Annotated in this window: 105 protein-coding genes and 5 tRNA genes (1 of these 110 running past the window's edge); 45 read left to right on the forward strand and 65 right to left on the reverse strand. The window is 40.1% G+C overall.

The window, feature by feature from the left end:
* Positions 1–336: 336 nt before the first annotated feature.
* Positions 337–410: transfer RNA gene (locus tag NK987_RS16220), tRNA-Arg, on the reverse strand.
* A gap of 174 nt (positions 411–584) precedes the next feature.
* Here NK987_RS16220 and NK987_RS16225 point away from each other — a divergent pair.
* Positions 585–1,325: a porin family protein gene (locus NK987_RS16225; RefSeq protein WP_259264707.1), complete on the forward strand. Its 741-nt coding sequence runs from the start codon at positions 585–587 to the stop codon at positions 1,323–1,325.
* Between the two features lie 50 nt (positions 1,326–1,375).
* Here NK987_RS16225 and NK987_RS16230 read toward each other — a convergent pair whose 3' ends face one another.
* The gene (locus tag NK987_RS16230) at positions 1,376–1,993 is read right to left on the reverse strand and encodes a phosphatase PAP2 family protein (protein ID WP_259264708.1); all 618 of its coding nucleotides are present in this window, start codon (positions 1,991–1,993) and stop codon (positions 1,376–1,378) included.
* Complete coding sequence (gene rpoN, locus NK987_RS16235) at positions 1,994–3,451, reverse strand: RNA polymerase factor sigma-54 (protein WP_259264709.1); 1,458 nt, start codon at positions 3,449–3,451, stop codon at positions 1,994–1,996.
* Positions 3,452–3,642: 191 nt separating this feature from the next.
* Here rpoN and asnS point away from each other — a divergent pair, with 191 nt between their 5' ends.
* Positions 3,643–5,094 (forward strand): asparagine--tRNA ligase, encoded by a 1,452-nt coding sequence (asnS, locus tag NK987_RS16240; protein ID WP_259264710.1) that lies wholly within the window; start codon positions 3,643–3,645, stop codon positions 5,092–5,094.
* Positions 5,095–5,122: 28 nt separating this feature from the next.
* Here asnS and NK987_RS16245 read toward each other — a convergent pair whose 3' ends face one another.
* The 15 genes from NK987_RS16245 to NK987_RS16315 form a co-directional block, all read right to left on the reverse strand.
* Positions 5,123–6,364, reverse strand: coding sequence for an MFS transporter (locus NK987_RS16245; RefSeq protein ID WP_259264711.1), 1,242 nt, complete (start codon positions 6,362–6,364; stop codon positions 5,123–5,125).
* Between the two features lie 67 nt (positions 6,365–6,431).
* Positions 6,432–7,907: an NAD(P)H-hydrate dehydratase gene (locus tag NK987_RS16250; RefSeq protein WP_259264712.1), complete on the reverse strand. Its 1,476-nt coding sequence runs from the start codon at positions 7,905–7,907 to the stop codon at positions 6,432–6,434.
* Positions 7,900–9,228 (reverse strand): MFS transporter, encoded by a 1,329-nt coding sequence (locus NK987_RS16255; RefSeq protein ID WP_259264713.1) that lies wholly within the window; start codon positions 9,226–9,228, stop codon positions 7,900–7,902. The genes NK987_RS16250 and NK987_RS16255 overlap by 8 nt, the downstream gene beginning before the upstream one ends.
* Before the next feature lie 62 nt (positions 9,229–9,290).
* Positions 9,291–9,752, reverse strand: coding sequence for an ExbD/TolR family protein (locus tag NK987_RS16260; RefSeq protein ID WP_258423755.1), 462 nt, complete (start codon positions 9,750–9,752; stop codon positions 9,291–9,293).
* A gap of 1 nt (position 9,753) precedes the next feature.
* On the reverse strand, positions 9,754–10,395 hold the full coding sequence (locus NK987_RS16265) for an ExbD/TolR family protein (protein ID WP_258423756.1): 642 nt from the start codon (positions 10,393–10,395) through the stop codon (positions 9,754–9,756).
* A complete protein-coding gene (locus tag NK987_RS16270; protein WP_259264714.1) occupies positions 10,395–10,724 on the reverse strand; it encodes a hypothetical protein in 330 nt (109 codons plus the stop codon). Before NK987_RS16270 ends, NK987_RS16265 begins: the two co-directional genes overlap by 1 nt.
* A 56-nt stretch (positions 10,725–10,780) precedes the next feature.
* Positions 10,781–11,587, reverse strand: a complete 807-nt coding sequence (locus NK987_RS16275) for a MotA/TolQ/ExbB proton channel family protein (protein ID WP_258423758.1) — start codon at positions 11,585–11,587, stop codon at positions 10,781–10,783.
* 380 nt (positions 11,588–11,967) lie between these two features.
* Positions 11,968–12,055 (reverse strand) — tRNA-Ser (locus NK987_RS16280).
* Positions 12,056–12,136: 81 nt separating this feature from the next.
* A complete protein-coding gene (locus tag NK987_RS16285) occupies positions 12,137–13,210 on the reverse strand; it encodes an asparaginase (RefSeq protein WP_259264715.1) in 1,074 nt (357 codons plus the stop codon).
* Complete coding sequence (locus tag NK987_RS16290) at positions 13,207–13,983, reverse strand: TatD family hydrolase (protein WP_259264716.1); 777 nt, start codon at positions 13,981–13,983, stop codon at positions 13,207–13,209. The genes NK987_RS16285 and NK987_RS16290 overlap by 4 nt, the downstream gene beginning before the upstream one ends.
* Positions 13,980–15,086 (reverse strand): glycosyltransferase, encoded by a 1,107-nt coding sequence (locus tag NK987_RS16295; RefSeq protein ID WP_259264717.1) that lies wholly within the window; start codon positions 15,084–15,086, stop codon positions 13,980–13,982. Before NK987_RS16295 ends, NK987_RS16290 begins: the two co-directional genes overlap by 4 nt.
* Complete coding sequence (locus tag NK987_RS16300) at positions 15,083–15,712, reverse strand: polysaccharide deacetylase family protein (RefSeq protein ID WP_259264718.1); 630 nt, start codon at positions 15,710–15,712, stop codon at positions 15,083–15,085. The genes NK987_RS16295 and NK987_RS16300 overlap by 4 nt, the downstream gene beginning before the upstream one ends.
* A 1-nt stretch (position 15,713) precedes the next feature.
* Positions 15,714–16,925, reverse strand: a complete 1,212-nt coding sequence (locus NK987_RS16305) for a PP2C family protein-serine/threonine phosphatase (protein WP_259264719.1) — start codon at positions 16,923–16,925, stop codon at positions 15,714–15,716.
* A gap of 10 nt (positions 16,926–16,935) precedes the next feature.
* The gene (locus tag NK987_RS16310; RefSeq protein WP_259264720.1) at positions 16,936–17,187 is read right to left on the reverse strand and encodes a transcriptional regulator; all 252 of its coding nucleotides are present in this window, start codon (positions 17,185–17,187) and stop codon (positions 16,936–16,938) included.
* Positions 17,188–17,211: 24 nt separating this feature from the next.
* Positions 17,212–18,330 carry a glycosyltransferase gene (locus tag NK987_RS16315; RefSeq protein ID WP_259264721.1) on the reverse strand — a complete coding sequence of 373 codons (1,119 nt, stop codon included), beginning with the start codon at positions 18,328–18,330 and terminating at the stop codon, positions 17,212–17,214.
* A gap of 21 nt (positions 18,331–18,351) precedes the next feature.
* Here NK987_RS16315 and ruvC point away from each other — a divergent pair, with 21 nt between their 5' ends.
* The 5 genes from ruvC (at position 18,352) to NK987_RS16340 (ending at position 22,397) form a co-directional block, all read left to right on the forward strand.
* Positions 18,352–18,933 carry a crossover junction endodeoxyribonuclease RuvC gene (gene ruvC / locus NK987_RS16320; RefSeq protein WP_259264722.1) on the forward strand — a complete coding sequence of 194 codons (582 nt, stop codon included), beginning with the start codon at positions 18,352–18,354 and terminating at the stop codon, positions 18,931–18,933.
* A gap of 95 nt (positions 18,934–19,028) precedes the next feature.
* Positions 19,029–19,592, forward strand: coding sequence for a Crp/Fnr family transcriptional regulator (locus NK987_RS16325; RefSeq protein ID WP_259264723.1), 564 nt, complete (start codon positions 19,029–19,031; stop codon positions 19,590–19,592).
* Between the two features lie 127 nt (positions 19,593–19,719).
* A complete protein-coding gene (locus tag NK987_RS16330; RefSeq protein WP_259264724.1) occupies positions 19,720–21,021 on the forward strand; it encodes a parallel beta-helix domain-containing protein in 1,302 nt (433 codons plus the stop codon).
* A 3-nt stretch (positions 21,022–21,024) separates the two neighbouring features.
* Positions 21,025–22,152, forward strand: a complete 1,128-nt coding sequence (locus tag NK987_RS16335) for an SO2930 family diheme c-type cytochrome (protein WP_259264725.1) — start codon at positions 21,025–21,027, stop codon at positions 22,150–22,152.
* Positions 22,153–22,202: 50 nt separating this feature from the next.
* On the forward strand, positions 22,203–22,397 hold the full coding sequence (locus NK987_RS16340; protein WP_259264726.1) for a hypothetical protein: 195 nt from the start codon (positions 22,203–22,205) through the stop codon (positions 22,395–22,397).
* A gap of 16 nt (positions 22,398–22,413) precedes the next feature.
* Here the strand turns inward: NK987_RS16340 and NK987_RS16345 are convergent, their stop codons facing one another.
* Positions 22,414–24,375: a M1 family metallopeptidase gene (locus tag NK987_RS16345; RefSeq protein ID WP_259264727.1), complete on the reverse strand. Its 1,962-nt coding sequence runs from the start codon at positions 24,373–24,375 to the stop codon at positions 22,414–22,416.
* A 167-nt stretch (positions 24,376–24,542) separates the two neighbouring features.
* Here NK987_RS16345 and NK987_RS16350 point away from each other — a divergent pair, with 167 nt between their 5' ends.
* The 8 genes from NK987_RS16350 to NK987_RS16385 all read left to right on the forward strand — a co-directional run bounded on the left by NK987_RS16350 (position 24,543) and on the right by NK987_RS16385 (position 28,746).
* A complete protein-coding gene (locus tag NK987_RS16350) occupies positions 24,543–26,384 on the forward strand; it encodes a TonB-dependent receptor plug domain-containing protein (protein ID WP_259264728.1) in 1,842 nt (613 codons plus the stop codon).
* Positions 26,385–26,510: 126 nt separating this feature from the next.
* Positions 26,511–26,585 (forward strand) — tRNA-Val (locus NK987_RS16355).
* Positions 26,586–26,618: 33 nt separating this feature from the next.
* Positions 26,619–26,693: transfer RNA gene (locus tag NK987_RS16360), tRNA-Val, on the forward strand.
* A gap of 25 nt (positions 26,694–26,718) precedes the next feature.
* On the forward strand, positions 26,719–26,967 hold the full coding sequence (locus NK987_RS16365; protein WP_259264729.1) for a GIY-YIG nuclease family protein: 249 nt from the start codon (positions 26,719–26,721) through the stop codon (positions 26,965–26,967).
* 1 nt (position 26,968) lies between these two features.
* Positions 26,969–27,030, forward strand: a tRNA-Ile gene (locus tag NK987_RS16370).
* A 289-nt stretch (positions 27,031–27,319) separates the two neighbouring features.
* On the forward strand, positions 27,320–27,622 hold the full coding sequence (locus tag NK987_RS16375; protein WP_259264730.1) for an outer membrane protein assembly factor BamE: 303 nt from the start codon (positions 27,320–27,322) through the stop codon (positions 27,620–27,622).
* A 302-nt stretch (positions 27,623–27,924) separates the two neighbouring features.
* Complete coding sequence (locus NK987_RS16380; RefSeq protein ID WP_259264731.1) at positions 27,925–28,296, forward strand: hypothetical protein; 372 nt, start codon at positions 27,925–27,927, stop codon at positions 28,294–28,296.
* A gap of 51 nt (positions 28,297–28,347) precedes the next feature.
* A complete protein-coding gene (locus tag NK987_RS16385) occupies positions 28,348–28,746 on the forward strand; it encodes a hypothetical protein (RefSeq protein ID WP_259264732.1) in 399 nt (132 codons plus the stop codon).
* Between the two features lie 43 nt (positions 28,747–28,789).
* On the opposite strand, the gene amaB is transcribed toward NK987_RS16385, so the two are convergent.
* The 3 genes from amaB to NK987_RS16400 all read right to left on the reverse strand — a co-directional run bounded on the left by amaB (position 28,790) and on the right by NK987_RS16400 (position 33,501).
* A complete protein-coding gene (amaB, locus tag NK987_RS16390; protein ID WP_259264733.1) occupies positions 28,790–30,334 on the reverse strand; it encodes an L-piperidine-6-carboxylate dehydrogenase in 1,545 nt (514 codons plus the stop codon).
* A gap of 55 nt (positions 30,335–30,389) precedes the next feature.
* Positions 30,390–31,442, reverse strand: a complete 1,053-nt coding sequence (locus NK987_RS16395) for a DUF4421 domain-containing protein (RefSeq protein ID WP_258423777.1) — start codon at positions 31,440–31,442, stop codon at positions 30,390–30,392.
* 856 nt (positions 31,443–32,298) lie between these two features.
* Positions 32,299–33,501 (reverse strand): pyridoxal phosphate-dependent aminotransferase, encoded by a 1,203-nt coding sequence (locus NK987_RS16400; RefSeq protein ID WP_259264734.1) that lies wholly within the window; start codon positions 33,499–33,501, stop codon positions 32,299–32,301.
* Positions 33,502–33,638: 137 nt separating this feature from the next.
* Here NK987_RS16400 and NK987_RS16405 point away from each other — a divergent pair, with 137 nt between their 5' ends.
* The 4 genes from NK987_RS16405 (at position 33,639) to NK987_RS16420 (ending at position 36,457) form a co-directional block, all read left to right on the forward strand.
* Positions 33,639–34,499, forward strand: coding sequence for a toxin-antitoxin system YwqK family antitoxin (locus NK987_RS16405; protein WP_259264735.1), 861 nt, complete (start codon positions 33,639–33,641; stop codon positions 34,497–34,499).
* A 92-nt stretch (positions 34,500–34,591) separates the two neighbouring features.
* Positions 34,592–35,023: a MarR family winged helix-turn-helix transcriptional regulator gene (locus tag NK987_RS16410; protein ID WP_259264736.1), complete on the forward strand. Its 432-nt coding sequence runs from the start codon at positions 34,592–34,594 to the stop codon at positions 35,021–35,023.
* A 93-nt stretch (positions 35,024–35,116) separates the two neighbouring features.
* The gene (locus NK987_RS16415) at positions 35,117–36,121 is read left to right on the forward strand and encodes an NAD(P)/FAD-dependent oxidoreductase (protein WP_258423781.1); all 1,005 of its coding nucleotides are present in this window, start codon (positions 35,117–35,119) and stop codon (positions 36,119–36,121) included.
* A 15-nt stretch (positions 36,122–36,136) separates the two neighbouring features.
* A complete protein-coding gene (locus tag NK987_RS16420; protein WP_258423782.1) occupies positions 36,137–36,457 on the forward strand; it encodes a 2Fe-2S iron-sulfur cluster-binding protein in 321 nt (106 codons plus the stop codon).
* 29 nt (positions 36,458–36,486) lie between these two features.
* On the opposite strand, the gene NK987_RS16425 is transcribed toward NK987_RS16420, so the two are convergent.
* The 3 genes from NK987_RS16425 to NK987_RS16435 form a co-directional block, all read right to left on the reverse strand.
* A complete protein-coding gene (locus NK987_RS16425) occupies positions 36,487–38,652 on the reverse strand; it encodes a cation:proton antiporter (RefSeq protein ID WP_258423783.1) in 2,166 nt (721 codons plus the stop codon).
* Positions 38,653–38,804: 152 nt separating this feature from the next.
* A complete protein-coding gene (scpA, locus tag NK987_RS16430) occupies positions 38,805–40,928 on the reverse strand; it encodes a methylmalonyl-CoA mutase (RefSeq protein ID WP_259264737.1) in 2,124 nt (707 codons plus the stop codon).
* Positions 40,925–42,346: a methylmalonyl-CoA mutase family protein gene (locus NK987_RS16435; RefSeq protein ID WP_259264738.1), complete on the reverse strand. Its 1,422-nt coding sequence runs from the start codon at positions 42,344–42,346 to the stop codon at positions 40,925–40,927. The genes scpA and NK987_RS16435 overlap by 4 nt, the downstream gene beginning before the upstream one ends.
* Before the next feature lie 490 nt (positions 42,347–42,836).
* Between NK987_RS16435 and dnaA the strand changes: the two genes are divergently transcribed.
* The gene (gene dnaA, locus NK987_RS16440; protein ID WP_258423786.1) at positions 42,837–44,258 is read left to right on the forward strand and encodes a chromosomal replication initiator protein DnaA; all 1,422 of its coding nucleotides are present in this window, start codon (positions 42,837–42,839) and stop codon (positions 44,256–44,258) included.
* A gap of 52 nt (positions 44,259–44,310) precedes the next feature.
* Here dnaA and NK987_RS16445 read toward each other — a convergent pair whose 3' ends face one another.
* The 3 genes from NK987_RS16445 to NK987_RS16455 are packed head-to-tail and all read right to left on the reverse strand — an operon-like array spanning position 44,311 to position 46,541.
* Positions 44,311–45,090 carry a DUF3298 and DUF4163 domain-containing protein gene (locus NK987_RS16445; RefSeq protein ID WP_259264739.1) on the reverse strand — a complete coding sequence of 260 codons (780 nt, stop codon included), beginning with the start codon at positions 45,088–45,090 and terminating at the stop codon, positions 44,311–44,313.
* Positions 45,087–46,091 carry a methylmalonyl Co-A mutase-associated GTPase MeaB gene (gene meaB / locus NK987_RS16450; RefSeq protein WP_259264740.1) on the reverse strand — a complete coding sequence of 335 codons (1,005 nt, stop codon included), beginning with the start codon at positions 46,089–46,091 and terminating at the stop codon, positions 45,087–45,089. Before meaB ends, NK987_RS16445 begins: the two co-directional genes overlap by 4 nt.
* A 45-nt stretch (positions 46,092–46,136) precedes the next feature.
* On the reverse strand, positions 46,137–46,541 hold the full coding sequence (locus tag NK987_RS16455) for a hypothetical protein (protein ID WP_259264741.1): 405 nt from the start codon (positions 46,539–46,541) through the stop codon (positions 46,137–46,139).
* A gap of 50 nt (positions 46,542–46,591) precedes the next feature.
* Here NK987_RS16455 and NK987_RS16460 point away from each other — a divergent pair, with 50 nt between their 5' ends.
* From NK987_RS16460 to NK987_RS16470, 3 genes are read left to right on the forward strand one after another with little or no spacing between them, the layout of a single operon-like run.
* Complete coding sequence (locus NK987_RS16460) at positions 46,592–47,140, forward strand: CopD family protein (protein WP_259264742.1); 549 nt, start codon at positions 46,592–46,594, stop codon at positions 47,138–47,140.
* Between the two features lie 12 nt (positions 47,141–47,152).
* Complete coding sequence (locus tag NK987_RS16465) at positions 47,153–47,812, forward strand: SCO family protein (protein ID WP_259264743.1); 660 nt, start codon at positions 47,153–47,155, stop codon at positions 47,810–47,812.
* Positions 47,813–47,814: 2 nt separating this feature from the next.
* Positions 47,815–48,255 carry a c-type cytochrome gene (locus tag NK987_RS16470; RefSeq protein WP_259264744.1) on the forward strand — a complete coding sequence of 147 codons (441 nt, stop codon included), beginning with the start codon at positions 47,815–47,817 and terminating at the stop codon, positions 48,253–48,255.
* On the opposite strand, the gene NK987_RS16475 is transcribed toward NK987_RS16470, so the two are convergent.
* Positions 48,256–48,681 carry a hypothetical protein gene (locus NK987_RS16475; RefSeq protein ID WP_259264745.1) on the reverse strand — a complete coding sequence of 142 codons (426 nt, stop codon included), beginning with the start codon at positions 48,679–48,681 and terminating at the stop codon, positions 48,256–48,258. It abuts the gene before it with no gap.
* Between the two features lie 287 nt (positions 48,682–48,968).
* Between NK987_RS16475 and NK987_RS16480 the strand changes: the two genes are divergently transcribed.
* Positions 48,969–49,793: an aminotransferase class IV gene (locus NK987_RS16480; protein WP_259264746.1), complete on the forward strand. Its 825-nt coding sequence runs from the start codon at positions 48,969–48,971 to the stop codon at positions 49,791–49,793.
* A 70-nt stretch (positions 49,794–49,863) separates the two neighbouring features.
* On the opposite strand, the gene NK987_RS16485 is transcribed toward NK987_RS16480, so the two are convergent.
* Genes NK987_RS16485 through NK987_RS16505 form a run of 5 tightly spaced genes read right to left on the reverse strand, consistent with a single transcriptional unit; the run spans position 49,864 to position 56,875 of the window.
* Positions 49,864–50,301, reverse strand: coding sequence for a hypothetical protein (locus tag NK987_RS16485; protein WP_259264747.1), 438 nt, complete (start codon positions 50,299–50,301; stop codon positions 49,864–49,866).
* A 48-nt stretch (positions 50,302–50,349) separates the two neighbouring features.
* Positions 50,350–51,573, reverse strand: a complete 1,224-nt coding sequence (locus NK987_RS16490; RefSeq protein WP_259264748.1) for an ABC transporter permease — start codon at positions 51,571–51,573, stop codon at positions 50,350–50,352.
* The gene (locus NK987_RS16495; RefSeq protein ID WP_259264749.1) at positions 51,570–52,205 is read right to left on the reverse strand and encodes an ABC transporter ATP-binding protein; all 636 of its coding nucleotides are present in this window, start codon (positions 52,203–52,205) and stop codon (positions 51,570–51,572) included. Before NK987_RS16495 ends, NK987_RS16490 begins: the two co-directional genes overlap by 4 nt.
* Positions 52,205–53,383: a hybrid sensor histidine kinase/response regulator gene (locus NK987_RS16500; RefSeq protein WP_258423882.1), complete on the reverse strand. Its 1,179-nt coding sequence runs from the start codon at positions 53,381–53,383 to the stop codon at positions 52,205–52,207. Before NK987_RS16500 ends, NK987_RS16495 begins: the two co-directional genes overlap by 1 nt.
* 51 nt (positions 53,384–53,434) lie before the next feature.
* On the reverse strand, positions 53,435–56,875 hold the full coding sequence (locus NK987_RS16505; RefSeq protein ID WP_259264750.1) for a sensor histidine kinase: 3,441 nt from the start codon (positions 56,873–56,875) through the stop codon (positions 53,435–53,437).
* Between the two features lie 128 nt (positions 56,876–57,003).
* On the opposite strand from NK987_RS16505, the gene sucD reads away from it, so the two are divergent.
* On the forward strand, positions 57,004–57,885 hold the full coding sequence (gene sucD / locus NK987_RS16510) for a succinate--CoA ligase subunit alpha (RefSeq protein ID WP_258423798.1): 882 nt from the start codon (positions 57,004–57,006) through the stop codon (positions 57,883–57,885).
* Positions 57,886–58,027: 142 nt separating this feature from the next.
* On the opposite strand, the gene NK987_RS16515 is transcribed toward sucD, so the two are convergent.
* Entirely contained in the window at positions 58,028–58,297 is a 270-nt protein-coding gene (locus NK987_RS16515; RefSeq protein ID WP_258423799.1) for a hypothetical protein, read from the reverse strand.
* 441 nt (positions 58,298–58,738) lie between these two features.
* On the opposite strand from NK987_RS16515, the gene NK987_RS16520 reads away from it, so the two are divergent.
* From NK987_RS16520 to NK987_RS16530, 3 genes are all read left to right on the forward strand, one after another.
* On the forward strand, positions 58,739–60,553 hold the full coding sequence (locus NK987_RS16520; protein ID WP_259264751.1) for a tetratricopeptide repeat protein: 1,815 nt from the start codon (positions 58,739–58,741) through the stop codon (positions 60,551–60,553).
* Between the two features lie 524 nt (positions 60,554–61,077).
* Positions 61,078–64,389: an Ig-like domain-containing protein gene (locus NK987_RS16525; RefSeq protein WP_259264752.1), complete on the forward strand. Its 3,312-nt coding sequence runs from the start codon at positions 61,078–61,080 to the stop codon at positions 64,387–64,389.
* Between the two features lie 307 nt (positions 64,390–64,696).
* Positions 64,697–66,331, forward strand: a complete 1,635-nt coding sequence (locus tag NK987_RS16530; protein ID WP_259264753.1) for an ABC-F family ATP-binding cassette domain-containing protein — start codon at positions 64,697–64,699, stop codon at positions 66,329–66,331.
* 179 nt (positions 66,332–66,510) lie between these two features.
* Here the strand turns inward: NK987_RS16530 and NK987_RS16535 are convergent, their stop codons facing one another.
* From NK987_RS16535 to rpsT, 9 genes are all read right to left on the reverse strand, one after another.
* Positions 66,511–67,797, reverse strand: a complete 1,287-nt coding sequence (locus NK987_RS16535) for a M20/M25/M40 family metallo-hydrolase (RefSeq protein ID WP_259264754.1) — start codon at positions 67,795–67,797, stop codon at positions 66,511–66,513.
* Positions 67,798–67,885: 88 nt separating this feature from the next.
* Positions 67,886–68,638 (reverse strand): zinc-dependent peptidase, encoded by a 753-nt coding sequence (locus NK987_RS16540; RefSeq protein ID WP_259264755.1) that lies wholly within the window; start codon positions 68,636–68,638, stop codon positions 67,886–67,888.
* Between the two features lie 105 nt (positions 68,639–68,743).
* Positions 68,744–70,309 carry a ribonuclease Y gene (gene rny / locus NK987_RS16545; protein ID WP_258423808.1) on the reverse strand — a complete coding sequence of 522 codons (1,566 nt, stop codon included), beginning with the start codon at positions 70,307–70,309 and terminating at the stop codon, positions 68,744–68,746.
* Positions 70,310–70,380: 71 nt separating this feature from the next.
* A complete protein-coding gene (locus NK987_RS16550; protein ID WP_258423809.1) occupies positions 70,381–70,665 on the reverse strand; it encodes a cell division protein ZapA in 285 nt (94 codons plus the stop codon).
* Position 70,666: 1 nt separating this feature from the next.
* Complete coding sequence (locus NK987_RS16555) at positions 70,667–70,951, reverse strand: hypothetical protein (RefSeq protein WP_258423810.1); 285 nt, start codon at positions 70,949–70,951, stop codon at positions 70,667–70,669.
* 3 nt (positions 70,952–70,954) lie between these two features.
* Positions 70,955–73,366 carry a phenylalanine--tRNA ligase subunit beta gene (gene pheT / locus NK987_RS16560; protein ID WP_259264756.1) on the reverse strand — a complete coding sequence of 804 codons (2,412 nt, stop codon included), beginning with the start codon at positions 73,364–73,366 and terminating at the stop codon, positions 70,955–70,957.
* Between the two features lie 141 nt (positions 73,367–73,507).
* On the reverse strand, positions 73,508–74,128 hold the full coding sequence (locus tag NK987_RS16565; protein WP_259264757.1) for a DUF1684 domain-containing protein: 621 nt from the start codon (positions 74,126–74,128) through the stop codon (positions 73,508–73,510).
* Between the two features lie 3 nt (positions 74,129–74,131).
* The gene (radC, locus tag NK987_RS16570; RefSeq protein ID WP_259264758.1) at positions 74,132–74,833 is read right to left on the reverse strand and encodes a RadC family protein; all 702 of its coding nucleotides are present in this window, start codon (positions 74,831–74,833) and stop codon (positions 74,132–74,134) included.
* Between the two features lie 198 nt (positions 74,834–75,031).
* The gene (gene rpsT / locus NK987_RS16575) at positions 75,032–75,286 is read right to left on the reverse strand and encodes a 30S ribosomal protein S20 (protein WP_259264759.1); all 255 of its coding nucleotides are present in this window, start codon (positions 75,284–75,286) and stop codon (positions 75,032–75,034) included.
* A 203-nt stretch (positions 75,287–75,489) separates the two neighbouring features.
* Here rpsT and NK987_RS16580 point away from each other — a divergent pair, with 203 nt between their 5' ends.
* On the forward strand, positions 75,490–76,503 hold the full coding sequence (locus NK987_RS16580) for a zinc dependent phospholipase C family protein (protein ID WP_259264760.1): 1,014 nt from the start codon (positions 75,490–75,492) through the stop codon (positions 76,501–76,503).
* Between the two features lie 20 nt (positions 76,504–76,523).
* On the opposite strand, the gene NK987_RS16585 is transcribed toward NK987_RS16580, so the two are convergent.
* The gene (locus NK987_RS16585; RefSeq protein WP_259264889.1) at positions 76,524–77,846 is read right to left on the reverse strand and encodes a pyridoxal phosphate-dependent aminotransferase; all 1,323 of its coding nucleotides are present in this window, start codon (positions 77,844–77,846) and stop codon (positions 76,524–76,526) included.
* Between the two features lie 297 nt (positions 77,847–78,143).
* Between NK987_RS16585 and NK987_RS16590 the strand changes: the two genes are divergently transcribed.
* Entirely contained in the window at positions 78,144–79,499 is a 1,356-nt protein-coding gene (locus NK987_RS16590) for an ATP-binding protein (RefSeq protein WP_259264761.1), read from the forward strand.
* A gap of 161 nt (positions 79,500–79,660) precedes the next feature.
* Here NK987_RS16590 and ettA read toward each other — a convergent pair whose 3' ends face one another.
* A complete protein-coding gene (ettA, locus tag NK987_RS16595) occupies positions 79,661–81,340 on the reverse strand; it encodes an energy-dependent translational throttle protein EttA (RefSeq protein WP_259264762.1) in 1,680 nt (559 codons plus the stop codon).
* Between the two features lie 136 nt (positions 81,341–81,476).
* On the opposite strand from ettA, the gene NK987_RS16600 reads away from it, so the two are divergent.
* A complete protein-coding gene (locus NK987_RS16600) occupies positions 81,477–82,724 on the forward strand; it encodes a DUF349 domain-containing protein (RefSeq protein WP_258423816.1) in 1,248 nt (415 codons plus the stop codon).
* A 76-nt stretch (positions 82,725–82,800) separates the two neighbouring features.
* A complete protein-coding gene (locus NK987_RS16605; protein WP_008625540.1) occupies positions 82,801–83,022 on the forward strand; it encodes a DUF2795 domain-containing protein in 222 nt (73 codons plus the stop codon).
* Positions 83,023–83,047: 25 nt separating this feature from the next.
* On the opposite strand, the gene NK987_RS16610 is transcribed toward NK987_RS16605, so the two are convergent.
* From NK987_RS16610 to queA, 5 genes are all read right to left on the reverse strand, one after another.
* A complete protein-coding gene (locus NK987_RS16610) occupies positions 83,048–83,782 on the reverse strand; it encodes a LytR/AlgR family response regulator transcription factor (protein ID WP_259264763.1) in 735 nt (244 codons plus the stop codon).
* Positions 83,775–84,818 carry a sensor histidine kinase gene (locus NK987_RS16615; protein WP_259264764.1) on the reverse strand — a complete coding sequence of 348 codons (1,044 nt, stop codon included), beginning with the start codon at positions 84,816–84,818 and terminating at the stop codon, positions 83,775–83,777. The genes NK987_RS16610 and NK987_RS16615 overlap by 8 nt, the downstream gene beginning before the upstream one ends.
* Before the next feature lie 10 nt (positions 84,819–84,828).
* Positions 84,829–85,617: a cell wall-active antibiotics response protein gene (locus NK987_RS16620; protein WP_258423819.1), complete on the reverse strand. Its 789-nt coding sequence runs from the start codon at positions 85,615–85,617 to the stop codon at positions 84,829–84,831.
* A 127-nt stretch (positions 85,618–85,744) separates the two neighbouring features.
* Complete coding sequence (locus NK987_RS16625; RefSeq protein ID WP_259264765.1) at positions 85,745–86,425, reverse strand: 2-C-methyl-D-erythritol 4-phosphate cytidylyltransferase; 681 nt, start codon at positions 86,423–86,425, stop codon at positions 85,745–85,747.
* A 105-nt stretch (positions 86,426–86,530) separates the two neighbouring features.
* Positions 86,531–87,580: a tRNA preQ1(34) S-adenosylmethionine ribosyltransferase-isomerase QueA gene (queA, locus tag NK987_RS16630; protein WP_258423821.1), complete on the reverse strand. Its 1,050-nt coding sequence runs from the start codon at positions 87,578–87,580 to the stop codon at positions 86,531–86,533.
* A 116-nt stretch (positions 87,581–87,696) separates the two neighbouring features.
* Between queA and NK987_RS16635 the strand changes: the two genes are divergently transcribed.
* Entirely contained in the window at positions 87,697–88,941 is a 1,245-nt protein-coding gene (locus tag NK987_RS16635) for an ABC transporter permease (RefSeq protein ID WP_258423822.1), read from the forward strand.
* A gap of 51 nt (positions 88,942–88,992) precedes the next feature.
* Here NK987_RS16635 and recA read toward each other — a convergent pair whose 3' ends face one another.
* A complete protein-coding gene (recA, locus tag NK987_RS16640) occupies positions 88,993–90,024 on the reverse strand; it encodes a recombinase RecA (protein ID WP_258423823.1) in 1,032 nt (343 codons plus the stop codon).
* Between the two features lie 179 nt (positions 90,025–90,203).
* Here recA and NK987_RS16645 point away from each other — a divergent pair, with 179 nt between their 5' ends.
* The 3 genes from NK987_RS16645 (at position 90,204) to NK987_RS16655 (ending at position 92,917) form a co-directional block, all read left to right on the forward strand.
* Entirely contained in the window at positions 90,204–90,992 is a 789-nt protein-coding gene (locus NK987_RS16645; protein WP_259264766.1) for a DUF3108 domain-containing protein, read from the forward strand.
* Positions 90,993–91,142: 150 nt separating this feature from the next.
* Positions 91,143–91,832 carry a response regulator transcription factor gene (locus tag NK987_RS16650; protein WP_258423825.1) on the forward strand — a complete coding sequence of 230 codons (690 nt, stop codon included), beginning with the start codon at positions 91,143–91,145 and terminating at the stop codon, positions 91,830–91,832.
* 2 nt (positions 91,833–91,834) lie between these two features.
* The gene (locus NK987_RS16655; protein WP_258423826.1) at positions 91,835–92,917 is read left to right on the forward strand and encodes a sensor histidine kinase; all 1,083 of its coding nucleotides are present in this window, start codon (positions 91,835–91,837) and stop codon (positions 92,915–92,917) included.
* Positions 92,918–92,936: 19 nt separating this feature from the next.
* Here NK987_RS16655 and NK987_RS16660 read toward each other — a convergent pair whose 3' ends face one another.
* Together NK987_RS16660 and NK987_RS16665 are read right to left on the reverse strand one after the other, a co-directional pair.
* Entirely contained in the window at positions 92,937–93,320 is a 384-nt protein-coding gene (locus tag NK987_RS16660) for a DUF3037 domain-containing protein (RefSeq protein WP_258423827.1), read from the reverse strand.
* Positions 93,298–94,101: a HipA family kinase gene (locus NK987_RS16665; protein WP_259264767.1), complete on the reverse strand. Its 804-nt coding sequence runs from the start codon at positions 94,099–94,101 to the stop codon at positions 93,298–93,300. Before NK987_RS16665 ends, NK987_RS16660 begins: the two co-directional genes overlap by 23 nt.
* 212 nt (positions 94,102–94,313) lie before the next feature.
* On the opposite strand from NK987_RS16665, the gene NK987_RS16670 reads away from it, so the two are divergent.
* The 5 genes from NK987_RS16670 (at position 94,314) to tsf (ending at position 97,723) form a co-directional block, all read left to right on the forward strand.
* On the forward strand, positions 94,314–95,024 hold the full coding sequence (locus NK987_RS16670; protein ID WP_259264768.1) for an RluA family pseudouridine synthase: 711 nt from the start codon (positions 94,314–94,316) through the stop codon (positions 95,022–95,024).
* Positions 95,025–95,145: 121 nt separating this feature from the next.
* Positions 95,146–95,589: a 50S ribosomal protein L13 gene (rplM, locus tag NK987_RS16675; protein ID WP_113925655.1), complete on the forward strand. Its 444-nt coding sequence runs from the start codon at positions 95,146–95,148 to the stop codon at positions 95,587–95,589.
* Between the two features lie 11 nt (positions 95,590–95,600).
* Complete coding sequence (gene rpsI, locus NK987_RS16680) at positions 95,601–95,987, forward strand: 30S ribosomal protein S9 (protein WP_258423830.1); 387 nt, start codon at positions 95,601–95,603, stop codon at positions 95,985–95,987.
* Between the two features lie 41 nt (positions 95,988–96,028).
* Entirely contained in the window at positions 96,029–96,790 is a 762-nt protein-coding gene (gene rpsB, locus NK987_RS16685) for a 30S ribosomal protein S2 (protein WP_241124530.1), read from the forward strand.
* Positions 96,791–96,892: 102 nt separating this feature from the next.
* Positions 96,893–97,723 (forward strand): translation elongation factor Ts, encoded by an 831-nt coding sequence (tsf, locus tag NK987_RS16690; protein ID WP_259264769.1) that lies wholly within the window; start codon positions 96,893–96,895, stop codon positions 97,721–97,723.
* 76 nt (positions 97,724–97,799) lie between these two features.
* Here the strand turns inward: tsf and NK987_RS16695 are convergent, their stop codons facing one another.
* From NK987_RS16695 to NK987_RS16710, 4 genes are all read right to left on the reverse strand, one after another.
* Entirely contained in the window at positions 97,800–99,251 is a 1,452-nt protein-coding gene (locus NK987_RS16695; protein WP_259264770.1) for an arylsulfatase, read from the reverse strand.
* A 52-nt stretch (positions 99,252–99,303) separates the two neighbouring features.
* The gene (locus tag NK987_RS16700; RefSeq protein ID WP_259264771.1) at positions 99,304–99,918 is read right to left on the reverse strand and encodes a DUF4230 domain-containing protein; all 615 of its coding nucleotides are present in this window, start codon (positions 99,916–99,918) and stop codon (positions 99,304–99,306) included.
* Between the two features lie 67 nt (positions 99,919–99,985).
* Positions 99,986–100,681 (reverse strand): hypothetical protein, encoded by a 696-nt coding sequence (locus tag NK987_RS16705; protein WP_259264772.1) that lies wholly within the window; start codon positions 100,679–100,681, stop codon positions 99,986–99,988.
* Between the two features lie 9 nt (positions 100,682–100,690).
* Positions 100,691–102,073 carry a site-specific DNA-methyltransferase gene (locus tag NK987_RS16710; protein ID WP_259264773.1) on the reverse strand — a complete coding sequence of 461 codons (1,383 nt, stop codon included), beginning with the start codon at positions 102,071–102,073 and terminating at the stop codon, positions 100,691–100,693.
* Positions 102,074–102,363: 290 nt separating this feature from the next.
* Between NK987_RS16710 and NK987_RS16715 the strand changes: the two genes are divergently transcribed.
* Together NK987_RS16715 and NK987_RS16720 are read left to right on the forward strand one after the other, a co-directional pair.
* Complete coding sequence (locus NK987_RS16715; RefSeq protein ID WP_259264774.1) at positions 102,364–102,594, forward strand: hypothetical protein; 231 nt, start codon at positions 102,364–102,366, stop codon at positions 102,592–102,594.
* 66 nt (positions 102,595–102,660) lie between these two features.
* Entirely contained in the window at positions 102,661–102,783 is a 123-nt protein-coding gene (locus NK987_RS16720) for a hypothetical protein (protein WP_258423838.1), read from the forward strand.
* 21 nt (positions 102,784–102,804) lie between these two features.
* On the opposite strand, the gene NK987_RS16725 is transcribed toward NK987_RS16720, so the two are convergent.
* Positions 102,805–104,127 (reverse strand): acetylxylan esterase, encoded by a 1,323-nt coding sequence (locus tag NK987_RS16725; RefSeq protein WP_259264775.1) that lies wholly within the window; start codon positions 104,125–104,127, stop codon positions 102,805–102,807.
* Between the two features lie 189 nt (positions 104,128–104,316).
* On the opposite strand from NK987_RS16725, the gene NK987_RS16730 reads away from it, so the two are divergent.
* A complete protein-coding gene (locus NK987_RS16730) occupies positions 104,317–106,353 on the forward strand; it encodes a S9 family peptidase (RefSeq protein ID WP_259264776.1) in 2,037 nt (678 codons plus the stop codon).
* A gap of 213 nt (positions 106,354–106,566) precedes the next feature.
* Here NK987_RS16730 and NK987_RS16735 read toward each other — a convergent pair whose 3' ends face one another.
* From NK987_RS16735 to NK987_RS16760, 6 genes are all read right to left on the reverse strand, one after another.
* Positions 106,567–107,043: a hypothetical protein gene (locus NK987_RS16735; protein WP_259264777.1), complete on the reverse strand. Its 477-nt coding sequence runs from the start codon at positions 107,041–107,043 to the stop codon at positions 106,567–106,569.
* Positions 107,044–107,186: 143 nt separating this feature from the next.
* Complete coding sequence (locus NK987_RS16740; protein WP_259264778.1) at positions 107,187–107,603, reverse strand: SecDF P1 head subdomain-containing protein; 417 nt, start codon at positions 107,601–107,603, stop codon at positions 107,187–107,189.
* 184 nt (positions 107,604–107,787) lie between these two features.
* Complete coding sequence (locus tag NK987_RS16745; protein WP_259264779.1) at positions 107,788–108,432, reverse strand: hypothetical protein; 645 nt, start codon at positions 108,430–108,432, stop codon at positions 107,788–107,790.
* A 334-nt stretch (positions 108,433–108,766) separates the two neighbouring features.
* Positions 108,767–112,036 carry a S41 family peptidase gene (locus NK987_RS16750; protein ID WP_259264780.1) on the reverse strand — a complete coding sequence of 1,090 codons (3,270 nt, stop codon included), beginning with the start codon at positions 112,034–112,036 and terminating at the stop codon, positions 108,767–108,769.
* 107 nt (positions 112,037–112,143) lie between these two features.
* The gene (locus NK987_RS16755) at positions 112,144–113,040 is read right to left on the reverse strand and encodes an alpha/beta hydrolase (protein ID WP_259264781.1); all 897 of its coding nucleotides are present in this window, start codon (positions 113,038–113,040) and stop codon (positions 112,144–112,146) included.
* A 105-nt stretch (positions 113,041–113,145) separates the two neighbouring features.
* Positions 113,146–114,573, reverse strand: a complete 1,428-nt coding sequence (locus tag NK987_RS16760; protein ID WP_259264782.1) for a DUF1593 domain-containing protein — start codon at positions 114,571–114,573, stop codon at positions 113,146–113,148.
* A 280-nt stretch (positions 114,574–114,853) separates the two neighbouring features.
* On the opposite strand from NK987_RS16760, the gene NK987_RS16765 reads away from it, so the two are divergent.
* Positions 114,854–115,343 carry the 5' portion of a PorT family protein gene (locus tag NK987_RS16765; protein ID WP_259264783.1) on the forward strand. Its footprint extends 170 nt past the window's final position, so only the first 490 of its 660 coding nucleotides appear in the window; it begins with the start codon at positions 114,854–114,856; its stop codon lies off the right edge, out of view.

Raw genomic sequence — 115,343 nt, forward strand, 5'->3', positions numbered from 1 at the left:
CTGTCTTCAATCTAATCCAACAGTGTTAACTGCCGGATCTTTAATGTCGTTTCTCCAGTATTTCAATGAACTTTTACCGCCTCATCCGGCAGTATCGCAGGACTCTCGCCCCATCTCTTTCTCCCGTTCCTTACAAACAGGAGTGCAAAGGTAAGAATAATTAGATAAACCACAAGAGAAGGAATCACAGAAAGTTGATTTTTTAAATAAGTTTCAACTAACTCCCTGAATCCGTGAGACAAATTTTTCAAAATGAAATCTAAGTTTCCCTCAAAGGCCTTCAATAAAAATTAACCATCTCAAAATTTAAATCGCATCCGTGAATGATGTGAAGTGTGACCTCGTCAGGATTCAAACCTGAAACCTCTTGAGCCGTAATCAAGTGCTCTATTCAATTGAGCTACGAGGCCTTAATGGGGTTACAAAAGTAGTTACGAATTTTGGATTTACAAAAACAAGATCAATTGTTTTATAAACCAAAAATAAATGGCCAAAAAACAATTAAGAATTATTAAGACAAAAAGAACCGCAAATCGAGTTTGATTTTATAATTTAGCCCCAATTTTAAATATAATACCCCTTTCATGAAAAGATTCACATCAGTAGTTTTACTTAATTTGATATTAATTACTTCCCTTTTTGCACAGAATAGAGAAAAAACACCAATAGGAGGAAGACCGGATATAAAAGGAGATTTATTTTTAGAATTGGGTTTTAACACATTAAACAATAAGCCAAGTGAGTTAAATACACAATTTATTCAATCCAGGACATTCAATATATATTACCAATATCCAATCAGAATTTTTGGAGAAAAGTCTGGATTTACGTTTAATCCCGGGTTAGGAGTAGCTTCAGATAAATTTGCATTTCAAGGCGATAAAGCGCTTTTCAATAATCCGGCAGTCGGCCCAAACTCGAGTCAGCTCCTTCCAATATCAGATGTATATGGAGATGATATCAATGTAGGAAAAAATAATGTTGGTCTTAATTTTTTAGAAATCCCTTTGGAATTTAGATATCACTTCAATAAAAACAATTATGACAAAAGCGTGAGATTCGCTTTTGGAGGGAAGATAGGATACCTGTTTCAGTCTCAAACAAAAATTTCTTATGTCGATTCCGATGGACTAGATAGAAAAATCAAGGACAGGCAGTCTTTTGGGTTCAACCAGTTCAGATATGGGGTCCATGCAAGGTTGGGATTCCCAGGTTTTAACCTTTGGGGTTATTATGGATTAAACGAAGTGTTCCAAAAGAACAAAGGTCCTTTTAACACCCAAGCGACCCAACTTAACTTCGGCGTTTCAATTGCGCTTTTCTAAAAATTTTGATAACCCTATACTTATAAAAAAAGCCGGCAAGCCGGCTTTTTTTATAAGTATAGGTAAAATGCTCCAAAGCAAACAGAAAATCCCAAAATAAAACCTCCCATTATTTCCATTGGATTGTGCGCATTCAGATATAATCTAGAGGATGCTATGATACCGGAAATCATGATTAGTGGCAGCATTATATAAATAAGATTTACGCTGGGGTTTTTTATGGCCAATACAAAAATGATTGCCAAGAACCCTGAAATTCCCGTCATATGTGCACTGACTTTCCAAAAAAATGAGATACTGGTCAATAGAATTACACATATTGAAATTGAAACCAAACTAAGCGTAAAAACAGGTTCAATTTCAAATTTCAAATAAAACAAATACGAGGACATCACATAAAAAAGGCTGACCATCGAAAAAGGAAAAACACGTTCTTCCCTACTTTTGAGATGAAATGTAGCAATATTGCCTGTAAGCTTCATCGTAATAAGACTCAATACAGGAATTAAGAACGTGGTCATGAAAACCATCAAGACAATTAACCACTCATTATAATACTGAGATGCTGATATTTCCGGAACTCCAAATAGCAGAAATAAGAAAATCAGCGTCGGAATTAACAGCGGCTGAAAAAGGTATGAAACCAACAAAGCTAATTTTCGTGCCACTTAAAGTTCCTTTCTAAGTCTAGCAACAGGTATTTGTAATTGCTCCCTGTATTTGGCAACGGTCCTTCTTGCAATATTATACCCTTTGTCATTCAGGATTTTTACCAATTTGTCATCAGAAAGTGGTCTTTTTTTACTTTCACCATCGACCATGGCCTGAAGGACACTCTTTACTTCTTTATTGCTAACATCTTCTCCGGAATCGGTAGCAATTCCTTCTGAGAAAAAATATTTTAAGGGAAAAATTCCAACTTCTGTTTGGATGGATTTACTATTTGCCACGCGGGAAACTGTTGAAATATCCATTTCAATCTTATCGGCAATATCCTTTAAAATCATGGGTTTCAGCTTTGTCTCCTCACCATCAATAAAAAACTCTTCCTGATAATCGAGAATAGCCTGCATGGTTTTCAATAAAGTTTGCTGCCTTTGTTTAATTGCGTCTATAAACCATCGGGCCGCATCCAGTTTTTGTTTGACAAATGTGACCGTATCTTTCAGCTTTTTATCCTTTTTATCGCTTTTATCATAAGCATCAAACATTTCAGAATAAGACCTGCTTACCCTGAGTTCAGGTGCATTTTTTGAATTCAAAGAAATCTCAAACTTTCCATTGACATTTGTCAGGATAAAATCAGGGATTATATATTGTGTCTTGATCAAACCGTCAGAAGTCCCCCCAGGCTTGGGATTCAGGCGTGTTATCATATTCACAGCATCCTTGATATCATCATCGTTCAAATCGAGTTTCTTCTGGATTTTGGTATAGTGTTTCTTTGTGAATTCATCAAAACAATCAACGATGATCTTTATTGAATTTTGGACAACGGGGTCATCAGGATGCTCCTTTCTTTCAAGTTGGATCAAAAGGCACTCCTGAAGGTTTCTAGCTGCGATACCGGCAGGATCAAAATTTTGAATTTTTCTCAAAATTTCTTCAACCTCATCCAGATCTGTTTCAATATTTTGGCTAAAAGCCAAATCATTGATTATTGCTTCCAAATCCCTCCTTATATAACCATCATTCTCGATACTTCCAATAAGCTGCCTTCCGATGAGCTTTTGTCTTTCATTTAACTTTAAAAATCCCAATTGCGTAATCAGCTGCTCATGCAAGGAAGCGCCACCGGATATTGGGATTTCCCTGTCATCCTCATCAGGAGAATAATTGCCATCTCCCTGCATTTTATAGCCACTGTAATCATCACTCAGATAATCATCAATATTTACATCTTTGTCTTCAAACCCTGCTTCATCCTCAAAGGTATCTTCATAATCATTATCCTCTGATTCACTGCTTTCCTCCTCTTTTCCTTCCTCCAAAGCCGGGTTTATTTCGAGTTCTTCCTCCACACGGGATTCCAATTCAGCAGTCGGAACCTGAAGCAGTTTGATGAATTGAATCTGCTGTGGAGAAAGTTTTTGGGAAAGTACCTGACTTAAATGTAGTTTTTGCATACTCAAATATATTTCAAAAGAATTTAGAATGAAGGCTTACCAAAAACGGTATTTCTTATACTTTCAATATTTCAAATTTAGGAAATAAGAACAAATTATTGATAAAAAGCTTATTTAATCGTTTTTTTGCATTCCCTTTAACAATCCATCATAGATGGGTATAATTCATTCAAAATCAATCTTTCTTTTCTATGTCTTTCAATAAAAGAATCAAAATAAAAAAACTTCTCGAAAATGATCATATCGGTCAGGATGCCACCATTATGGGCTGGGTGAGAACTAAGAGAAGCAATAAAAATGTAACATTCATTGCCATCAATGATGGATCTACTATCAATAATTACCAAGTAGTAGCAGATCCTGCTTTGATTGAGGAGGACATCCTAAAGAAAGTCACCACAGGTGCTTGTCTGAAAATCAATGGAAAGATCGTGGCCTCCCAAGGTGCTGGTCAGCAGGCTGAAATTTCAGCTTCTTCAATTGAAATTCTGGGAGAAGCAGATGCAGAAACATATCCTTTGCAGCCAAAAAAGCACTCTTTAGAATTTCTGAGAGAAATTGCTCACCTAAGAATCCGAACAAATACATTCGGAGCAGTCTTTAGGGTAAGGCATGCACTGGCATTTGCTGTTCACAAGTATTTCAATGACAAGGGCTTCTTTTATATCCATACTCCTATCATTACAGCTTCGGATGCAGAAGGTGCCGGCGAAACTTTCAAGGTTACTGTATTGGATTTGAAAAACCCACCTTTGACGGATCAGGGGAAAATCAACTTTAAAGAAGATTTTTTTGAAAGAGAAACAAACCTGACAGTATCAGGTCAGCTTGAAGGTGAGCTTGCTGCGATGGGCTTGGCAGATATATATACTTTTGGGCCGACTTTCAGGGCAGAAAATTCAAATACAGCAAGGCATCTTGCCGAATTTTGGATGATTGAGCCTGAAATGGCATTCTATGATGCACAGGACAACCAAGATCTTGCCGAAGATTTCTTGAAATTTGTGATTTCTTATGCTTTGGAAAACTGTAAAGATGACTTGGAGTTTTTAGACAAAAGAGCTGCTGAAGAAGAAACCACCAAAAAAGCTGATCAGAGAAGTGAAATGGGGCTTATTGATAGGCTCAAGTTTGTAGTAGAAAATGAATTTCAAAGAATAACCTACACTGAGGCCATTGATATTCTCAGAAATTCCAACCATAATAAGAAAAAGAAATTCCAATACCTGGTAGAATCATGGGGAGTTGATTTGCAATCTGAGCATGAAAGATACTTAGTCGAAAAACATTTTAACAAGCCGGTGATATTGACGGATTATCCTAAAGATATCAAAGCTTTCTACATGAGGCAGAATGATGATGGCAAAACAGTGGCGGCTATGGATATTTTGTTCCCCGGAATTGGGGAAATTGTCGGAGGATCGCAAAGGGAAGAAAGATTGGATTACCTTACCAAAAGAATGGAAGAAATGAACATTCCAACCGAGGAAATGTGGTGGTACCTTGACACAAGAAGGTTTGGATCGACACCACACGCCGGATTTGGACTTGGTTTTGAAAGATTGGTCTTATTCGTCACCGGGATGGGAAACATCAGAGATGTAATAGCATTTCCGCGAACGCCCGGACACGCTGAATTTTAATAAAAAAAGCCGCTTGATGCGGCTTTTTTTATATACTTTTTTCAACTTCCAAATTATCTGCAAGGTTCACCGAAGGCGCACCGATATCAATAACCTTTATTCTTCGGGCTAAAGGAATACATAACAGACTGAAGAAAATTGCCAAATAACCAACAATATTGAAATTAAGCAATATTCCGGCTTCTCCTTCCACCAAAATCAATCCAGCAATAAAAGAAGCTATTCCTGCAGCTAATTGTTGGACAGCAGAATTGAAGCTTAAGAAACTGCCTCTGTTTTCGGCTTTTGCGGTTCCCGTAATCAAAGCTGCCGCTGGAACCATTCGCCCGTTGGAAGTCACAAAAAACAAAGTGGATATCATCAATACAAATGGAATTGGAGTTTGCCCCAAATGGGTAATCAGCCCGATAGGGATAATATTCAAAGTCATAAACACAGTAAAAACTTTAATCTTACCATGATTATCTGTCAATTTACCAACCCAAGGGGAGGTAAAAATAGTAAATAGGCCACCTGCCATATAGATGTAGGTGAGCTGGATTTCAGAAAAGCCAACATTAGCAACCATATACGGACTCAAAAAAGGAATAATCATGAATTGACCAAACATCATCATGATAGTGAGGGAAATGGCTCTCATCTGATTATTGTTTCTGGTTACTCTTCTGATGACTTGTATAGGTGTTGGTTTGACTAAATGGCTGTTTATATGGGCTGTAATTGATGGGATATATTTGAAAATCAAAAACAGAATACCCAAAGAAAGACTAGCCAAGAAAATAAATGGGGCATGCCAATTGGAAATACTTGCTATAAATAGGCCAAAGGGAACTCCCACAACCGAAGCTACAGAAAATGCAGCCATGACCAATCCCATAGCTTTACCCCTACGGGCATCGGGAATCACATCACCGATAATAGCCATAATCAAGGCGGAAGTAAGGCCTCCAAAAACACCTGAAATAATCCTGGAAATCAATAATACAGAATAATTTGGAGAAAGAGCACAAGCAATGGTTCCGAGCAGAAATCCTGTAAACACCCACAATAGAATTGTCCTTCGGTCATACTTATCCAAAACAAAAGCGCCCAAAAAGCTGCTGATACCGGCACTGAACGTATATGAAGAAACCAGCAATCCAAATTCCCTAGGGGTGATTTCAAATATCCGCATCAACTGCGGCCCAAGAGGCATCAAAATCATGAAATCCACTATGTGGGTGAAATTAATGGCGGCAATGGTCCAAAGTATTAATTTTTCTTTATTCATCAGATTGAAAAGACTCTTAATGCAACCATCAGGAAATTGTTATAGTTCTTACTCCGGTAAATAAAATTCACTCAATATCAAGATTTAAATAAGTCTGTGGGATGGTTTCCAATATATCTGATGCTACCATTCCCCTTCTTTTTTTCACCGAAGCCAATTCGCCTGCCAATCCATGCTGAAATACACCACAAATCGCAGCGCTTAAAGAATCGTACCCTTGACCGAGAAATGAGGTAATCATCCCTGTCAAGACGTCTCCTGATCCTGCTGTTGCCATATATTTATTGCCTGAAGAATTAAAATACTGAGAGCCATCAGGACAAGTGATACAAGTAAATGCCCCTTTCAACACCAAAAAAACTTTATGATTAATTGAGAATTCCCTTGCTTTTTCAAGCCTTTCAATTTGGTCCTTGAACGGACCCGCTAACCTTTCAAACTCTTTGATATGAGGAGTAAGGATACTGTTTGGCGGAATAGCCTTTAGCAAATTCGGATTTTTTGAAAGAATATTTAAACCATCTGCATCAATTACTACAGGTGAATTGAAAGATTGCAGGATCATTTCAAAATAATTAGGGTCAACTTCCAATCCCCATCCGGGGCCTATACCAATCGCATCAAAGATCCCAAGGTCAGATAGACTAAAATCATTTACAACCATCACTTCAGGTGCCCCAACCTGTATGACTAACCTTTCATCCAATGGGGCAAGCACATGAACCAACCCACTTCCCGTCCTCAACGCTGCCCTAGAACAAAGTAAAATTGCTCCCATCTTTCCTTGATCACCTCCAATCAACAAAATTCTTCCAAAATCCCCTTTGTGGCTAAAATTGTTGAATTTTCTATGAAAAGATGGAATATCCTTTTTTTGAACATAATACTTTTTTTGGCTAAATGATGTTAAAAACGGTTCTGGAATTCCAATATCCAATACTTCGATCTTCCCTGTAAAATCTGCATGCTCAGGAATCAATAGTCCGAGTTTTGGCAATTGAAAAGTACAAGTGAAATCAGCTTGAAATGCGTCTCCTTCCAAAATAGTGTCAGCCGGTATACCTGAAGGCAAATCTATAGCGATTTTTTTTGCGTTTACCTTATTTAATGAATTGATAGTCTTCAAGTACTTGCCAGAAAGTGGTCTATTGACTCCGACACCGAAGATAGCATCAATGCAGATACAATTTTTTAAAAGATCAAATTCTAAACTTTCATAAACCAATACTTTGATACCCAAAGGGAGCTTAGTAAAATTGATTTGATAGTCTTGGCTACAATTTAAAAAATCCTCAAAAGTAACCACAGCTACCTTGAAACCATCCATTTCAAGTAATCGCGCCACAGCCAACCCATCCCCTCCATTATTGCCGGGTCCACAAAAAATAAAAATCTCATTGGGGAAATTTGTAAAATGAAGCTTAAACCAGTTGAAAAAAGATATGGCTGCCCTTTCCATCAAATCCCATGATGACATTCCTTCTGATTTGGCAAAAGCTTTATCCAATTCTGAAACCCTATTTCCCTCAATTATTTCAAGCATTCTTTATTTCAACAATATTTTGAAAATCCTGTTTTGGAATCCTTAACAAAAGTAAAAAACCAAGCCCAACAAAGAAGAATAAACCTAAAGCCAATGAACTGTTTCTCATATTTCCGGTAATCTGCTCGATGATCCCATATGAAAAAGTACCCAAAACGATGGCAATTTTTTCTGTCACATCATAGAAACTAAAGAAGGAAGCATGTTGGGTTGTATCTTTAGGTATCAATTTAGAATAGGTTGAACGCGATTGGGATTGGATACCTCCCATTACCATTCCAACTACAAAAGCCAAAGCGTAAAATTGATATTCATTGGTAACATAATAAGCTGCGCCACAAATTAAAACCCAAACAAAAACCATGATCACAAGGGAAATCTTATTTCCTAAATTCTTGGACAAGTAAGCAAACAGGTAGCTTCCTCCAATAGCTACGATCTGAATAATCAATATGGTAACAATCAATTTATCTCCAGGCAGACCAAGTTCTTTGTCTCCAAAAGTGGCTGCAAGATACATGACTGTCTGCACCCCCATGCTGTAAAAAAAGAAGGCTGCTAAAAACCTGTGCATAACTTTAGTCTTCTTTACTATTTGGAAAATTTTATTTATTTCCCGATAGCCCTTTAAAAATAGCGCCTTCTTTACCTTTCTATTGTATGGATTATCAGGTAAATATCTGAAAGGAATCTGAGCAAATCCTGCCCACCAAAAACCTGTAATCAGGAATGACCATCTGGCAGCCTGACTTCCATCTGTCAATCCAAAAGTCTCAGGAGATTGGATCATAAATAAATTCAAGACTAACAAAATTACGCTTCCCACATACCCAAGTGCAAAACCCCTTGCACTCAAAAAATCAAATTCTTCCTCATTCGCTATTTCAGGTAAGAAGGCATTATAGAAAACTATACTTCCTGCATAGCCAATACTTGCCAATACGGCACAAATAATCCCATATTCTAAATTATTACTGTCAAAAAAGTATAAACCTATGCAAGCTATAGAACCTAAATAGGCGAATAATTTCATGAACAAGAGTTTTTTCCCACTGTAATCAGCCACTCCGGAAAGTAAAGGAGAAATCAAGGCGATTACCAAGAAGGAAAAAGATATGGAATAAGAATACAAAACTGTATTCACAATCTTGAATCCAAAAAATGAAACTACATCCCCATATTCATCGGACTTGGTCACTCCATTGAAATAAACAGGGAATATAGTAGAGGTGATTACCAAGCTATAGACAGAATTGGCCCAGTCATACATGGCCCAAGCGTTCTGAACTTTTTTCTTTCGAGTAATTTCCAAAACTTCCATTTAAACAAAAGTAAAAAAGCTATCCCAATGGGATAGCTTTATGATTTGAAATTTGAAATTTATTAATTCTGAACCTTTCCGGTCGATGCATATAATAATTTACGTGCATCTGCTTCTCTCAATTCAAATTGAATGTCTGAGATCGGACCCATTTTTACGTCCCTGTCAGCTTTCATTGAGATTGTAATTTGGTCTCTTTCAGCCTCAGAAAGTTTATCTTTTTCTTGGTTTACCCAAAGGATAATATCCTTTGTATTGATCAACACGTCATTCGCCTGTATCCTTGGTTCGGTACCATATAGATTGGTGTTTTTCGGTTTCCCAACAAATAGATAAGAAATCAACGTCTTTTTCTCCAATTTCTGAAGTTGGGTTGCCTGAGGCAATTTTTGCTCAACAAGGATGTCCTGCTCTCTCAACACAGTAGTAACCATGAAGAAAAACAAGAGCATGAAGATGATATCAGGTAATGCCGAGGTCGGAATGTTTTCCGAAGTCTTGGTTTTTTTCTTAAACTTTGCCATATCAATTTCCTCCTATTTTATCCGGTTCTGCAATTGAGATCGCTAAAGGAATACCTTCTTTGCCTTTGTCAATCAGTGCTTTTTCAGCAGGGTTTTTACCTGTCAATGCCCTGTATTGGTCTGAGGTCAAACCAACCCTTTCAGCATAGATTTCAAAATATGCTCTTTTTACCTGATCTAGCACCTCTAGGTATTTCTCATAACTCGTGCCTCTATTGGTTTTGATTGAAACAACTGCACCCCCATTCATGGGGTGATCCGAAGAATTTGGATCTCTATTTGCCCTTGCCTTCAGAGATTGTGGAAGGCTGTTAAATAAAGCCACTGCTTCTTCATCTGGGGCACCAAAATTCAAAAGGAAATCTTTGATATCTTCTGAAAGCAAATCAGTATTTTCAACATACTCATCCTCGATGAGAAGTTGATCATTTGCATTGATCAAGATATTGTAGATGTTTCTTTTGTTCAAATCAATTTCTGGTGGCTCTACATTAGGATCCTGCTTAGGAGGAAGAAGGTTTTGAATACCTTTATCAGAGGCAATAGTAGTGGTGACCAGGAAGAAGATAAGCAACAGAAAAGCAATGTCCGCCATGGAACCTGCATTTACCTCTTGAGATGTTCTGTTTTTACCTTTTGCCATTATTTTATTGCTTTAGTGATTTCAGTAATTACTATACCTGCCAATGCAACAATTGTCATTACATAAGTCATAATTAGAGAACCTCCTACGAATTTGGACATGCCCTCAGTGAGGTTAAAAGGCTCTTTCGCAAACTTAGGTAGGACCTCACCATCAGAAATGGAATAAGCAATAAAGAATAATACTGCTAAAACCACTATTGCTAGCGCTGATTTTAATAAGCTTTTAGGATCGTCAAATGATTTTATCAATGGCATCACCACCGCTAAAATAATCCCGACAATCACTAAAATATCAGCTACGTATAGGAAAATATCTATAGAATCCATATTTAGTTTTTCTTTAGTTAATGTGAAGAATCAATTGAACTAATGCTCAATCAATATTATTTTGATAATTTATGCTTCACTAGGATATCAACCAATGAAATGGAAGCATCCTCCATATCATTCACCAAAGAATCGATTTTGGAAACCAAGTAGTTGTAAAACAATTGAAGAATAATCGCAACGATCAAACCTGCTACAGTTGTTAAAAGGGCGATTTTAATACCACCGGCAACAAGAGAAGGAGATATATCACCTGCAGCTTCGATAGCATCAAATGCACCGATCATACCGATAACCGTACCCATGAAACCCAACATTGGAGCAAGTGAGATGAATAGTGAAATCCAAACCAAACCTTTTTCCAACCTGCCCATTTCTACAGAACCGTAGGCAATAATTGATTTTTCAACCATTTCGATACCTTCAGTGTATCTCATCAAACCTTGAGTGAAGATAGAAGCTACAGGGCCTTTAGTGTTTTTAGTAACATCTTTAGCCGCTTCGATACCGCCTTGTTCTAAAGCTGCTTCTACTTTTGATAATAATTTCTTTGTGTTTGTTGTAGAAAGGTTCAAAGTAACGATTCTTTCAAGTGCTACAGCTAGACCTAAGATCAAACAGATCAATACTGGAGACATGTAAGTTGGATCACCTTCGATGAACTTTTCTTTGATAATTTGGTGGAATCCTTGCTCTTCAGCCATGACCTCGTCATCGACGATAGCCGGTTCTGTTGGAGCTGCTTCCACAACTTCAGTGGTTTCAACTGCTGCAGTGTCTTGTGCATCTGCGTCTTGAGCTTTCGTAGTAACCGGAAACATCAAAATTCCGGAAAGCATGAACAAAGCGATTAACTTTTTCATAATGTAGATTTTAAAGAGAATTAAATAAAGGTTAAACGGTTTCTAAATTAATAATGAGATTTTAAAGTTATCATTTTTTCATTTCAAAATGCAAAGGAAACTTTCATAAATTTTTTGAAAATGACTTATGGGCTTTTGAGACAGAATTTCCCGAAAGCTAAATCAAGGAAAATGAAAGGTTTAGAAAATTTATATAAATGGACATAGACGGGAATTAAAAGGAATGAAAACAGGATTTAAGGGGTTTGAATGAAGAAATCCTTCGGAATTTTGATTTAAAACAAAAAATAAGCCTTCTTAAATGGAGGTAAAAATTACTACAGGAGTCAAAAAAATAAATAAATTCAAAAAAAAAGATAAGCCTATAGCTTATCTTTTTGCAGAGAGGAAGGGATTCGAACCCTCGATACCCTTTAGAGGTATACACACTTTCCAGGCGTGCTCCTTCAACCACTCGGACACCTCTCTAGTTGATCCATTTTCTGAATCGGAGTGCAAAGAAATAAATTAATCAGAGGCTATCCAAACTTCTCCCTTAAAAAAAGGCCCTTAATTTGGCGGAGACATTTCACCTGCTATGGGCAATACGAGTTTTCTCCTGATTTCGGAATCATCTATTTCATTGCCCAAAAGAAACATCATCTTGGTGACCGCCGCTTCGGTGGTGATATCACTGCCACTCAATACGCCGATTCTTTTCAGGTCTTTGCTGGTATGGTACCTTCCCTGAATAACCCTACCGCCATTGCACTGTGATACATTGAGGATGATTATTCCTTTTTTAACCGCCCTTTCCAAGGATTCTGTAAACCACTTTTCACTTGGGCTATTGCCGGAACCGTAGGTTTCTAATACCACTCCCCTAAGTCCCTTGATGCTGAAACAGGAATCCAAGACTGCTGCTGTGATGCCGGGAAAAAGTTTGATGATGATCACATTGTTGTCCAGCTTGTTGAAAAACTTCAGTTTCTTGATTTGTTCATATGGTCTTATCGCTGCAAAATTATAATCAATGATAATCCCTGCTTCCGCTAAGGCAGGATAGTTTTCAGATTCGTAAGCATCAAAATGGACACTCTGCACCTTTTTGGATCGATTGCCTCTCAATAACATATGGTTGAAAAAAATACAGACTTCAGGTACCACCGGCTTTCCGTTTGATTTTGCAGAAGCAATCTCCAAGGCAGTCATCAGGTTTTCCCTTGCATCTGAGCGCATAGCAGAGATCGGCAACTGCGCCCCTGTAAATACCACAGGCTTGCTCAGTCCATTCAGCATATAGCTCATCATCGAAGCAGAATACGCCATGGTATCTGTGCCATGCAAAATCACAAAACCGTCATAGCTGTCATAATTTTCATAGATAATGTAGGCCATGTCAAACCAATGCTGCATGTTGATATTGGAGGAATCAATCGGTTCTGGAAAAGAAATAACCGTAATGGCAATGTTCATATTGGTCAAAGTTGGGACCTTTTCCATGATCTGACCAAAATTGAAGGGGACCAATGCACCGGATTCATCATAAGCCATTCCTAAGGTGCCTCCCGTATATATAATGAGTACGGAAGAATGCACTGCATTTTTGGCGGCTGTATTGATCCTGATTATTTTATAATTCATGGCCGGTAATGGTGGAATATTATTCTTGAATTTTCTTCAGTAACCTCAGAAACCCGCTCCAAAGTGTTCATCGTCAAATCTCCAACCCGCTGCGCAATCAAAGGAATGTATTCTGTGGAATTTCTTTTGCCCCGATGTGGCACGGGTGCTAGGTATGGTCCGTCGGTTTCCAATACCAGGTGTTCCAAACCGATTTCGGGCAATACTTTATCCAAACCTCCATTTTTGTATGTTGAAACGCCACCGATTCCGAGCAAAAAACCCAATTTAATGATTTCCTTGGCTTGCTCTACTGACCCAGTAAAACAATGGAAGATCCCTTTCAGGTCATCCGTTTTTTCTTCCCTGATGATGGCGATGGTCTCATCCATGGATTCCCGGCAGTGCAAAATGATAGGCCATTTCTTTTTCTTTGCCCATTGGATCTGGATTTTAAGCGACTCCTTTTGCTGCTCAAAGAAAGTCTTGTCCCAATACAGATCTAATCCCGTTTCACCGATTCCTGCAAATTCCCGCCTTTCGATCCATTCTTCCATGATGTAAAGCTGCTTTTCGAATTCAGCATTTACATCGCAGGGATGCAAACCCATCATTGGAATACAGATCCCGGGGTTATTCAACTCTGCCTCCAACATCGCATCAATGGAATCCACATCAACATTTGGCATGTAGATTTTATGGACACCATTCTCTATGGTCCTCCTAATTACTTCATCCCTATCCCCATTATATTTGTCAGAATAGATATGGGCATGTGTATCTGTAAACTTCATCCGTATTTTCTTCCTTTCCAGTCTGTTTTGGACGGCCAAAAATAATAAACTATTGTGGACCATGAGGTAAACAAATAATATATTTCAAAAAGGAACAAAGTGGAAATTCTCAATTTTTGATCGGTTTTGAAAGCAAACCGGTAAATAAACAGGGATTGGATTGCCACTTTCACCAGCCAAACATTGACTCCTTCAAAAGGCTGTAAAAAACACAGGAAAATAATAGCAGGAAAAAACAAAACCTGCATAGCCAATACCGCCCTCCAATACAAAGGCAACTTCATAGCTCCATACATCCACCTCTTCCTTTGTCCCAACAATCCTTTTAGATTTTGTTGGGGTAATGTCTCTACCAAATTCTCCCCTGAGACATGATGTATTGCTTTGTATCCATTCTTTTCGATAGCCTTCCCCATCTCAAAGTCCTCGGTGAGTGAAAAAGGGATTCCTTCAAAACCTCCTACTGAATCATAGGCCTCCTTGGTGATCAACATATTGTTTCCCATAGAAGTCACAGAGATGCCAAGGTCATTGATTACTTTAACCATCCCCAAGGAAAGCCACCAATCGAAAGCTTGCATTTTTCCAAACAATAAATCTGAACCTATATGCGTGATTCCTGTCACTATACCAGATCCAGTACTTTTTTGCGCCAATAACATCGAATTTATCCATTGCGGAGATACTGCACAATCTGCATCAGTAAACAGAAAAAATTCTCCAACAGCAACCTTATCCATTTGGGAAAGGGCATTGGCTTTTCCATTCCTCCTTTTTTGATCGCCTTCGGTGATTTCGACCATAATGGAATTAGGATGTACATTTACCCATTTCTGCAAAATGTCAGCAGTCCCGTCCGTACTCCTGTCATTACCAAAGACAAATTGGATACTGTCTTTTGGATAATCAAGTTTCTCTATGGAATCAAGACAACGCGGTAAGTTTTGGGCTTCATTCCTACAGGGGATCAATACACTGACTTTTGGAAAATCCGGTTTTTGGGCTTCGTCGTATTTTTCAAAATTCATCTGAAGCAAAGCCACAAGCAAAAAATCCTGCAGCAGCAATAAAAAAACAACTATTACCGCCAATCCATAAATCATAACAAGCCTGTTTGGAAGCCCTTATCTTTTATAAAATCCAGGTAATCGGGCAACACCTTCTTAACAACCCTTTCTGTTTTTTGTTGGTCGTGAAAAAGTACGATGGATCCGTTTCTGCTATACTGTATGGTTTTGGACCGGCATTTCTCCGCACTTTGATCCTGGTCATAATCTCCTGACAAAACATCCCACATGACGATCTGATGATGTGCAAGTACAAGCTTAGATTGGGTTTTGGAAATCTTTCCATATGGTGGACGGAAATTTACCGGGCTTACATCAAGTGTATCCTGAAGGATCTTCTGGCACTTTTCAATATTTTCCAGATACAAGGCATCAGGATTTCGGTATCCGTCCAAATGGTTATAAGTGTGGTTACCGATTCCGTTACCTTCTTGGAGTACTTCTTTGGCAAGGTAAGGATGCTTTTCGACATTGGCGCCTACCATAAAAAACGTAGCTTTCATCCCTCTTTTTGAAAGTTCATTCAGTACAAAATCCGTAATCCCTGGCACAGGACCATCATCAAAGGTCAGGTAAATCGTCTTTTCATCCCGGTTTTTATTCCAGATAAATTTATCGAAAACTTTCGGGATGATTGATGGCACATGATGCATCCAAACCATGCTATTGCAGTCTTAAGCTGAGCAGGGTAATGTCGTCCCTTTGCTCACCACCGGTGGAAAAAATTCTCAATTCCTCGAAAAACAGCTGATGAAACACACTTGGATCAAGGCAAAGGTGGTTTTTGACAAATTGATTGAAGCGGTCATCTCCATATTCCTTTTCATTCTTGTCAAAGCTTTCGGTCAAGCCATCCGTATAAAGATGAAGTGTAAAGCCTTTAAGATGGATTCTTTTGCCCACTTCCAGGAATGGCAATTCCTCAAATGCCCCAAGTACAGTCGTCCCTGCACCCAATGTCTCCGTCCTTTTTTCTCCCTCCCAACACAATACCGGAGGATTGTGCCCGGCATTGATGTAGGTCAGTTCCCTTTTTTTGTAATTATAATATCCGAGAAAAAAAGTAATGAAGCGCTCCCCTTTGGTATTGTCAAAGATGGTATAATTCAACTGCTCCACGATCATTTTCAAATCAGAAGAACTCCTCAGCAAGGTCCTCAATGCTGCCTGGAAATTGGACATCAGCAAAGCCGCCGGCATACCTTTGCCTGAGACATCGGCAATACAGAAAAAGACCTCTTCCTCGGATTTTTGGATCAGATCATAATAATCCCCGCCTACCGTAGAATGGGGAATGTAAGTCACTTTGGCTTTGAGCTTATCAGTCTGCGGAAGGACTGCAGGAAAAAGCATCCGCTGCACATTGGAGGCTATTTCCATTTCTTTGTTGAGCCTTTCCTGCTCAAGTTGCCGCTTGGCAAAGCGCTTGTTTTCCAATGCCACCACCATGATATTGGTCAGGGCTTGGGTAAAATCAAGGTCTAAGTCCTCTTTTTCATCTTTCTTTTTGAGAAAAAGAATGGCAAGCATTTTCTCCTTGTGGAAAACAGGAAGGTAATTTTCAAGTTCAGCAAACGAAAAACCTTCACCCACCTCAATATTTAATTCCCCGCTCGCTTTGTCAAAATTTATTTTTTCAGAAAGAATAGCATCAGGGACTTTGCTTTTGATCCCATGGCTTATTTTTTTTTCAAAGTGGTCATGGTTTGACATGTACAAAAGAATCGACTTGATATTCAAATGTACCAGGCAAGTAAATTTGAATATGTCAAAAAGCACCGCCGCAGACTTATTTTCATTGATTGCCTGGGTGATTTCCAAGAGTGCTTTGAGCTCAAGTTCCTTCTTTTGATATTTGACTAGTTGTACGGTCACGTCGGTTTTTTTAGAGGGCATTATGTTCCATAAGGCCTTTTTTGGTGGCGAGGTAAAATAAATCCTTTCCTTTTGCTTCAAAATCCACCGTACCGAAAACCTCATCGTCAGGTGCAAAAAGACATTTGATATATCCTTTCGAATGGAGAGCTTTCAAGGTAACCAAAAGCCTTTGGTCTTCCCATCCCAAGGTTTCTTTCAGGTAACTAAAGGGCTGGACGAAATACAATTCATCCAGTAAATCAAACTCATTGTCAGTCATTTTATTTTGTATTCAGACCCAAAATTAACCCTTCCCAGAAGAATATCTTCCTTTCCACTCAAATTTTACAAATAAAGCCCCGAATGCACTTACAAGAACATAAACAGGATGGACTATTCCCGTGAACAAAAACCAGATCCATTGCGGTCTAATTCCAAAACTCCTCAAAACATTTCCCAAGGTTTGTGTTTCAAAGTAAATCTTCAAAATCCAGACTGCTGCAAATACCAACATCCCGGGGATTCCCATAAAAAGGAGGGAAAAACTCCATAGGAAGGCAACCTGAACAGCAACCGGCAGGACTGAAGCCAAGGTATGGGAGAATGATTTGTGGGACTTCCATTTGGATGCCCATCTGATTCTTTGTGAAAAGAGTGCCTTCCAAGAACCTTGCGGTTGGGTGTAAACAAGGCTTTCCTGGAGGTAGACAACAGATTCAGGCCCGAATTTATTGACCATCTTTTTCAATAAAAACTCATCATCGCCCGACAAAAGACCCTCATTCCCCAGATATCCCTCTACCTCCAAAAAGGCTGATTTTCTATAAGCCATATTGGCCGCACTGCACATGATCGGCGATTGAAAATAAAACCCGGCTTGTGTCACCAATAAAATACTTGCCCATTCGATCTGTTGGAAGTTTTCAAAAAAACCGATATCTCCTTTGGGTAAAACAGGACCTGCGACCATTTTTATACTTTCATCGGAAAAGGGGCGGATCATTTTCTCCACCCAATCCTTGGGAAGAAAACAATCTGCATCGGTGGTCAGAACAAGACTTCCAAAGGCTTTTTTGATTCCGGTTTTCAGTGCGGCTTTCTTTCCTTCACCTTCGCTTTCCAGGGAAATGACGTCCAATTGCTCATCTGATAGCGATTCAATCAATTCATCAAGCTTCTTTTTCCCAGCATCTTCACTATGGTCATTGATAAAAACAAGCTGTAGCGGCCTATGGGAAAGGCCTGACAATTGGCCAAAAAGTGTCGGAATATTTTGTTCTTCATTCCTGAAAGGAATCAAAATGGTAACCAACTCAGGCTCTCTATATTTCGGGAAAATTTGGGGATTTTGCTTCCAGGTTTTGCCCAATAAAAGCAACATGAGCCCATAAACTATCCCAAATAAAAGGTAAAATGTTAGCATGAATTGCTTTAACTTGCGGTAATGAGTAAAGAAGATAAAAAAGACGCAAAGGAAAAAATAATTTTGGGGATTGATCCCGGCACCAATGTGATGGGCTATGGTTTGATCCTGATTGAAGGTAAAAAGTACAGTCTACTGCAGTTTGGTGTCATCCATCTCAAAAAGTATGTCGGGCATGAATTGAAGCTGAAAAAGATATTTGAGAGAGTCACAGGTATTATTGATGAATTTCATCCTGACACGGTGGCTTTAGAAGCGCCATTCTATGGCGAAAACGTCCAATCCATGCTCAAACTAGGACGTGCTCAGGGCGTCGCGATGGCCGCAGCTTTGGCGAGAGACATTCCGATTACGGAATATTCTCCCAAAAAAGTCAAGCAATCTGTCACCGGAAATGGAAATGCTTCGAAATTCCAAGTGGCAGAAATGCTCAAAACCCTGCTCAAAATAGAAGAAATCCCAAAGCTTCTTGATGCGACTGATGCACTCGCTGTAGCCCTCTGCCATCATTTTCACGATGGAAGGCTGCAGACAAGAGGCCGGACGGCAGGATGGAAATCATTCTTGGAAGACAACCCTAACCGTGTAAAAAGTCCAAAATGAAGTTTTCTATCTTATTTTAGGTTGACGTTTTCAGATAAACCACATACCTGAATATCTGATTTGACATTTCTTTCGGTATACCAAATATTCCAAAGATGGAAACCATCCTCAATATCCTTCAAAAATTTTCTAACATCCCACAAGAATCCTTGGAGCGGTTTGTCGGGAAACTTCAAGAAACTAATATACCTAAAGGAGGCTTCCTAATCCGGGAAGGTGAAATATGCGACCGGCTTTCATTTATTCAGAAAGGGTTTGTCCGAAGTTATTATTTCAAAGATAATAAAGACATCACGATCAGCTTCAGTATGCAGGGGGAATTCATTGCATCTATGGCTAGCTTTATTTCTCAAAAACCTTCATATGAAACCATCGAAGCCCTCGAGCACTGCCACCTGTACCAAATCAGCTACCAAGACTTAATGGATTTGTTTGAAAAAGACAGTCATTTGGAGCATTTGTACCGGCTGATTCTGGAGCAATATTATGTGGCTTTGGAGGAGCACCTCATTTTTTCAAAGTTCAAAACCGCCAAAGAGCGCTACCTTGAATTGATGGAAAACCAACCACATATCATCCAAAAGGCAGCAGTGGGTCAGATCGCATCTTATCTCGATATGAGCCTGGAAACCCTTAGCAGGATCCGCGCAAGCATCTGATTTTTTGATTTTTATCAATAGTTCTCCCACTCAATAAATGGTAATTTTGCACAATCTCCGAATTGGCAACAATTCTCATTCCCTTGTCAAGCGGCAGATGTGCTCCCCAAACAACCCATAACCCGCCATGAAAAAACATCATCTATTGACCCCTTTTTTGGGAATTGGTTTTTTGCTTTCCCTATTTTTTTCCTGCAACAGCAGCACGACGGAGAGCACTTTTGATTCCTCCAAATTAAGAATAGCCACGCAGGAAGAAATCGAGAAAGTCATCGAGCAGTTTGTTTTGGCAGAAGACAGTTCGGTGATTGAGATTCCATCAGGATTTTATGCTCTAAAAACCCAACTTATCTTAGACAATAAAAACCACATCACCATCAAAGGGGCGGGACTGACCGAAACTGTCCTTTCCTTCCGCGACCTTAAATCAGGAGGAGAAGGTGTAAAACTAGTCGGCAACAACATCGCCATCCAAGACCTCAGCGTGGAAGATGCCCCCGGCGACGGCATCAAATCACAGCACTGCGACAGGATCACCTTCCGAAAAGTCAATGTCACCTGGACCAATGGCGACAAATCCAAAAACGGCACCTACGCCATCTATCCTGTCCAATGTAAAAATGTCCTGATCGACGAATGCATCGCCTCCCATTCTAAAGATGCCGGAATCTATGTCGGTCAATCCGAGAACATCATCGTCCGGAATTCTCTAGCCTTTGGTAATGTGGCAGGAATAGAAATCGAAAACTCTGACAATGCCGAAGTTTATGGCAATACCGTCAGAGATAACTCAGGAGGGATTTTGGTATTCAATCTTCCCGGTCTTCCAAAGGCCGATGGGCGGGGCACAAAAATCTACAACAACGAAATCCTACACAACAACCATAAAAATTTTGCTACTGCGCTGAGTGAGGATCCCAACGGAAATACCGTGACGATGATCCCCCCCGGTTCGGGCATCGTCATTTTGGCTGCCAAGGAAGTGGAAATTTTTGATAACCGAATCCACAAAAACAAAACAGTGGGGCTCGCCATTGCCAACTACCACGTCACAGGATTCCCGATGGATGCCCCAAATTGGTCTCCTTTTACCTCCAATGTTTTTGTACATGACAATGACTACCAAAGAACCTGGCATTTCCCTGATTTCACCAAGGAATTTGGGCAGCTGATTTCAGTGTACAATGCCCATGGCTTTGCCCGAACACAGGATATTATCTACGATGGGTTTTGGGACAAGACCATATCAGACAATATCCAATCAAACCCAATGAAAATCTGTATCAGGGAAAAGGAAATGGAAAAGATGCATTTTACGCTTTTTGACCTTTGGGAAGGGGAAGACAATATCAAATCTTCAAAGGATTATGCGCCTTTCAATTGTGAAGTGCAGGTCAAAACAGATGTCAGTGCCATTGCGAATCTTTAAGTTATGAAATCGGGTAAAAAGTACTTTTCGATTAACCTGGCTTTAGGCCTACTGCTTTTGGTTTTTTCCTGCGAAAAAAAACAGGATCAAACCGCAGTCAGCAAAGTCGAAATCTCAGAAACAGAAGCGCCTTTGGTCGAGACTGCTTCTCTGGATTTCAGTCAGATTCCTTTCAAAAACCTTTCGGAATATGGTTTTTTCAAAGGGAAACTGAAATCTCTTAATCCTGACGAGGGAGTGCTTTTGTATGAACCTGCTTCGTCCCTGTTCACTGATTATGCACACAAGTCAAGGTTTATATGGATGCCGGAGGGTACTGCTGCTAGCATCCGGGATGAGGTTGAAGGCAGCATGGATTTCCCTGACAATACTGTCATCATCAAGAACTTCTTTTATCCTGCAGATTTCAGAAAACCGGAGGCAGATAAAAGGATCATAGAAACCCGCCTGATGGTAAAAAGAAACGGGGTTTGGGATGCGTTTCCTTACGTTTGGAAAGAAGATCAAAGCGATGCAACATACAAAGTTGTGGGAGCAGAAATCGAGGTTGCTTGGACAGACCTTCAAGGCAAAGAGCAAGTCATCAATTACATCGTGCCCAACAAAAATCAATGCAAAAGTTGCCACAATGAGAAAGAGCAACTTGTTCCTATCGGTGTCAAAGCCAAGCATCTCAACCATGAAATCAAATTTGCCGAAGGAGAAAAAAACCAACTCGTCAAATGGCAAGAAATGGGATACCTCTCGGATCTTAATGATCCAACAACTTATCCAGCCATGGTGGATTATAACATTTCTTCCAATTCCTTAGAACTCCGCGCAAAAGCTTATTTAGACATCAACTGCGGACATTGCCACCGGGCTGATGGACCCGCAAGCACTTCAGGGTTGTTTTTGACTTATGAAGAAACAGATCCATTGAAACTTGGTATCAACAAAACCCCTGTTGCGGCAGGCTTCGGTGCGGGGACATTCAAATACGATATTGTTCCCGGGCAGGCCGACCAATCCATCCTGACTTACCGCATGTCCACCAACCAAGTAGGTGCTGCCATGCCCGAAATCGGCAGGGTAACAATTCATCAAGAAGGATTGGAATTAATTAAGAATTGGATTAATACTATGAAATAGAAAAAATCCAAATAAAGAAAAAACATTAAATAAACCTCAATTAAGAAAAATTGGAAGAAAGAATCATTAACCTCAAAATGCGTTTCCAAACAGCTTCAAAGGAGGAGCAAGCTGAAATTGACAGGGAAATGCAAAATCTGGCTTTAGAAAATCCTGAGGCATTTTCAAAGGCGATGTTGGAAGATTTGGGAAAAACCCTCCATGAAATAGCACAAATCAATGAATCAAAAAGCCGAATCGATTGATTCGGCTTTTTGAAGGTTAATCATTATAAACACCACTAGGCCATTTGTCATTGGCTACATTGATATCTGTAATCACTTTGTCAGGATCTATTTCAACACCGACAACTTTTTTATCTACTTTGAGCAGGTGCGTCCATTGGTTGCCTTTGAACCAGATTTCTACAGGAAGCATTCTTCTTTCTTTTTGTCCGTCATCGTAGGTAATTTCCAACAATACCGGCATCGGCATTTCGCCGAGATTGGATAGTGAAACCAAATAATTGGCTCCGTAAGGCTGCACGCTGTTGATGGCGAGGTCGATATTAGCATTGCTATAAAACCAACCCTTCCAGAACCAGTCCAGATTCTCGCCTGCTACATTTTCTATATGGTTGAAGAAATCCGTGGGCTGTGGATGCTTGTAAGCCCATGTTTTGATATAAGACCTGAAAGCATTGTCAAACCGCTCCTCCCCTAGGACATATTCCCTGAGCATAATCAGACCCAATGCAGGTTTCATATAGGCCACCATTCCAAGGTTATTGGATTGGGTCCTGTCAGCATGCGTGGCGATAGGTTCACGGTCTTTGTTGGTAAGCCAGCCAAGGTATCTTCTTGTTTGGATCAGTGAGTTGGTATATTCCCCATTATTGAATTCCAGGAAACTGTAATAATTGATGAAAGTATTGAATCCTTCATCCATCCATGCATGTCTTCTTTCGTTTGTTCCGACTACCATCGGAAACCAGTTGTGTCCAAACTCATGGTCCGTCACGCCCCACAAACCTGCTCCTTTGGATCTCCAGCTACAAAAGTTGACTCCCGGATATTCCATTCCGTTGATTTCTGCGGCCACATTGACCGCAACAGGATAAGGGTATTCGTACCATTTTTTGGAATAATGTTCAATGGAGGCTTTGCCGTATTCAGTTGATCTTCCCCAAGCTTCCTGCCCGTCACTTTCCTTTGGATAGACAGATTGTGCCATGGCTTTTTTTCCACTTGGCAAGTTGATCCTAGCTGCATCCCAGATAAATGCTTTGGATGTGGAAAAAGCCACATCCCGGGCATTGTTGATTTTGAAATGCCAAGTCATGGTTCCATCCTGTTTTGGGCGGTGGTTGGCATAATCTGTCACTTCTTCAGGGCTGATGAGGTACACCCGCTCATCACTTTGAGCAGCTTTATTCATCCTGTTCTGCTGCTCTTTTGTCAAAACTTGGGTAGGATTGAGCAATTCACCGGAAGCAACCACAATGTGGTCAAAAGGAACAGTAACCTTGTACTCAAAATCCCCATATCCTAGGTAAAACTCACCTGCACCAAGATAGGGATCAGTATTCCAACCTTCGACATCATCGAATACTGCGACTTTAGGATACCACTGCGCCATGGCGTAGATCGTCCCGTCTTTGACCTTGAGGCGGCCCATGCGGTCCATTCCTTTTTCAGGAATTTTGTATTCGAAGCCCATAGAAACAGTCGCCTTTCCACCATTGGCAGGAATGGGCTCTGCAAAAAATACCTGCATCCTCGTGTCGCTGACCAGGTGTTTCTCAGAAACAGGTCTGTTTTTCCCGACGACTTGGGCTTTGAGATTTTCGATTTTATAACCGCCATCCACATCACCGTTGTAGCGGTTGCCCTGTACAGGAGTGGTCAGTTGTCCCCTTGAGTCTGAAGTAAACCTGTTTTGTTCCAGGTAAAGCCATACAAAATCCAGATTCTCAGGGCTGTTGTTTTTGTAGGTGATGGTGATTTTTCCTTTTAGGATATGGTTGGTTTCGTCCAAAGCCACGTCAATCAGGTAATCGGCACCGTTTTGCCAGTACATCGGACCGGGCTTACCTGAGGCGGTACGATAGGCGGTTCCCTGTCTATATCCAAATTCCGTAAACGCACCGTCTCTATTGTCTGTGACTACTTGGGCCCGAATGTCCTGTCCAAAAACCAATGCAATGACAAACGCAAAAATTTTTACACTTTTAATTCTTATCATAAATTCCAACTATTTAATATTTCGGCTAAAATACAGAATAGGATCAGAAGAAAAAATTCATTTTTAAGCTCCCAAATCCCAAAAAACCAAACATTCGCGCAAAAAGGGAAATTTGGAAATCGAAATAAATCCTAGGTACTTTGCCGGATCAAAAACCACAGCTATTCATGCGGATTAGATTTACGATATTGGGTTTGTTACTTTCATTTGGCACTGCGAAAGCCTCTCAGGATACCACGACTGTGGATTTGGGCGAAGTAACCATCATGGAAAACAGGATGGAAATCCCTTTTAACAAAGTTTCCAGAAACATTACCGTCATCAACAGGAAGGCCATAGAAACCACTCCTGCGAGAAGTTTACAAGAGGTTCTTTCATTTACCCCGGGAGTGGATGTAAGACAAAGGGGAGTCAGCGGCGTGCAGGCAGATATCGGAATCCGGGGGGGAAATTTTGAACAGACACTCATGTTGATCAACGGCATCAAACTCACAGATCCTCAGACCGGTCACCATATGGTCAATATTCCTGTTCCTCTTCAAGCCATCCAAAGGGTGGAAGTGCTGAAAGGACCGGGTTCTAGGATTTTTGGACAAAATGCGTTTGCAGGTGCAGTAAATGTCATCACCACGCTTTCTGATAAAAAAAGCCTCAATATCCAGGGATTTGGCGGTGATTTTGGAATGCGTGGAGGAAGCATTGTTTCTTCCCTTCCTGTCGGAAAATACAAACAAACCATCTCCGCTTCCCATGATGCCTCGGACGGACATTGGTACAATTCAGATTTTAAAGTGACCAACCTGTTCTATGAATCGGGATTTGACATCAATGACCGAAATGAAATCCGGGCCATGGCAGGATATTCCGATCGGGACTTTGGGGCAAATGGCTTCTACACCAATTCCTTTCCCGACCAATGGGAAAGCGTTCAGACTTTTCTTGCTGCCCTGAGTCATACTTACAGATTTGACAAACTCTATTTTCAGACACGCGGATATTGGAGAAGAAATGACGATGAGTTCAGACTCAAGAGAAATGAACCGGCTTTCTACACCAATTTCCATACCTCAGATGTTTTTGCTTTGGAGCTGAATGGCACCTATACTTCCAAAATCGGAACCACGGGATTTGGGATTGAAGGCAGGGAAGAGAAAATCGAGAGCACCAACCTTGGCAACAGAAGCCGGACTTTTGCGGGGATCTTTGCAGAACACAGGATTGAATTCGCCGAGAAATTTGACTTCCGGGCGGGACTTTATTCCAATTACTACAACGAATACAAATGGAAGCATTTTCCCGGAGCGGAAATCGGCTTTCAGGTCAATGCCTATTCCAGGCTTTATTCCAATTATGGAATCAGCTTCCGGATCCCGTCTTTCACCGAATTGTATTATGAAGATCCAAGCAACCAAAGCAACCCTAACCTCTTGCCCGAAGAAGCTGAAAACTTTGAAATCGGCTGGAAATTCAACAAAAGCAGGTTGCGGACTGAGTTGGTGTTTTTTCACAGATTCACCCAAAACCTGATCGATTGGAACAGAGAACCAAGCGAAACCCAACCCAACCGAAACAAGTGGACACCACAAAATATTTCTGAAGTGCGGTTTAACGGCATCGAGACATCTATCCAATACCTTGCTGACTTGGGAGGCGAAAATGCCAAAATCAAGGAATTGATGCTCAGCTACAACTATATCAATGCGGACCTCAATCAAGCTTCAGGCGTCGAATCGCGTTATGCATTGAATTCGCTTAGACATCAGGTAATCGGCGGCATTCAGGCGGAATTTGTGAAGCGTGCCGAACTCACCATCAAGGGAAGGTATATCGAAAGGATGGCTTTGGAACCTTATTTTCTATTGGATGCGAGATTGGATTACAACAGGCTGAAGAAATTCGGGCTTTTCCTGGAAGTCTCCAACATTACCGATGCCGATTATGTCGAAGCGGGATTTGTGCAGATGCCGGGAAGATGGTTTAAGGCCGGGTTTATGATTAATCTGGATTGAAAAAAATTAGGTATTCAGAATCAGGACTTTACTTAAGTCATTCAAAAAATTAAAGGCATTTTTTGCCAACATATAATTTAAAGTTTACATTTGCACTCCGTTCTGAAAGAGAGTGGATTTGATAATGGGAGTTTAGCTCAGCTGGTTCAGAGCATCTGCCTTACAAGCAGAGGGTCGGGGGTTCGAATCCCTCAACTCCCACATTATTATCAAAATTACAAAACAAATTTTATCGGGAGTTTAGCTCAGCTGGTTCAGAGCATCTGCCTTACAAGCAGAGGGTCGGGGGTTCGAATCCCTCAACTCCCACATAGCCTCAAAAGAGGCTTTTTTTATGCCTTGCAATTTTTATATCCTCTATTCAAAAAACCTTGACAAATATTACGTCGGACATACATGCGAAGTAATGGATGAAAGATTGCGAAAACACAACTCCAATCATAAAGGATTTACGGGCAAATCTCCGGATTGGGTCTTGGTATACAAGGAAGAGTTTGAGGATAAAAAATCAGCTTATGCCAGAGAAAGACATATAAAATCAATGAAAAGCAGAAAAAAAATAATCGAATTGCTCTATCAATAATAGCTCAGCTGGTTCAGAGCATTCCGATTTATAATCGGAAGAGTCGGGGGTTCGAATCCCTCAACTCCCACATAGCCTCAAAAGAGGCTTTTTTTATGCCTTTGTTTTTTTTTAATTTCTTTTGGTATCTGGTCAAATTTGTAACTCTGTTTAATCCTGAAAGTAAATGACTTACAGAAATTGAACCTGTTGGACTTAAATCTCAACTAGCCAAAATCCGCTGATCAGATTTTAGTCGACTAATTTCATTTCCAAAATTGCAGGCTCAGTTTTCAATTCCTATTTTTCAGAAACTATACAATTCACATGATAAGAACATTTGAAATTCAGTTTCAAGCCCAGAAAGATGCAAATGAAGACGTTATTTAAAGCCATCCTTTTAGCAATATTTATAGTTTTAGCTATTGCCCTCTATTTCATAAAATGGGGGCCACGCGCCATCAAAGGGAAGGAAAATGCCGAGAAAATCCTGTTGATCGAGAATGGAATGAGCATGCGAGAGGTATTTGAAATTATGGGCTTACCTATTGAAAAAATGGGAAATACGAATGGAGATAGCACCTATTATTACCAGACACCATTTGCTGCCGCGTCCAATATTTCCGTTTCATTTGATTATACAGGAAGAGTTGTCCACGTTCAGCCTTTGGAGTGACAATGAATAATATAGCTGCATGAAATTTATCCTTTGCCACCTGCTTTAGCAAGCCATCCATTAGTTCAAAAAGCAGCAAAATCAGCTGAAGCCTTTCGTTTAAATGAAGCATTAAATGGGAAAACTTGCCCCTCAAATAGTTTGACAAACTTTTCATCAAGCATCAAGAAAAATAAAAACGATATTTGCATGAAAATCCAAATTACAGATAAATCTTTATCAAAAAGAAAAAGTAACTGAAAGTATTAGCTATATCCACAAAATTGCAATCAAAAATGCTTAAGAAAACAACCCAATTTATAATGGGATATCTTATTACCTTAATTTCCTATTCATTGGTTGCAGGCCTGTTTTTGGGAAAGAGATATGATAATATGTCCTATATTAAAGATGTTTTGGGAATGGCGCTTTATGTTTTCCTATTAGCCTCAGCTACCGTGTTTGGATTTTACCTCTTATCCTTTACAATTTTTATAGTATTTAGACATCAACTCAAAAATTACTACTGGTTTTTGATTGTCCCTTTTCTGGCAATTGCCTACGTAAACCTGATGAGTTTCCACTTTAGGATTTCTTCAAATTTTGATGCCCCACATAATTATTTGGGGGATTACCTTGCCATGGTAATAGGTGGAATAGTAGGATTCTCTTATTTATTGAGAAAAGCCAAATGAAAATAATCACTTCTTGGAAAATCTCTCTTTTCTTACTTAAAGCATGAAAGAATGATAAAGAAAACTATTGAATTCACTTTAGGCTACATCTTCACTTTACTCTCCTATTCTTTGATAGCAGGCCAATTCTTAGCGAAGGATTATGAAGAAATGTCATTCATTAGACAAATATTTGGCTGGGCGCTTTATGTATTTCTATTAGCTTCAGCAACGGTATTTGGGTTTTACATCTTGTCCTTTACAATTTTTATTGCAGTGAGACATCAACTCAAAAAATACTACTGGTTTATGATTGTCCCTTTTCTGGCAATTGTTTATGTGTACCTGATGAGTTTCCACTTTAGGATTTCTTCTAATTTCGATGCGCCACATAATTATCTGGGAGATTACTTGGCAATGGTTGTGGGCGGGATAGTAGGATTCACTTATTTAGTAAGAAAAACAACTTGAAAAAAAGCCCTTGGAATTCCTTCCAAGGGCTTTTTCTTTTTAATTATATATCAAACTTTATCCCCTGCGCCAAAGGCAAGGAAGTGCTGTAATTGATCGTGTTGGTCTGACGGCGCATATAGGCTTTCCAAGAGTCAGAGCCTGATTCACGGCCTCCACCGGTTTCTTTTTCTCCACCAAATGCACCTCCTATCTCTGCGCCTGAAGTTCCAATATTGACATTGGCAATACCGCAGTCCGAGCCTGCAGCCGAAAGAAATGCCTCCGCCTCCCGCATGTTCAGCGTCATGATGGCTGAGGACAATCCCTGAGGGACACTGTTATGCATAGAGATAGCTTCTTCAAGGGTATTGTATTTCATAATATAGAGGATCGGTGCAAAAGTCTCATGCTGTACCATTTCGAAGTGGTTTTCAGCTTCAATGATACAAGGCTTCACATAGCAGCCGGATTCATAACCTGACCCGCTGAGTACTCCACCTTCGACCAACTCTTTTCCTCCCTCCTTTTTTACTTTTTCTATGGCTTTGAGATACATGTCCACGGCTTCTTTGTCGATCAAAGGTCCGACATGGTTTTTCTCATCCAAAGGATTGCCGATGACGAGTTTGGTGTAGGCAGCAGCCAACCTTTGCTTAAAAGTATCATAAATTGATTCGTGGATGATCAGCCTTCTTGTGGTAGTGCAGCGCTGTCCGGCTGTTCCCACCGCCCCGAAAAGTGCACCTCGGATGGCAATTTCAAGATCAGCGTTTTCCGATATGATAATGGCATTGTTGCCACCAAGTTCCAACAACGACCTTCCCAATCTTGCTGCAACAGCTTGGCCGACGATTTTTCCCATACGGGTGGATCCTGTCGCGGAGATCAAAGGTACCCGGGTATCCTCTGTCATCATCTGCCCTACTTTGTAATCTCCTACAATCAAACCTGATATTCCTTCAGGCAAGTTATTTTCTTTCAGGACTTTACTTATAATATGCTGACAGGCAACTCCCGAAAGCGGTGCTTTCTCCGAAGGCTTCCAGATACAGACGTCACCGCAAACCCAAGCTATCATGCTGTTCCATGACCAAACTGCCACTGGAAAGTTGAAAGCGGAGATAATCCCAACCACTCCGATCGGATGCCATTGCTCATACATCCTATGTCCCGGACGCTCTGAGTGCATGGTCAGTCCGTAAAGTTGTCTTGAAAGCCCGACTGCAAAGTCGCAGATATCGATCATCTCCTGCACTTCGCCAAGTCCTTCCTGATAAGATTTGCCCATTTCATAAGATACCAATTTGCCCAAATCGGCTTTTACTTCCCGGAGTGCATTGCCCATTTGGCGGACGATTTCCCCCCGCTTTGGTGCAGGAGTAGTTCTCCATATTTGGAATGCTTCTTGGGATTTGGCGATGACCTGTTCATAACTTTGACGGTCTGTCACCTGGACTTTGCCGATAAGTGCCCCATCGGCAGGAGAATAAGAGCTGATATACTCTTTTCCCGTATTGATCCACAAAGTTCCGGTAGAAGTCCCTGAGTTTTCAGCCTTAAGTCCAAGATTTTGGAGGGCGGCTTTTATTCCGAATTGATCTGACATGGTATATTTGGATTTACTGTTCCGGCATTTTTGGTAAAATTATTAAAAAATAAACCTATTGTTCTTCCTTTTTCTTTTTTCCATTTTTTGATTTTGGAAGGTATTTGTTAATATCTACATAATCGAGTACAGGTCTAAGTTTGGGTCCCACATCAAATCGATAAACGAAATTGATCCGGTAATTTCCTGTCTGGAAATCTGTAACATAATTTTTTGCTTCCTCGATTCGGACATTGTTATGCACGTAATTGGCATTGATAGACCAAATAGGGCCATTATACCCTGCAAAACCCCTTAAGAAATAATTGGTATTGAATCCCCAATTGCCTTCTTTTCCCAAATCAGTAGTAATGCTGGAGTTGCCAAGGCCAATATTACCTGAGACCATCCCTGTAATAAAAAAGTGCCTGGCAATCACAATAGTGTGTACATATCCTATGTTGGGTCCAAATTCAAAAAAATCCAACCTCTTGAATTCCAATGGGTCAGGAATTAATTCGGCCAATATGTTTTGGGTATCTTCTGCCATTCCAAAATAAAATTCCATACCTGCTACAAAACTTCCAGCTGATTTTTTTTGCCAAGCACTTTGAAGAAAAGCTGCCTTGAGGGACAGCTTGTCACCATTCAATAGGTACTGCACGTTGGCTCCAAACTTTCTTACTTTCATATCCGGAAATGCCAATTCAGAAGGGATATTGGGCAATGGGCCTGAATAACTGTTTACATAAAATCCTCTGTAGAATTGAGCAAATAGATCAATCACCCAATTTTTGGGGTAAGCATGTGCCTGCAAATCCAAATATTGTGTTTCTACTTGGTCCCGATTGGGATTCATAAAACCAAAGCCATAAGCGAGGTTCAAAGTAAAATCATTATAGGTGGCTCCAATTCCCAAGTTGAGTGTAGAATTAGGTTCAAGTCGAATTCGAGTACTCTCATTTATTCCTGATATCAAAAGAGAGGTGTATTTCCTCGAAGTGTATAATCTCGTTGTCAACATTTTCTTGTAGGAAATATAGTAGGTCGTATCTTCTTGGGCTAAAGATGTAGATGGTAAAAGGAAAAAGAAACCTAGGGTCAGTGAGATCCCCAGGAAAAAATTCATGCCCAAAAGCCCGAAATAACAATTTTGTGGTTTTACCATATCCAAAAATAAGAATTATCAAGTCCTTAAATAAAAAAATCCGCAACAAGTGCGGATTTTACAATGTCAAATGGAGATCAGTAAAAATGATTATCTAAATAATCTCCATTCAGTTTTATTTTCAAAAGTCTTTAGCAGAAAAAGTTGCTTAATCACCCGGAACAAATATAAAAAACTTTTATTGAATATTCCAATACCCTTTTCACGGTATTTTTTGATTTATTAGCCAAAAAATTATAAATAAGTTTTCAAAAGAGTTGAAAATCTTGGTTATAAGCCCATTAAAACAATTTAGCAATCGATATAATTTAATTTAAAAATATAATTTCTTCAGAGTTTGGTTTCCATTTTTGAGTCTAAAATAGGTTATAATCAATTGAATTTCAATATATTAAATGATTAGTAAATAATACAAATATCACTCAAGTTTCGCTATGAAATTTTAAAGGTATTCTTGATAAGTCTAATTAGTAGAAAAAATGGAAAAATCGTAAAGTAAAATTTTTCTTTAAATTTTCATATTTTTATATCCAATGGGTAAGCATATCACAATAATTGGTTACAATAAAAGAGTAAAATAACATGCCTGATTTGGAATATGCACTAAACATTTATCCTGATGAAATAAACTGCTGTAAAAAAATCTATTCTGTTATTGCTAAAATGCTTTCAAATAGCCTTCATCAAAAAAATCTAATTGCGTAATGTCAAAACTTCAGGCAAACAGATAAAAAAAATGGGCATTATTCCTTAAAAAAACGATTAAAAAACCCCGAGTTGGGTAACTCGGGGTTGTTTTATGAAATTTGGTGCTTTCTTATTTTAATAAAGCCAAAGCTTCTTTCATCCTCTTCAATGCTTCCACCAACTCCTCATCAGAGGCGGCATAGGAAAGTCTGATGCAATTGGGGGCTCCAAAAGCCTCCCCTGTCACCAAAGATACATTTGCTTTTTCGAGGATGTACAAGCAGAAATCGTCGGCTGAATTAATTGTATGGTCTTCTGCAGATTTGCCAAAGAAATCCGAAATGTCAGGGAAGAAATAAAATGCTCCCTCTGGAATATGAGTCTTGATTCCGGGAATTTCTCGGATCAACCCCAATACCAGGTTTCTTCTTCTCAGGTATGCTTTTTCCATTTCTTTGGAAGGTTCCTGATCTCCTGAAATAGCAGCCAAGGCAGCTCTTTGGGCAATACCGGTATTTCCCGAAGTAAACTGTCCCTGCATTTTTTCACATGCTTTAGCCATGAATAGAGGCGCGCATATATATCCGACCCTCCAACCTGTCATAGCATATCCTTTGGAAAATCCGTTGACCGTAATGGTTCTTTCAAACATTCCGGGAAAAGATGCGATGCTATAATTTTTACCTTGGAAGTTGATCAATTCATAAATCTCATCTGCAATAACAAAAAGATTTTCTCTCTTTTTTACCACTTCGGCGATAGCTTCCAACTCTTCTTTGCTAAAAACAGACCCTGTAGGATTACATGGGGATGAATAAATAACTGCTTTCGTTTTATCAGTCAATGCTGCTTCTAACTGAGCGGCAGTTGCTTTAAAATTATTTTCAAGATTGCCTTCTATCAATACAGGAACTCCTCCCGCCAACTTGATGATCTCGGCATAACTTACCCAATAAGGAGAAAAAATCACCACTTCATCGCCTTCATTGATCATGCACATGAAGACGTTGGCTATAGAATGCTTGGCCCCGGTCGAAACCACAATGTTTTCGGCCTTTGCCTGGGAAATCTGGTTTTCATCCCGAAGTTTTTTGGCAATAGCCTCTCTCAGATCCTGATATCCTGCCACAGGGGAATAGGCAAAGTATTTTCCTTCATCAATAGCCGCTTTGGCTGCTTCTTGGATATGCTTTGGTGTTTTGAAATCTGGCTCACCCAAACTCAGACTGATGATATCTTTGCCTTGGGATTTCAGTTCCCGGGCTTTCTTTGCCATGGCCAATGTGGCCGATTCTTCCATCTGAATGATGCGGTCGGATAATATAGAATTCATTTTCTTGGTTGTTAATTTTTAAATTCCGCCAAAAATACGGATTACAATGATTAATTCTAAACTTAACCGATGATTTGGTCAGGAATCTATATTTTTACAATAAAATAATGTCACCCAGCAAATCGTTACAGAAATACATGAAAACAAGGCATTTATTTATTTTCACTTTCATGCTTTTTTCCAGCTCAGTGTTTGGTCAAAAAGAGAAAAAAGCTGAGACTGTAGATCCTGACTCCTCGGGTGTAGTTTCGGATAGGTTTTTACCTACAGCTGCCCCTTTGTTGTTGTTTGATGACAACGCAAAAACCGAAAAAAAGAAAGCTGAAAAGAAAAAAATCAAAAAGAACATCTATTTCGGGGAAAAAACAAAAAAAGGTTACGTCAGACAAAACATCAGGGAACAAACGCAATATCAGATATACAACTACACCACTCAAAATAGGCCTGCCGACCCTTATATCAGGGATATCCATTGGATCGATAGCAGGGATAAAGTCATCCGTACCAAAGATTTTGATCCTGCCAGAGGATATCTTCTCCATGGTCCTTATGAGAGGGAAATAGGCGAAGTATTGGTGGAGAAAGGTTATTTCTATTTTGGAACCAAACACGGCACTTGGTTGACATTCGATACCAAAACGGTCCTTCAGGATAAACTTCATTATTCTGAAGGTTGGCCAAAAGACTCAAAAGTCACTTATTACAATAGAGAGCAAAAGAAAATCGAAAAGTTGATCCCTATAGAGTACGATTTGATGGAAGGAAATTTTTTCCATTTCCATGAAGATGGTCAGGTAGGTGTGGTCGGAGAATACCACTTTGGAGAAAAGGTGGGACTTTGGACCGAATACTGGAATGTAAAAGGTAAAACCGTAAGAAAAAGAGAAATCCAATACCAAGAAAAACCTTTTACCAAGGATTTTACCCCTTTCATCAGAGCCGAATGGGACAAAGAAGGCAATCTCATTTACCGCAAAGAAGGATTGGCATCAAACTAGACTTATTCGTAAATCTACAATCCCTATAAATTTTATAGGTTAATATTTTTAATTTATTTCTAATTGCTATATTTGTCATGCTAATTATTGGTATGACACAGGAACAATTCAGTAAGTATTCATTTCTGCTCGATAGGACAGCCAAAAGAGTGAAGCAGTATGCCCAAAGAAAATTCAAATTGGAGGACTTTGATATTACAGTGGATCAATGGCTAATCATGAAAAACCTTTCTGAAAATGAACTGCTTAGCCAATCGGAATTGGCACAGATGGTTTTCAAGGATCAGCCTACCCTGACAAGAATCATAGATATTCTCACCAAAAAAGGATATGTAGAGCGAATTCCGCATCCATTGGACAGGAGAAGTTTTCATTTGGTACTGACATCCGAAGGAACCTCCAAAGTGCAGGAACTAAAGCCAAAGATTGCATCTATCCGAGAAAAGGCTTGGGAAAACCTGGGAGAAACCGATTTTGAGGAGTTCAAAAGGATTCTCAATACCATTTATAACAATCTTGAATAGAATAATAGCCAAGATTAAAAATATACTTGTTATACTAATTATATTTGTACGAACAATAACATTGTTTGTTGGTTTAAAAAAAAAGCACACATCATGATTACTACTGACCTTTGTATCATCGGAGCCGGACCTGTAGGTTTATTCGCAGTATTTGAAGCAGGCTTATTAAAGATGCGTTGTCATCTGATTGATTACCTTCCTCAAGTAGGCGGACAACTTTCAGAAATTTACCCGCAGAAGCCCATATATGATATACCAGGCTACCCGGAGATCAAAGCTCAGGATCTTGTTGACAACCTGATGGAACAAATTAAACCATTTAAGCCAACATTCACATTGGGCGAAAGGGTAGACCATTTGGCCAAGCAAGCAGATGGTTCGTTTATTGTTACCACCAATGACAAGACCCAAGTTCATGCCCAGGTAATCATTATCGCAGGCGGATTGGGTGTATTCGAGCCTAGAAAACCCGTTTTGGAAAACCTTGAAAAATTTGAGGGCAAAGGGGTGACTTACATGGTTAAGAATCCTGAACATTTCAGAGATAAGAAAGTGATGCTAGCTGGCGGTGGCGATTCAGCTCTAGATTGGGCCATTTACCTTTCCAATGTTGCCGAAAGGGTAACCTTGGTTCATAGAAATGAAACTTTCCGTGGCGCACCTGATTCAGCTGCCAAAGTTTATGACCTTGCCAACAGGGGAAAAATTGATTTGATTCTTTCAGCTAACCTGAAGGAACTTGGCGGAAACGGAACACTCAAAACCGTAGTTTTGGAAGGAAAGAGCAAAGAAGAAATCACTGTGGATACAGATTACCTGATCCCTTTATTCGGTTTGAGCCCTAAACTTGGTCCGATCGCAGACTGGGGATTGAATATTGACAAAAATGCAATCGAAGTGGATACAAGGGATTATTCCACAGGTGTGGAAAGAATCTATGCCATTGGTGATATCAATACGTATCCCGGCAAATTGAAACTGATTCTGTGTGGATTCCATGAAGCGGCCATCATGATGCACTCTGCTTTCAAATTTGTATATCCTGACCAAAAACTGAGCTTTAAATATACCACAGTGAATGGTGTAAATTCATTTTAACCTTACTTTTGGGACATGGTAACATTCACTGTAGAAGATCACGACGGTAACCGTCAGACCATCGAAGCGCCCGATGATATGGGTTTGAGTTTGATGGAGATATTAAAAGCCTCAGAATATCCTGTGTTGGCCACATGTGGTGGCATGGCACTTTGTGCGACTTGCCATGTTGAAATATTGGAAGGTCAGGATGAACTTGGCCATGCTTCTGATGTGGAGCTTGACCAATTGGAAAACCTGCCGGAATATTATCCTACGAGTAGATTGGCCTGTCAAGTCAGGATCGGTCCCATTCTCGAAGGGGCCGTGGTCAAATTAAGAGGCGAAGACAATTGATTTTTATCCCCGGTAACTGCCGGGGATTTTTATTTTTTCTTGAAAAGTTTTGACACAAGATTTGAAAAAGCTGTAAAATCCTGAGTTCCGGAAGTATTTAGGTTAAAAATTGATGTACCCAAATAATTGTGTCTTCCATTTTGCTCCACATCATATTGCATCGGAAAAATCAGTATGTAATTATTTTTATTGAAATATTTGTTTAGGTAATTCGGTATTTTGTCCATTATTGGATCGAAAGAAACGCCGTTTTTTCTACTAAGGACAACAATGAGGGCGTCATTTTCTTTCAAATCCCTGGATATAATCAAAAAATCCTCCCAATCTGAAAATTCAACAAATCCCGCTTCTATACTGAATCTTTGCTGAACCTGTTTGATAAATTTCAAAGTTTCTTCTGCCCCATAAAAAACCAATTTACATCCAGTATTTCTGCCGATATTCCATACTCTAAGTAACCAAAAAAGAAATCCCATTTCCTTTTCGGCATTGGCAGGCACTGTAATGATATACCTACTTACTGTATTTAGAGGCTGATGACTTTGATAAATAAAAGCCGTGATATTGCATTTGCTCAAAATGCCTTCAGTCAACTTGCCCAAAAAGGTATCTGATATCCCTTGTTGTTTGTGTAGCCCAAGAATGATATCTGTAACTTTATTTTCTTTGACCACATTCGTGATGCCATTGACCAAATTGGAATCATATCTAATCAACTCAGTCAATTTATGGTCTGTAGCCGCTGCACTTACACTTGCTTTTCCCAATAATTTTTTGGCATATTTTTCCTTACTTTCATCACCTGAGTCTGATGGAACAATATTGAGTGCATACAGGGAATTTTTTGAAGATTTAGATTTGACGGTCACCCCAAGATGGATCAATTCCTCAATGTTTTCAGGATAATTGACAGGAATCAAAATTCTTTCTTCAGGCTCTTTGTCTTTATCAGAATCACTTTCCTCGTCTCCTTCTTCCAACGCAAGCTTGGCTGCACCTTTTTGAGCTACTAGTGATGCAATGGTACAAGTCACCAAAATCATCAAAATTGTACCGTTCAAGACACTTTCATTGAGCAACCTGATAGGTTCACCTGATTCTGTCTGTCCAACAATAACCTTGTAACCTACCAAAACAGCTGCCAATGTAGCTGCTGCCTGGGCATTGCTCAATCCGAAAATCACATCCCGCTGAGCTGCGGAAAATCTGAAGGTTTTTTGGGTAAAATAGGCAGCTAAAAATTTAGAAAGCGTCGCCACAACTGTCATAACAATTGCCACCAATATGGTTTCCTTATCCATGAAAAGAACCTTGAAATCTATGAGCATCCCTACTCCGATAAGGAAAAAAGGGATAAACAAAGCATTTCCTACAAACTCTATCCTGTTCATCAAAGGTGAGGTATGAGGCACCAGCCTATTCAATGCCAATCCAACCAAAAAAGCACCGATGATCGCTTCAATCCCGGCAGCCTCTGCCAGAAAAGCTCCCAAAAAAACCAAAGCCAAGACAAATATATACTGTGAAATATTATCGTCATTCTTCTTGAAAAACCACCTTCCGAGCAAAGGAAACAAGAAAATAATGATTCCTGTAAAAATAAGAATGGAGAACCCAAGTTTTAACCAAAAGCCTCCGGTCACCTCTCCGGTAGACATCCCGACCACTACCGCCAATACCAACAAGGCAAGCGTATCAGTAATCAAAGTTCCACCTACCGCGACACTCACAGCTTTGTTTTTGATTACTCCCAACTTGCTGATTATCGGGTAGGCTATCAGCGTATGCGAAGCGAACATACTTGCTAAAAGAATTGATGTCGGAATACTGAAATTGAGGATATAAATCCCTGTGGCAGTCCCCAAAACCATGGGTATAATAAAGGTATACATACCAAAAACCATGCTTTTGCCGCTGTTTTTCTTAAAGTCTCCAAGATCAATTTCCAATCCGGCCAAGAACATGATATATAGCAATCCAACAGTACCAAATAAGACTAAACTGCTGTCACGTTCCAACATGTTTATGCCATTTGGTCCAATGGCGGCACCTGCAAGGATCAACCCTATCAATTGCGGGATTTTTATTTTATTGAGCAATATAGGTGCAAAAAGAATAATGAAAAGAATAATGGAAAAAATCAAAACCGGGTTTTCCAAGGGAAGTTTAAAACTCAATTCTGAACCAAAAATCATATTGCTCCATTTAAAATAGGCATGAATTTAAACAAAAATCCATTCAAAAAATCTTTTTAGATTTTGATATAATTCAAAAGGACTGAAAATAAATCAGTCCTTTTGAACGGCAAAAATTGGAATGAAAATTTATCTTGAACAATCAATTCATATTACTCTTCCATTAATTTTTTCAGTATTTCTATAGCCGCTTTGGAAAGGACAGTCCCCGGACCAAAAACAGCTGAAACACCTGCATTTTGAAGAAAATCATAATCATTAGGGGGAATTACCCCTCCGGCAATGACCATGATATCTCCCCTGCCCAATCTTTTTAATTCCGAAATCAAAGCTGGCACTAGTGTCTTATGGCCTGCCGCCAAAGATGAAGCGCCTACTATATGTACATCATTTTCAACCGCCTGCATGGCTACTTCTTCGGGAGTTTGGAAAAGTGGTCCTATATCCACGTCAAATCCAAGATCGGCAAATCCTGTAGCAATGATTTTGGCACCTCTGTCATGTCCGTCCTGACCCATCTTGGCAACCATTATTCTTGGTCTTCGCCCTTCTGTTGAAGCAAATCTGTCTGCTAATTCTTTGGCTTCTTGGAAGGAGGTATCATTTTTCGCCTCTGCAGAATAAACCCCGGATATTGATTTTACTGTGGCTCTATGTCTTCCAAATTCCTTTTCCATGGCATCGGATATTTCACCTAAAGTAGCTCTTTTTCTGGCTGCCTCCACCGCCAAGGCCAATAAATTACCTTCTCCTGTTTTGGCAGCGTGGCTTATTGATTCCAGTGCGATGCCAACTTCGACATTGTTTCTTTCCTTTTTCAATTTAACTAGCCTCTCTATCTGGGAGATTCTGACAGCATCATTGTCCACTTCACGGATTTCAAATTCTTCTTTATCATCATTTTGATACCTGTTGACACCAACAATCACATCTTTGCCACTGTCTATCCTTGCCTGTTTGCGGGCGGCAGCTTCCTCGATTCTCATTTTAGGAATTCCCGCTTCAATGGCTTTGGCCATTCCGCCAAGGCCTTCTACTTCTTCTATCAATTCCCATGCTTTCTTAACCAATTGATCAGTCAGGTATTCCAAATAATGGGAACCTCCCCACGGATCGACCACTTTGGTAATGCCGGTTTCTTCCTGAAGGTAAAGTTGGGTATTCCTCGCAATCCTTGCAGAATAATCAGTGGGCAAAGCGATTGCTTCGTCAAATGAATTGGTATGTAATGATTGGGTATGACCAAGTGCTGCGGCCAATGCCTCGACTGTTGTCCTCGTGACATTGTTGAAAACATCCTGTGCTGTAAGAGACCATCCTGAAGTCTGACAATGTGTTCTTAAAGCAAGTGATTTGGCGTCTTTAGGATTAAACTGCTGGACTATTTTGGACCAAAGCATCCGGGCAGCGCGCATTTTGGCTATTTCCATAAAATGGTTCATTCCAATGGCCCAGAAAAATGACAACCGTGGTGCAAAATCATCTATGTCCAAACCTGCTGCAACGCCTGTTCTCAAATATTCCAACCCATCTGCAAGGGTATAGGCCAATTCCAACTCAGCCGTAGCACCTGCTTCCTGCATATGGTAGCCCGAAATGGAAATTGAATTGAATTTGGGCATATGCCGGGAAGTATATTCAAAAATATCAGCAATAATCCTCATTGAAGGCAAAGGAGGATAGATGTAGGTATTCCGCACCATAAACTCTTTCAAAATATCATTTTGAATCGTACCGCTGAGTTGCTCGGGACTTACCCCCTGCTCCTCCGCCGCAATGATATAGAAAGCAAGAATTGGGATAACCGCGCCGTTCATGGTCATGGAGACGGACATTTTATCCAAAGGAATTCCATCAAAAAGAATTTTCATATCCAAAACAGAATCAATAGCTACGCCGGCTTTGCCAACATCTCCTACTACCCTTGGATGGTCTGAATCGTATCCACGGTGCGTAGCAAGGTCAAAAGCTACAGAAAGTCCCTTTTGTCCTCCTGCAAGATTGCTGCGATAAAAGGCATTGGACTCCTCCGCTGTGGAAAATCCCGCATATTGTCTGATTGTCCATGGGCGCATCACATACATGGTGCTATAGGGCCCGCGAAGGAATGGAGGAATCCCCGCTATAAAATCGGTATGCGTGAAGTCCCTTACTTGCTTTTCAGAGATGACTGCCGGTACGCTTATTTTCTCTGCTGTTTCCCAAACCTGCGAAGAGCACACACTTTCCTTATCTCTAAAAGGCTTAAAATTCAATTGACTAATATCTGGTCTCATGGCTTTTGGATTAGGGAGTTTTCGACCAACATACTTTCAAAACAAGGAGATAATTCCCATTCTTTTTCTTCAAAAACAAAACCATTCAAAGGAAGATCTTCTTTAGCATTAACATATTTATTGATTCCGACCTTTGTTTTTTCTCCTTCCAGAAGGTCATTCATTTTTTTTCTTCTCTTTTCTTTGATTTCATATTGGATAATATTTTCCTCATAGCAAATCCACCAACCTCCCCTATCTTCTATCCTTTCCAAAGCTTCTTTGACTTTTTCAAAAATCGAAATCACCATATTTTCAATAAAATAAGACCCTGAGACAGGATCCAAAATCCTATCCAAATAACTTTCTTCCTTCAAAATATTAGAAATATTTCTTGCCATCCTTCTGGACAAGGAACCGGGGTTTCCTGCAATAATTTCATGAGGGAGCACATAAAGTGCATTGGCCCCTCCAAGGATCCCTGCCATCGCCTCGGTTGTATTTCTAAGCATATTGGTATCTGCGTCCAATAAGGTCTTGGTCCAAAAACTGGTCTGCACAAATACGAATAGGTTTTCCGCAGGCAAATCTACCTGATAAAGCTGAATCAGCTTGTGCATCAATATCCTTGCTGCTTTAATCTTGGCCATCTCCAGAAAATAGTCTGATCCGACAGCAAGGTTAAACATTGACTTTTGAATAATTTCAAGTGGATAAAAACCCTCCCCAACCATCGCATCTATCAAATCTATCCATGCAGAAAGGCCAAAGGCCAATTCCTGAACAGGGCTTGCCCCAGAATTATGATAGACAGCCGAATCAATCGAAAAAAGTTTAAACCAAACAAATTCTTCACCTAAATGAAGAAGCGTTTTTGCTATTTCAATAATTTCCTCTTTATTTTTCTTTTTAGTCAAAGCAACCGCAAATCCTTCCCAAATCAGGCCTCCATGAATGGATTCCTTTTCCAAATTATTCCGGCCGACCCATTGTATGAATTGCCTGAAAACCTTGACAGGATCTTCCTTTGAACATAAAAAAATCTGGATGTATTGAGGTTTGACTCCTTGGAGCAACACATCAAAATCCTCTTCACCCGACAATTGTAACATCAGCGCATCCGCACCGTTGACCAGGGCCTCTAGGACCTCTTGGTTTGTGGCTTTTTCATTGCATCCATCAAAAGATGAAACATTGGACCAAATTCTGGGCGATAAGCCGGGAATAGAAGACTCCATATTGACCCTATTTCGGTAATATTTTAGCGCTTCAAGACTGGCATTATCCTCTTTGGTATAAATGGGGTTGATTTTAATCCCATCCTCTGTGACTGAGGTCAGTGTCTTTTCAAAATCTTTTCCTTTTAAATCCTTGATGATCTGATTTATCCAATCCTCTTTGGATTTTCCGGGAAAGTCTTCAAATAAATTAATTTCCATATTTGGGTTTATTGATTCGACCAAAAACTTACGAAATAAAAGCAAAACAGCATTTTCCGAAGCAGATGATCTTGTTTTTTCAAAGTAAAAATAGGGCTAACAACTTTCAAAACCCATTAATTGCTTGGAATTCAAAAGCAGTACCGAAAATTGCATTGACGATCAACAAATATCTGATGAAACTCAATATGAATACCTTATTTGAGGTCTGGTGAAATTGTTTTTTTGAAGGAAAAAGCCTAAGAAACTACCTTATACACGGTTGATATAAAACGTCGCAATTTTCTTTAGATTATCAGATAAAGACCTGAATCAAAAATTGGTTTGAAAGGAAAAAAACAAAAGGGAAATACTGAAAAAAGTTTGCTTATTTATTCAAAAGTCAAGGCCTTTTGGATTTTTTATTTAAATATATTTTCCGCAATTTTGAAGCCCTTCAAAAAAGGGGAAGGTTTTCTCAAAACACTATCAGTAGTTTATTAAAAAATAAATGAGTTCAGAGGCAAATGCAGTTTGGAATGAATGCCTGCGTGTGATAGAACAACACGTCAATGAACAGAGTTTTTCTACTTGGTTTAAACCCATCAATCCCGTCAGATTAGAAGGAGGAACACTAACCATACAAGTCCCAAGTCAGTTTTTTTACGAATGGTTGGAAGACAACTATGTAAATGTCTTGAAACTTGCCATCAAATCCACTTTAGGCAATAATGGAAGGTTGGAATATGCTGTGGTCGTGGATAGAGGGAATTCCCAGAATCAACCTTACATGGTTAATTTTCCTCAGGGAAATTCCAATTCTCCGACAAAAAAACCTCCTTTACCAACAGAAAATAAGAGTCCTTTTGACATGCAGTCGCTTAATAGCGATACCTTGCTGCAATCAAACCTCAATCCGAATTATACTTTCAATACATACATAGAAGGTGATTGTAACCGATTGGCAAGGTCTGCGGGTTTTGCTGTAGCCACCAAACCAGGTGTAACCTCATTCAATCCACTCATGGTATATGGTGGAGTTGGTTTGGGAAAAACCCACTTGGTACAGGCCATCGGTAACGAAATCAAAAACGGACCAGAAGAAAAATTTGTCTTATATGTTTCTTCAGAAAAATTCGTGAACCAGTTTATGGATTCCATCAAAGATGGGAATGTAAAAAGCTTCACCAATTTTTATATGCAGGTAGATGTGCTGATTATTGATGATATCCAGTTTTTGGCAGGAAAAGACAGGACACAGGAGATGTTTTTCCATATTTTCAATCACCTCCACCAAAACAAAAAGCAGATCATCATGACTTCTGATTGTCCTCCAAAGGATTTGAAGGGTTTGGAAGAAAGACTGCTTTCCAGATTCAAGTGGGGATTGACAGCAGATTTGCAAATGCCTGATTTTGAAACCAGAGTGGCTATCATCAAAAGGAAAATGCAATCTGAAGGAATCTATATTCCTGATGACGTGATAGAATACCTTGCTTATACTGTGGATACCAATGTAAGAGAACTTGAGGGTGTAATGATTTCACTATTGGCCCATGCCTCTCTCAACAGGGTGGAAATCGACCTTGCCTTGGCAAAAACAATTATGAAAAATATCGTCAAAGATATTGAAACAGAAGTCGGGATAGATTTTATCCAAAAGACGGTTTCTGATTACTTTGATATCAAAATCGACGACCTCAAAGCAAAAACCCGAAAAAAGGAAATAGTTACAGCCCGTCAGGTGGCAATGTATTTTGCAAAAGAATTTACCAACCATTCCCTGAAATCCATCGGATATCATTTTGGCGGACGTGACCACAGTACTGTCATTCATGCCGTTCAGACTGTGAACGATTTGATGGAAACAGATACGGCTTTTAGAAATTCGGTCAATGATCTGAAGAAAAAGTTTAAGATGAGGTCGTATTGATTTTTTACTTGTAAAAAAATTTGATCAACAATCAGGTTTTGATTTTCTAATTTCAGGGAATTCTGACCAATCCTTTAACTTCCTCCTTTGTAAATCTAAGTTCTGTTGAACCCATCACATATGGACCTATTTCGTATGGATTATAGTATAAAATGAATTCTTCGTCCTCAAACCCCATCGCGGCTGGAAGAAAGAATTCCTTTTCATTTTTAAGAAAAAACCTGTTATCCTCAGATAATGCGGTAAGCTCGTCCACATCATGGTATTTTTTGAATTTGGATTCCGCCAACTTCAAAAGATTGGCTTTATCCAAAACCAAATCTTCATTTTTCAAGGGTGAATTATTTTCCAAATCAAAGTTCAAATACAGACGGTAGGTATTGGGATGGGCCCCACCTGTATATGAAAAAGTATCGAATGCAATGCAGATCATTTTTTGGCTTTGAAGGGCAACCTTCGCATCTAAAGTGATTTCCCATTCCTGAGGAGAATCAAATTCATTTTTAAATTCCAAATATGAATGGAAAAATGAAGAAACCGCCGAATCCAAGGGTACGATTTCTTGGCTTTCCCCAATATTCAAAAACATAACCATCTGTTGTTCAACATGAACATTCAGAAAATCAGAAGACTCTCCTGCTCCTTCAAAATAAGGATATACCAGACTGATTCGGGCACATTCACTTCGAAGGCAAGAATCCTTTTCAAAAACTTTTGGTTCGAACCTTAAAGAATCCAACTCCTTTTTCCCTATTTGGCAGGAGGAGAAAAAGAAACTTAAAAAAAGGAACAACCCAAGTCCTGAATATTTTACTTTTTGGAAATTCATCATTTTGTATCCTTAATTTGACCGGTAAAAATATCGACCAATTCCTTCGCTTTGGCCATTACTGATAGCGTGCCCAACCGAATTTCAGGCAGGATTTGATCCAATCGGTTTTTGACTTTTTCGTTTTGGAAAAAGCGTTGCTCAAAGAGATAGCGAATATTTTCATGGAGCCAGTTTATCCTTTGTCCCGACCTGTTATGCTCCCAATATCCGTTTGCAAGCATTTTTTCTTTATAGGTTACTACCATTTCCCAAATTTCCTCAAGGCCTGTTTGGTAAATTGAAGAGCAGGTTTTTACCGGAGGAATCCACCCGTTTTCTTTGGCAGGAAAAAGATGCAAGGCATTGGCATATTCTCTTCGGGCATTTTTTGCAGCTTCCTGATTAGATCCGTCAGCTTTATTGATCACCATGGCATCACAGATTTCGACTATTCCTTTTTTAATCCCCTGAAGTTCGTCGCCTGCACCTGCCAACATCAGCAATAAAAAAAAGTCCACCATTCCTTTGACGACGGTTTCTGATTGACCTACCCCTACAGTTTCTATCAGGATTACATCAAATCCGGCAGCTTCACAAAGCAACATTCCCTCTCTCGTCCTTGCACTTACTCCTCCCAAAGTACTTCCGGCAGGAGAAGGGCGGATGTAAGCCCTCTTGTCAGAAGCAAGATTTTCCATCCTTGTTTTGTCACCCAAAATACTGCCATGCGATTGCTGACTGCTTGGGTCTACCGCCAAAACTGCAACTTTATGTCCCTTTTCAACCAAAATTTTTCCAAAACTTTCAATGAAAGTACTTTTCCCTACACCGGGAACTCCGCTGATACCTATCCTGATAGAATTCCCCGAATACGGCAAAATCCCTTCCATTACCTTTTCGGCTATCAATTGGTCAGAATCCAAAGCGCTTTCCACTAAGGTTATCGCCCTGCTAAGTACAACCCTGTCTGATTGAAGAACCCCTTGGATATATTCGGATACTGAAAGTCGGTTTTTGGCCAAAACTGAATGCTCGTTTAAAAGATAAAACGCTTAAAGTTAAAGGAATTATTTGAAAGGATACTTGATAAACCGGACCTGCCCCATCGCAGTCTTTTCATAATATGCTATGCAATTTGGCGCCAAATTCTGTTCAAAATAAGGGGATTCGGGAAAAAGTTCTGCAGGAATTTTGTCAAGGTCTTTGAAGAAAAAGACTTTGGTATTTCCGTATTTGGTATGGGGCATATAATTGCCGTACTTTTCCATTTCTTCCCATAAAGAATCCGGAGAATGTACAGCAAAAATCCTGATGATAGGACCTGTATTGTTTTCATTCCTGTAAAAAGCCACTTCGGAAAATTCACCTTGTAAGTCGCCGATCCCAGGCTGTGAAAGACTGTCAACCATAATCCAAACAACCAAGACAGCTACTGCAAGCAATAATCCATAAAATAACTTTCGCGAGGCCATATTTAGCGGTTTTTAGAAATTAAGCTTTAATTTAGAGGAAAAATTTCAAGATGGCATTTGAATACATCAAGGCATTACATATCATTTTTGTAACTACGTGGTTTGCAGGCCTGTTTTATATTGTCAGGCTTTTTATCTATCAGACTGAGGCTCTGGAAAAACCGGAGGAAGAAAGGCGGATCCTTGCTCCACAATTGAACCTGATGGCAAACAGGCTTTGGTATATCATCACCTGGCCTTCGGCAATCCTGACTCTGTTTTTTGGATTTTGGGTTTTTTATTTCCGATGGGGATATATCCAATCAGGTTTTATGCAGGCCAAACTTGGCTTCGTTTTGGTGCTATATATTTACCATTTCATTTGCCATAAGATTTACAAAGATTTACAAGGTGGCAAAACAAAATGGTCCTCCACACAATTAAGGATGTGGAATGAAATAGCAACTGTTTTGCTTTTCGCGATTGTGTTCCTGATCGTACTCAAAAGTCTTATCAGCATAGTTTGGGGAATAGGAGGTTTGCTTATATTGAGCATTACCATGATGCTTGGGATCAAATGGTACAAAAAAGTCCGCGAAAAAAAACAGCCCAAAAATTAAAATTCAAGAATTATGAATAAGTCATCTTTAAATAAAATTTTTCTCATCTGCATCGGTTTGCTTCTTTGGAACTGTTCACCAAAAACCACTTCAGAAGCCAATCTTCCTTTACCGATTCTTGGCAACAGGCATGTCCAAGAGTTTGAGATGGAAGGAAAGATTGTTCAGGATACAGTTTACCATAAAATTGCGGATTTCTCTTTTACCAATCAGGAAGGCAAGGAGATTAATAACCTCTCAGTAGAAGGAAAAGTGTATGTCGCGGACTTTTTCTTCACCAGCTGTCCCACGATTTGTCCAATAATGAAAACCCAAATGCTGCGGGTTTATGAAAGATTCAAAGACCAACCTGATTTTCTTATCCTGAGTCATACCTTAGATCCAACGCACGATACTCCCGAATTATTAAAGGATTTTGCCGCCAAAATCGGAGTAGAGGATGATAAAACATGGCATTTTCTGACCGGCGATCAAGAGAAAATTTTTGAAATCGGACAGACAAGTTATATGACTACTGCAATGGCTGATCAAAACGAACTTGGGGGATATCTTCATTCAGGGGCATTTATCTTGGTTGATCAAAAAGGTCATATCAGGGGTGTCTATGACGGGACCAAGGAAGATCAGGTAGACAGACTGATGAATGACATTCCAAAATTGCTTCAGAAATAAAAATGAAAAACGCATTCCTAGTCATTGTCTTTGCTTTCATATCTCTAAACTCCTGCAAGCCAAAATCTTCCAATCCTGAAAATACCCTTGCATCTATTTCTGATACCAAAGTGCTGCAATATGCCATTGAAGGAAAAGCCCTTTATGAAGCCAACTGCGCCAATTGCCACCAAAAAAACGGTACCGGATTGGGAAAACTTATTCCTCCAATTTACCAATCAGATTATTTTTTGGAAGACATCCCAAGAACGGCAAAAATCATCAAACACGGTCAAAATGGTGAAATTATGGTAAATGGGATCTTGTACAATCAGGAAATGCCTGCAAACCCCAAGCTTACCAATATTGAAATCGCCCATATCATGACCTACTTATACAATATATGGGGAAGCGAGGCAGGGGTTATAAATGCGCAAATGGTAGAAGGTTACTTAAAAAACTGATCAATTATACCCCAATTCTTTATTTGCTGCTGCAATAGAAGTTTTGATATGGTCATTGACTTCCTGTACTTTGATTTTTTGGTCCTGCAGATACACCTCAATTTCCTCTTGTGTCAATTCTTCATAGGAGGATTTGAACTGTCTCATCCATACAAACATTTCCTCAAAAGAATCGTCAAGGTCAGCAGCAATTGAATTGAGTCTTCCTATTTCCTCCGGAGTTCCGGAACCGTTGGCTGCAAGGTCATTTGATTTTTGTGTGATTTCTTTTTTGAGTTTTTTTAATTCATCCATTTTGGGCATTACCTCATCATGAATGGCAATGACTTCCTTCTTCAGCTTTTCGTTGGATTCTTTTTTATCCGGTGCGCAAGCTGATAGAAAGAAAAACATCGCTATCAAAAATCTTACATAATTTGGGGTCATAAGTACAAATTTCGAGCAAAGAAAATATAATTTAATTATAAAAAGAAATTAATTTTAATTTATTTCTTTTTTTTATAAATTTTCAAATTTTATATATGATTATTCAATTCATTAAAATTTCGCAAGAAATAATAAATACCAAGCTTTAACATAATGCCGGTTAGGCAAATGAAAATATTCAAAGAGACATCGTCAACCTGATTTTATCCGTCAGGAATTTGTATTTTTGGTCAAATCCTTGAAGGCCATCTGGCCTTGAATTTTACCTAGACAAATATCTTGATTTTATGAAACAGTTTTGTTTTTCGAATGATCGTATTATTGACTCCAAAAATGCTTCTATCCATCCAATGGATATTGGATTGATCCGAGGATATGGGATTTTTGATTTTTTTAGAACTTCTGGCTATACGCCTCTCTTTTTGACAGATTACCTTGACAGGTTTATCAGATCAGCTAAAAAAACCCATCTCCACCTTTCATTTTCAAAGGAAGAATTGGCGCAGGTAATCCATGATCTGATCCAAAAAAATGATTTGGAACAAGGGGGAATCAGGATGCTGCTCACAGGCGGGGTTTCTGACAATCATTTTTCTCCGACAGCAGGTTCGCTTTTCATTTTTTGTGAGGACCTGGATTTTCCTGCTCCTTACAAATATGAGAACGGCGTCAAATTGCTGTCTGCAGACCATGTCCGGGCGATTGCAGATGTCAAGACCACCAATTATGCATTTCCGGTATGGCACAGCGCAGATTGGAAAAAGGCAGGTGCGGAAGATGTCATCTATCATCACAACGGATACATTTCGGAGAGCTCACGATCCAATATTTTCGTGATAAAAGATGACAAAATCGCTACCCCAGACCAAAATATACTTCACGGCATCACTAGAAAAAGAATCCTGGAACTTGACAGAAACATCGAAATCAGGCCCATCAGTTTTGATGAACTGATTGATGCTGACGAAGTTTTCATGACTGCTACGACTAAAAAAATACTACCGGTCACCATGATTGATGACCTAAAAATCAAAGATGGGAAACCCGGTCCAAAAACAATTGAACTCATGGCAGCATTTTCGGCTATGGAAAAAAAGAGTGCCTTGGTCTAAATTCTGAGAGAAAACCTTAAAAAAAAATGTCAGAGATAATCTCTGACATTTTTTTTGGTTTCTGACCTTCTCAGTTTGCAAGCAACTCTGCTTCTTTGAGAATATACATCAACTTTTCAGGGTCTTTGTCATTCAAAGTGAGTTTGCCCCTTACCTTCACTCTTTTTGAAGTGTATTTTATGGGTGATTTCAACATCACTTCCATAACTGTTTCAGGACCACCGGATCCACAAAAAAAACATTCAGCCAATGGCAAAGAAGACAAAATGATATGTTCGGGTTTAAACATCCCTTCAAAAGGTATGATGTATCCATCTGCTTCGACGACTTTGCCTTCCATACTTTTAATACTTGGACCAAATACAGGAATGTATAACTCCCCGAATTCATCCTGACCAATTTTATATGTTACTTGTGCCAAATCTTTCCAAACGGTCGAACTTTGTCCATTAGCAAGGGCTGCTGCCAAAGTAAGCATTATTATGAATACGGTTCTCTTCAATATCATGTTAATTTTTTATTTAATTTTTTTGTTGCAATTATCTGAATTACAAATCTATGCTTTGGTCAGTTGTTTGGCAATATCTGTTTGATAAGCGTTCCAAGCAGGGATAAGAGAGGCAAGAATTCCTACAATTACTGCATAAGCAAGTATCCATAGCTCTTCTTTAAGGAAAACCGCGGCACTTAAAGTGCTGATGGCTCCCTGATCATTTTGCATAACGAGAATGACTAAGAAAAGGTGCCCTATTGCTATGCCGACCACCGCTCCAAGGATGGTCAAAATCACTCCTTCCAAAACTATATGAAGAAAAAGTTGCCAACTCGAAGCACCCAAAGTACGCATCACTGCAAGGTCATATTTCCTTTCTTTCAATGAATTGAACAAGGCGATAAATATCCCTAAACCGGCTATGACTATGATCACAATCGCCAATCCCTGAATAAGTTTCACCCCAATACCCAATAACTCAAACAATCGGGAAATCTCGAATGATGGTGAGGCAGCCTGAAGGGCGCTTTTGCTATTGATAAATCTTGGTAGTTGTACTGCGGCGATGGGATTTCGGTATTGGATCAAAAGAGAAGTTACCTCCCTATCTTGGTCAGTGACAGGAAATCCTTTCTTGGCAACAGGTGCTTCATGCGTAGCATGGTCATGTTCCTCATCATGGGTATACCATACAGATTCGATACTGGTAAGGATGAGTTTATCCAAGACATTTCCCATGGGAGCTAAAACCCCCGTAATCACATAAGGATGTGCATCATGCTCATGGCTGCTGCTTCCGATTCCGTGCGAACCTATAAAAGTATCCCCTGTCTTCAATCCGATTTTTTCAGCAACCTCTTTGCCTAAAACCACTTCGAAGGGCTTTTCCCAAGCTTTCCCCTGAGAAAATTTAGCAGTATACAGGTCTAAATAATCATGGTTGGTTCCGACGATTCTATATCCCTGATAATTGTCACCAAGTCCTAGAGGGATGATATTTTTTACCAATCTGTTTTTGGAAAGTGCCATCGCGTCTTTCAGATCAATATTGCCTGTCGGAAAATCGATATGGTATACACTCGAAAGGATCAACTGAAGCGGGCTTCCTTTTGCACCGACGACAAGGTCAATTCCTTCCGCATCTTTGGTCATTTTGTTTTCGAACTGATCTTGGATCAAAATCAAAACTGTGATAATTGCCAATCCCAAAGCCAATAACAGGATATTTAAACCTGTACTCAGAGGTTTGGCGATCAGGTATTTCCAACTCAATTTAATCATATTCATAATTGGCCTCCTATGATTATTTGGTTGGAAATATGGTCCTTGACGCGTTGATCATGTGTAACGATGATCAAGGCAGCTTCATATTTTTTTGCCTGTTCCTGTAGTAACCTAACCACACCAGCGGCATTTTGATCATCTAGACTGGCTGTGGGTTCATCAGCAAGGATCAACTTGGGTTTGTTGACCAAAGCTCGGGCGATCGATACACGTTGTGCCTCTCCTTCGCTCAGTGTGTTTATTTTAGATTTTCTTTTATCCCAAATTCCAAGTTCTTTGAGCAAGGGTTCTATCAAATAGGTGTTTTCCTTTGCAAAAAAATTGGCAAGCTGAAGGTTTTCTTCCACCGTTAGAGGTGCAAGGATGTGGGGTTTTTGAAATATAATCCCAATGTTCTTACCTCTGAATTTATCAAATTGAGAACCTTTTAATGTATATATATCAGTACCGCCTATTTCTACTTTTCCAGACTTTGGCTTGAGCAGCCCTGCTATGATATTGAGAATGGTAGTCTTTCCGCTACCGGATTTACCAAGAATCAACATTTGTTCTCCTGAATCAAGATTGATATCAGGAATCTGAAATTTTTGCTTTGGATCGTAATAAAACTCGATGTTATTCGCTCTTAAAATCATTATTCCTGGATGGGTATACTGATGTTGAAGGTCGTTCCTTTTCCTTGTGCACTTTCAAATGTGATGTCTCCGTTCAATACTTCGATACTTTTCTTCACAATGGACAGACCAAGACCGGAGCCTTCGATTATCCCTACATTTTTTGCTCTGAAAAACCGATCATAAAGCTGATCATGCTCTTTTTCAGGTATTCCTATTCCTTTGTCCTTGACAGTAGCTTTAAGGCTTCCGTTTTCCAGCCAAACTGTAAAATCAACTTCCTGACCGTCTTTCGAATATTTTACAGCGTTGGAAAGCAAGTTTTCAAAGATCTGATATAATAAGTCAGAATCGGAGAAGATTGTTTTTGGAAGATTTTCAAGCTTCACATTGATTTTAACATCATGCTCAGAACCTGCTTTGACGACATCCAATATTTCATTGAAAAGTGCCGCAACAAACATTTTCTTGGGTCTGAAGTCGATCTTATTTGCATCGGCCTTCCCAAAGAAAAGGACAGAGGTCAACAGACTGTTGAGGCTCCTTACTGAGTTCTCGATCTTGGTGGCGTGCTTTTGGATTTTTGCTTTAAATGGATGTTCTCTTTCTGCATACTGCTGTAGCAATTGGGCAGAACTCAGAATTGAAGTAAGGGGGGTTTTGAATCCATGGGAAACGTTCAATACGATTCGGGACTTGAGTTCACCGATTTCCCTTTCTTTCTCCAAAGCCCGGGTCAATTCTTTATTGGCTTCGGCAAGGTCTTTGGTACGTTGTCGGACTTTTTCTTCCAACTCATTGTTGAGCTTTTGAAGTTCCTTTTCTTTCCTGTCCTTAAATATGGCCAATTCAATCACCATATTCAGTTCTCGGATATTGAAAGGCTTGATGACATAAGCACTCGGGTTGGTTCCGACTACTTTGGTAAGCGTCTCGGCATCAGAACTTGCACTGAGGTACACAACAGGAATATCATATTTTTCATTGATGATCTCGGTGGTCTTGATTCCATCCAACTCCCCTGCGAGGTTGATGTCCATCATGACAATGTCTGCCTGATTGTGTTCGAGGATTTCGAGGGCCTTTTCACCGGAATCCGAAATACCGATGATCTCGTGGTTGTTTTTTTCCAGTGCTTTTTTTAGCAATAGCGCTGAAACGTGGTCATCCTCTGTGATTAATATCCGAAGTGGAAACATGTGTGCTGTTAAATGAGCATGCAAATTACAAGTTTATATCATTTCCAAAAATCATTTTTTACCTAAAGGGAGTATTACCACAACCTTTGTCCCGTGTTCTTTGACACTTTTGATGGCAATACTTCCCCCTAAGATATCAACGAGATTTTTGGTAATCGCAAGTCCCAACCCGGTTCCTTCATATATCCTACTGTTTCCTTTACTTTCCTGCTCAAAGGGATTGAACAAAATCTTCTGAAAATCCTCGCTCATACCGATTCCCTGATCGGTAACAGTGAGCTCAATCTTATCTTCAATCCCCTTTAATCTCACAGTAATCATGCCTTTTTCAGAATATTTGATGGCATTACCTACCAGGTTATTGATAATCATCTCAAAGTATCTTTGGTCTATCAAGCCCTTCAAAGGTTGGGTTTCATATTTCACTGATAAGAGTAGCCCCTTTCTCACCGCAAGACCTTTCAAGGGCAAAAGTATTGTAGCCAATAAATCGTTGATATTGGAATCTTTGTAGAGGACTTCCAGTTTTTTTGCTTCAATCCGAGAAAGGTCGAGGATACTGTTGATGGTACTCAATAACCTTTCGCCCGATTCTTGAATGATTTCAAGTTGGGAAATCAAATTAGAATCATTTTGACGCTGCAGGATGATATTTTCGGTACTACCCAAAATACCATTGAGCGGAGTTCTGATCTCGTGGCTGATATTGGACAGGAAGTTGGATTTGAGCTTATTTGCCTCCTCGGCTTTTTCTTTAGCGATTTGGAGTCCCTTTTCATATGCCTTTTTTTCGGTAATGTCCCTGAATATTGTCAAAATCAAAGGATCACCTGCGAAATCAGACTTTAATCTCGCTACATAAAGTTCAATTTCTTTGGAACCACCCTTCAAGGGCATTTTGACCTCTAAAGTAATACCCTTGCCCTCTTCCCTACTAATACCTTCTTGGATGATGCTTTTTTTACTCTTATAATATTCAGGATCAGAAAAGATATCTGATAAATAACCCTCCTCAAGAACTTCTTCCGGTAAAGAAACCAGTTTGGAAAGACTTGGATTGACAGCAATTATTTTTCCTTCATCAGTGGAAAGCAATAATCCATCTTTTGAACTGTTCCATACATTTCTAAATTGGTCTTCAGTATTAAAAACCTCCCTGGTTTTTTCATCAATGGTTTTTTTCAGCAATCCCTGCTTTCTGAATGAATTGAGTAAAGTATTGAAAAGAAAGCCGATTAGGAGAAAAACAAATAGTATCAGAACCACAAACCAAGCCTGAAGATAAACAGGCTTTAAAATTCTGAATTCCTCCGAAACCTCCACCTGAGAAAAAAAATCACCGTCAATCCCTGCCTGCAGCAACAGCCTATACTTTCCGGAGGGTAGGTTATTAAATATCAAAAAATTATCCCTTGGATTTGTTATTTCTATCCAATCATCCTGAATCCCTTCAAGTTTGTATCTTATGACAAGATTGTTTGGCTGAAGAAATGTAACTGCTCTGAAGATGATTTCAATGTTGTTGTTGCCAAAAGGAATATTATTCAGGTCAATATTTCTACTATCTGATCCGATAACATTGATGGAAACAATCTTTACCAAAGGAGTAGTGATGCTTTCAGCATTTTCTTCAGGTATAAATAAAGAAAGCCCTTTGCTTGTACCAATCCAAACCCGCTTATTGTCTCCTTCTATGAGTGCTCCTCTATTTGCTTCCAAACCTGAGAGCCCACTTATTTCATTATAATGATTAGACTTTCCATCCTTGATCCGAAAAACACCTTTATCAGTACCTACCCACAAAAAACCATCTGAATCTTTAAGTAAAGCATAAACCGGCCTGGTAATGATACCATCGTCTACATGAAAATAATCAAGTTTACCATTACAATAGTGTTTGAGGCCATTCTCAGTAGCAAGAATCAGGCAGCCATTTTCCTCTTCAAGAAAATCAAACCCGACAGCGGATACGAAGTTTTCTTTTTCTTTCAATCCTTCAGAGAAAGTTGTATTACTCCCCTGCATGAAAATTACCCTTCCATCTTTCAGTTTTCCAGTCTTCCTGATAAAAATCTGAGATTGATCAAGTTTCTTCAAAACTTCCTTGGTGATATTCCTTTTGAAAAGACTGGATTTTCTATCTGTGATGGAAGAAATATACAGATTCTCCCTTGCTGCAATATAAAGGCTGTCCCCTACAACCCTAACTGATGTGACAAATGCTTGATCCGGACTCTGTTCAAATTCTATTTTTGAAGTCTTTGGATCGAATCTACCCAACCCTTTTAAGTTGGATGATACCCAAACAATACCATTTTTGTCCCTATCAAAATTTGTTATCCTGAACTTTGGGTGACCGACCAATCTTTGGTCTCCATAAATTGTCTGGACTTTTTCATTCCCCTTCCAAATTTGCAACCCATTATTGTACCCCATCAAATACTTGGCAGAATCTAATTTTATAATCGCGGTGACCTCATCATCCAACAATGTTTTTGAACTGTAGTTGATAAACCTCAGGGAATTGATATTGGCCAAACCACGATTGGAAGCTATCCATTTTATCCCCTCTCTGTCAACAAGAAAACTATAAATAAAATAGGCTTTGAGAATGTTATAAGAGTCAATTTCAAGGCTTTTGTCAAGAATAGGATCATACTTGTAAAGCTGTGAATTATAGTTAAAATAGACCCTTCCTTTGTAAACCTGAAGATGACTGAAATCCACTACGCTAAATATGTCCCTTTCAAAATTTTGTCTCAATATTGTCTCCGGAGAATCGAAGGACTTGCCAAATGCCAAAAAATCCAGCCCAAGAAAATAATATCCATTTCTTACCTCGTCATAGGCTACGTGCTGAACCAAGGCAGGTAAGTTCTCCCCTTTAAAAGAAAATGGCAGCAACCGACCTCCCTGAAAAATAAAAGACTTGTATCTGAATAAAATTAGTAACCCCTCTTTTGTCAAAAGATCTGATTTATACAACCCTGAAACACTAAAATCAAAATCCTGAGAATTCCATATTTTGTCATTTTCACCCTTTGAAAACAACTTTTTATCTGTAAATAACAGGTATACCCATCCTTCCTCAGTTTTTTTTGGAAGGAAAAGTAAATGGTTTTGGGTATCGGTATCAGAAAGGTTTTCATTGAAATCAAACTCCTCCCACAATCCATTTTTATAAAAAAAAGCTTTTGGTTTATTAACCAGGTTACTAATCCAAATCCTATTTTCTTCATCTTTAAATATCCTGACTTCAAAACTCAGCTGATCCTGAATTTCAACCGGAATCGGATAAGTAAAAAAACCATCAGAATAAAAAACTCCCAACGAAGTATTAAACCACATCAGACCTTCATTGTCCTGGATCACCTGATAGATAATATCAGATGGTAAATCGACACCTTTGATCTGATTGTTGAATTGGAAGGTTTGGGAAATCCCCATTTTCGAAATCAAAACAAAGAAAATAAAGAGCAGCGCTTTTTTCATAGGGGTCACGTACGCCGTCTAAATTAGAAAAAGATACGGATAGTGTAAATTAATTGGATATTGTTTCCTTTTTCTTTTTGTGGTCGGGCTGAATCGTCTATTTTTGTGCAAACTATAAAAATCGAATCATGAGTGTTTTAGTCAATAAAGATTCCAAAATTATTGTGCAGGGCTTTACCGGCTCGGAAGGTTCTTTTCACGCACAGCAAATGATCGAATACGGAACCAACGTAGTTGGCGGAGTCACTCCAGGAAAAGGCGGCACAAGCCACTTGGAAAGACCGGTTTTTAACTCGGTGGAAGAAGCTGTCCAAAAGACAGGAGCAAATACATCCATCATTTTTGTACCACCGGCATTCGCTGCTGACGCCATCATGGAAGCTGCTGACGCAGGCATCAAAGTAATCATCACCATCACCGAGGGGATTCCTGTGGCAGACATGATGCGAGCCAAACCATATATCAAGGAAAGAGGTGCGACGCTTATAGGACCTAACTGTCCGGGTGTCATCACTCCGGGAGAAGCCAAAGTCGGCATCATGCCGGGCTTTGTATTCAAAAAAGGAAGAATTGGGATTGTATCCAAATCGGGAACTTTGACCTACGAGGCTGCGGATCAAATCGCCAAAGCAGGCCTCGGTGTATCCACGGCCATCGGTATCGGAGGAGATCCGATCATCGGAACTTCTACTAAAGATGCTGTACAACTGTTAATGGAAGACCCTGAGACTGATGCCATCGTGATGATAGGAGAAATCGGCGGAAATTACGAAGCCGATGCTGCAAGATGGATTAGAGAAAACGGAAATAAAAAGCCTGTTGTAGGATTTATTGCTGGTCAGACTGCGCCTCCGGGTCGTAGAATGGGGCACGCAGGTGCCATCATCGGTGGTGCTGACGATACTGCAATAGCCAAAATGCGCATTATGGCTGAAAACGGAATACATGTTGCTGAATCTCCTGCTGAAATCGGCGCTGTGATGGCGAAGGTTTTGGGAGTTACAGCATAATCAATACATTGATCTTGAAACCTAATATTTATTGATATTGGATATTTGGATATTAAAAAAAACCGTTCTGATTGATTTCAGAGCGGTTTTTTTGCTTTCAATTTTAATTGGAAACTGATCCAAAAAACTTATCGCGAATTGGTTATTCTTCAACGATATCCAAATGATGTTTTTTCTCGAACTGATCTCTTTTCGTTTGAAATCTTTCAATTTCTGAATTGACCATATCTAAAGATTCATTATAACGGGAAAACAATTCCCCTATGTTTTTTTCCATTTCGCCAAAATTAAACTGCATGGCATCTACCTGAAGTTGAGAGGCCTTTTCTACCATGGCGATTTGACTGTTTTTGAGATCTTCCATCAACATCAAAGCCCTATCCATTTTTACTAATTTCTCTCTGTTATCCATTTTATTTGATTTTTTCAATAAATCATACAATAACCATTCCTAAGTCATATTTTAAATGGTTTTTGTTTTAATTGAGACTTAAGATTTGAGACAGGAGACAGGAGACTTTGGGAGCATCTTATGGTAAAAGTCTACCTGAATTAAGACTTAGATAAAAAAGTAAGGTAGATATTAAATACAAGTGCCTCTGATAAAACTTGCCATTTGGCCAAATTTCAATTTTGTGTTTGACGAACCAACTTTATAACATTAAAACTTTATCAATTTTTAAATTTATCAATCTTAAAACTCTTTTTTTCCAATTTTTAGGTTAAAATGCCAATGATTTAATAGTAGCATTAATCGGGTCAAAAAACCAAAGTATCTTCAAATGGTTTTCCTACAAACCAGATTAAAAACTTTACACCCCGTTTTGAATTCTTTATTATTTTTGGAGTCCTTATGATGCTGAGAAACCCTTTCGCCCAAATCTGTTTTTTTATTTTACTCTTCACAAGATTTTTCTCTCCTGTATTGGCCCAAGAACCCGAAAAACTGGGACTTGACCCCGATAAGTGGGCAGTGGAATTAAATAAAACCAATATGGATGAAGAAGTTAACTACCTGGGAAGTTTGATCGATCAATTGGTTGAAGTGGATAGTCTTCGGGCAATTCAGTTTTTGGATTCCCTTGAAAATTCCCCCGAGGCAAAGGGACATTATTTCAAAACCCATTTTTGTATGGCCAAAGCAGAGGTCATTTATGATAAATTTGCCGGATATGACAAGTATAAGGATCGTAGGGCAGAAGCATTAATACCTATCAAAGAACAGTTGATGAAACTGTACGCCGATGCTCTTGAAGCTGCATATCATACTGAAAATGAAGGAAAGATAGGTTGGGTAAACTTTTATTCCGCACGCCGAATGCTTCATTTTGGAGAAATAGCCTGGGCGGTGATGTACTCCAAAAACGGAGTGGATCTTTTTGAAAAGATAAACTATCCCCTTGAGCCACCTGTATATACTGAGCTGGGAGAATTGCTGCTTCAGGTAAAGGAATATGACGAATCGATTCACTATGGCAAAAAAGGAATCGCTGCCTGGAAAATACTCAATTATGAAAACGAATATGATGCCCCCTATAAATTCAAGGTTAGGGCTTTCAATACGATTGGCTCCAGCTTTTCCAAAAAAAACGAATACGATTCTGCAATTAGCTACCTGAATCAGGCACTTCTAATAGCAAAAGATAATAAAGATAAAGGGTTAGAAGGAAGGGTTTTGGGCAATATTGGTAGAATCCTCTATGTACAGGCTAACTTTGATACAGCTTGGGCCTTATTCCAAACCGAATACCAATATAGTATGCTCGATAGTGCTTTAAACGAAGCTGCCAATGCATCTCAATGGATGGCCAAGGCAAATCTGGCCAGGGGAAATAAGCTTGCGGCTTTAGCCGAAGCAAAGGAAGCCCTTCGGCTACTAAGACTTTGGCCCAATGGACAATACCGGCGTGATACCTATTATACCCTCAAACAAATACATCGGGAATTGGGCAACTATGATAGTGCATTTTATTACAGCGACCGCTATATTTTACTAAATGATTCTCTGGAAAAAGAAGTGGCTACAAGCAGCCTTGCTATTTCTAAAGCAAGATTAAACAGCGAGGAAAGCCGTTACAAGATTCAAAAAATAAATAAAGAAAAAGAAAGACAGTTATTCATTAGAAATACAATAATTGCTGCAATTGTTGCTTTGGGTCTTTTTGTATTAATGATCGTAAACAGGGGCAGATTGAAAAACAAGCTGGCGCTCGAAAAAGCAGAAAGCGAAAAAATGCTGATGGAGCAGGAAATACAATCAGCAAAAGAACAAATTAACAGCTTTACCTCCCATATCATTGAGAAAACCAACCTAATTGAAAAGCTTGAAGAGCAGGTAAATGGCAAGAACGCAAGCTCCGAACACCAAATGATTATTGCTGCATTAAGTCAGCAAACCATACTAACGGAAGATGACTGGTTGAAATTCAAATCACTTTTCGATAAAATTTATCCTTCCTTTTTCCAGAAACTCAAAAAAACCGCACCTGAAATAACCGTTGCCGAACAGCGGATGGCCGCTCTTACACGCATCCAATTGACCAGCAAACAAATGGCTGCCATGCTAGGTATCTCAGTGGATAGTGTTCATAAAACACGGCAACGCCTGAGGCAGCGACTTCAATTCAGTTCTGATACCAATCTCGACGAATACATTTCGGCTATCTGATCCCTTTGCAAGCTCATAAGACAATGAGGCGTTGTTAAGACAAGTTTATTTACTTATAAGTTATTGATTATTAATTTTTTACATTTTTTACTGTCCGGTCTTTGTCCGGTGCATTTAAGCTTTTCACATACACTTGTCAGTATTTTGTCGTCCCAAAAACTTTGTTCGTCCTGAAATTACTTACTTCTTGTTTCGTGATTAACTATTGGATGGAGTTATGGAAAAGAAAGATTGGATACTCTTTGTATGGATTATCGTAGTCCTAATCCTCATCCTTTTTGTGTATTTCATTTTCGAAAAGCGGATTGAGGCAATACCGGATAATATCAAGTGATTGAAGTTGAAATCTCTGAATTTACCACGATGATCTTTCCATAATTAAAAAAATCAAGTCATGTACAAAACCAGTGAAATATGCATACATAAGCTTCTCATAAGAAGTAAAAAAGTAAAATATATAAATATAGTTTGGCTTTTAAAATGATCGAAAAAAAGTGAAATAGGTTCTTAAACAAAAATAATATATGATGAAAAATTTACTTACTCTTCTGTTAATTACATTCAGCTTACAATCTTTTGCGCAAGGTTTGTGGTACAGAGATAGAGATCTTGACGGTTTTGGTGACCCCAACTTTCCAACTGCAGGTGCATTTATTCCTCCAGGATTTGTGGCAGACAATACCGATTGCGATGACTTTAATTTTTTTGTAAACCCTGACAAGGTCTGGTATAAAGATGCAGATTTCGATGGATTTACTGATGGTACGTTTGTAAAATCATGTACTCAGCCTGTCGGATATACAAGTTCTCCATCAGTGCTTCAAGATTGTTTTGATAATGATCCGACACTAAATTATATAACATGGTATTTGGATAAAGATGGTGATGGTTATATCACGCAAGAATCATTTAAATTCCCTAGTGTAAGTTGCGAGAATCTAACAGATCTTGGGGGCATAAATGCCCTTTTTGTAAAAGGGGAGGATTGCAATGATGATGATCCAAATATTTATACTTTGGTATTATACCTGGATAATGACAGAGATGGTTTTCCAGCTTCAAGTGAACCAATTAAAACATGTGGAGGAATTGCATCGCACCCTTATTATCTCGCATCTCAGTTAAATTCACTGGCTGTAGATTGCGATGACTCAGATCAGAATAACATACCCACTACAGTTTGGTTTGAGGACCAAGATAACGACGGTTACACGAGTGGTGTTTCAATGGTGTCTTGTGCACAACCGAGTGGTTTTATTCAGAATCCTCTCCGTGATGGTGATGGTCCTAACCTACTGCTTGATTGTAATGACAAGGACGCTGTGCAACGACCCAATCAAGCTTGGTACGAGGACAATGATCGAGATGGATATGGCAAAGACTTCATTGACGGAGGACAGTTGATCCTGGCTTGCCAACGTCCAAAGGGTAATTGGTTTGCAAGAAGCGAACTTACAGCTTTAGGCGACTGTAACGACAATGTTGCCTCCTTAAATTCAGCAACTCAATGGGTTCTTGATGGAGATGGTGATGGGCATTATTCCGGGGATAAGGTTGTTCAATGCTCATCGCCCGGACCTGGTTATTTGGTATTCAATACACAATTACCAGGAGATTGTGACGACAACAATGCGGACATCAATCCGAAGACATTATGGTTTCTCGACGCCGATGGTGATGGATATTCATCTTCTATATCCATACCATCACCTGAAGGTTCTTGCTTGCCTCCACAAGATGGTCGCAATTATATTTTCAATCCAAATGGCACAGATTGTGATGACAATAATGCTACAAAATGGCGTACCGGAATTTTCTTAATTGATACAGATAATGATGATTATGTTACCGGTCAGGCAGTAATATGTTATGGTGAAGAAATTCCTGACGGGTATAAAACTACCACAATTGGTTTCGATTGTGATGATACCGATCCTGCGATAACTATGCCACGGGTCTGGTATCAGGATCTGGATGATGACAGCTATAGCGATGGGAACTTTTTGATGCAATGCGAACGCCCGACCGGGTACAAACTTGAAGGGGAGTTGACTGCTACAAGTGGAGATTGCGATGAAAGTGATGCTACTGTCAACATCGTTACTTTTTGGCTATTAGATGCAGATAAGGATGGCTATCATGAAAAATTATTTATCGCTGAGTTTCCTTCCTGCTTACCTCCTCAAGATGGAAGAAATTATATCAACAATTCAAAAGGGCAGGATTGTAACGACAACGATCCAACCTACACTCCAGAAACTGTTTGGGTAAAAGATGCCGATGGTGATGGATATTTTATAGGCGAACCTTTAATAGGATGTCTCCCTATTTTTACAACGGGGTATATTCGAAAAACAAATCAGCAGCCCGGAGATTGCAACGATACCGATGCGGCTATCAACCCCGGAGCAACCGAAGCATGCGATGGCATCGATAACAATTGCAACTTGCAGACAGACGAAGGCTTCCCTGATGCCAATAATAATGGTGTTGCGGATTGTGTGGATCCCGATAATGACATGATCAGTTTCACTTTGATCAATGCAGGAACGGATATGGATATCTTCACGCTGACAGACGGTCTTCAAATCAGTCAGAACCAGGTTCAGGGTCTGAGTCTGAATATCAGGGCAAACACTAATCCATCAGTAGTGGGAAGTGTTTTCATCACCATCTCCGGTCCTGTAAGCCGTACCATAACTGAAAACGTGGCTCCATATGCACTGTTTGGAGATAGAAATGGAGATTATAACGGAAGGAATCTCCCAAGTGGTAACTATACCCTGACCGCAACTCCCTATTCTCAAACCAACAGAGGAGGAACTGCGGGTGCGACTACTACTATTCAGTTCTCCATAGTGCCTGAAACTGTCTCAGTGACCGGAATAACAACCACACCTTCTACTGCATCGATTGCTGTTGGAAGTACCCTTCAAGTGACTGCAACAGTATTGCCTTCCAATGCAACCAACAAGACGGTTGTATGGTCCACTTCCGACCAAGAAGTGGCAACCGTAAGTGCATCCGGGCTTGTAAGTGCAATAAGCCCAGGAGTGGCAATAATTACTGCAACGACACAGGATGGCAATTTCTTTGACATTACGGAGGTGACAGTCACCAATGCTTCTCCTCTAAGTATTGGAAGCTTTACCCTGATCAATGCAGGCACGGATACAGATATTTTAACCTTGACAGACGGTCTTCAGATCAGCCAAAGCCAGATTCAGGGACTGAGTCTGAACATCAGAGCGAACACCAATCCTTTAGTAGTAGGAAGTGTTTTCCTCAGGATCTCCGGCCCAATAAACCGTACAATAACTGAAAATGTGGCACCATATGCGCTCTTTGGAGATAAAAACGGTAATTATAATGGAAGGAATCTGCCTGTTGGTAACTATACGCTAGAAGCTACACCTTATTCCCAATCCAATAGAAGAGGGACTATGGGCTCAACCAGGACAATTAAATTCTCCATTACTTCGGATGCATTCAGAATGGATGGAACACAGACCGAGTCAGACGAATCTGAGAATCCTCAAGAGAATGCTGATGTGATGGAGAAAGAAGTTCAGGCAAGAGATATCCCAAAGATTACCAGAATGTATCCAAATCCTGTTGCGGAGATTATCAATCTTGAGCTTTCGGGACAAGTAGAAGAGCATCTAGAAGTCAGTATTTACGATCTGAAAGGAGTCCGCTTATTTAATCAGGAGCTTAAATCAGAAGATGGTACACTGATGCTTGATATTTCAGATTTAAGGTTGAAACCGGGAATGTTTGTCCTAATGGTAAATACCAACGGGTACCTCCAGACATTCAAGTTCCTCAAAAAGTAAGCTGAAAAGCTGCAATCTTAAATACCAGCCTCCAAAGTCAAGTTTTGATTTTGGAGGCTTTTTATTATTAATCTGACTCAAAAAAAATGAATTGGTATTGTTTGGAGTTAAAAACTGAGTTTGATAAGTTGGTTTCAAAAGGCATTATTAAAAATGATATTGGTAATTGAGGTAGAAACTTTTCAACCTTGTTACCTTAATAACTTTGAAACCCCATCCCCAATTTCAAAATTTTCTAATCTTCCAATCTGGTACGGCGGACAAGTTCTTTCGATTCCTTACCTTTGCGGCTTCAATTTCGAATTCCATGATTTCAGTAGACAATATCTCCGTCATCCACGGCGGCAAAGCCCTCTTCAGTGATGTGTCATTTTCCATCAACGAAAACGATAAAATAGCCCTTATGGGCAAAAACGGCGCCGGCAAATCCACCATGCTCAAAATCATCGCCGGCGGGACCAAACCATCCTCAGGGGGCGTTTCGGCTCCAAAAGGAGCGGTGATCGCATATTTGCCACAGCATCTTTTGACAGCGGATGACTGTACTGTTTTTGAGGAAACATCCAAGGCATTTGCTTCCTACCTCGATATGAAAACCGAGATCGAAAGGCTCAATGAAGAACTTACCGTTCGTACTGACTATGACTCCGAAGATTATTATAAAATCATCGAGCAGGTTTCCGAACTCAGTGAAAAGTTCTACGCCATCGAAGAAGTCAATTACGAAGCAGAAGTGGAGAAAGTGCTTTTGGGATTGGGATTTGAAAGGAAAGATTTCAAACGATCGACGTCTGAGTTCTCCGGTGGATGGAGGATGAGGATCGAACTTGCCAAGATTCTTTTGCAAAAACCTGATTTGATTTTGTTGGATGAACCGACCAACCACCTTGACATAGAATCCATCCAATGGTTGGAGGATTTTTTGACCCAAAAAGCTAAAGCCGTGGTGGTCATCTCCCACGATCGGGCATTTGTGGACAACATCACTACCCGGACTATTGAAGTAACGATGGGCCGGATCTATGACTACAAAGCCAAATACAGCCATTACCTTGAATTGAGAAAAGAGCGCCGAGAGCAGCAGCAGAAGCATTTCGAAGAGCAGCAGCGGACCATTGCTGATATTCAGGAATTCATCGACCGATTCAAAGGAACTTATTCCAAAACCCTTCAGGTGCAGTCAAGGGTGAAAATGCTGGAGAAAATGGAAATTATTGAGGTGGACGAAGTAGATACCTCAGCCTTGAAGTTGCGCTTCCCGCCTTCTCCCAGATCAGGAAAATATCCTGTAATCGTTGAAGAACTTACCAAATCCTATGGTGACCATGTTGTGTTCAAGGATGCGAGCATGATCATCGAACAAGGTCAGAAAGTCTCTTTTGTAGGTAAAAACGGTGAAGGAAAATCCACCATGATCAAGGCCATCATGGGAGAAATTGATTTTCAGGGCAAATGTGAATTGGGCCACAATGCCATGATCGGCTACTTTGCTCAGAATCAGGCTTCTTTGTTGGATGAAAGCCTCACCATATTCGAAACCATAGATAACATCGCTGTCGGAGAAATCCGAGGCAAAATCAAGGATTTGTTGGGCGCTTTTATGTTCAAGGGAGATGACATCAACAAAAAAGTGAAGGTGCTTTCCGGTGGAGAAAAGACGAGGTTGGCGATGATCAAACTGCTTCTTGAACCCGTCAACTTGCTCATACTCGATGAACCGACCAATCACCTGGATATGAAAACCAAAGACATCATCAAAGATGCATTGAAGGCTTTTGACGGCACTTTGATCATCGTTTCCCACGACAGGGATTTCTTGGATGGCTTGGTGACCAAGGTTTTTGAATTTGGAAACAAACGGGTGAAGGAGCACTTCGAAGACATCAATGGATTTTTGAGGAATAAGAAATTGGAGAATCTGAGAGAGGTTGAAAGGAAATAAAAGGATATATACTTCGTGGTATAAAAATGATATATACTTCGTGATATAAATTGATATATGCCTTGGGCGATATAATTCTTAGTTCTTAACCATGATAGCTATCGAATCAATATCAATAAATATCCCAATATCCATAAATATCAGACTAGAGAATCCCTGTTAAAAATAAAAAAGTTTATTTATTTCCATCCTCCCTGCATCAGCACAAGCAACAAAGCCTGCTGAATAGCCAAGTGGCCATCTTTGTTGATGAAATATTCTCCTAAGCTGTGTGCACCATATCCGATGCCTCCACGGCCAATGGTCACTGCCGGAATTCCTTTGGAAAATGCCACATTGCTGTTGGTAGAGCTTGAGCTTAGCTCTGGTTTTTTCCCACCTGTCAGGTAATCAGCTATGGCCATGGTCTGCTGGATCAAAGTCGATTCAGGTGATGCGATTCCACTTGGACGGTCTCCTACTTTTTCGATGTCGACAGTCAGTGCTTCGCCTCTGCGGATGATTTTGTTTTCTTTTGCCAAACCTTCCTGCATGGATTCGAGAAATATTTGGTTGATTCCTTTCAGCTTTTCCTGGCTTTCGGAGCGCATGTCCACGAGCATCCATGATTCAAAGGGAATGGAATTGACCGAAGTTCCTCCACCCAAAACGGAAATGCTGTATGTTGTTTTCAAACCCTCTTTGGTAAATTCATCGGCTTTTGGAACAAATGAAGCAACTGCCTGTGCGAGTGCATTATGTGGATTTCCAATCCCAAAAGCCCCATAGGAATGTCCTCCCGGTCCTTTGAAAGTTACTCTGTATCGGAGCGAGCCAATTCCACCATTGACAATATCTTCCAGTCCTCCACCGTCAATGGCAATAAAAGAGGCGATAGGTTGCCCACCTTCGCGGAAAAGATGTTTCATGCCTTTCAGGTCACCAAGTCCTTCTTCCCCGACCGAACCTGTAAACCAGATATCGCTTTCGGTCCTGATGTTTTGACTACTCATCGTTTTGACCAAAGCCACTACTACTGCCAATGCCCTGTTGGCATCCGTGATTCCCGGAGCAAATAAGGTATCTCCTCTTTGTTTGACTTTCACATCAGTGCCAAAGGGAAAAACCGTATCCAAATGCGCGTCAACCATGATAGTCTTGTCCGATTTGGTTCCTTTTCGCAGCGCAATGACATTACCTACCTCATCTGTCCAAACAGAGTCGGCCCCGGCTTTGCGCAGCATATCTGCATAGACAATACCTTTCTCCTTTTCATGGAAAGTCGGCGTCGGAATTTCTGTGAGGGTAATCATATCCTGAATAGTAACCGGATCGATCTCGATGATGTACTCGAATGCCTTTTTTATGGCAGGTTTCCTGGCCAGTTCCTGTACTTCTTTTTGGTATTTGGGTTGGATAGTCTGTGCTAAGATGTGGTTACCAATTATCAGGGAAAATACAAGAAAGAAGGTCAGATTCAGTTTCATTTTTGATGGGATTTGATCAAGCGAATTAGAATAAATTCAGGAAAAGGGGCAATACCGTTTGTAAATATCTAAAGTTCTTTTCATCGAATCACGATCTTCCATTACTCAAAACGATCGGATCTTGCTTCAATAAAAAGACCAAAGATTGGTACAAGCCGTTGTCATAATCCTTTAGCCTTTGGGGATTTTCAAAAAACGATTCCAAAGCCACTGCAAAAAACTCATGGGGATTGTTGGCCGCCGAATTCCTAAATATCGAGTCCTCCCCGTCCATAATTCGCTGGATTTCATTTTTGGCCAAAACCGAAAAATCCATCCATCTCTTCGGGTTAAAAAAATTACTTTGCCCGTTGTAATGGATTTGATTTTCTAGCTTCAGGGCATGTGCCATTTCATGTATCCCAAGGTTGACACCGTCTGCATCATCTGCCATTCCTTTGACAAAATTTTTCCAAGAAATCACAATGATTCCAAGCCTCGGATTGACTTCTCCCTGATGATATTGCTTGTTGATGGTGGAATAATAATTGTCATTATAGACCAGTATCTTTTTGAAATGCTTCAAAGTGACATCCTGAAAACCAAAAGAAATCATCACAGCCGTGGCACTGATCAACAGCTCCATTTCTCGGGTCACTGTTTCCATTCCCCTTGGGATGAATTGCTTGATGGTTAGAAAATAAACAAGCCGCTTCTCAAAGTCTATTTTATGTTTTGTGTTAAGTTGGCGGTAATAGGAAAAATGCTTTATCAAAACTTCTATATCATCATAACTCAATTTGAGTATTCCAAGACGGATTTTGGCTTTTTGGAAAAGGTAAAAAAAGAGACTGTATCGCATGTGGGTGGGTGAAATTGAACTTACGCTTCTCTATAAAAATATAAAAAGAAAACCGAAGTTCAACTCAATGAACTTCGGTTTTCTTACTCCACTCTAATTATGCATTTATTTTGCGTAGTTCACAGCCCTCATTTCACGGATAACCGTGATTTTGATTTGACCAGGATATTGCATTTCTTTTTCGATTTTTTGGGAAATGTCAAAGGAAAGCTTGCTTGCAGTCTGATCGTCCACATTGTCTGCATCTACCAAGACCCGGAGTTCGCGTCCTGCTTGCATCGCAAAGCATTTGTTAACCCCATCAAAAGCCAGCGCAAGCTCTTCCAGTTCTTTCAGACGCTTGATGTAGCTGTCCATAATTTCCCTTCTTGCTCCAGGTCTTGAACCGGAGATCGCATCAGAAGCTTGCACAATTGGAGAGATCATCGAGGTCATCTCAATCTCGTCATGGTGGGCACCGATTGCATTGATGACTTCAGGATGCTCCTTGTATTTTTTAGCAAGCTCCATACCTAGGATGGCATGAGGAAGTTCTGCTTCTTCAGGATATACTTTTCCGATATCATGAAGCAGACCTGCTCTTTTTGCAAGCTTGGCATTCAATCCCATTTCGGCAGCCATGGTTGCACACAGCTTGGCCACTTCTCTTGAGTGCTGCAATAAGTTCTGTCCATAGGAAGAACGGAATCTCATCCTTCCGACCATTCTGATCAGCTCGGGATGAAGGCCATGGATTCCAAGATCGATACAGGTTCTTTCGCCTATCTCAACGATTTCTTCCTCGATGTTTTTCTCTGTCTTGGCGACAACTTCCTCAATCCTTGCAGGGTGGATCCTACCATCCTGTACCAGTCTGTGTAGAGAAAGTCTGGCCACTTCCCTTCTTACAGGATCAAAGCCAGAGATGATGATTGCCTCAGGCGTATCGTCTACAATGATTTCCACACCGGTTGCCGCTTCCAAAGCACGGATGTTTCTACCTTCCCTGCCAATGATTTTACCTTTGACGTCGTCAGATTCAATGTTGAATACAGAGACGCAATTTTCGATCGCATGCTCTGTGGCTGTTCTTTGGATGGTGTCTAGAACGATTTTTTTGGCTTGCTTGGTAGCTGTCAATTTGGCTTGGTCCAGGATGTCTTTGATATGAGAAGAAGCCTTTGTATTGGCCTCGTCCTTGAGCATTTCGACCAATTGGTCCTTGGCTTCATCTCGGGTAAGTCCAGCTACTTTCTCAAGGTCTGAAATTCGTTGGCTAGTGACCCTGTCAAGCTCATCTTTTTTCACCTGAACAGAGTGGAGCTGCGCAGAAAGATTTTCTTTTTTGCTGTCGAGCTCCGCCTCTTTTCTTTTGATTTGTTCCAATTCTTTGGCTAAGACCTGCTCCCTTTGCTTGATCTTGTTTTCGTTTGTGATGATGATGGCTTTTTTCTTGTTGGCATCTTCCTCAAACTCCGATTTCAATTTCAGGTACTTTTCTTTCGCCTCTAGCATCCGCTCTTTTTTGATGGCTTCAGCATTGATTTCCGCCTCACGGATCAAACTTTTAGCCTTCTCTTTGGCTTGCTCTTCAAGTTTTTTACTGTTGTTTTTTACAAAAAGACCGGCAGCGACTGCGCCAAGACCCAGGCCCAATATGCCTGCAATAATGATGTATAGTGATGATTCCATAGGTATTTTGGATAGATATATATTACCTACCGGAAAAAGAAAATTTCTTCAAAAATGAGAGTGAAATATAATTACAAAAGGGAACTCAATTGCTCGTTGATCTTTTCTATACTGGACTTTATTATTTCAGTATCATCTGTATTGATCATGTTTTGTTCCAAGGATTCTACCATGGAATCAAAAGCTACCATTGCTAACAAGTCTTGACGGTCATCCAACCCAAATTCTTCCCTGTATCTTTTGATCTTATCATTAATCAATCTGCCTGCATGTCTGATTTTGGCTTCATCTTCCGTCTTCACCTTCATGGGATATTCTCGATCCCCGATTTTCAACCTTATAGAAAGTGTCTCCATATCACTCAGACAAATAGGCAATTATTGTATCGATTTCCTTTATGTAACTATTGATTTTTTCTCTCAATTCAGCAGATTCCATTTCCTCTACCGGTATGCTGTTTACAAGTTTAGCTATTTTAATTTGATTTTTAAAATCCTCCAACACTTGCTCCTTTTCTTCCAGTTTTGTCCGAAGTGAAAAAAGCTCTTCCCTAAGGGATTGGTTATCCTGTTCGAGCTGCTGAAGCTTTCGGCTGACCTGTGAGGCCAGCTTTTCGGTGCGTTGAAGTTCTTCGTGAATCATGTTTTATTTTCTGATAAGTGCCCCCACTTCTTTTTCAAAACTTTCAATAAGTCGGGACATGGCTTTGTCAATCACTTTGTCTGTAAGGGTCTGTTCATTGTCCTGAAGGTAAAAACTCAAGGCATAGGCTTTTTTCCCTGACTCGATTTTATCTCCCTGATAGACATCAAAGACTCCCACTTTCTGCAAAAGATTTCCTCCAGCTTTGTTGGCTACTTTTTTGATCTGGTCAAAAGTGACTTTTTTATCAATTACCAAAGACAGGTCTCTTCTAACTTCCGGGAATTTGGAAATTTCGCCGTACTTTTTCAAGCCTTTCGATTTTTTTGTTATCAAGTCCCAATTCAGGTCCGCAAAAAAGACCTCCTGCCTGACCTCAGCAAACTTTCCTATTTCTTCCTGAACCAAACCTATTATTCCTAATTCCTTTGTACCAAGATTGATTTGGAGGGCGTAGTCAAAAGGCGCTTCATGGACAATCTGAACCTCCGAATTGTCGATGCCCATTTTTTCTAAAATCAATTCAACAACAGCATAAATATCAGGAAAGGACACTGATTTGGAAGGTGCCAGCCAACTTTCAGCTGCCCTGTCTCCGGTCAGGTATATCGCCAATCTCTTTTCTTCACGATAACCTGATTCTTCTTTGAAATAAACAGTGCCGAATTCAAATAATTTCAGGTCTTTCTGTCTGCGGTTGATATTATGTGACATCACTTCCAATCCGGAAAACAACAAAGATTGTCTCATCACACCTAGATCCTCACTGAGTTTGTTTAGGATTTCAACATTTTTGTTTACTTCCAAAAAGCCTGATTTTTCAGCGTAAATAGGTTTGGTCAGCGAATTGGTGATGATCTCAAAATAGCCCAATCCGGATAAAATTTCGCTGAGCCTATATTGCAGCTTGTTCAGGTCCTTTGCAGGATGTTCGGCAAGGTAATCCGCTTTCAGATTCTCGGACAAAGGAACATTGTCAAATCCATGGATTCGCAAGATCTCTTCGATGACATCCGCTTCTCTCGTCACATCTACCCTGTACGGCTTTACCGAAACTGTGAATCCGGTCTCTGATTCTGAAAGTATCTTGATGTCAAGATTTTCCAAAGTGGTTTTGATCTCTTCCTTAGCGAGTTCTTTTCCTATCAATCTCCTGATATTGGCATAAGTCACTTCAATAGAAAGATCAGAAACAGGATGTGGATAAAGGTCTATGATATCCGAAGAGATTTCTCCTCCGGCTATTTCTTTGATGAGCATTGCTGCTCTCTTCAACGCATACACAGGCATATTCGGATCTGTCCCTCTTTCAAAACGGAAAGAAGCGTCTGTCTTCAACCCATGAAACTGACTTCCTTTGCGGATAATATCAGGAGAGAAATACGCGGACTCCAAGAAAATAGTGGTAGTAGAATCAGATACACCCGATCCTTTTCCTCCAAAAACCCCGGCGATGCAAAGGCCTCCCTTTTGATCACAGATCATCAGTTCTTCGCCGGAAAGCTTTCTTTCCTTGTCATCCAAGGTGACAAAAGAAGTCTCTTTAGGCAATTTTTTTACAATGATTTTTCCACCTTCAATTTTGTCTGCATCAAAAGCGTGAAGCGGCTGACCCAAATCATGAAGGATAAAGTTGGTAATATCCACGATATTATTGATCGGCTCGAGGTCCAAAGCCCTGAGGTAATTTTGAAGCCAATTGGGAGAAGGTCCCACTTGGATATTGGAAATCGTCAATCCGGAATATCTGGGGCAATCTATGGCGCTTTCTACTTCCACAGGAATTGACCTTTTGTTATTGTCAATTTTGAATTGATCGACAGAAGGAAGGCAGATTTCTCTTTTTAACAAAGCTTTCAAATCTCTCGCCACACCTAAATGGGAGGCTGCATCTGCTCTGTTGGGAGTCAGCCCAATTTCCAAAACATGGTCACTGACTACTTCGAAATATTGTGAAGCAGGAGTTCCGTTTGGCAAATCCGTGTCCAACACCATAATTCCGGCATGGCTGTGACCGATACCGATCTCATCTTCCGCACAGATCATTCCTTGGGAAACTTCCCCACGGATTTTTGCTTTTTTGATTTCCAAAGGATCACCTGACACAGGATACAATACTGAACCTTCTTTTGCCACCACTACTTTCTGCCCTTTGGCAACATTGGGAGCTCCGCAAACAATGGGGACAATCTCTCCCCCTACGTCAACCGTGGTTAAACTCAGTTTGTCTGCATTAGGATGTCTCTCACAGGTCAATACTTCACCGATCACTACACCTTCCAATCCTCCCCGGATGGATTCAAAACGCTCGATTCCTTCCACCTCCAACCCTGATCCTGTCAAGAGCGATGCGATTTCTTTGGGTGAATGGTCTAAAGCAATAAAATCCTTTAATCTATTGATGGAAATTTTCATGAATGCACGGTTATTTCAGAACAAGGCACAAATTTAAGAGAATTGGTGGAGGTGGGAAGGTAATGAATGAAAAATGTCAAATGATAAATGAACAAAGCCTTTTGGGAAAATTGACTTATGAACTTTACATCTAATTATACTTCACTCTTTCTTATAATCTTTTTCACCCACCGGAATCGGGATTTGCAAAATATTTTCCTTGGGAGGTAGTGGACAGGCAAAATCCGGATTATAGGCACAATATGGGTTGTAGGCCAAATTGAAGTCAATGGTAATGCTGTTTTTTCCATCTTGGCGGAGATTGATATATCTTCCACCTCCATAGGTTTCTTCTCCACTTGTTTCGTCAGCAAAGGCAAGAAAAAAGTTGCGCTTGTCCGCTTCTTTCATGGACTGGAGCAAAAGCAATTTTTGTGGTTTGCCATTTAAGTCAAATTCGGCAAAGGAATGTTTGAGGTACTTCTCCACCGATCCGTCTGTCATAGGAAGCTCGACCATCTTTTTTTCTTCCAATTCCACCATTTTTGCCCTTACCTTATAGCTTGGATCAATGGTATAAAAATCAAGTTCTTTGAAGTCCTTTTTCTGCTCTTCAGTCAAAGGCGAATCAATATTGAACTTGATAAATTTGTATTGCCTATCGCGTTCTTTTTCTATTTTCTCCAAATACACCTCGGGACTTTCCGTTCCGGTCATGGTATAGATTACAGCAAGTGCGACAACAGTCAATACGCCAATAATTAAAATATTTTTTGATTTCATAAACTACAAAATGCCTTCATCGGCGAAGCTAAAATAGGCAACATCTGTGAAAATCACATGGTCAATCACCTGCACTTCGAGATTTTCACCCACATGCTTGAGTTTTCCGGTCAAAACCCTGTCCTGTTCTGATGGCCTCAGGTTCCCCGATGGATGATTATGTACCAGTACAATCGAACATGCCAATGAATCCAAAGCATATTTGAATATGATTTTGGGATCTGCCACGGTACCGTTTGTGCCACCGGAACTTATCAATTGTTTCTTTATCAAATGGTTGCTCCTATTCAGCAGCAATACATAGAAATGCTCCACAGTTTCGTCCATAAGCTCACGCCCCATCAGGTTAAAGACATCTTTGGAACCGTTTATTTTTATTTTTTTTGGCTGATCGGTGATCTGTTTTCGTCTTCTTCCCAATTCCAATGCGCTGACGATGGAAATGGCTTTTGCTTCCCCAATACCCTTAAATTTTTTGAGGTCCGGAATACTCATCTTGGCAAGCTCGCCCAAGTCATTGTTGACTGAAGAAAGAATATGTTTGGAAAGGTCCACTGCACTAAGTGACCTGGTACCCGAACCGATGAGGATCGCGATCAATTCCGCATCTGAAAGTGCTGATTTGCCTTTGAGGAGAAGTTTTTCTCTCGGTCTGTCCTCTTCTGCCAAAGCAGAAATTTTTATGGAATATTGATAGTCTTTCATAAACAGATTTTAAAAAGAAATTTTTCCTTAGTTGGAAAATTATCCTGTTTTTAAAAGTACATAATGCCAAAAAACAATGAAAGTACGAGAGGCTTCCAAGGGGCATATTAAACGTTTAATTTTTTATTCAAAAAACCATGGAAACAAAAAAAGCCTTGGTGGAATCACCAAGGCTATTCTGATCTTAAAATTTCTTTGTTAGGCTAGAGCGTTGACAAACTTGGTCAATTTTGACTTTTTGTTGGCAGCGTTGTTTTTATGAATGATATTCTTTTTTGCAAGTTTATCGATCATAGAGGTAACTGTTTTCAAAAGCTCTTGCGCTTCCACTTTGTCAGTCGCAGACTTCAATCTCTTGATGAAAGTTCTTGTAGTCTTGTGCTGATATCTGTTTCTCAAACGCTTGGCTTCGTTTGCACGGATTCTTTTTAATGCCGATTTGTGATTTGCCATATCCTTATTTACTTAATTTCTGTTAATACACCCTACCCTAAACGGAGTGCAAATGTAATTGATTAATTTTGAAACACAAAAGGATTTCCGAACTAAACCTTGTAAAGCCCAGAAATCTGATAGATTTTTCAGATTCCGCCGTTATGTTGCAAAGGTAATACATTTTCATTTTACAGAAATGGAAATTATGATTATTTTTAAGAATGCGTAAATTTTTGATCCTGAGTTTGATTTTTATTTTTTCAATTCCTGAACTTGGAGCTTGGGGATTTTTTGCCCATCGGAAAATCAACAGATTGGCGGTTTTTTCTCTTCCACCTGAAATGATCGGCTTTTTCAAAAGCAACATAGATTTCATTACCGAAAATGCCATCAACCCGGACAGAAGACGATATGCGGTCTTAGGGGAAGCAGAAAAGCACTTTTTGGATGCGGACGCTTACGGGGACAGTGCCATATATACCCTCCCAAGGTATTGGAATCAAGCATTGGAGATATTTACGGAAGAAGAGTTGCGTGCCCATGGCATCGGACCGTGGAATGCCTACCATACCAAAATCCAATTGACAGAGGCTTTCAAAAGAAAAGATATCAAAGCCATTCTGAGGCTTTCGGCGGACCTTGGACACTACATTGCCGACATCAATGTCCCTTTGCATACTACCAAAAACTATAATGGCCAACTGACCAACCAATATGGAATCCATGCATTTTGGGAAAGCAGGGTTCCTGAGTTGCTCTCAGATGATTTTGATTTTTTTGTGGGAAAAGCTGAATACTTGGAAAAACCACAACTTGAAGCTTGGGACGCAATTATTGTGGCGCATCTTGCTTTGGATTCTGTATTGAATTTTGAGAAATCCTTGACCGAAAGCTTCTCGGAAGACAAAAAATACAGCTACGACGAAAGAGGAGGCATCAGCACCAAAGTCTATTCAAGGGATTTTACCATTGCTTACAATAACATGCTTTCAGGGCAAGTAGAAAGGCAGATGCGCCGGTCAGTTAAAATGATCTCTGATTTTTGGTATACGGCTTGGATTGACGCCGGTCAGCCCGATCTGAATTCGCTCCTCAAAAATCCCATCGAATTGGAGGAGGAAAAATTGGAAAACTCTAAGCCACTCAAAGTCCGTGACCATGAAGGAATGGCAAGCAATGAAAACCCTGAGGAATTGAGAAAATCATTTTACCGAAGTATGTGGAGGCTTGAATAACTGAAATTGGTTTGGATTAATCAAACCAATTCCTTTTTGGAAGAATTGAGGTAAAAGCGGATGGCTTCCCCCAATCTTTCAAAAGTCTGTCGAAATACAGCTTCATCTTCCTCCAATAGAGTTACCCTAAAACCTCTCAGATCAGAGCAGAACGAACTGATAGGAACCACACAGATATTGGCAGATGCCAAAAGATAGTATACAAATCGCTTATCCAAAGGCATATTTTCCTCCTTTAGCCAGCCGTCCAACAAGTCCTGTAGCTTTGAATCCTCGATAGGAAGAAACTGTTTGGAATCCAAGTATGTCTCATCGAAGACCACTGTATTGTAAAATGCCCCTTTTGTAGGATTGAATTTGATTCCGGGAATTTTCCCCAATATCTCTTCCATAATTCTGCTTCTTCTCCCTATTTTCTCATTCGCTTCCTGCCTGTATTCCACATATGCAGGATGACTCATGATTTTTGGAATGGATAACTGTGGAAGTATTGTCGAACACACCTCTATCATTTTTGCATTTTCCAAAGTCTGGCAAAACTTTGCGAATTCTTTGGATGCATTCCTATTGTAAAATTCCATCCAACCACATCTCGAACCCGGCCAAGGAAATTCCTTCGAAATCCCTTTCAAAGAAATACCCGGCAGATCACCGATTACTTCCGAGAGTGCTACGGCTTTCACGCCATTATAGGTGATATTCTGATAGATTTCATCTGCAATCAACAGCAATTTGAATTCCTTGGCAATTTTGACAAAACCTTCCAAAACCTCTTTGGGATAAACCATTCCTGTAGGATTGTCAGGATTGATGATCAAAATCCCAACGATGGAAGGATTGTACTTGACCTTGTTATATAGGTCCTCCATGTCCGGAAGCCATTGGTTATTGGGATCCAAAGTATAGGTAATAGGTGCTGTATTGGCATGCGCTGCTTCCGCCGAACTATGTGTGCTGTAGGCTGGTGAAGGCCCGATGATCCTGGCGGTCGGCGTCAGGAACTGATAGACTTTAGCGATGGCATCCCCTAGTCCGTTAAAAAATAAAATATCTTCAGCTGTGATCTGAGAGCCTCCTTTTTGGTTATTCAATCCCGCCAAAAACTTTCTAGTTTCTAGAACACCTTTGGAATCTGCATACCCATAAGTACTGTCTTGGCTTACAAGGTCAGACACTATTTCTTTCATCCAAGAGGGGACGATATTATGTTTTTGGATAGGATCACCGATATTTTCCCATGTGATCTCATAACCCAAAGCTTCAACCTGACGGGCTTTTTTGACAATGCCCCTGATTTCATAATTCAATTCTTCGGCTCCCGGCCTCAATAACAATGTCCTCATCATGCTGGTTTTTGGAAATCGAAAACAAATAAACAAAAAACGAAATGAATGATTGCGGATTCAATAAAAAAGATACAACCTGATTGGAGTATTGCAAAAAAATCCATCTTGAATTTATACTGTCAGTTAAATCAAATTATTAAGACAAAAGGTGTTATTAGATTAACTTACCCTTACTCTGTTACAAGAAATGAAAGAATTTACCCTTATTCTGTTACATAATAAATGAAAATTGCCCTTACTTTGTTACAATAAAACAAATATTTTACCCTTACTTTGTGTCATAATCCGATAAATATGAGCTTCAATAGGCAGATATTCAAACATTTAGAATATTGGAAAAATAACAAGCAAAGAAAACCCTTGATCATTCGCGGTGCAAGGCAGGTTGGAAAGACCACTTTGGTAAAAGATTTCGCAAAAACCTACCCAAATTCAATACTTCTAAATCTTGAAAAATTAGTAGATAAATCTTTTTTTGAAGATTTAAACGATGTAAAAAGTATCCAAGAAGCTCTTTTTCTAAGCAACAATATCAATGCTGCAAACTTAGGAAAGACACTTCTATTTTTGGATGAAATTCAGGAGTCTCCTAAAGCCATCCAATTACTCAGGTATTTTTATGAAGAAATGCCTGAACTCCATGTCATTGCAGCAGGATCTTTATTGGAGTTTGCCATGAAAGAAGTAAAAAGCTTTCCTGTTGGCAGGGTGGAATTCCTCTACCTTCATCCCATGAACTTTCCGGAATATCTTGAAGCGGTCGGTCATTCCGCCGCTTTGGAACAATTTTACCAAGTTCCAATTAAACCCTTTGCCCATAAAGTTTTGATGGAGCTATTTCATCGATATGCAATTATTGGAGGAATGCCTGAGATAATCAAAACCGAAATCCAAAAAACAAATCTTGCCAGTTTACCACAAATTTACGAAAGCATTTGGGGAACCTATAAAAACGATGTTGAGAAATATACTTCCAATAATACTGAGAGAAAGATCATCAAACATATCATGGATTTTGCGCCTTTGACAATGGATCAAAGGGTGAAATTTCAAGGTTTTGGAAATTCTACTTATAAATCAAGGGAAGTTGGTGAATGCTTCAGAATATTGGAAGATGCTAGATTATTGAGGCTGATTTATCCTACAACAGATGTGGTTCCACCAATTCAGTATGATGTCAAAAAATCACCCAGAATCCAAATTTTGGATACCGGCCTTACCAACTACACAATTGGCATTCAAAGCCAACTTCTAGGAATGGATGATTTAAGCAATGCCTACAAAGGCGCCTTGGTTCCGCATTTGGTAACTCAGGAATTGATATCAATTCAATCCATTTCAGATAAAAAACCAAACTTCTGGGTGCGCGAAAAGAATCAATCGAGTGCCGAAGTAGATCTGGTTTTTACCCACAAAAATAAAGTTATTCCTATTGAGATTAAGTCAGGTCCCACAGGATCACTGAGGTCTTTGCACCAATTTATCGACGCGAGCAACCATCCATTCGCTGTCAGGATTTATGGAGGAGAATTCAAAATCGAGGAAACCAAAACCCCCGGAGGCAAACCATATTATTTGATGAATCTACCATACTATTTGGGAACTAGGATTAAAGAATTTATTGAGTGGTTTGTTCAAAGAAATGGTTAAAGAATCAAAAGCTTGTATTTTGAATACAAGATTTATATAAATAACTCATATTCAGTATTTTAATAAAATAAGAACCTGACTCGGAGTAAAATCATGCCATAAAAAAACCTCCAACCCGCTATCCCAGGTTGGAGGTTTCAATATTATTTTAAGCTTAAATCTTACTTTAATTTCTTATACTTAATCCTCTTCGGAGCCACATCGCCTAGACGCTTTTTCTTATTTTCTTCGTAATCGGAGAAGTTCCCTTCAAACCAATACACTTGTGAATCCCCTTCAAAAGCAAGAATGTGAGTACATATCCTGTCCAAAAACCACCTATCGTGGGAAATGACAACTGCACAGCCACCAAAATTTTCCAAAGCCTCTTCGAGTGCCCTAAGGGTATTTACATCCAAATCATTGGTCGGTTCATCTAGAAGTAAAAGGTTCCCACCTTCTTTTAGTGTTATGGCTAGGTGGACTCGATTTCTTTCCCCGCCCGATAAGATGCCTACTTTTTTCTCCTGATCGGATCCTACAAAGTTAAACTTGCCTACATATGCCCTGGCATTCATTTCTTTGTTGCCAAGTTTGATGATCTCATTTCCTTCTGATATGGTCTCATATACCGATTTGTTGGGATCAAGCCTGTCATGTTCCTGATCGACGTAGGCGAGTTTCACAGTTTCTCCCACCTCGAAATTCCCCGCATCAGCTTTTTCCTGACTGATGATTAATTTGAAAAGGGTGGATTTACCTGCACCATTTGGTCCGATGATTCCTACAATTCCTCCCTGAGGTAAGTTGAAGGATAAATTTTCGAACAATAATTTATCCCCATAGGCCTTGGACACGCCATTTACCTCCAAAACTTTTGCTCCTAATCTTGGTCCCGGAGGGATATACAATTCTAGCTTCGCTTCTTTCTCTCTTCCCTCTTCGCTGATGAGTTTGTCATAAGCACTGAGCCTGGCCTTTCCTTTGGCCTGACGGGCTTTTGGGGTCATTCTGATCCATTCCAATTCCCTTTCAAGGGTTTTTTGTCGCTTGGATTCGGTCTTTTCTTCTTGTTTCAGACGGTTTTGTTTTTGATCAAGCCACGAGGAATAGTTGCCCTTCCAAGGAATCCCCTCTCCCCTATCCAATTCCAAAATCCAACCAGCGACATTGTCCAAGAAATATCTATCGTGCGTGACGGCGATAACAGTTCCTTTATATTGCTGCAAATGCTGCTCTAACCAAAGCACCGACTCAGCATCGAGGTGGTTGGTAGGTTCATCAAGAAGCAATACATCTGGTTCCATGAGTAAAAGCCTGCAAAGTGCGACCCTTCTTTTTTCTCCCCCAGAAAGGTTTCCTATGATGGCATCACTTGGAGGAAGGCGTAGGGCATCCATGGCCTTTTCCAACATGGTGTCAAGCTCCCAAGCATTGGCTGCATCGAGCTTTTCCTGTACTTCGCCTTGTTGGGTTATCAATTTATCCATGGCATCCGGATCATCCATCAGGGCAGGATCCATGAATTTTTCGTTTATTTCTTCAAATTCTTTAAGTAGGGCCACAGTCGAAGCCACTGCTTCCTCCACGATATCCTTCACTGTTTTGCCGGGATCTAACTTTGGTTCCTGTTCCAGCATCCCTACCGTATAACCGGGAGACCAGACCACCTCACCCAAAAACTCCTTGTCTACGCCCGCAATGATTTTCAAAAGGGAGCTTTTCCCGGATCCATTGAGACCCAAGACACCGATTTTAGCTCCATAAAAAAAAGAAAGATAAATGTCCTTTAGAACTTTTTTCTGAGGTGGGTATATTTTGGAAACCCCTGCCATAGAAAATATGATTTTTTCTGCACTCATATCTAATATTTGATTGATTTGTAAACCATGATGGACAAAGATGGCAAAAAAAGACCTTTCTTAGGATAAATGCTTTTGAATTAATTAATTTGCAAAAAAAGAAGGACCACACCACAAACCAACCTATTAAATCGCAATGGAGCATCCGTACGGGTACATTAAAGATAACAAGGTTTATCTCAGGGAATTTTTGAATCAGCCGGATAGGGTGATTGGAGAAGTAAAAGAAGATGAAGCATCGACTATCAAATACTTTGAGGACAGGTTTACTACCCTCAAAGAGAAAATAGCACAGCTTAAGAAGGACATCGAAGAAAATCAAAATAAGGGTTCATTTTTGATGAAATTGGTTCATCTGAAAGATTCCTTGTTGGAATATGATGCCTTAGGTGATTTTATTCCGCTGATAGATGAATTGGAGCAACTCCAAGAATATCTTGAAGATATCATCAAGAAAAACAGGGAGAAAAACCTTGAAATCAAAAAGGGACTTATTTTAGAAGCGGAAGCTTTGAAAAACAGTACTGAGTGGAAGGAAACTGCTGACGAATTCAAAAACCTAAAAATGCGGTGGATCAAAACTGGGCCCGTAGAGAAGGAATTTGAAGAGGAAATGGAAGAATCCTTCAATAATGCGATCGATACTTTTTTTGAAAATAGAAAAAACTTTTTTGAGGATATGGCCGTACAGGCTGAGGTCAACATAAAAATCTATGAGAAGTTAGTCATTGAAGCTCGAGCAGCATTTGACAATCCTGATGCTAAGAGAGCATTTGAAATCTCCAAAAGGATCCAAAAGGAATGGAAAGCTGCAGGAAGGGTGCCAGCTGAAAAAAGACAGCCACTTTGGGATGAATTTTCCAAATTGAACAATAGGATTTTCAGCAGATTCCGCAGAACCATGGAAACAGGTCCGCAGATGAAACCATGGGAGTTGATGAAAAAAATGGAGTCCATGACGGACGAAATGAAAAAACTCGCTTATGCCGAAACAAATCCAGATGGAGTTTCGTCTGCCAAAAGATTGCAGGCAGAATGGAAAAAACTTCCACAACGCAAGCCCAAAGAAGCAAATCTGATTATGCGTTCTTTTACTTTCTTTTCTGAAATAGTTTTTGAAAAACTATTCTTGGAGAGGTTGGCGATGTCAAAATATGAGGACTTCAATCAAAAGGACAAAACAGAACAGAAAAAGATTAAAATGGGAATCTTGAGAGATCTGATTCACAGGGATGAAAGCGAACTCGCTACAGTAAAAGACAATGCTGAAAATTTCAGAACAAATGAGGAAGACTTTGAAGTCATGATGAGAAGAAAAATCGGAACATTCAAAAGAAAAATTGATGTGAAAACTTTCATTCTCAAAGAACTTTCAAATAAATAATAAGTTAACATTGAAAATTTAAAACAATTTCTATTTTTGCAGACCGCTAAGGCTGTAAACATTTAAAACTCACACTATGTATTGGACACTAGAACTTGCGTCATATCTTGAAGACGCACCTTGGCCTGCAACTAAAGACGAATTGATTGATTATGCAATCCGTTCAGGTGCTCCTTTGGAAGTTGTCGAAAACCTCCAAGAATTAGAGGATGACGGCGAGCCTTACGAAAATATCGAGGAAATTTGGCCCGATTATCCCACAAAAGACGATTTCTTCTTCAATGAAGATGAATATTAAAAAAGCCCGACATCGGGCTTTTTTTTTATATCCCCAAGACCAACTTGAGTTTTGGAAATCCTGATTTGCTTACCGGAATATTTTCACCTCCTCTTAACTTCAACATATAACCTTCTTTTTCATAAGGTTCAATTTTAGTGATTTCTGAAATATTGACAAGGTACGACCTATGCACCCTTACAAAAAGTGAAGTATCTAATGATTTCTCATAAAAAGAAAGGGTCTTGTTTTTTAAAAATTTCCCCTCTTTGGTATAAATATTCACATAATCATCATTGGCCTCAAGGTATTTGATTTCATTGATTGGAATAATTTTGATCTCATTTTTCACCTTCAATACTACCCTGTTTGCAGATTCCGGATTCAAAACACTTTCATTTTTAAAAGCATTGATGCTTTCCTGATTGTTACCCATTTGGAGGAATTTCTCCAATGATTTGGCAAACCTTGCTTTGGAAAAAGGCTTGAGCAAATAATCCACTGCGTGGGCATCAAATGCTTTGAGGGCAAAGGCATCAAATGCAGTGGTAAATATCACAGCCGGTGGGTTATCCAACAATTCGAGCAATTCAAATCCTGTAAGTTTAGGCATTTGTATATCCAAAAAAATCAGATCAGGTTTATGCTCCTGAATGGCTTTCAAACCTTCAAAGCCATCGTGGCAAACTTTTTGAATTTCGAATTGGGGAAAATCGGCCAAATATTCACTGACCAATTCGGTTGCCAATGGCTCATCATCCATTATCAGTACTTTAATCATTCCTTTGAGGGATTTTTAAGTTGACGGTAAATTCCTTTGCTTTTACTTTGGTTTCCAACAAATCATTTCTTCCAAACAATAAATATAGTCTCCTTTTGACAGCATCAAGTCCAAATCCTGTTCCTTTTGCCTGTCCTGCTTCCATGTCAAAAGGATTTGACAAGGTCACCTTTAGGTAATTTTGCTGCATTACAAATGATAAACTGATCAAAACCTCACCGGTCACTCCGTACAAGCCATGCTTAATCGAATTTTCAAGAAGGGGTTGAATCATCAAAGGCGGCACTTTAGCCTCCAAAGCGGATTCATCAATTTGGAATTCAACCTTTAGCCTATGACCAAATCTCACTTTTTCGATATCAAGATAAAGGTTAAGGTAATCCTTTTCCTCAGAAACAGTAAGCCAGTTTTGGTCATCCTTTTTGATGGTTCCTCTGAGAAATTCGGCCAACTGAAGCACCATTTCTCTTGCTTTTTCGGGTTGGCTTTTGATCAATGCGCTAATTGAATTCAGGCTATTGAATAAAAAATGTGGTTGTAACTGCTGACGCAAATGATAGAGTTCGGCGTCTTTTGCCATCTGATCTATTTTCTCTTGTCTCTCTTTGGTTTTAATCTGGTCTTCAATTTTGGCATTGAATACCAAAAGGGCAGCCCAAGAAACATACAAAATGAAAGCTATCAATCCTTTGACCGGCATGACTTTGCTTGCAAAGTCAAGATAATCATGCTCGGAACTTAAAAAAAATCCCAGAAAATAATCGCCGGCAAAAACCAAAGCCACAGCAAATACCCATCCGAAGTTTAGAACCATCAAGGCTTGCGAGCGCTTTGGCAGGTAATATTTGAAAACGTTTTCCAATACCCAAAATCCAAATAGGATTAAGAGAGAATGAACAGCAGAATCAATCAGGGCAGATTGGAAAGGATATCCATAAAAGCTAATCAAATAAGCCAAAGCCACCATCCAAAGAAAGACAGCGGCTAAGGCTTTTAACCAGTCAAAATTATTGCGTGAAATCAGATTTCTTAGCATTTGATCCTGATTAGAAAGATTTGATCTCCAAACCTCCAAAGATGATGGACCCATAGATCCTCAGAACTTTGGTCCCATCATTGGGAGTTGGCGGATACATCCTTTTATCCTCTATTCCTGCAAAGATATTGGTGACATTGATCTGAAGGTCCCAATGAGGGGGTACAATGAGTTTTACACCACCAAAAGCCACTTCCACATTAATGATCGCTCCATCAGCGAGGTCTGCCTGGGAAAGGTCAATGTCAGTTCCTCCAAAAATCGCCGAAATCTTACCTCCTTGGAAATTTTTGGACAATACCCGCTTCTGTATCCCAGTAAACAAAGCCTGGGCATTGATGGTGTCGCCATTGTCGGTAAAGGATATGGATTGGGGTTTAGCAAAATTTTGAGAAAAAGGATCCTTGGTCGTCGCTGATGCTTCAGTGTTTTTGTTGTATGATTTAAAAAAAGCATCATTAAATTTATTCCTGTCTCTTGATCTTTTAAGAATAAGAAAGATTCCAAGGATAATCAATCCGATAGGAATAATGAATGGTTCTAGTTCAATTGGAATCCCAAATTCTCTTTTTGCCAGTAAGAAAGATCCGAAAAGAAGCATGAAAACTCCGAACCCCGACTGACCATTATGCTTGATCAGACTGACAACCCCAATGGCGATGAGAATCATCGGCCATGAAAAAAACCATCCGGGAAGCCAGAATCCCATTGCTTTCAATAATAACACCCCGCCGATAGCAAGGATAATGATGCCTGCTGTGAGGTCATTGTTTTTGGAGGAAAATTTATTCTTTGCCATGATATTGTTGTTTTTTGATTCATTTGATGATGACAAAGCTATATCATGAGGAAAAAATAAGAGACATGAAATAGGTTATCACCGAAAGATTCTCGGTGAATGAAGGAAAATACTAGGTAAACGGATTTTAAATTAACCGTTTCTTGACCAAAAAGTCGGCGTAAACCATGTCATCAGGACTGGTTATTTTAATATTCTCAGGATTTCCTGAAATCAGTTCTACTTGCCAACCCTGATGTTCATATACTGTGGCATCGTCGGTAAAGTGGTATAGTTCGGTGACATCAAATGCTTTTTTTATTTTGGAAAGCAAAAAAGTCTGGGGGGTCTGAACCAACCTGAAATTCTGTCTTTCCTGAAAAAATGATTTTCCATCATCCGTCAATTTCCTCAAGGAATCCTTGAGCGCAACGACCGCAATGGCAGATCCGGATTTTTCAGCCACATCAAAACTTTCAAGAATCACCTGTGAACTAACAAAAGGCCTGACTCCATCGTGAATAGCGACAATTCCTTCTGAATGAAATATAGAATCCAATCCATTCTTGACAGATTGAAACCTGCTGTTACCCCCTTTTATGATCGCATGCGGAATATCAAATTGGTATTGACCGCAAAGATCTCCCCAAAAGCCAAAGTCCTTTTCAGGAATTACTAAAATCAAATTGATGTCAGAGAGAGTTTTGAAAAAAACTTCAAGGGTATGCATCAGAATCGGCTTTCCACCTATTTCTAAATACTGCTTTGAAATCGGAGCTCCCATACGGGTCCCACTTCCTCCTGCTACAATTACGGCAAACTTATTCATTTTACGATTGGATGTTCAAATTCGGAATTTGATTGTATTCCATTACAACTCCAAGATGAAAAAAATAGAAAATAAAAAAAAGGCTCTTGCGAGCCTTTTAATGTTTTAGAGGATTAGCATGGCATCTCCATAGGAGAAAAACCGATACTTTTCTTTGACGGCTTCTTTATAAGCTTTCATCACCAAATCATAACCTCCAAACGCAGATGCAGTCATCAATAAGGTCGATTCAGGCAAATGGAAGTTTGTGATAAGTGCATTGGCAATTTTAAAATCATAAGGAGGAATAATAAACTTATCAGTCCAACCGCTGCTGACTTTCAATCTGCTGTTGGCAGTCACGGAAGATTCAACAGTCTTCAAAGTGGTGGTACCTACAGCCACTACTTTCCTTTTGTTATCCAAAGCCTCATTGACCAAATCAACGGTTTTTTGAGGGATATCGTAATTTTCGGAATCCATTTTGTGCTTAGTTAGGTCTTCCACGTCCACTTGTCTAAAAGTGCCCAATCCCACGTGAAGAGTTATAGGACAAACTTCCACGCCTTTCAATTCCAATCTTTTCAAAAGATGGGGGGTGAAATGAAGACCTGCTGTCGGTGCGGCCACTGCCCCTACATTTTTGGCGAAAATAGTCTGATACCTTTCTCTGTCTTCAGACTCCACTTTCCGCTCAATGAATTCCTTCAAGATCGGTGTCTCACCAAGGGTATCTATTGTTTTGTAAAATTCCTCATCCGAACCGTCAAATAGAAATCTGATAGTTCTACCACGGGAAGTAGTGTTGTCAATAACCTCAGCAACCAAATCACTATCTCCAAAATAAAGTTTGTTTCCAACCCTTATTTTTCTGGCAGGATCTACCAAAACATCCCAAAGTCTCAGGTCCTGATTTAATTCTCTTAAAAGAAAAACTTCAATTTTTGCACCTGTTTTTTCTTTATTGCCGTACAACCTTGCAGGGAAGACTTTGGTGTCGTTCATGACAAATACGTCGCCGTCACCAAAATATTCGATGATGTCTTTGAAAATACGGTGTTCAATTTCACCGGTTTTTCTATGAACCACCATGAGTCGGGATTCGTCTCTATTTGGTGTGGGATATAAAGAAATTAATTTTTTGGGGACGTCGAATTTAAAGTCTGATAACTTCATAGGTTGTGAATATGATATTCTTGATCTTAATTTAAGATTTAAAAACCGCAAAGTTAAAAATAAAAATCCCGAATTCTACTTATATTGCCAATTACTTTTAAAACAACTTCTAAGACGTGATATTTCTAAAACTAATCTGGGAAAGTGTGCTGTTTGCCATGCAAGCCCTAAAATCAAACCTGACTAGGACCATTCTTTCTCTTTTGGGAGTAACTGTGGGGATTTTCGCCATCATTGCTGTATTTACTTTAGTAGATTCACTCGAAAAAAACATTAAATCCAGCTTTAGTTTTTTGGGTAGCAATGTTGTTACGGTCAACAGGTTTCAATTTGTGGGAGGGCCCGATTATCCTTGGTGGAAATATTTCCGAAGACCTTACAGTACCTATTCTGAATATACTTTCCTTAAAGAAAAACTGAGAAATGCTGAGGCTGTCTCTTTTTCAGCTGGGGCAAATACTACAGTTCAGTTCGGAAGTAATTCATATAAAGGCACAAATCTTACCGGAGTCACATATACCTACAAGGATGTATATGACGTTCCGGTACAAAAAGGAAGGTTTTTTACAGAATCAGAAATAAATGGATCTAGAAATGTGGCAATAATTGGGGAGAAAGTAGCCAATACTTTATTTCCCAACTCTGAGCCTATCGGAAAAGAAATTAAGATCAAAGGGGCAAAATTTGTCGTCATCGGCATATTCGAATTGGAGGGAGAAGGCTTATTTGAAATTGCATCCAAAGATGAAGCAGCCATGATTCCTTATGGCAGTTTCACCAAATTGTTTTTTGTGGGTAAAAATGGAATTGAACCAAGCATAGCTGTCAAAGGCTTGGAAAGTGACATTGGTATGATCGCTTTGGAAAATGAACTGATCGGGTCACTTAGGGCTAAAAGGGGATTAAAACCTACAGAAGAAGATAATTTCTCGTTAAACAAATCCGAATTCATCATGAATACACTGGGATCGATATTCGATGTCATCAGTGGTGCAGGCTGGGTCATCGGAGGTTTCTCTATTCTTGTTGGGGGTTTTGGAATTGCCAATATCATGTTTGTTTCTGTCAAAGAAAGGACCAATATCATAGGAATCCAAAAATCCCTTGGTGCAAAAAATTACTTTATTTTATTCCAATTCCTCTTTGAGGCTGTCTTCCTCAGTTTGATTGGGGGAGTAACAGGAATCATAATCGTATATGGACTCACATTCCTTCAGCTAGGCTCTTTGGAGTTGATTTTGTCCTTGAAAAACATTGTCCTGGGATTGGGTATTTCATCTATAATAGGAATAGTATCTGGGATTGTTCCTGCCACTCTTGCAGCAAAACTTGATCCGGTAGAAGCTATCCGAGCAGCATAAAAAAAAAGACCCTAATAGGGTCTTTTTTTGTTTATGATTGAAAGGATTTTTTTATTCCTCTTCTTTTTCCACTTTTAAGGAAGCTGCACCAAGACCGGCTTTTTCTTTGATTTTCTTTTCCAGCTCTTCCATCAATTCCGGATTGTCAAGCAGGATTGCTTTGACAGAATCACGTCCTTGCCCCAATTTATTTCCTTCGTATGAAAACCAAGACCCTGCTTTCTTGATGATCTCAAACTCGACACCTATATCAATGATTTCGCCGACTTTGGAGATTCCCTGACCATACATGATGTCAAACTCTACCACTTTGAAAGGAGGCGCTACCTTGTTCTTTACAACTTTTACCTTTGTCCTGTTACCTAAAATATTGTCAGCACCTTCTTTTATCTGTCCAATTCTTCGGATATCAAGCCTTACAGAAGCATAAAATTTGAGTGCATTACCGCCAGTAGTTGTCTCAGGGCTTCCAAACATCACACCGATTTTATCTCTTAGCTGATTGATGAAAATACAAGAACATCCAGTCTTATTGATTGCCCCGGTCAATTTTCTCAAAGCTTGTGACATCAATCTAGCCTGAAGCCCCATTTTACTGTCACCCATTTCCCCCTCCAATTCACCCTTCGGCACCAAAGCAGCAACAGAGTCGATGACAATGATGTCAATGGCACCAGAGCGGATCAGGTGTTCGGCAATTTCTAAAGCCTGCTCCCCATTATCCGGTTGAGAAATCAAAAGATTTTCTGTGTCGATACCGAGCTTTTCAGCATAGCTTTTATCAAAGGCATGTTCAGCATCAATGAAAGCGGCAAGCCCACCGGCTTTTTGAGCTTCTGCAATACAATGTAAGGTCAAAGTAGTCTTTCCGGAAGATTCAGGCCCATAAATCTCAATCACCCTCCCCCTTGGAATACCACCTATGCCCAATGCCATGTCCAAACCCAACGAACCTGTAGAAATAGCAGGAATATCCTGAACCTTGTTGTCACTCAGTTTCATGACAGTGCCTTTGCCGTAGGTTTTTTCCAGCTTATCGATTGTAAGCTGAAGTGCTTTTAATTTCTCAGTGTTTACACTCATAATTGAATATTTTCAAAACTTTGATTTGAATTTGTAAATTAATGATAGATAATTGGAACCCAAACACTTCCAAAAAGGATTGCGTATTTATACTTTGAGCAACCAAAAATCCGTATTATTAAATATATCGCTAATATTGAAATAAGATTTGACAACCTTTTGGTAGAAAAGAAAAATTAATGAAAAAACGGTTCAAAAAGTCAGTAATTGTCTCAATATTTTTTCTATTGGGATGTTCTTCTGGTTTTGCACAGAAAAACACTGCTTTTCAAAAAGGAGAGGAACTGCTTTTTAAGGTTACGTTTGGTTTTTTTGATGCTGCAGAAGCAAGGATGGTAGTCAATCCTGAAATCTCAACGATAAATAATATCCCTACCTACAAAATAGATGTATTCGGCCAAACACTTGGCGTTTTCAAACTTTTCAATGTAAATGACAATTGGGGCAGTTATCTCGATACTGCAAAAATAATCCCGCATCATTCATACAGACACATCGAAGAAGGCAGATACCGGAAACACGAACGGGTAACTTTTGACCATAAAATGAAAAATGCCCATGTAAAATTATATGACCGAGAAAACAAAAATATAGTCGACACAAAAGATTATCCTGTTCCTTCGCAGGTGCAGGACATTGTAAGCGGATTTTATTTTTTGAGAACCCTTGATTTTAAGAAATACAAACCTGGAGACACCATTCACCTAGTAGGGTTTTTTGATAAAGAAATTTATAACGTAAAATTAATATACAGGAGAAAGGAATGGGTAGATACGACCATCGGGAAATTTGAATCCTACGTTTTGGTGCCTATTATTCCCAAAAACAAATTATTCAGAGGAGACCATCCTGTGACTGTATGGGTGTCTGATGACAAAAACAAAATCCCATTACGGATTAAAGCAAAGTTGATGATCGGTTCTTTGGATATGGAAATCATAGAAGCCAAAAATCTTCGTAATAATTAATTTACAGTCAGTTAACATTGGATTAACATTAAGTGGCTGAAAAAAAATTTTATGTTGTATTTGATACCTTTGACATTATTAAAACATTTTTTGTGATGCCTTTTTATAAATTAGCATCACATTAGCGCTATCATAACCCGCTATTTTCTCATGAGTGACAAACAAAAAGTCAAAATTCTGGTCGTTGACGACGAACCTGATATCATTGATATTCTAACTTACAACCTCAAAAAAGAGGGATATGAGGTAGAATCAGCAGAAGATGGAATTAAGGCAGTAAAGATTGCAGCCAAGTTTCTTCCCGATGTAATCCTATTGGACATCATGATGCCCAATCAGGATGGTGTCGAAACCTGCAGGCAAATCAGGGAAATCCCGGAACTCAAAGGAACCTTTATCATATTTCTGACAGCAAGAGCTGAAGAATATTCAGAAGTAGCCGCATTTGACGTAGGGGCAGATGATTATATCACTAAACCGATCAAGCCAAGAGCATTGATGAGCAGGATTGCGGCACTCTTCAGAAGGGAATCCAAAAAAGAAAATGAAGTAGCCCAAATCAAAATAAAAGACCTCATCATAGACCGAACAAGTTATACCATTGATAAAAACGGTAAGACCATCACACTTCCCAAAAAAGAGTTTGAACTGTTATATTTTCTCGCCAAAAACCCGAATATAGTTTTCAGCAGAGATGATTTATTGCAGAATATTTGGGGAACAGATGTATTTGTATTAGCAAGAACTGTCGATGTCCACATCAGAAAAGTCCGTGAAAAAATCGGGGAAGATTACATCACCACTGTGAAAGGAGTGGGTTATAAATTCGAATTGAATTAAGTATGCTCACCACATCGAGGGGTATTTCATTGATCTTGGCTTTGGCGATTTCAGCCTTGACAGTGGCATTTTTACTGTTATTGGATGATGCCACACCAACCCTCTTAATAGTTGCGGGAGGCATTTCTTTCTCTGTTTCCTATATATTGACAAATATCACCCTTGAATTTTTGGTCTTCAAAGAGATCAGTGATATATATAGCGTCTTGGAAAAAATTCAAAAAAAAGACTATTCCAATATTCCAGAAAAATCTGACAAACTTTCAATTTCACCCCTCAGAAGAATCAATACTTCTATCAATATCTATGCTCAGACCAAAAACAAGGAAATCGAGGCACTTCAAAAAAACGCAGAATTCAGGAGGGAATTTATAGCTGATATTTCCCATGAATTGAAAACTCCGATTTTTGCGGCACAGGGTTACATACATACCCTGCTCGATGGCGCTGTGGATGACAAATCCGTAAGGCTTAAGTTTCTCAAGCGGGCTGCAAAAAGCCTCAATGCGTTGGATAAGCTTGTTCAGGATCTTCTCACTCTCAATCAAATGGAAAGCGGTGTAGTCAAATTCCATTTTGAAACTTTCGATTTAAAGGATTTGATTCATGAAGTCATTGAGGATCTGGAGCATAAAGCAGCAAAGCGGGACATGTTGATCCGTTTCTTTTATGACAAAGAAAAATCCTTCAAAACGGTTGCTGATAAAGAGAAAATCTTCCGGGTTTGCCAAAACCTCATTTCCAATGCCCTTAAATACAATAATGACGGCGGCGAGGTGGAAGTACACCTCAAAACCCATAAAAGCCAAATTACTGTTGAAGTCAAGGACAACGGCAAAGGAATTCCTGCAGAGGACCTAAAACGTATTTTTGAAAGATTTTATAGGGTGGAAAAAAGCAGGTCCCGCGAAAGAGGCGGCACCGGACTCGGACTCGCAATCGTCAAACATATCCTGGAAGGGCATAAAAGTAAGATCTCAGTCAGCAGTACTTTGGGCAAAGGCTCCATATTCAGTTTTGAACTACCCTTGGAAAAGTCCCCTGAAAAGACTGTCCTTAAAACCTTGAATTCATTGTTTGTCTGAAACCAAAAATCCATCTATTTCAGGAAACAAATTGGGCAAAAAGTTCCTCCAAAGTCTTTTTCAGATCCCCTGTCAATCCTCCATGTGGCCTTGAGGTCTGTATCATGGAACTCCGCAGGGCTGTCAGCCACCTAAATCTTGAAGCAGGATCCATCTCAGCTATAGGACTACCGGATTTTGTTCCCTCACATATCTTGGTAAATGAGTCCAAATAATCGCATAGCAATTCCAAATCAACCTCAGGATCCAAAGCCAATAACTTTCCTTCTTCTAGTTGAATCCTGCTTTCTAAGAAATTTTCTTTTTTAGAACAGAGAATTACGCCCACATTGACAAATTCCTCACGCTCCACCCGTGGAACTACACGGATGACCGCATACTCATATAAGTGTTTGCCTTGCATCTTGCGCTTCTTTTACAAATACATCCGAATATTCCAATCTGAGTGAAAGGAATTGTTTATACACTGACCTTGCCTCTTCAGCCGTCTCCACATCCCGAGAAGCTAAAAGCCAATCATCAGGAAGAGCTTCAATCAAGGTATTAACCTGATCCATTTTAAGTTTCTCGCGGAATTCCCTATTCACTTCCTCTAGCCTGTCCGCAAAAGGTAAAAGCACATGGTCTTTGATGGAAGGAAAAGGTCCGGTGGCATGCCGTTCCCAATTGTCCCAAGAATGGTGGAACAAAAATGCCGCCCCATGGTCAATCAACCAAAGTTCTCGCTTCCAGATCAGCATATTGGTATTGCGGAAAGTCCGGTCCACATTGGTAATTAACGCATCAAGCCACACAATCCTCGAAGCCAGCAATCCATCGACTTTGGAAGCTCCGGGATCAAAAGTCAGTGCTTTGGATAAAAAGTGTAAACCTAGATTTAACCCCTGACTGCCCTTGAGCAAATCCTGTATTTCTTCATCGCCTTCTGACCTTCCAAAAGCCTCATCGAGATAAGCAAAAACCAGTTCCGGAACTTTCAGCCCAAGCATCCTTGCAATTTCCCCTCCTAACAATTCTGAGATAAGCGCTTTTTCCCGCTGACCTGCGCCACGGAACTTGAGCACATAATCAAACCCATCGTCCGCTTCCGCCAAGGCCGGCAAGGAACCACCTTCCCGCAACGGCATCACATAGCGCATGACATTGACGGTACGAAGGTGGAGATTTTGAAAAGTTGTATCCATGATTAATTCAATAGGATGATTTCAGATTGTAAAGTTATTAGATCTTAGTATATATTCACCGAAGTATATTTAGCTGAATCAGATTAGAAAATATTGTATTTCTAAATTAAATCAGGAATCACTTTGGTGAAGTCTGTCAACAATATTCTGACAAAATTTTTTGCACTGATATTAATTCTCTAATTTTGCGCCCCTGTTAGGAGAAGATAAGCATGAAAAAAATTGATTTTAAGGACCTTATTCTGTTTGAAAGCGAGGATTACCTTGTCATCAATAAACTTCCCTATTTGTCGACATTGGACGACAGGCACGAGGCGCAAAACATCCTCGATCTTGCTAAACAGTACATCCCGGATGCACAAGTATGCCATAGATTGGACAAAGAAACCTCAGGTTGCTTGGTCATCGCCAAAAATCCCGAAGCTTACCGGAATATTGCGATCCAGTTTGAAGACAGGAAAGTAAATAAAGTCTACCACGCTGTGGTGGAAGGCATTCACGAATACAAAGAGGTAATGGTGGACAAGAAAATCCACGCCAACAATAAGGGTATTGCCAAATTGACCAAGGACGGCAAACCAGCCCAGACCATTTTCAATACTATCAAAACCTATTATGCTCACTCTTTGATTGAATGCAAACCCATTACCGGAAGACTTCATCAAATCAGGATTCACCTTGCCCATCTGAGATCCCCGATATGTGGTGATGAAACTTATGGTGGCAAGCCGGTTTACCTGTCCGCACTTAAGCGACGGTTTAACCTCAAAAAAGGGACTGATGAATTGCCCATCATGCAGCGGGTTTCACTCCATGCCTATTCGATCGGGTTCAAAGGAACCAAAGAAGAAAGGATAGAAGTGGTTGCACCTTACCCAAAAGACTTTGATGTATTGGTCAAACAATTGGAAAAAAACGGCTAACTCAAAGAAAATGTGGGCAATAAATTTGTTTCTTTTGCAATAAAAAGAAATTACTTCTATCTTTGTGTCCCTTTTTGAGGGTGAAGTATATTTAACAAGCTAATAATTAAACATTTACACAGTGGATACATTAAGCTACAAGACCAAATCAGCGAATGCTGCTACTGTAGAGAAGAACTGGGTGGTAGTGGATGCCCAGGCTGCAGTATTAGGTAGATTTGCGAGTGAGGTTGCAAAAATTTTGAGGGGTAAGCACAAGCCTTACTACACCCCTCATGTAGACTGCGGAGACAACGTGATTGTCATCAATGCAGACAAGGTAAGGCTGACCGGCAGAAAAATGGACGAAAAAGTCTATGTTCGCCATACAGGCTACCCAGGTGGGCAGCGTATTTCTACTCCAAAATTGTTGAAGGCTAAGTCTTCTTCAATCCTTGTAGAAAAAGCTGTTAGAGGTATGCTTCCAAAGACCAGACTTGGAAGCCAATTGTACAGAAATCTGTTTGTTTACAATGGTCCTGAGCATCCTCATGCTGCGCAGCAACCAAAAGAACTCAAATTCTAATCCCAGGATACATGGAAATCATCAATACAATAGGTAGAAGGAAGACATCTGTCGCCAGAATCTACATGCAACCGGGCAAAGGAGAGATCTCTGTAAATGACAGAGCGATCGAAACTTATTTCCCTTTCGAACTACACCAGATCATTGTAAAACAACCTTTAGCCCTAGTAGGTGTTGAAGGTTCTTATGATATCAAAATCAATCTGGACGGTGGCGGTATCACAGGACAAGCCGAAGCTGCAAGGATGGCAATATCCAGAGCGCTATGCGAATTCGATGCTGAACACAGATCTGCTTTGAAAAAAGAAGGATTCCTTACCAGAGATCCAAGAATGGTGGAGCGTAAGAAGCCGGGACGTAGAAAAGCAAGAAGGAGATTCCAGTTCTCCAAACGTTAATCAGGAATTCTTTGAATTTTATATCGTAACTATATTTATTAATGGCACAAATAGAATATAAAGACTTACTGGATGCTGGTGTTCACTTTGGACACTTGACGAGAAAGTGGGATCCAAGAATGGCCCCGTATATCTTCATGGAGAAGAACGGTATCCATATCATTGACCTAAACAAAACGCTTGTTTGCCTCGAAGAAGCATCCAACGCAATCAAGCAGATCGTACGCTCAGGAAAAAAAGTAATGTTCGTCGCTACTAAAAAGCAGGCGAAAGACTTAGTGGCTGAAGAAGCACGCAGACTCAATATGCCTTACGTCACTGAAAGGTGGTTGGGCGGTATGCTGACCAACTTCGCTACTATCCGCAAGTCGTTGAAAAAAATGTCTACCATCGACAAAATGATGAAAGAAGACGCTTACACCAACCTTGCGAAAAAAGAGCGTTTGATGATCACAAGACAGAGAGAGAAAATGGAAAGTGTTTTGGGAGGTATAGCTGACCTTACCAGACTTCCTGCTGCTCTATTTGTAGTAGACATCAAAAGAGAACACATTGCGATCGCAGAAGCACAAAAGCTTGGTATCCCTGTTTTCGCTTTGGTAGATACCAACTCCAACCCAAATGAGGTGGAGTTTCCAATCCCTGCCAATGACGATGCATACAAATCCATCTCTTTGTTGATCAAAGCGTTTGGTACAGCTATCGAAGAAGGTCTTTCCGAGAGGAAAAGAGACAAAGAAGATGCTAAACTTACCGAAGAGGAAGAAGCAAAAAAAGCTGTCGACGCAGAGACACAAGAGTAATCCACTTTGATATACTGATTACAAAAATTGAACATAAGGTAGCGCCCTGTGTTCAATTTTTTGTTTAATAAGAAATTCTTAAATAAATAAAAGACAATAACAATGGCTATTACTGCACAAGAAGTAAACAAACTGAGACAAATGACAGGTGCCGGTATGATGGACTGCAAAAAAGCCCTTACCGAAGCTGAAGGTGATTTCGAAAAAGCGATTGACATCCTTAGAAAAAAAGGTCAGAAAGTTTCAGCTTCAAGAGCTGACAGAGAAACCAAAGAAGGAACTATCGTCACACATGTAAGTGCTGACGGGACTGTCGGTACTTTGCTTTCATTGACTTGCGAAACTGACTTTGTGGCCAAAAACGAAGGATTCGTAACCTTTGCAAATGAATTGTTGACTATCGCAACGAGCAATCATTGCGCTTCAACAGCTGAAATTCTTGCCCTCCCATATGAGTCAATCACTGTTCAGGACAAGATCATCGAAATGACCGGAAAAATCGGCGAGAAAATCGAAATCTCCCACTACGAAGTCATCAAAGGTGAAACCGTAGTTCCTTACATCCACTCCAATGGCAAATTGGGCGTATTGGTTTCTTTGGTAAACACCAAAGGTGCTGACGTCGAAGAAGCAGGAAAAGACGTAGCCATGCAGATTGCAGCCATGAATCCTGTGGCAGTTGACAAAGACGGCGTAGACGCTTCTACTGTCGAAAGAGAAATCGAAATCGGTAAAGACCAAGCAAGACAAGAAGGCAAGCCTGAAGAAATGTTGGAAAAAATCGCTTTGGGTAAACTGCAGAAGTTCTACAAAGAAAGCACTTTGCTTAGCCAGGTATTCGTAAAAGACAATGCAAAAACCATTGCACAATACCTTGATGGAGTCAGCAAAGGTTTGACTGTGTCTGCTTTCAAGAGAATTACAATCGGTTAATTGGTTCCGATAGCTATCGGAATGGTTAATTAGTTATAAAATAATAAGAACCTTCGGTCAAAAGCCGAAGGTTTTTTTATTCAAACAATTTAAAAACAGGGTTAGGAACATGCGCAACCTCAAGAAGTTTGGCCATTTCTTTGACTAATTCAGGATTCGAATCAGCCACATTCCGGGATTCTGAGGGATCTTCTTTAAGATTATACAGTTCAATGGGAGCATTCCTGTCTTTTTTGACATTCAGCCTGACTGCTTTCCAGTCTCCTTTTCGGATGGCCTGCCTACCTCCCAATTCGACAAATTCCCAATAGAGGTATTCATGCTGCATTTGGCCTGACTCGCCTTTTAAGGTGGGAACAAATGAAATCCCGTCAATTTTGCTTTCGACTTTTTCCCCTACGATCTCGGCAAAAGTGGGTAAGAAATCCCAAAAAGCTGAAACGTGGTCAGTCTGTGATCCAGGTTTAGTTTTTCCAGGCCACTTCACAATCAGTGAAGTCCGGATTCCTCCTTCATACAAATCTCTTTTGTACCCCCTTCTCCCTGCATTGCTTTGGAAAAAATCGGGGTCGTTGCCACCTTCCTGATGTGGTCCGTTGTCTGAAGCAAAAATGATGATGGTGTTTTCGGTCAATCCGAGTTCTTCGAGTTTTTGGATAATCTCTCCGATTTGCCTGTCCAATTGCTCCACCATGGAAGCATAAACCGCTCGGGGATATTCCACTGATTGGTAGCCAGGAATAATGATTTCCGGACCATAGTCATGTCCTTTGGGAGCGAGATACGGTTTTTCATCCCCAAACTTCTCTCTATACTTTTTCAATAATACAGTGTCGGATGTCGCCAACTCGGCATGTGGCGTCACCATAGGCACAAACATAAAGAACGGCTTGTCTTTATTGTTTTCGATAAATTGTAAGGATTCTTGATGGATGACTTTGGGAGCATAGGTGGTTTGGTTGGTCCAGTCATTCCCATCTAGCATCACTTTTTGATTGTTGTTCCAAAGGTATTCAGGATAGTAGCGGTGGGCATAGCGTTGGCAATTGTATCCAAAAAACCTGTCGAAGCCTTGGTTATTGGGATCTCCTGAAGTGCCTACAAATCCCAACCCCCATTTTCCAAAAGCACCTGTAGCATAACCTGCCTTTTTCATCATTTTGGGAATAGTCAAAATTGTATCCGGCATGGGATATTGACCTTCAGGTTGGACTTCAAAATTTCCACGGATCGGCGTATGTCCTGTATGCAAGCCTGTCATCAATGCTGACCGCGATGGTGCGCAAACAGTGGTTCCGGTATAATGATTTGTAAAAAGCATTCCATCCCCTGCAAGCTTATCGATATTTGGGGTTTCGATTTTTGTTTGCCCTGTTACCCCCAAGTCTCCGTAGCCAAGGTCATCAGCGAGTATAAAAATGATGTTGGGTTTCGTGGATTCTGTTTCCTCTATGGATTTTTCTTTGCTTTGTCCACAAGAAATCAACCCAATGATCAGAAAAAAGAAAAGGAAGAATTGAAGTTTCATAATTCAGTCTTAGTTCAGGAAAATAAAATTATGGAAATAAAATCACCATTCCTTAACGCTTCAGATTCTTCATCTGCTCAGCATTGTCAATGATGACTTCATTGTACATCAACGTCCAGCCCATGGATTTGGTGAGGACATAAATATTGACCAATTCGCTCATCAGTCTCTCCTGTGCATTGTCCTTGAGACCTGATGATTCAATTTTCTTGCGGAATTGGGCGGTCACACTGTTCTTGATTTTATTGTAATCCTTTGCTTCAAATTTATTGAAGTAATCCTGTGTCACGTCATAATATTCGATTTCAGGATAGATATTGATGACGGGTTCCGGGATCTTGGTGATTACCACCGTCTTGTTGTCCTCATCAATCCTCGTTTCCAATTGCCTCAGGTCATACTCAACTGTCGCTTTGGCGTTTGCCACAACCAAGGCTTTTTTGTCCGAAGTGACGATATCCAAAAAAAGATTCTGTGAATTTTTGAAAGTAAATACCTGTGAAAAATACCCCTCTGTCACAATCAATTTTCCAACATTTTGGATTTGTTGCTGAATCATGGCCGAGTTGGCTCGGATCTCGTCTTTGTTTTCCCTTTTCCCTACAAAATACCAAATGCTTCCAAGTACCAAAAGTGCCGCAATAAAGCCGAAAATAAACCTGTTCATGATCAAAGATTTTGCTTAAAGTTGGGGAAAATTAAGTGCGTTTACAAAGAAATTTGGAGGATCTAAATCAAATAGATTTCAAGAAATAGATCAGTTCAACAGGTTTATTTGATTCCAGAATCCTGCAGGACCAAAACTCACGCTTTGACTTCTGAAATGTCCAAGTCCTTTCTCTTTCTCCCATAAGATTTATCCTTTTCACCAAAGTAATCTTATCAATCCAACCCACAAAAAACAAGTCCGCTTGGTATCGCTTGGCACAAAAAGCATCATACAGGTATTTAGGATCTTTAAGGCCCAAATCAACCTTCAAAGCCTTTAACCAATCGTCTTTTGCTTTTCTTCTTTGGTTGAAAAAAACCTGCAAGTGAATATCCCCTCTAAGGTTTTCGATTTTCTCTTCCCTTCTGATCAGTTTGATATCCCGGTTGAGAAGGGCATTTTTGACCGTTTGGTCCGCATTGGGAACCAAGGAAGTCTTGAGTTCAATATTTTGGCCTTTATATACAAAGTCTATGTCTACCTGATCGTCCTCCAATATTAGATTCGTCCTTTCAACTTCAATCCCATTTTCTTTGAGCCATTTCTGGATCGCAAATTCGCCCAAATACCCTCTGATCATGCAATCAAATTGGATGTTTGGATGACGGAATCGGAGATTGTCCAATTCCGAGATACTGGTATTTTCAATTGCTTTTTGGATCGATTCGAGGATTTCTGATTCGGTCAGAGGAAGGTGAAGGATATGCTCGAAACTGACCATTCTGTTTTCTCAAGATTCAAAAATGTGACTTTCTTCCTGGTGGTTTTCTTTTGCTTTCTCCAAAAATCCGGTTTTAAAATATTTAAGATTTTGTGCAATCGGAGCATGAAGTTTTTTGGGTCCCTGATAGCCTTGGATCACCTTAGAAACACGCGTATAGGTCACTTCTTCGCAGATATTGTTCTCATTGTTGGTACAGAGGATAAACTGTCTTTTGCCCCTATCCGCTTCGTTGGCCTTCAAAACTGCATGCCCAGTCGTCCCCGATCCGGCAAAAAAGTCCAGCACGGTGATTTCTTTGGATTCAAACAAATCGATACAAAACCTGATCAAGCTTATCGGTTTGGGGAATTTGAAAATACTTTGCGCCACCACCTCATTCAGTTCCTGACTTCCTTCCGAATTCAAAAACTGGATCAAAGCCCGGTAGGGAAGCTGCCGTTCGCGTCGCCTGTTCACGTTGTCGACAAACTGATATTGTTTGATATAGACTTTCCATTGCTTGTTGGTTTTTTTGAATACGATAAAATCGTTTTCAATTCCCCATTTCAATTTGTCCTGATTCCACCTCCAAGTGTTGGGCTTCCCAAATTTTCCTCCCGAAAGCATCTCTGTTCCATCGGGCGCGGTAATCACATAATCCATGCTTTCACTATACGACCCTCGATAATCCAAATCACGCAGGTAATATTTCCCCCTAAACTCCACATGTTCATCTGAAAGTCTATACTTCTTGTCACTTTCTACATCGAGCTTCTCCTTCGCAAACTTCAATTCGGCTTTGTTTTTTGCGAAGCAAAGCATGTAGTCAAACTCCACTGCGACCTGACCGCTGTCATGTCCGGAACCGGCTTTATTTTTTCTGACAAATTGGGCTACAAAATTCTCTTCTCCAAAAATCTCCTGACAGAGCAACTTCAGCTGTGCAATCTCATTGTCATCGATGGAAATAAAAATCGCACCGGAGCTTTTCAAAAGATTTTTAGCTAGGTTCAGCCGCTTCCACATAAAGGACAGCCACTTGCTGTGTCGATACCCGTCATTGATGTCCACATAGCGGTCATTGTAGAGAAACTCGTTTTCTTTACCGGTGTTGTAAGGAGGATCTATGTAAATGAGGTCAATTTTGCCCTGATGGGTCTGATTTAAAACTGTGAGTGAGTGAAAATTGTCGCCTTCGATCAGCAGATGGGTAGGTTGACCGGCACTGTTGAAAATCTCCCTGTCTTGGATTTCCCGCAATACCGGAACTTTATCCTGAATTTCAGCAACCACTTTTTCAGGTTCCTTTTCTTCCTCCCATACCAATCCATACTTCCTGCTTCTGTCCAAGTGGTGGATCATCTCAAGAAGTTGTTCTTTGGAAAGGTTACTGTAATCGGATTTGCTCATTCAGAGTGTTTTCTAAATTGAAACACTAAAAATACAATTTATTCCCAAAAGCACTTGGTGTAGATTAAAAATAGCCGTTATCTTAAGGTATTACTAAAAAATGCATGGTTTTTGCAACTCAGGTAAATGGTTAGTATAAATGGGAGTGGTCGGTTACAATTGATTTTATTTCTAAATATATCCCAACATCAACAAAACATCAGGTTGCGTGAATTGCAACTATTTTGTGATTAAATTAGTGAATGTCTAACCGCAGTCTCACAAATACGGACTGCATAAATATAAAAGTCATGTCACAGCTATTGAATTCAATATTTAGAATCGCCAAAAAAAGCCTCAAAACCGTTGAGCCTGCCGTGATGCTATTTTCAGGTACATACCTGTTGACCCAGGGCATTCAAAATAAAAATCTTCCGATGGGTCTTGCCGGAGGAATGCTTGTCTTTCGAGGAGGTTTAGACTTGGGCAAAGTCATTGAAGAAAGTGATTTGAAAGAATTAGAGGTGGAAAAAATCAAATAGTCCATACGTTCCATATCGATCTGTAGTCCACTTTGACTGACTTCGACCCTTCAAACCCAGTCTCTGATGTTTCTCTCAAGAAACAACAGGTTCATTATTTTGAGTAAAATAATCTCCCGCATCTATCTCGAATTCATTGAATCTTTCTTTTATGAAACCGATGCAGCTGCGGGAGTTTTTTATGTGTAATAACTTTTTGGTGTCAAAAACTCATTTTCCAAACTTTCCAAAAATCCAGTCGTCAGCTTTTTTACCTTGCTCAGGATAAGTCCAATGCCCGGTCTCAGGAACCACAAAAACATCTTTTGAGGCTTTAATTTCATTGAATGCTGAATAGTAGGAAGTAGGTGGGCAAGTGTCATCATTGTATCCCCAAGTGTAAAATCCGGGGGTTTTGAGAATCCTTGCAAAATTGACCACATCATAATAACCGATGGTTTCGATGACTTCGGGCTTGTTGAATTTCTGTAAATTATTACCGGCAAAAACATGGGGCCAACCTCCTGCCCTTCCTTCGAGATATCCTGTCATGTCACTCATGGCCGGATACATGGCAGTGAGGTATTTGATCCGAGGATCCAAGGCCGCTGTAATGATCGACAACGCGCCACCCTGACTTCCGCCTTGGATGCCTAGATTTTTGCCGTCATACTCGGGTAGGGAAACCAAAAAGTCAACCGCACGGATACATCCCAAATAAACCCTCTTGTAATAGTAAAGGTCTTTGTCCCAAATATTAAAAGTCGGATAACCATTCAGAGCCGCAGAACCAAGGTTGTTGTATACTTCCTGATTCATGTCAATCGGGATTCCGTGGATACCGATCTGCAAGGTAATCGCCCCACGGACAGATTTGTTGGCGTCACCGAAGTAAGGCCTGATACCTGCACCGGGGACCAACAAAATAGCAGGATATTTATCGCCGCCTTTGGGTACAGACAAGACGCCATAAATTCGGCTATTTCGCACATTTTGAAAATTGACATGATATACATCCACTTGGTCTGTGCTTCTTTCAGGTTGGTGGACCATCTTGGCATCCATCGGGATTTTGGCAAGTTCAGCTTTTCCTGTGTTCCAAAACTCTTCAAAATCCTTTGGCATTTTGACGGTAGGTTTGATTTTATCAGGCTCAAATCCTGCGGTTCCGATACCCCGATATTCTTTTCCGTCTATGGTTGCAAAAACCTCACACCTGAGGAATCCGGGATTTTTCATAGTGAATTTTTCGATGGTTGCCTTTCCATCTTTCAGTTTCAAGGAGCCTTCTTTGATCGGTTCCATTTTTTCTTCTTTGACTACATAGCGGACATTTTCTACAGCTACAGGTCGGCCTGATTGGGTGACAGAAACAGAAAATTCCACGTTCTGACCTGTTTTATAGGTCCAATCTTCCCTGTCCGGGACGACAGAGATTTCGAGGAATTGCCTTGGGATCTGGGAAAAAGACTCAACAGAAATGCTAAAGCAAAGCAGAAGCAGCATCCCAAAATGGAAATGCAGGTTTGGTTTGAAAGTTGATTTTTGATTCATGGTCATTTTGGTTTGTCGCTTGAATATACTTTGAAATCTGCAATTATTATGAGCAATTAGAATCCTGTACCTTCCTTCTTTTTTTGAATCTCCGTTTACACATTTCATTCTAGGCTATTAAAAAGGAATGATTTACCTTATATTCAATTTCCATAATAACACTATCATCCACCAGCCAAACTCCCCCTTATGAAACGCATAATAAGCTACTTACCCCTTTTATTCCTCCTGCTTTCCTATGAAGCAATAGGACAGACAAAGTCCAACCTGACACTTTTGGACCTTTTTGATCTGGAATATGTCTCCGATCCGCAGATTTCACCGGATGGCAGCAAGATCATTTATGTCCGCAATTTCAAGGATGTCATGACTGACAGCGACCTGTCCAATCTCTGGATAGTCAATTTTGACGGAAGTCAAAACAGGCCGCTGACCCAAGGAAATCAGCGGGATTTTATGCCGAGATGGTCACATGACGGCAGCAAGATTGTATTCAAATCCAATATGCAGGATGAGAAAATGAAGCTTTATCTGATGTGGCTTGACACGAAAGAGACTGTGGCTTTGACCAATTCGGCAATTGCACCCGGAGAAGTGTCATGGTCCGGAGACGACAAACAACTGGCGTTTACCATGTTTGTCCCAAAAGAAAACAAGTCAACATTGCTTAAAATCCCTACAAAACCTGCGGGAGCAAAATGGAACGATGCACCGATTTATATTGATCAGATGAACTACAGGAGCGACGGAGCGGGCTACTTAAAAAGCGGGAACACACAGATTTTTACTTTGGGAATCGACGGCGGAAAACCTACCCAACTCACTTTTTCCGAATTGAACCATGGCAATCCAATTTGGTCCAAAGACGGAAAGTCGCTCATATTTTCTGCAAACCTCCACGAAAAGCACGAGCTCGAACCATTGAATTCCGAAGTTTACCAACTCACCCTTTCTGATGGAAAAATCACTCCTTTGACGAAAAGATTTGGTCCTGACTCTAATCCTGTATTGTCTCCCGACGGCAGCAAAATCGCCTATTTGGGATTTGACGACAGGTTTCAGGGATATCAGGTGACCAAACTCTATGTAATGAATGCCGACGGAACAGACTCCAAAATGCTTGGTGGGGATCTTGACCGAGATATTGAAAATATCATTTGGGAAGGAAACAGCAGGGGAATTTATTTCCAATATGGCGAACATGGAGATATCAAAATAGGCCATGTTGCACTTACGGGAAAAGTACGGACCATCACTGAGGGACTTGGTGGCTTGGATTTGGGCAGACCATATGTTGTGGGACAGTTTACAGTTTCTGCTAATCATCGCTTTGCCTATACTTTAGGGGGAACGGAGCATCCGGCTGATTTGGGTACTTGGGGAGATGGAAATACCAACAGGCTCACAAGGGTCAATGACGATTTATTTGCCTCAAGAAAAATAGGCAGTGTAGAAGAAATCTGGTGGGAATCGTCTTTTGACAAAAGGAAAGTACAGGGATGGATCATCACGCCTCCTGATTTCGATCCTGCGGAAAAATACCCGATGATCCTCGAAATCCATGGAGGACCATTCACCATGTATGGCAAATCATTCACATATGAATTGCAGGCGATGGCTGCTGCCGGCTATGTCGTCCTCTATACCAATCCTAGAGGTAGCACCGGATATGGAGAAGAATTTGGGAATCTCATCCACCACAATTACCCGAGCAACGATTATGATGACCTGATGTCCGGCGTGGATGCCGTGATTGCTAAAGGCTACATCGATACAAAAAATCTGTTTGTTACCGGAGGAAGTGGTGGAGGTGTACTTACTGCTTGGATCATAGGGAAAACAGACCGTTTCAAAGCTGCCGTAGTTGCCAAGCCTGTCATCAATTGGTACAGCCATGCCCTCTATGCTGATAATCCGGCGTTCTTTACCAAGTATTGGTTCCCGGGAAAACCTTGGGAAGAAACTGAAAATTATATGAAGCGGTCCCCGATCTCCTTGGTCGGCAATGTCAAAACCCCGACCATGTTGCTGACAGGCGAATCAGATTTCAGAACTCCGATAGGAGAATCTGAGCAATATTATGCCGCATTGAAGTTAGAAGAAGTCGAAACAGCTATGGTCAGAATCCCCAATGCTTCCCACGGATTGGTTGACAAGCCAAGTATGCTGATGAGTAAAGTGGCTGCGATATTGAGTTGGTTTGACCATTATAAGGAAAAGCCCTGATTTTGCCCTCTTGGCGTAGTTTGTAACTACGCCTTTTTATGATTTTGAATTTGTAATTCTACCTTTTCAACAAAAACTTAAAATTGTTTTGTAAAGCCAAAATTCCAATTGCAAATTGGAAGGATAAAAGGGTGGAATTACAAATTCCATCCAGTCCTAGCATTTGACGTTTGACTACAGCTAGGAGGGTCTTTAGCGTACGTTTTTATTTTTTTATGCGCATCCATTTACACTGAAGTCCCTAAATTCCTGTGTATCTAACACAAAACTTATCCGCCAATAATTACTACAACCATCTAAAACCATTAATTCAGTATCCATATCACATTCAACAGATTCTTTAAACAGATTTATATAAATCACTTTTTCTCCATTTTCATCTATATAGCCAAAATACTGTCTATTGTAATTTAAAAGGTTGTTCTCTAAATATTCACTGTTATTAAACTGATTTGGATGTTCTTTATTTATCTTGGCAATCTTGGTTTTTAGTAATTTTTCAATCTGAATTATGTCTTCTTTATCTGGAATAAATCTTGAAAAATCTTTTGGTATTGAATAAATAAGGCTACTGACAGTCATAATAATTCCATTTGAGGTTTTAGTTTTCACTAATCTTTCAGAACAGTCTACTTGAGCAATAGTGACTTGGCTAATGAAAAAGATTCCAATTATAAGTAGTGCTTTCATTTTATCTGTTTGGTACCGTTAATTTATGCCGCGTTGCTGTATTAAAAGCATATCACAGTCCAGCAGACAAAACGTTCTTTAAAATACAAGTTAACAAACCAACACGTCACAAGCAATGATGCAAATATTTTGTTGGCAGTTGATTAATTTTCAAGGTAATCAATCATTCCTTCCAATTCGCTTTTATCAGCGACCGTTATACTCCCCTGTCCGTTGGGGATAGAGACCTGTACGATTGGTACTGCCATTATTTTGTTCCCAATTACAAAGCATAATGGCTTTCCCACATTTCTCTCGGTCATTTCTTTAAATTTCAATATTCCTACATCATTAAGCCTGAAACCCAAAGAATAAATTATTTCGTGGTCGGATTCTTCGCGAAAAAATTTGTCAAAGTCCGCAAATGAAATGAATGTTGTCGTATCTAACTTAAATGATTCTTCACTGTTATAAAATTTATACTCTTTACCATTTTCAGCAAGTTCATACAATCCCCCAATTTTTGTAATATTAAATTCAATAACACCATTCTGTCTGCCACAACTTGTCAGAATAAACAAAAATGTCAATTTAATTAATGTAGTTCTGAATTTACTCATCTGTTCTAAAATTAAATTGCTGCCAAATTATTTATAAAAATACCAAAGCTATACTTACCTAGCCAAAACAGGAATTGCAATAGGCATAATTTATCCCCACTCAATTCTATCCTCAAATGTTTGACGGAAGTTAGGATCTTGACCTCTATAAAGTAAAGCCTTGATTTTCCCATCTAGATAAAATCAAATTTTCCCTGATCAGTTTTTTGATCGCAGGAATATTGGCATAGTCAATGTTCTTGCCTTCAAAAAACGCGGGGAGATCAGTCATGTGGGTAATCACCTGATCCAATTCTGCATCCTTAATCCCTGATTTCAACAGTTGCCTCCTGAGCTCGACCATCAGCGCCAAAAGGCTCCAATTCTGAAAATCCCCATTGAGGAAATCGCCCTTTTTCCCTGAAGATTTATCCAAACCCAAGGCGATTTCACGTACATCGTCTATACTCGCCGTGATTAGAATCTGGGAGTTTTCACCTTTTTTATCGCTAAGTTCATCGATAAAATATATCACCCGATTGAACTTGTAGCTGATCTCCAAATCCAGTTTTTCCACCAATTCGGTTTGGGATTTTTTGTCTTCTTTTTTCTCTTTATAATCATCATAGGCCACCACCCCACCGGAGAGAAAAACAGCAGACAATATCCAAAGGCCGAGTTTGCTGTTGAAAAAATAAATCACTTTCCCCCATCCAATCTTTTTGTCAGCTTCATTTTGAAGTTTTTCCCTGACTTCAAACCGGCAAGTTTCCCTTAATCTGATAAGCTCTTTTTCTTCTTCTGACAACATATTAAAATCAATTTTTTGGATTATTGATTTGAATTTATTGGAAAAAAAATTAGGCTTAAATGATTATTTGCCAATAATCCAACAATCCTTACCAATCAGGACAGAAAACCCTTTTTCAAAAAAAATCCCAATTCCGGCGAGAGTGAATCTTGTAGGAATTAGGATTGATAAAACAATTTATTTTTTAATGTAGTACGCTTTATGGTAACTATCCTAATAAAACTCGGGTTGAGGTTCAATTGCACAAGCTGTGGACTGTCGGCTATCGACTATGGTCGATTATCCGCAAGTCATAGGCTTGATTTGGATATACCGGGAAGAGCGGATAATCATATTACTTCTTCTTCATTCCTTTCGCCGTCCTGTCTTCATAGGCCGGAGCAGGAGTCATGGTAGATGGATGGGTAGGAATGAGTTTCAATACTTCCTGCACTACCCTTTCCATCTGCGGATCTCTACCCTGCATCATAAGATTTGGGTCATCCCACACGACGATATCCGGACTTACACCCTCTCCTTCCCAAAACCAATGTCCAGCATTGTCATAGAGTCTGGCATCCGGAACGGTGATTCCTCCACCGTCTATCAACTGATGTCCTGTAGCCGGACCAACCAAAATCCCGAGTGTATTTTCTCCTACAATCGGTCCTGCTTTCAACACCTTGAAAGCCCAAGGAAGTCCATCACCGCCGGAACCTGCCCAACCGTTGATCAACATACCCATCGGTCCGGTATTGGCTTTGATCGGGTTGGTATGGTCACGGCCATGTCTCCAATGCAGGTTGTAGACTACCGGTCTTTGGAGTAATTCCAAAAATCTGTCTGCCAACTGACCCCCACCGTTGAATCTTTCGTCGATGATAAATCCTTTTTTGTCCAATTGGCCATAATACATGCTGACCAATTCCCGCTGACCGTCACCGGAAGTATTGGACATGTAGACATAGCCAAGCTGTCCATCGGAAAGCTTCTCGACTAGTTTTCTGTTATTCTCCAGCCACTCTAGGTATCTGAGGTTTGACTCTTCGCCCGGAGAAAGACAGGTGATGACCACGTCTTTGCTTGATTCCGAATTGCCGTTTTTCTGCCCCACTGTCAAGGAAACAGTCTTTCCGCTCAAACCTTCAAATGCCGCATAAGGATCTTTGTTGGGATCGAGCTTGATGCCATTGACAGCAAGGATATAATCCCCTTCCTTCACCTCCACGCCTGACCTGTCAAAAGGCGACCTGACTTCGGTATTCCAGGCAGCGGGTTTTACAATCCTCTTTATTTTATATCGGTCTCCGTCTTTTGCCCACTCGATTCCAAGAAATCCCGTCATCAATGGCGTCACTGATTCTACATCACCGCCATTGGTATAGGTATGGCCTGCGGCAAGTTCTGCCTGCATGTTGGATTGGATATTGGTAATGTCCCAACGTGTTCTGGCATCTTTGATCAAAGCTCCATAACGCTTCCTCATATCCTCCCAATCCACACCCTGCATATTTGGATCGTAGAAGAAATCCCTGTATCGTCTCCAGGTATCATTGAAAATCTGATTCCATTCTTCCCTAGCCACCCAATTCATCACAAGACCAGTGGTAGGGATAGGCTTCTCTATTTTTTGTGCTGCATTTGCTGCAATGATTCCAAATTGTCCATTGCTGGAAATCAAAATGGATTTGCCGTCAGCAGAGACAACATAGTTGTTCACCTTATCCAAAATGGTTTTTTCCTCCCTCTCCTTGATATCATAATACATCAAGGTTGAGCCATTGTCTCCCGATCCGGTCCTAGGATACCGCATGAAAACCAATTTGTCGTCGATGGCTGTCATCTTTCCAAAATTCCCCGGCTTGACAGGAAGGATTACCACCCTAGACTCCAATCCATCAAAATCAATGGATACCTGAACGCCGTTGGCCTTCTTTTCTTCTGGTTTCTTTTCATCAGGCTTCTTGTCCGCGGCAATTGTAATGGTGTCATTTTTTGGAGCCAAAAGAGAAGCCACAGATTTGTTCAAGCTGATTGCCCCGATTTGGGTCGCGTTGGGATATACCCATGTGCCGTCACCCAAAGCTGAGTAAACAGGATCCATATTCCGGTTGGTCTGGAAAAAGAGGTATTTTCCGTCTTTACTAAATGTCGGAGAATCATCTGAGTAATACCCTGAAGTCGCCTGGGTCAATTTGTTTCCTTCTACATCATAGATGAAAATGGCGGTATTTGCATTTTCAAGACCAATCGGAAATGTCACATACTTAGAATCGGGCGACCAACTGATCGGGAACCCCGGAGCTCCACCATGTCCAATGACCCAATGGGTATTGCCTGCTTTTTTGATCTGACCGGAGGTAGCATCTACTATGGAGATATCGTGCTTTTCATCTATGAAAGCTAATTTTTTGCTATCAGGAGACCAATGCAAGGTGTATCCAAATCCTCCCTTTCGGTCGGTCAACTTTTTGGCTTCCTGATTTCCTTGGGTATTTTGAAGGTAAATTTCATATTCCCCTGATCGGTCACTCCAATAGGCAACAGATTTACCGTCTGGAGACCAAGCTGGGCTGTGGTCCAAAGCACCGCATGATTGGGTCATGTTGAGGGTGAAACCTTCCTTCGAAGGTACATTGAACAGCTCGCCTCTAGCCTGAAAAACAACCCTTTTGGCATCTGGTGAAACGGTCATATTGGCGATGTTTTTGCTCACATCTTTTTGCTGGGCCATTTCAACAGATAGGTCACTTACCACGTGAACATCTACTTTTTTGTAGTTTTTGGTAGCAAGGTCCATCAGATACAGGTCACCTCCCATTTCAAAAACCAATTCTTTTTCGCTAGCCGATAGGTAGGAAATATCAAAATCCTTGAAGGTTGTCAGCTGTGTCAAGGCTTTGGTCTTGGTATCATAAGACCAGATATTCAGCCTCATATCAGGATTATCATCCGAAAGAAAATAAACCGTGGTTCCCGACCAGGCCGGTTTTCCGTCAATAGCTATCCTGTTGGTAACATTTTCGACCTTTTTGGAAGTCATATCATAGATCAGGATATCTGAGTTGTTGCCACTGCGGATTCTTTTGAAAGGATAATTTTCAGTGATTTTGGTGATGTAGGCCAAATGTTTTCCGTCAGGTGAGAAACTCGCCAATTCTCCATAGGGCAAAGGCAACTTTTCCGGAAAGCCACCTTCTTTATTGACCAAGAAAAACTGGTTCAGCAGCCTTCTTCCGCCTAGTTCTCCGGTGGATGCAAACAGCAACTGCTTCCCATCAGGATGCCAGTCGATCATGCGATCAGGGAAAGACTTGTAGGTCACCCGTGTCGGAACACCTCCAGTAACCGGCATCATGAACACATCAAGATTACCATTATAGCTCGCTGAAAAGGCTATGGATTTCCCATCAGGGGAAAATCTCGGCCATGATTCTTCTCCGGGCGAACTCGTCAATTGGGTGGCCATGCCTCCCGCTTTGGGAACTGTCCAGATATCTCCGCCAAATACAAAAGCGATATGGGAATCCGAGACATCCATATACCGCATCAACTTCGCATTGATCTGGGCGAAGGATGGCAGGACAGTGCCAACGAAAAAAAGAAAGGTCAATAGTTTTTTCATAGTGGTTTGGGTTTTGGTATTTTTCAAAAGTTAGCGACTTTAAAGATATTTTTTGATAGCCATGGTTTGAAAATGGGAGATTATGGGACAGAAATGAAAAAAGGCCCTTACAAGGCCTTCATCCATTTTTCGACATCATCCATCCATCGGACTTCAGAAGTGGGATTGATCATACCGTATCCGTGACCGCCTTTTTCGAAGTAGGTATGGGCCACGGGAACATTATTCTGCTTCAATGCCGCTTCGAAAAGGTAGGAGTTCTCTATTTTGACAGGATCATCTTTCGCATGAACAAGGTAGGTTGGTGGCGTTTCGGCGGTGACTTGCTTGTCATTGGAATAGAGGTCGATCATCCCTTGGGGAGGTCTTTCACCGATCAGATTTTTGGACGAACCACTGTGGCCGACCTCTTTATCGAAAGTAATCACAGGGTATACCAAGACCATGAAATCCGGCCTCAGACTGGTTTTCTTTGGGTTTTCGATTACTTCCCTTTTGAAATGAGTACCTGCAGTGGAAGCCAAATGTCCGCCTGCTGAGAAGCCCATGATTCCAATCTGATCTGGTTTTATATTCCATTTGGCTGCATTTTCCCGGACCATTTGGATAGCACGCTGTGCATCCTGAAGCGGCCCGATGCTTTTGTCCTCCATGGCCAATCCATTTGGCAACCTGTATTTCAGCACAAAAGCAGCCACTCCCTTTTTGGCAAATTCCTTTGCCACATCATGGCCTTCATGCCCTGCCGCCAACAACCAATATCCGCCACCGGGACAAATGATGATGGCTTTGCCCGTTGCTGTTTCTTTGGACGGAAGATAAGCAGCCAGTGTGGGGACGGTTACTTTGCTGATAATCAAAATCCCATCAGGCCTTACTTCAGAAGTTTCAACATTGGGCACATCCTTGGAATTAGGAATCGGTCCCTCATATAGAGGCATTTCGGTTTGGGAGAAAAGCAAAGATGACATGAGACAAAAGCAAAAAAGAAAAAGGTATTTCATGAATTGATTTATTTTGGAAGACTTACAATTTATTTTGAAAATTTTAATAGCCTAAGCGGATATTTACCAAGGGAAATAATTCCACCAATCGAAATTCAAACACTTTCAATTGCCTAATACCACCCTCCTGTAAGATACCAAAGAAGGGCTACCTGAATCCTCAACTTCGAGGATAATGTGCAAGGTCTGATTTTCACCCAATTCAGGCATGACAAATTCAATGTCCATGGCATGCGGGTCGAATAATTCCAGGTTTCCTGTATAAGCGCCCGCTTCCTTGTAGATCCACCACTTGTACCTGATTTGGTCTCCGTCGGGATCTATGGTTCCTTTCGCGGAAAGTTTGACGGTTTTTCCCTTTTCAACTTTACCAAAAGCCAAAGCTTTTCCTTTGTTTCCATTCAGTACCACTACAGGATTGTGGTTGGCTTTTTTGAAATCATCGGCGATATTCCAGTCCATCCTTGCCGCAAAATCATGCTGATAAGCTTTTCTCCATCTCCAGATAGTCGCCTGATTGGAAGCTTCCTTTCGGCCATCGGCCAGGGTGATTTCATCTTGGGTATTGATGGAGGATGTCCAGATTTCATCCTTTTCTCCGTAAGATTGCCACCATTCATATCGCCCGGCCCATCCGCCGTATGTGGGGCTTTTGTACCAACCCAAACCGTTATTGATCAAACCAAAAAAAGAAGGGGTATCGCCTTCCATGATATAAATCACATCAAGGTAATTGGCTCCCAAAGGACCGTGGTTTTCCTTGATATTTGCATTCAACCATGGATTGTCGACCAACTCAAAATCTACCAAAGGGGCATTTTTGTACCAACGGTCGCCGGAAATCCCCGTCCAGGTTGCTTTGTAATATTCTCTCCAATTGTCTCCCGCACTTGCATCCACGATATAAAAGATTCCAGGAAAATTATGCCTGACCCAGATCCCAGCAAAGTCCTGATCAGAAATTCCATAAACCCTGAGCTTGGAAACAAATTTTGCAAGTTCAGCTTCAGATCTTGTATGCTGCACTTTCCAAAGTGCCTGTGCCAGACAATTTGCCCCGCCCCAGACAGAAACCCATAGTGGCCTTTCGTCTGCTTTGTCCACGGCTTTGACCAGCATTTCCGAACCCGGAGAATCCTTGCCCTCGCCCACTCCATCCATGCTATACAATGGGAGGTGCTGCGTTGTAACACTCAGAAGGTATTCCATTGTAGGAAATCCAGAAGCATGTTTGTCAAGATTTGATTTGACCTTTCCATAGTTGCGCACCAATTCTTCGATTTTGTCTTTCCGGATTCCGTTTCGCAAATGGGTAGAAGTGGTAGCCACTATTCCCTCGATGTCATATTCATTGGCATATACCAAAAGCCTAACCATAGATTGCTGGTCATCGGGTTCATTGGTGATGTCAGTCAGGACAAAAAGCCGCTGTTTGACGGGCTCTTCGAAGGAAAGTATTGTCTGTCCTTTTAATGCCTGATTAACAGTAAGTAAGACTATACAACAAATGAGGAATAAAGATCTATAGGGCATCGAAATTTCAGGTTTATTTGAAGTTTTTAAGTTAATAATAATTAGAATAAATCTCCTTTCTTCAAATTAAAAATGAAGTGAAAAAGGATTCATAAAAATTTTTTATCATCAGAATCCAAAATTTTAAAAACTAAACATGTTATCAAATCGGATTTTCAATTCCAATTCAATAGTTTTAGGTTTTCTGAAATAATGGGCCAGACTTTTGAATTCACTAGATTTTTTAAGAAAGGCCCTGAAACAGGAAAATGGAAATAAAACAGGAATAATCCCTATTGAAATGAAAATCATCAAAATCAAAAAGTCTTTTTTTGTCATACTTCCGCTAATAGGCTTTATCATGTCGGGAATCGAGGCAAAAGGTACGATACTCAATGACAGTATTCCTGAAAAATCAAGCGAATTTAAAAAAGGAATCCGCTTTTCCCCTTCAATGAACTTCTTTGACTACGGAGATTTGTCCTTTGGGCAGATAGCTTCGGACTATAAATTCGGAGCAGCTTTGGGAATGGTCTTTGACTGGAAAATGAGCGATTACCACAGGTTCAGACTTGAACCCTACATGGAATACCAAAACATCAACAACAATTCCATCAATCCTGATATCGAAGCCATCACTTCCTTTAGCAACCTGATCTTCGGTGTGGATGCGCTGCCCTTGGTATTGACTTATGGAGGAAAATACAAAGGAACAATTTCTGCCGGGGGTTTTGCCAAATATGTCCTAAACAGTTCACAAAGCACCACTCTTAATGGCAATTCGGTCAATA

Source organism: Aquiflexum gelatinilyticum (assembly GCF_024813435.1).
Lineage (GTDB): Bacteria > Bacteroidota > Bacteroidia > Cytophagales > Cyclobacteriaceae > Cognataquiflexum > Cognataquiflexum gelatinilyticum.

Excerpts from the sequence above, each read along its gene's own strand:
- NK987_RS16445 (WP_259264739.1), bottom strand. The coding sequence starts at position 45,090 with ATGATGAATTTCCAAAAAGTAAAATATTCAGGACTTGGGTTGTTCCTT.
- NK987_RS16300 (WP_259264718.1), bottom strand. The coding sequence starts at position 15,712 with ATGGTTTGGATGCATCATGTGCCATCAATCATCCCGAAAGTTTTCGAT.
- NK987_RS16460 (WP_259264742.1), top strand. The coding sequence starts at position 46,592 with ATGGCATTTGAATACATCAAGGCATTACATATCATTTTTGTAACTACG.
- NK987_RS16550 (WP_258423809.1), bottom strand. The coding sequence starts at position 70,665 with ATGGAGACACTTTCTATAAGGTTGAAAATCGGGGATCGAGAATATCCC.
- NK987_RS16645 (WP_259264766.1), top strand. The coding sequence starts at position 90,204 with ATGAAAAAACGGTTCAAAAAGTCAGTAATTGTCTCAATATTTTTTCTA.
- NK987_RS16250 (WP_259264712.1), bottom strand. The coding sequence starts at position 7,907 with ATGCTTGAAATAATTGAGGGAAATAGGGTTTCAGAATTGGATAAAGCT.
- NK987_RS16265 (WP_258423756.1), bottom strand. The coding sequence starts at position 10,395 with ATGGCAAAAGGTAAAAACAGAACATCTCAAGAGGTAAATGCAGGTTCC.
- NK987_RS16400 (WP_259264734.1), bottom strand. The coding sequence starts at position 33,501 with ATGAATTCTATATTATCCGACCGCATCATTCAGATGGAAGAATCGGCC.
- NK987_RS16330 (WP_259264724.1), top strand. The coding sequence starts at position 19,720 with ATGAAAAAACATCATCTATTGACCCCTTTTTTGGGAATTGGTTTTTTG.
- NK987_RS16605 (WP_008625540.1), top strand. The coding sequence starts at position 82,801 with ATGTATTGGACACTAGAACTTGCGTCATATCTTGAAGACGCACCTTGG.
- NK987_RS16735 (WP_259264777.1), bottom strand. The coding sequence starts at position 107,043 with ATGAAAGCACTACTTATAATTGGAATCTTTTTCATTAGCCAAGTCACT.
- NK987_RS16285 (WP_259264715.1), bottom strand. The coding sequence starts at position 13,210 with ATGAATTATAAAATAATCAGGATCAATACAGCCGCCAAAAATGCAGTG.
- NK987_RS16705 (WP_259264772.1), bottom strand. The coding sequence starts at position 100,681 with ATGGTCAGTTTCGAGCATATCCTTCACCTTCCTCTGACCGAATCAGAA.
- rpsI (WP_258423830.1), top strand. The coding sequence starts at position 95,601 with ATGGAAATCATCAATACAATAGGTAGAAGGAAGACATCTGTCGCCAGA.
- NK987_RS16670 (WP_259264768.1), top strand. The coding sequence starts at position 94,314 with ATGAAAAAAATTGATTTTAAGGACCTTATTCTGTTTGAAAGCGAGGAT.
- NK987_RS16365 (WP_259264729.1), top strand. The coding sequence starts at position 26,719 with ATGCCTTGCAATTTTTATATCCTCTATTCAAAAAACCTTGACAAATAT.
- NK987_RS16505 (WP_259264750.1), bottom strand. The coding sequence starts at position 56,875 with ATGAAAAAAGCGCTGCTCTTTATTTTCTTTGTTTTGATTTCGAAAATG.
- scpA (WP_259264737.1), bottom strand. The coding sequence starts at position 40,928 with ATGAGACCAGATATTAGTCAATTGAATTTTAAGCCTTTTAGAGATAAG.
- NK987_RS16530 (WP_259264753.1), top strand. The coding sequence starts at position 64,697 with ATGATTTCAGTAGACAATATCTCCGTCATCCACGGCGGCAAAGCCCTC.
- NK987_RS16270 (WP_259264714.1), bottom strand. The coding sequence starts at position 10,724 with ATGGATTCTATAGATATTTTCCTATACGTAGCTGATATTTTAGTGATT.
- NK987_RS16540 (WP_259264755.1), bottom strand. The coding sequence starts at position 68,638 with ATGCGATACAGTCTCTTTTTTTACCTTTTCCAAAAAGCCAAAATCCGT.
- dnaA (WP_258423786.1), top strand. The coding sequence starts at position 42,837 with ATGAGTTCAGAGGCAAATGCAGTTTGGAATGAATGCCTGCGTGTGATA.
- NK987_RS16420 (WP_258423782.1), top strand. The coding sequence starts at position 36,137 with ATGGTAACATTCACTGTAGAAGATCACGACGGTAACCGTCAGACCATC.
- rpoN (WP_259264709.1), bottom strand. The coding sequence starts at position 3,451 with ATGCAAAAACTACATTTAAGTCAGGTACTTTCCCAAAAACTTTCTCCA.
- NK987_RS16350 (WP_259264728.1), top strand. The coding sequence starts at position 24,543 with ATGCGGATTAGATTTACGATATTGGGTTTGTTACTTTCATTTGGCACT.
- NK987_RS16700 (WP_259264771.1), bottom strand. The coding sequence starts at position 99,918 with ATGAACAGGTTTATTTTCGGCTTTATTGCGGCACTTTTGGTACTTGGA.
- sucD (WP_258423798.1), top strand. The coding sequence starts at position 57,004 with ATGAGTGTTTTAGTCAATAAAGATTCCAAAATTATTGTGCAGGGCTTT.
- NK987_RS16405 (WP_259264735.1), top strand. The coding sequence starts at position 33,639 with ATGAAAACAAGGCATTTATTTATTTTCACTTTCATGCTTTTTTCCAGC.
- NK987_RS16260 (WP_258423755.1), bottom strand. The coding sequence starts at position 9,752 with ATGGCAAAGTTTAAGAAAAAAACCAAGACTTCGGAAAACATTCCGACC.
- rpsB (WP_241124530.1), top strand. The coding sequence starts at position 96,029 with ATGGCACAAATAGAATATAAAGACTTACTGGATGCTGGTGTTCACTTT.
- NK987_RS16485 (WP_259264747.1), bottom strand. The coding sequence starts at position 50,301 with ATGATATTGAAGAGAACCGTATTCATAATAATGCTTACTTTGGCAGCA.
- NK987_RS16315 (WP_259264721.1), bottom strand. The coding sequence starts at position 18,330 with ATGCTAACATTTTACCTTTTATTTGGGATAGTTTATGGGCTCATGTTG.
- NK987_RS16275 (WP_258423758.1), bottom strand. The coding sequence starts at position 11,587 with ATGAAAAAGTTAATCGCTTTGTTCATGCTTTCCGGAATTTTGATGTTT.
- ruvC (WP_259264722.1), top strand. The coding sequence starts at position 18,352 with ATGAGTAAAGAAGATAAAAAAGACGCAAAGGAAAAAATAATTTTGGGG.
- queA (WP_258423821.1), bottom strand. The coding sequence starts at position 87,580 with ATGAAGTTATCAGACTTTAAATTCGACGTCCCCAAAAAATTAATTTCT.
- NK987_RS16410 (WP_259264736.1), top strand. The coding sequence starts at position 34,592 with ATGACACAGGAACAATTCAGTAAGTATTCATTTCTGCTCGATAGGACA.
- NK987_RS16380 (WP_259264731.1), top strand. The coding sequence starts at position 27,925 with ATGGGATATCTTATTACCTTAATTTCCTATTCATTGGTTGCAGGCCTG.
- NK987_RS16580 (WP_259264760.1), top strand. The coding sequence starts at position 75,490 with ATGCGTAAATTTTTGATCCTGAGTTTGATTTTTATTTTTTCAATTCCT.
- radC (WP_259264758.1), bottom strand. The coding sequence starts at position 74,833 with ATGAAAGACTATCAATATTCCATAAAAATTTCTGCTTTGGCAGAAGAG.
- NK987_RS16615 (WP_259264764.1), bottom strand. The coding sequence starts at position 84,818 with ATGCTAAGAAATCTGATTTCACGCAATAATTTTGACTGGTTAAAAGCC.
- NK987_RS16660 (WP_258423827.1), bottom strand. The coding sequence starts at position 93,320 with ATGCAAGGCAAACACTTATATGAGTATGCGGTCATCCGTGTAGTTCCA.
- NK987_RS16720 (WP_258423838.1), top strand. The coding sequence starts at position 102,661 with ATGTTTCTCTCAAGAAACAACAGGTTCATTATTTTGAGTAAAATAATC.
- NK987_RS16610 (WP_259264763.1), bottom strand. The coding sequence starts at position 83,782 with ATGATTAAAGTACTGATAATGGATGATGAGCCATTGGCAACCGAATTG.
- NK987_RS16500 (WP_258423882.1), bottom strand. The coding sequence starts at position 53,383 with ATGTTTCCACTTCGGATATTAATCACAGAGGATGACCACGTTTCAGCG.
- NK987_RS16295 (WP_259264717.1), bottom strand. The coding sequence starts at position 15,086 with ATGATTTATGGATTGGCGGTAATAGTTGTTTTTTTATTGCTGCTGCAG.
- NK987_RS16425 (WP_258423783.1), bottom strand. The coding sequence starts at position 38,652 with ATGATTTTTGGTTCAGAATTGAGTTTTAAACTTCCCTTGGAAAACCCG.
- NK987_RS16620 (WP_258423819.1), bottom strand. The coding sequence starts at position 85,617 with ATGGCAAAGAATAAATTTTCCTCCAAAAACAATGACCTCACAGCAGGC.
- recA (WP_258423823.1), bottom strand. The coding sequence starts at position 90,024 with ATGAGTGTAAACACTGAGAAATTAAAAGCACTTCAGCTTACAATCGAT.
- NK987_RS16470 (WP_259264744.1), top strand. The coding sequence starts at position 47,815 with ATGAAAAACGCATTCCTAGTCATTGTCTTTGCTTTCATATCTCTAAAC.
- NK987_RS16730 (WP_259264776.1), top strand. The coding sequence starts at position 104,317 with ATGAAACGCATAATAAGCTACTTACCCCTTTTATTCCTCCTGCTTTCC.
- NK987_RS16600 (WP_258423816.1), top strand. The coding sequence starts at position 81,477 with ATGGAGCATCCGTACGGGTACATTAAAGATAACAAGGTTTATCTCAGG.
- tsf (WP_259264769.1), top strand. The coding sequence starts at position 96,893 with ATGGCTATTACTGCACAAGAAGTAAACAAACTGAGACAAATGACAGGT.
- NK987_RS16415 (WP_258423781.1), top strand. The coding sequence starts at position 35,117 with ATGATTACTACTGACCTTTGTATCATCGGAGCCGGACCTGTAGGTTTA.
- NK987_RS16335 (WP_259264725.1), top strand. The coding sequence starts at position 21,025 with ATGAAATCGGGTAAAAAGTACTTTTCGATTAACCTGGCTTTAGGCCTA.
- NK987_RS16455 (WP_259264741.1), bottom strand. The coding sequence starts at position 46,541 with ATGGCCTCGCGAAAGTTATTTTATGGATTATTGCTTGCAGTAGCTGTC.
- NK987_RS16555 (WP_258423810.1), bottom strand. The coding sequence starts at position 70,951 with ATGATTCACGAAGAACTTCAACGCACCGAAAAGCTGGCCTCACAGGTC.
- NK987_RS16625 (WP_259264765.1), bottom strand. The coding sequence starts at position 86,425 with ATGAATAAGTTTGCCGTAATTGTAGCAGGAGGAAGTGGGACCCGTATG.
- NK987_RS16655 (WP_258423826.1), top strand. The coding sequence starts at position 91,835 with ATGCTCACCACATCGAGGGGTATTTCATTGATCTTGGCTTTGGCGATT.
- NK987_RS16385 (WP_259264732.1), top strand. The coding sequence starts at position 28,348 with ATGATAAAGAAAACTATTGAATTCACTTTAGGCTACATCTTCACTTTA.
- NK987_RS16515 (WP_258423799.1), bottom strand. The coding sequence starts at position 58,297 with ATGGATAACAGAGAGAAATTAGTAAAAATGGATAGGGCTTTGATGTTG.
- NK987_RS16755 (WP_259264781.1), bottom strand. The coding sequence starts at position 113,040 with ATGAAATACCTTTTTCTTTTTTGCTTTTGTCTCATGTCATCTTTGCTT.
- NK987_RS16665 (WP_259264767.1), bottom strand. The coding sequence starts at position 94,101 with ATGGATACAACTTTTCAAAATCTCCACCTTCGTACCGTCAATGTCATG.
- NK987_RS16225 (WP_259264707.1), top strand. The coding sequence starts at position 585 with ATGAAAAGATTCACATCAGTAGTTTTACTTAATTTGATATTAATTACT.
- NK987_RS16480 (WP_259264746.1), top strand. The coding sequence starts at position 48,969 with ATGAAACAGTTTTGTTTTTCGAATGATCGTATTATTGACTCCAAAAAT.
- rny (WP_258423808.1), bottom strand. The coding sequence starts at position 70,309 with ATGGAATCATCACTATACATCATTATTGCAGGCATATTGGGCCTGGGT.
- NK987_RS16585 (WP_259264889.1), bottom strand. The coding sequence starts at position 77,846 with ATGAGGACATTGTTATTGAGGCCGGGAGCCGAAGAATTGAATTATGAA.
- NK987_RS16465 (WP_259264743.1), top strand. The coding sequence starts at position 47,153 with ATGAATAAGTCATCTTTAAATAAAATTTTTCTCATCTGCATCGGTTTG.
- NK987_RS16395 (WP_258423777.1), bottom strand. The coding sequence starts at position 31,442 with ATGAATTTTTTCCTGGGGATCTCACTGACCCTAGGTTTCTTTTTCCTT.
- NK987_RS16750 (WP_259264780.1), bottom strand. The coding sequence starts at position 112,036 with ATGAAAAAACTATTGACCTTTCTTTTTTTCGTTGGCACTGTCCTGCCA.
- NK987_RS16650 (WP_258423825.1), top strand. The coding sequence starts at position 91,143 with ATGAGTGACAAACAAAAAGTCAAAATTCTGGTCGTTGACGACGAACCT.
- NK987_RS16435 (WP_259264738.1), bottom strand. The coding sequence starts at position 42,346 with ATGGAAATTAATTTATTTGAAGACTTTCCCGGAAAATCCAAAGAGGAT.
- NK987_RS16760 (WP_259264782.1), bottom strand. The coding sequence starts at position 114,573 with ATGCCCTATAGATCTTTATTCCTCATTTGTTGTATAGTCTTACTTACT.
- NK987_RS16725 (WP_259264775.1), bottom strand. The coding sequence starts at position 104,127 with ATGAATCAAAAATCAACTTTCAAACCAAACCTGCATTTCCATTTTGGG.
- NK987_RS16290 (WP_259264716.1), bottom strand. The coding sequence starts at position 13,983 with ATGAAGTTTACAGATACACATGCCCATATCTATTCTGACAAATATAAT.
- NK987_RS16475 (WP_259264745.1), bottom strand. The coding sequence starts at position 48,681 with ATGACCCCAAATTATGTAAGATTTTTGATAGCGATGTTTTTCTTTCTA.
- NK987_RS16715 (WP_259264774.1), top strand. The coding sequence starts at position 102,364 with ATGTCACAGCTATTGAATTCAATATTTAGAATCGCCAAAAAAAGCCTC.
- NK987_RS16345 (WP_259264727.1), bottom strand. The coding sequence starts at position 24,375 with ATGATAAGAATTAAAAGTGTAAAAATTTTTGCGTTTGTCATTGCATTG.
- NK987_RS16525 (WP_259264752.1), top strand. The coding sequence starts at position 61,078 with ATGATGAAAAATTTACTTACTCTTCTGTTAATTACATTCAGCTTACAA.
- NK987_RS16375 (WP_259264730.1), top strand. The coding sequence starts at position 27,320 with ATGAAGACGTTATTTAAAGCCATCCTTTTAGCAATATTTATAGTTTTA.
- NK987_RS16695 (WP_259264770.1), bottom strand. The coding sequence starts at position 99,251 with ATGAAACTTCAATTCTTCCTTTTCTTTTTTCTGATCATTGGGTTGATT.
- NK987_RS16535 (WP_259264754.1), bottom strand. The coding sequence starts at position 67,797 with ATGAAACTGAATCTGACCTTCTTTCTTGTATTTTCCCTGATAATTGGT.
- asnS (WP_259264710.1), top strand. The coding sequence starts at position 3,643 with ATGTCTTTCAATAAAAGAATCAAAATAAAAAAACTTCTCGAAAATGAT.
- NK987_RS16520 (WP_259264751.1), top strand. The coding sequence starts at position 58,739 with ATGATGCTGAGAAACCCTTTCGCCCAAATCTGTTTTTTTATTTTACTC.
- pheT (WP_259264756.1), bottom strand. The coding sequence starts at position 73,366 with ATGAAAATTTCCATCAATAGATTAAAGGATTTTATTGCTTTAGACCAT.
- amaB (WP_259264733.1), bottom strand. The coding sequence starts at position 30,334 with ATGTCAGATCAATTCGGAATAAAAGCCGCCCTCCAAAATCTTGGACTT.
- rpsT (WP_259264759.1), bottom strand. The coding sequence starts at position 75,286 with ATGGCAAATCACAAATCGGCATTAAAAAGAATCCGTGCAAACGAAGCC.
- NK987_RS16565 (WP_259264757.1), bottom strand. The coding sequence starts at position 74,128 with ATGAAATCAAAAAATATTTTAATTATTGGCGTATTGACTGTTGTCGCA.
- ettA (WP_259264762.1), bottom strand. The coding sequence starts at position 81,340 with ATGAGTGCAGAAAAAATCATATTTTCTATGGCAGGGGTTTCCAAAATA.
- NK987_RS16745 (WP_259264779.1), bottom strand. The coding sequence starts at position 108,432 with ATGTTGTCAGAAGAAGAAAAAGAGCTTATCAGATTAAGGGAAACTTGC.
- NK987_RS16325 (WP_259264723.1), top strand. The coding sequence starts at position 19,029 with ATGGAAACCATCCTCAATATCCTTCAAAAATTTTCTAACATCCCACAA.
- NK987_RS16495 (WP_259264749.1), bottom strand. The coding sequence starts at position 52,205 with ATGATTTTAAGAGCGAATAACATCGAGTTTTATTACGATCCAAAGCAA.
- NK987_RS16590 (WP_259264761.1), top strand. The coding sequence starts at position 78,144 with ATGAGCTTCAATAGGCAGATATTCAAACATTTAGAATATTGGAAAAAT.
- NK987_RS16255 (WP_259264713.1), bottom strand. The coding sequence starts at position 9,228 with ATGGAAGTTTTGGAAATTACTCGAAAGAAAAAAGTTCAGAACGCTTGG.
- NK987_RS16310 (WP_259264720.1), bottom strand. The coding sequence starts at position 17,187 with ATGACTGACAATGAGTTTGATTTACTGGATGAATTGTATTTCGTCCAG.
- NK987_RS16490 (WP_259264748.1), bottom strand. The coding sequence starts at position 51,573 with ATGAATATGATTAAATTGAGTTGGAAATACCTGATCGCCAAACCTCTG.
- NK987_RS16710 (WP_259264773.1), bottom strand. The coding sequence starts at position 102,073 with ATGAGCAAATCCGATTACAGTAACCTTTCCAAAGAACAACTTCTTGAG.
- NK987_RS16245 (WP_259264711.1), bottom strand. The coding sequence starts at position 6,364 with ATGAATAAAGAAAAATTAATACTTTGGACCATTGCCGCCATTAATTTC.